Below are 115,343 nucleotides of genomic sequence, written 5' to 3'. Positions count from 1 at the left end.
GCGCTACTATCTGACGGCTCCCAATCAGACCTTCACCCTGGCTGCATCGTGGCCGGGAAATTATACCTGGAGTTCGGGCCAGTCTACCCGGTCTATTACCGTAGCCCCAACCACAACTACTACGTATACTGTTACCGATCAATACGGTTGCCTGACCGATGCGTTTACGGTAGATGTCGACAATTCAACCGACACGAATCTGAAATTCGAAGGCGTTTTGGCTTTGTATCCTAATCCAAGTACTGGCGAAACGACTCTTAAAGTGTCTATACCCAGTCCTCAATCGATCAATGTATACGTTACGGACAGCCAGGGACTGGTCGTGTTCGATAAGCAGTATGCCAATACGTCGGAGGTTATGGAACAGTTCAGGCTGGCGACCCCCGGTGATTATCTGTTTATGGCTCGTATTGGCTCACAGGTAGTTTCTCGCATGAATTTTAAATTATAACCCAGAAAAGATTGAAACGGGCTTTTGAACAGTTCATAACATCGGATAGACGATTCAGACAAGCTACACGTCGGGTAGCCAGTCTGCAATCATAGTTTTGTGAGTGACATATTGATTTCACTCATGAAACTAGTAGCGGTACTCTTCTTGTTGATGGCGAACACGATCTGTTTAGCGCAATACAATCCGCTCGGAGCCATTACGATGTGGACCGATGGTTACGTTGTAACGACAAAAAATGATACCATTCGTGGTGAGCTACGTATCGGTTCGTTAGTAAATAGCTCACCTGCAAACGTGATTTTCCGTAATGCCGATAAGAGCAAAACCAAGGTCAAGGCAGAGGAATTACGCTTGATTGCTCAGCGGATACCCAATTTTGCGTACAAGACCGGCAGTATACCTACCGAGCAGGAGCTGGTTGTTTTTGAGCGGGTTCCGAATCCAAGGCAAAAAGGGAAACTGATGTTGCTGGAGCGGCTTACACCCTTTGGTGGCAGCGTAGCCCTGTATTTTGATGCGTCGGGCTGGAAGAAAACAACGGAATTTACGTTCGGCAACTTTATTCTCGAAACAGACCGTCTGGAGCTGAGCTACATTGTTCTGAAGAACGGCAGAGAGTCATTCCTGGCTAAACGCGCTAACTTTGAAGCGGTGCACGACCGATTGTTTGGCGATTGCCCGGCTTTTGTCCGAAATTTTCCCACAGCCAATCGGCGCGACTGGCGAATCCTGGGCGAGATGGTAACGGCCTATAACCAACTCTGCCAGAAAGAACCACTGGCTAATGAATCGTATTAAACAACGTAACGTACAGACTGGCAAAAAGCTATTCAGTAGGTACGTTACGTCGGAAATCAGATCGTTACTGAGTCGTTTGCGAAGTGTTTCAACTCGATAATTTCGGTCGGAATAGGTTGGCTATTCCAGTGATTATGAATGGCTAAGGCCGCACCTAAAGCCGATGCCTGAGCTACCGAAGCGGCATAAACCTCCGTTTGGGGAAAGGCCGTAGCCAGCAGATTCATATAAATCGGGTTTTTACTGAAGCCGCCATCCACAAACAAACGACTGACGGGCGAGCCCTCCAGCACCAGATCTGTAGAGATTAATTGTTGGGCAACCAGATCCAGCATCAGTTGATGATAGGCTTCTTCATACGTCTGAAAATGAGATAGGTTGCGGTACCCAAACAGCGACTCCTGCATAGGCGGATTTTTCACACTGTCGAAATTAGTGCTGGAGTCCGGGCGATTGGTACGTAACGACTGAATGATTGCCGGTTCGTATTGAACCGTCTTGTAGTAGTCAGCGGACGTATTGAAATGATCGGCCAGGCGCTTGGTCTGCTGTTCGTGTTCATAACCGGCAAACAGGCGAGACGCTTTCACCGGTTTCCCTTTGAACTGCAAAAAGCACAGACAGTCGTACTGCAATTCTTCCGGCGTTATCGGGCTGACATTGAAGGGGTTCATACTGATCGACCACGTACCGGTCGAAATCAGAATAAACGGTTCCTGAAAGGAAGCCAGATACGGAATCAGCGCTGCCGAACTATCGTGTAAACCAACTCCGACTTTATAGGTCTGGCCAGCATCTTTAGGGACGACCACACCATCCGACGGGAAAATAGGAGCCAGAATCTGGTCGATCCGTTCGTCTGTGACCCATCGGTGATATTGGTTATTAGGGAAATCCCACAGCATCGTATGACAACCGATACTGGTCATGTCGGAAAAACATTGCCCCGTAATCAGGTAGCTTAAATATTGCGGTAAGTGGAGCGAGCAGTCGATCTGTTTAAAAAGCTCCGGCTTGTCATATTTAAGCCGATACAGCATTAGTCCTGAATTCAGACTATCTAAGGCTGGAGAGGCAGTCTGCATAGACAGGTCGCTAACCGTTCCATACGTATCGTAAAACTGACGGCGAACGTTGTCGGGAAAAGGTTTGAGGTAATTGTACAGATGCCCAACAGCTTGACCTGCTGCCCCCAGATGAACAAAGCTGGCGCCATAGCCGGAAAAATTAACCGCTTTGATGGAGAACCCGGCTACGTGCTGAACATCGTTCAACGACGATTGAACCCAGGCAGAGAGTCGATTAACATCTTCGCACGCATCTCCATCGTCGTCAGTTATTTCCGGGAATTGAGTCGTTTTCTCCCAAACGATTTCGTAGCGCTCATTGAAGAGAAACAGTTTCTTATTTGTCTTGCCAACATCAAAAACAGCAATAACAGGCGTAGCGGGCATAGGAAGAGTAGTGCAGTTTTCAGTTTTCAGTTTATAGTTTTCAGTAGGCTGGCGCCAGACACTTGCTGACGCGCCAGCCTACTGAAAACTATAAACTGAAAACTTTTTTTAAAGTCCAGTGGCAACGGTTTTGCTTCCGCGCTCACCGATCAGTTTCTGACGAATAGTTAATTGACGGAACAGCGCCAGCGGGTTTAGAGCTCCACCAGCCCGTAGACGAGCTTCGGCAACTAGCGGACGAACATCGGTTCGGAACGCTTCCTGTAAAATTTCCTGAGCACGTACTACGTCGTTTGCTTCGCGGGCTTCTTCGAGGGCAACCCGATCAACCAGCAAAGCCTGGGCGTAAGCCAATTGAATGGCTTCTACGGACTGCAATAAGTCTTCCAGTGGGTCTTTTACGTTGTGCGATGCGTCAATCATCCACCCTAAACCGGTAGCATGATTTAAGCCACGCGCGTCCAGACCATCCACCAATTCATTGAAAATCAGAAAAAGCTGATACGGCTTGATGCTGCCCACGGTTAAATCATCGTCCCCGTATTTAGAGTCGTTGAAGTGGAAACCACCTAATTTTTGCTCATTCAGCAGGATGGCAACGATTTGCTCAATATTGGCATTTGGCAGATGGTGGCCAAGGTCGACCAAAGTAAAGGCTTTCGGTCCTAATTTTGTTGCATACAGGAACGAGGAACCCCAATCACCGATGGTGGTCGAATAGAAATTGGGTTCGTACGCTTTGTACTCAACCAGCATTTTCCAATCGTCGGGCAGGGCTTTATAAATTTCCTGAAGACTGCTCAGCGTCCGATCAAATGCCTTGCGGAAATTCAACTGCCCTGGAAAGCAGGAGCCGTCTGATAGCCAGACCGTCAGCGAGTCAGAACCCAGCGCCATGCCCTGTTTGATGACGTCGATATTATGCTCGATAGCCTGTTGCCGGACCGCCGGATCGACATGTTGCAGGGAGCCGAATTTGTAACTCATTGGCTGATTGGGCTGGTCCTGGAACGTATTGGAGTTCATGGCATCGAACCGAATGCCATATTGAGCTGCCAGTTGCTTGATAGCTTCCGGGTCGGTTGGAATATCCCAGGGAATATGCAGCGAGATAGCTCCGCTCGACTGGTTCAAGGCGTGAAGCAAGCCAATATCTTCCAGTTTTTCTTCAAGAGAGCGAGGTTCACCACCGCCCGCAAACCGACCGAATCGCGTTCCGCCCGTTCCTAAAGCCCAGCTCGGAATGGCAATTTGAAAGTCGATGAGTTTCGAGATGATCGATTCTGCATTCGCTACTTCATCGGTCCAGTAAGCCAGTTTGCGCTGATGGCTTTCTTTAAGACCGTTATTATGATCAGCAATCTGATACGATTCGAGTTGCATAGGAAAGGGGTTTTCAGTTTATGGTTTATAGTGTACGGTTTATGGTTGGCTGATACCGGATAATCTTTGATGCGTCAGCCAACCATAAACCTTATACGATAAACCATAAACCCGATATTATCGAACAAAGGCCATGGCAACACCGCCGTCGACGTTCAATACGTTGCCGGTCGATTTGCTGAGTAGTCCACCGACAAACGCAAAGCAGGCGTTGGCAATGTCTTCTGGCAAAATAATCTCGTTCAATAGAGTCCGTTTCGCGTAGTAGGCTGGTAGCTCTTCCACCGAAACGCCGTATGCCTTAGCACGGCCTTCCGCCCAGGCACCTGCCCAGATTTTGCTATCGGAAATAACGGCATCTGGATTCACTACGTTTACCCGGATATGATCTTTACCCAGTTCGGCCGCGTTTAGTCGGCTTAAGTGTAGCTGAGCGGCTTTTGCCGAACCATACCCTGCGTTGTTTGGTCCGGAAACCAGACCATTTTTGCTGGCAATGTTGATGACATCGCCACCGATATCCTGTTTACGCATTACTTCAACGCCTTGCTGCGTTACCAGGAACTGACCTTTTACGAGTACGTCATAGAGCAGATCCCAGTCTTTTTCGGTATGCTCTTCAATAGGTTTCGAGATCGACAGACCCGCGCAGTTAACAACAATGTCGACGCCACCAAAGGCAAGCGCTGCTACGTCGAATGCTTTCCGAATCGTTTCGGCATTCGTTACGTCCAGAAGCGCCGATGCATGAGCGTCGCGACCGTATTGCTGCTTAAATTCCTCATCGGCTCCTTGCAGACGATCCGCGTCGTTATCGTTAATGACAACAACGGCACCTTCGGCCTGGAATCGTTTGGCAATGGCTTTGCCAATACCGCCTGCGCTGCCTGTAATCAGCGCAATACGTCCCGACAAGGGCTTTGGCTTTGGCATACGCTGTAACTTGGCTTCTTCGAGCAGCCAGTATTCAATATTGAACGCTTCCTGACGTGGCAATGAGGTGTATTCCGAAATAGCTTCGGCACCGCGCATTACGTTGATGGCATTGATGTAGAACTCAGCAGCGACCCGTGCCGTTTGCTTGTCTTTCGCAAAACTAAACATGCCCACACCCGGATAGAGAATAACGACCGGGTTTTTATCCCGAATGGCTGGGCTGTTCGGGTGCTTGCAGGTGTTGTAGTACGCTTCGTACATGGCCCGATACGCTTCAAATGCCGACGTTAGCTTCTCCTTGGTAGCCTTCACGTCAGACAGGTCTTCGTCAGGAGCTAACTCTAAAACGAGCGGGCTGATTTTAGTACGCAGGAAATGATCAGGGCAGGAGGTTCCCATAGGAGCAAGCCGAGCCAGATCATTCGAGTTGATAAATTGAAGGACCCGGTCATCGTCGGTGAAGTGACCAATCATGGGTTGCTGGTTCGAGCAAAGACCTCTCAGAACGGGAGCCAGTGCGGCAGCTTGTTTCAACCGAGCTTCTTTTTCCAGCGATTCCAGCTTCGGGCCACCGAAGATCGGGCCTTTTTTGCCGTAATTTTCTTCCAGGTATTCGGCGCAGCGTTCAATCACTTCGAGCGTGTTGACATAGCTCTCATAGGCCGTATTCCCCCACGTAAACAAACCGTGCGAGCCCAGGAAAATGCCGCGGATGCCTGGGTTTTCATTCAGGCATTGTTCCATCTGCAAGCCCAGGTCGAAGCCTGGTCGCTGCCAGCCTACCCAGCCAATGGTTCCGCCGAACAAGTCCTGAACAATCTGTTTGCCGTCTTTGGCGGCTGCAATGGCAATGGCTGCATCGGGATGCAGGTGGTCAATATGTTTAAAGGGAAGGAATCCGTGGAGAGGAGTATCAATAGACGGAGCTTTCGAGGCTAGATCGAAAATGCAGTGGTTAAATAACTCCACCATTTCATCTTCGAATTCGAGACCCCGATAAATATTTTTTAAGCTACGAAGCCGGTCGACGTATAAGGCTGCAAGGCCACTACGTTTGAGCGTTCCTAAATCGCCACCCGATCCTTTGACCCACATGACTTCGGTGTCCTGGCCCGTGAGGGGATCTTTAGCAATGGCTTTGCAGGACGTATTACCGCCACCGTAGTTGGTCAGGCGTAAATCGGCACCCAGCAAATTTGATCGATAAATCAATAGCCCTACTTCATCACCGGCCAGTTCTGCCGCTTTGGCTTCGTCCCACAAATAGCTGACGTGTTGAAACGTTTTTGTCGTAGTTGACATAATCAGAAAGTTATACTGCTGTTGGGCAAGTGTGTGTGTTGCGCTCGTTAGTTGAGTCAAAAATATTGGACGTGGAAATAAGTGCTTTCCTGTACTGTCCTACTTATTCTGAGAATTCTAAAAAAATCTACCATTCGTTCTCTGATAGATGGATCATAATTTGATTTATTAAAAGGCACGTTTTGGGTTGATAAAATTTTGACTGGCAATTTATAGCAACCGGTTTTATAAATTCTGTTATTTGCTCGTAGTATGTAATTGAAAAAGTTGCCTTTTACCCATAAATCCACCTTCTATTTGGCCCGTTGATGGCCAATCAGACTGTTATTTTACCAATCATGATTTTAGTTGATTCGCTGGAAGACGAGCCCGCTAGTACGCAGTCGGTCGTTGATTATAAAAAGAGACAAAAACAGCGTAAAGTCCTGGCCCATCTCTACGCAGAAGGTACCTGCACCCTGGCCCATCTGGCAAAATTGCTCCATAATAGTGTTCCGTCAGTAACTAACATGGTCGACGAACTGGTGAGACAGGGATGGGTAATGGGAACAGGCATGGCAACTGGAAATAACGGACGGCGACCGGCCCTGTTCAGCCTAAACGTAGCGCAGCAGATAGTAGCCATTCTCGATATCAGCACGCACGATACCAAAATTATATTTATGGATTCGCTACGTACCGTTGTGCATCGCTGCGATTATGATTTAAGACTGGAAGATAATCCAATGTTTCTTACTACGCTCGTTCGTTACTACACAAGCGCGCTGGCCAGTTCGGGCATTGATAGTACTAAAATATTGGGGATAGGTATATCGATGCCTGGTCTGGTCAATGCTCGAAAGGGGCTCAACCTAACGTATAAGAACCTAAGTCAGTCAAATGAATCATTGCCGAACTGGTTTTCGGACCAACTGAAGAAGCCTGTCTATCTGATCAATGACACGAAAGCAACTGTGCTGGGAGAGAGTCGGTTTGGGGGCGCACGCGGCAAAAAGCAGGTGCTGGCTATCAATATCGACTGGGGCGTTGGTCTGGGAATCGTGGTGAACGGTGAAGTTTTTCAGGGAACCAGCGGATTCGCCGGTGAACTAGGCCATATTCAGGTCGACCCCGAAGGCGAATTATGCTATTGTGGTAAAATTGGTTGCCTCAATACAATTACGTCGGCCTTGGCCCTGGTTCGTCGGGTGCAGCGCGATATTGCGGAAGGTCAGGTGTCGAAACTGGCTGTCTTTCGGGATCGGGTCGACCAGATCGATATCGACGAAATAATAAATGCAGCGCATCAGGGCGATTCCTATGCGATCGACGTGCTGCACCAAACCGGTTTCCAGCTCGGAAAAGGACTGGCCGTAGCTATCAGTCTGTTTAATCCCGAAATGATTATTGTAGATGGGGTATTGACGAAAGCCGCTACGTTCATCATCAATACCATTGAGCAGGCGATCAGCAAATATTGCCTGAGCGATTTCCGGGATGACCTTACCATTGAGCTGACCAAACTCGACGGTACCGCTAAGTGGTTAGGTACCCATGCTTACATGATGGAGGATATTTTAGCATCTTACTGAACTTCGTCTGAACCAGGATTTTCAGGATTAAATTGATTTCTAGGATTAGCAATTGAACCATTGTAACACAAAATCCTGGAAATCATTTTAATCCTGAAAATCCTGGTTCAGACGTAATCCTGCTAGGCACCCATGCGGTTTTACTTCACAAACAACAATTCCCGGTATTTCACGAGTGGCCAGTCTTCGTCGTCTACCACTTCTTCGAGTTTATCGACTTCGTAGCGAATAGGGCCGAAGTGGTCTTTCACTTCCGTAGCGTAGAGTCGTGCCCGTTCGGTAGTGTCTGCTACGTTGTTGGCTTTTTTGCGCGATTCAATCATCGCTTCAACTCCTTTTTTAATGACCATTACCCGGGTTGAAATCTCTCGCAGAATATCTTTAATCGGTTCAGCCTCGGCGGTCATGCCTAATTCAACCAGATTACGAGCGGTTTCTGCCAGTTTATTCTGGTATTTCAGGGCGGTTGAAACAACGTGGTTCATAGCCAGATCGCCCATCACCCGCGATTCGATCTGAACCGTTTTGATGTATTTCTCCAGTTCTATTTCGTAGCGGGATTCTACTTCGGCATGGTTCATGACGCCCGTGCGCTCAAAGAGCGCCAACGATTCGGGCAGTACCAGCACACGTAGCGCATCGGGCGATGATTTAATATTAGACAGACCCCGCTGCTCTGCTTCTTCGATCCATTCGTCGGAATAGCCGTTACCTTCGAATAAAATTCGTTTTGAATTCGCGTAGTATTCCTTCAGTATGTCGACAATGGCCAGCTCTTTCTTTTCACCTTTTACCAGACGCTCATCCAGGTCTGTTTTGAATTTATTGAGCTGATCGGCTACAATTGTGTTCAATACCGTCATGGTTGAGGCTGAGTTGGCAGCACTACCAACGGCCCTGAATTCGAATTTGTTGCCGGTGAAGGCAAAGGGAGACGTGCGGTTCCGATCTGTATTATCGCGCATCAGACTCGGAATGCGATTAATGCCGAGCTTGTAATACACGTTATCGCCCTTGTTCACCGTTACTTCCGACTTTGTTTCCAGATCGGTTAGCGCCTGCGTCAGGGTTTCGCCCAGAAAGACCGACATTATAGCTGGAGGGGCTTCGTTAGCGCCCAGACGGTGTTCGTTCCCGGCCGAAGCAATACTGGCTCGCAGCATATCGGCGTTATCATGAACAGCTTTGACTACGTTGACCAAAAACGTCAGGAAACGTAGCGTCTCTTTCGGTTTTGTGCTAGGAGCCAATAGGTTGGCTCCCGTGTTGGTGCCCATCGACCAGTTGTTATGCTTGCCGCTGCCATTGATGCCCGCGAATGGCTTCTCGTGAAAGAGAACCTTCAGGTTATGCTTTTCGGCAATTTTTTCCATCAGGTCCATCAGCAGCGCGTTATGATCGATGGCCAGATTGACCTCCTCAAACGTTGGCGCTACTTCAAACTGACCCGGTGCTACTTCGTTGTGACGCGTCCGAACCGGCATGCCGAGTTTCATGGCTTCGAACTCAAAATCGACCATAAAGGCATTGATACGTGGAGGAATCGAGCCGAAATAATGGTCGTCCAACTGCTGACCACGGGCAGGCTGATGACCAAAAACGGTACGTCCTGCCAGCACCAGATCCGGGCGGGCGTAGAACAAAGCCCGGTCGACCACAAAATATTCCTGTTCGGGGCCAAGGGTTGGGGTAACCTTAGCAATATTCCGATCAAAATACTGCCCGACCGCCGTGGCCGCTTTGTCTAACGCATTAATTGATTTGAGTAGAGGTGTTTTATAATCAAGGGCTTCACCAGTATAGGAAATGAAAACAGAAGGAATACAGAGCGTTTTTCCCCCGGCACCATTGTCCATCAGGAAAGCAGGCGACGACGGGTCCCAGCCAGTATAACCCCGTGCTTCGAACGTATTACGCAGGCCACCGTTCGGAAAGGAAGAGGCATCTGGTTCCTGCTGAACAAGGGCACTTCCCTTGAATTTTTCGATGGCTTTTCCATCGATCGTAATATCGAAAAAAGCATCGTGTTTTTCGGCTGTTTCGCCCGTTAGTGGCTGAAACCAGTGCGTATAGTGCGTAGCACCTTTAGAGGTTGCCCATGACTTCATAGCACTGGCTACTTCGTCGGCAATGGTACGATCAATTTGTCCGTTGGTTTGAATCGCTTCCGTTACTTTAAGATAAGCCTCCGGCGATAGGAGGGCTCGCATTACTTCGCTATTGAACGTGTTGCTTCCAAAAAAATCACCAACTCGTTCGGTGGGCGCAATTACAGGTACAGCCTGTCGGCTTTGGGCAATCTCAAGTGCTTTAAAACGAAAATTGCTCATTGGCTGGTCTACGTGGTTTTGGGTTGAAAAATTTGCCAAACATACACGGCTTCGTGAATATTCCAACGTAACGGCTAATATGCTACGTTACCGACTCGATTTTCCTGCCGAAATCATTGTCTCAAAATCCGTTTTGCGTAGCTTTTGATACGTATCACGTAGGCCAGTTTCATAAGGTCACATCTACTTTTGCGGTGAACAATAAACGCAATTAATACGATGAACCTGAAACATTATCTAATGCTGGGCCTGGCAATTATTGCCTCATTCACCGCCTGTAAGCACGACCCTGCCGATATAGGCGAACCCATTATCGATCCTCCATACAATGACAACGAAACGTTCCCCGTTGGCAATCCTACCGGCCCACTAACATCGTTTACCGTTACGTCGGCCGGTGGCGAACTCTCCTCGCTCGACCGGACACTAACGCTACGTATCCCAGCTGGCGCCGTTGATAAGCCAACAAAAATCTCGATACAAACCGTGGAGTCTACCTGTCCGGGAGGTATTGGCAAAAGCGTTCGTTTGCTTCCTCACGATATCCAATTTGCCAAACCCGTAACCATCCAATTCTCGTATGCAGCCCAAAAAGATTCTATCAATCTGGCCAGCGCGTTGAGTCTGGCGTATCAGAACGAAAAAGGTGTCTGGAATCTGGCCTTAAAACGAGTGGTCGATGAAGCTACGCAAACGGTAAAGGTTGCTACTACGCACTTTAGCGACTGGACGATTGCCTCGGCGGTCAGAATGGTTCCACACATAGCTTCATTGTCTGAAAAGCAGGAGCGTACATTCCGATTGATACATTACACAAAAATTAATTCGTACGAAGAGTTTGCTGACCTCATTTCGCTCGATGACGATCTTACTCCGCTTGTTCAGCCTAACGTACGGGTCATTTATGAAGGCAGACCACTGGATAGTAACTATAGTAAGTTGGCCAAATGGGAAATTAACAGTCTGGAAACTAATGCTGAAATCGGCGATATTTATCCGGATGCGAACTCAGCAAGTGCGCGCTATACATCACCAGCCTTTATTCCGCACCCTATTGATCTGGGCGTATCGGCCGCTTTCAACACGCAGCGAGGCAAAGTTATCTTCGTAGCGAACGTAACATTAACCCCAAAAAATGCACTCGTTTATCGAATTGGCGGTGGAAGCTGGAAAACAATTCAGGACGTGTTTGTTCGGAAAGTCAAAGGCGAATTTCTAATCGGCGGTTATGATCCAGCAACACAGGTTGGTATTCATTTCGTTTGGACAGGTAATGCCGGTACGTATCAATGGGTTGAACGAGACAAAAATCCGGTCGGCTTTGCCCTGAGCGATATAGGTAATAATGATCACTATCAATCTGGTTATACAACGGCAGAGGGGCGTTTCGACAGTGGAGGATCGCTGGTGATCACTAAAGTGGGGAATATAAACGACGTGATCAGCGGGAAGTTTAGCGTACAGCCAACGGGGCTCGCAAAGATTGGAGAACCCAAAGCGCTCATCGGCCCTGTCGTGGACGGTTATTTTACGCTAACCCGATTGCCGGATTCAAATTGATTTTACTTGTCATGCAAAAGCCGCTCCGATTTTCGGAGCGGCTTTTGCATGATCTATTTTATTTAACAGCCTACGCTTCTACAGCTTCTGCGTCTTTCACCGTTTTGATGATGATGGCCGCTACTTTGTAAGGATCAGCCGCCGAGTTTGGACGACGATCTTCCAGCCAGCCTTTCCAGCCGCGTTCTACCGTAGCGATAGGGATACGGATCGAAGCACCACGGTCAGAAACACCATACGAGAATTGATCGATCGATTGTGTTTCGTGTTTGCCGGTCAGACGCATCTGGTTGTCAGCTCCGTATACATCGATACAAGCTTTGATGATTTCAGGCGTTTTGCCGAAACCTTCGCAGATTTTATCGTATACTTCTTTGCTGCCAGCCGTACGTAGCGTCGTGTTCGAGAAGTTAGCGTGCATACCTGAACCATTCCAGTCGGTATCGCCCAGTGGCTTACAGTGCCAGTTGATTGAGATACCGTATTTTTCACCGATACGCTCCAGAATGTAACGAGCAACCCAGATCTGGTCGCCAGCTTCTTTAGCACCTTTCGCGAAGATCTGGAATTCCCACTGACCCGTTGCTACTTCAGCATTGATACCTTCTACGTTCAGACCTGCATCCAGGCAAGCATCCAAATGTTCTTCAACGATATAACGGCCATATGCGTTTTTAGCACCTACTGAACAGTAGTATGGGCCTTGTCCGCGTTTGGGGAAACCTTCCGCCGGGAACCCTAGTGGTTTGTCGATTGATTCGTCCCACAGGAAATACTCCTGCTCGAAGCCAAACCAGAAGTCGTTATCGTCATCTTGAATGGTTGCGCGACCGTTTGTTTCATGGGGAGTACCATCGGCATTCAGTACTTCGCACATAACGAGGTAGCCGTTTTTGCGCTGTGGGTCTGAACAAACGAAAACGGGTTTCAGCAGACAGTCTGACGAACCACCCGGAGCCTGTTCGGTCGAAGAGCCATCAAATGACCACATGGGGCAATCTTCCAGTTTGCCCGAGAAATCATTTTCGATTTTTGTCTTAGAACGTAAGCTTTGGGTGGGCTTGTAGCCATCGAGCCAAATGTACTCTAACTTCGACTTTGCCATGATATACAGGTGGATTGTATTGAGATACGGGTTTTGTTACGAACTTTTGGCAAATATAGAATGACGTAACAATAAATTCTTAATGTCCTCTGCCACCCAAACCGTATTTCTTATGGATTTTGTGGAAATGTTATATTTTAAATTTGTTTGGTACCGTATTTGGCGATATTTTTCTAGAAAAACTTAAAGAATTATTATTGGTATAATAAGTCCCTAGAAAGGCTGTTTTTTTCAGTTATAGCTTTAAAAAACAAAGCTATATAGTCATAAGAATACGATTTTGCGATTTTCTTCTATTAATAGGAACCCTTTTTCAATTGATTATCTCGGTCAAAAAGCCCATACTTTCCAGTACAGCTCCATCTGCTGATTTAAAGGTTTGTGAAATTTCTGTATACAATATTAAATTCTGAATAATCATTATTTTTAGGTATATAATACTGGAAAATATATTTTATTTTGCGCAAACGTTTGCATTGGCTCTGTGGGCATCTTTTTGCCCTAAACTAGTGGCCTAAAGCATTCCAATCGTCGGTTTACTATTGAGCACAGCTTAATACTGCGTTAATTTTAGCCGCTAATTTCACCGTATATAGCGCTACCTTGCCTATGATAAAATCAGATTTCTACTCTCCACGCTGGCTTTCTGACCTCCGACCCGATGCTACAGACTACTTAGTATTACTTACTTGAATAGTAGAATAGTCTGATTCTGTTGCATTGCCGTATTACTCTCATATTTACTTTCTCAAATTTACCATTCTGCTTTATGACGCATCATCTACGTATGTGTGTGACAGGCTGGGGAATAACCCGTTTCGGGGGTGTTTCTCTGAGCCTGTTCATGGCCTGCCTGTTTTCCACTGTTATCTGTGCGTATAGCGCACCAGTCCGCATACCCACAGCAGACGTAACAACTGCCGACATCACAGTAACTGGAGTTGTCAATGACGCCAAAACAAATACGCCTTTGCCGGGTGTAAACGTAACGATTAAAGGAACCACTCGCGGAGCAACTACCGATGCGCAGGGGAAATACCGGGTTGTCGTAAAAGGAGCCTCTGACGTACTGGTTTTCTCCTTCATCGGCTACATAAACAAAGAAGAAACGGTTGGCAATCGTACGGAGATCAACGTAAAGATGGCCGATGACCAGAAGCAACTCGATGAAGTAGTCGTGACGGCCCTCGGCGTAAAGCGCGAAGAACGGGCATTGGGTTACGCGGTTCAGAAAGTATCGGGTAATACGTTGCAAACCGTTAAAGGAGTCAATGCCGCTACGTCGCTGACGGGGCGTGTGGCCGGGCTTTGGGTCAGAAACAGTACCGAGTTCAACGAAGCACCAAAACTTGAGTTGAGGGGCGAAACACCATTACTGGTGATTGATGGGGTCCCTTATGGCAACATGAGTATCGGGAATATTCCGCAGGACGATATCGAAAGTATCGACGTACTGAAAGGGCCAACGGCAGCGGCTTTGTATGGCTCGCGCGGGGGCAGCGGAGCCATTATCGTGACAACCAAGCGGGGCGCTAATGGTAAAGGACTGACTGTTACGGTGAATAGCAACAACATGGTCAACGCTGGTTTTCTGATGTTGCCCGAAGTGCAGCATTCCTACAGTGCTGGTCTGGGTGGTGTCTATGACCCAACTGATTACGTATGGGGCCAGAAACTCGACATTGGAAAACGGGCTATGCAGTGGAATCCGATCTCGAAACAAATGGAAGATATGGAGCTGACCTCGCGGGGCAAAAATAACTTCCGGGATTTTCTGGTGCCGGGTATGGTATCGAACAACAACATTAGCCTGGCGCAAAGTGGCGAAAATGGTAGTTTTCGCGTATCGCTGAACCATATCTACAATAAAGGTCAGTATCCTAATCTTCAGGCCAATGCGTTGAATTTCTCCATATCGGGCGAGATGAAAGTAGGGGATAAGTTTACCTTGTCGAGCCAGGCAGGGTATAACCGGAAAACGGCTCCGCAGATTTTTGGTAGTGGTTATACGGCGCAGGGCTATATCTACAATATCCTGGTCTGGATGGGACCCGAATATGATTTGAGTCTGTACAAGGACAATTATTGGCTGATTCCGAACGAGCAGCAGAACTGGCATTACAAAGCCTGGTACGATAACCCCTATCTGATGGCGTATGAAAAACTGAACGGGATTGAGCAAAACAAGGTAAACACCAACCTGACCGCTACGTATACGCCATTCCCTGGCGCTAAAGTTATTGTTCGTCCGGGTCTGGATATGTTCTTTAACAACGAAACAAGACGGAATCCGCCCAATATCCTGTCAACGCGCGGCTGGGTAGCCAATGGTCTTTATTCCATCGATCAACGGAATGGCTATAGCTTCAACGGCGACGCTTTACTGACCTACAACAAAACGGTTGGTAAGCTGGATATCGATGCCTTGGTAGGAGGAACTATTTTCTCGTATAACAACAAAGAATTATACAGTGCCACTCGTGGTGGGATTGTCGTTCCAGGTTATTACTCGCTTAACAACTCCATCGAGCGGCCAGACGTGATCGTAAATCCAAACCCATCGTCGCAGGAATCGCTCTTTACAATTACTGATGGCACACCGTACGGGAAAAAGCAAGTGAATAGCTTATATGGTAAACTGACGTTGGGTTATCTTAACAGCCTGTTTCTCGACGTAACGGGACGTAACGACTGGAGTTCGACCATGCCCGTAAGTTCACGATCATACTTCTATCCGTCGGTGGGAGGTAGTGTCGTCATGAGCGAATTTATCAAGATGCCCAATTGGCTCGATTTCCTGAAATTACGCGGTTCCTGGACGCTCTCAAAAAAGGATCTGGGTGTGTATGCAACCAACCAGACGTACTCAACCACCACTGCTGACTGGGACAATCTGAACTCGGCTGCATATCCGCTTACCATTCGGAACAGCACCGTAAATCCAGAAACAAACCGGACCTGGGAAATTGGTACGTCGGCTTATTTCTGGGGCAAGCGTCTGAAACTCGATGTAGCCTATTTCAACAAGTATAACTACAATATTCAGCGTTCGGCCACGGTGTCGTCGGCTTCCGGCTTCACCTCAACGCTGATCAATACGAAAGAAAGCTACGTTCGCCGTGGTCTGGAAGTAACCTTGGATGCTACGGTGATCAAGCGGGGAAATTTCCAGTGGGATGCTACCGCCAACTATTCCTTTCAGCACCGCTATTTCAAGGAGCTGGACCCGGTTTATTCGGCTAATAACCTATGGACCCAGGTTGGTGGACGGGTCGATACGTATACGGGCCGTACCTGGGTGACCGACCGTTCTGGCAATGTGGTGCATCAGGCCAATGGATTGCCGCTGGCCAGCAACTATAACTACCTGTATGGTTATACCGATCCCGACGCAATTTTGGGCCTTGCCAATTCATTGCGGTATAAGGATTTCCAGATCGGTCTCCGCTTCGATGGTCGTGTGGGCGGTTACCTGAACAATTACAGCGCCTACAAAATGTGGGATACCGGCTCGCATCCCGATAGCGACAATCAATGGCGCTACGATGAGGTCGTGAACGGTCTGAAAAATTACGTTGGTCAGGGGGTAAAAGTGACCGGCGGGGCTGTTACGTATGACAACTATGGTCAGATTACCAGCGATACGCGCGAGTTTGCGCCCAACGATACCAAGGTGTCGTATCAGACCTACGCCCGTACCTACGGCGATGGCACACGTGGCGTAACGAATGCTACGTTCATAAAACTGCGCGAAGTATCGATTGGCTACACCTTGCCAAGCGCTATTGCCAGCCGGATCGGGGCTCGGTCGGCCAGCGTTTCCATCACTGGTCAGAACGTCTGGATGTGGGCTAAAGCATTCCGGTACGCCGATCCTGACAAAGCCGACGATACGCAGCTTACGTCGCCTTCGGTTCGCTACGTAGGGGCCAATCTCCAACTGACTTTTTAATTGACCGCAAGACAGATATTTCGGATGAAAACAACGGTTAAACAATACATTCTTGCTGGTCTGGTCGTACTATCATCAGCCAGTTGCTCTCACTTCGACGAGATTAATTCAAACCCCGACGCGGCCGTCAATGCTACGGCCCCCATGTTGGCTACCAAGCTGATTCTCAACGTAACGGATGAGACCATCAGCTCGCAGAAAACGTTCATGCAGCCGTTTATGCTGGGCAAAACGATTCTGTATACTGAATTTGCGGAACCTCAGCAATATAACGATCTGGGCCGCACCAGCTATGACGTAGTGCCGGTGCTGACCAATGTCGAAAAAATGCTGAAATACGCCGAAACTAGTTCTGCGAAGGATTCATACACGGCGTTGGGGGCTTTTATTCGGGCCTGGAAATTTTTCAATCTGACCATGCGCGTTGGCGATATTCCGTATACCAATGCGTTGAAAGGGGAATCGGGTACGATTGCACCGACTTATGATACGCAGAAACAGGTGTTTCAGGGTATTCTGAACGAATTGGATCAGGCCAATACACTCTTTGCGAAGGGAATCAAATTCGATGGCGACCCCATTTACGGGGGCGATGCCGCCAAATGGCGGAAACTGGTCAATACGTTCGAATTGCACGTACTGCTCAATCTGTACAAAAAAACCGGTGATGCCGATCTGAAAGTCGTTGATCGGTTCAAGGAAATTGTGGCCAGCCGACCGATTTTTACGAGCAACGCCGATAATTTTCAACTGATCTATTCCGATAAAGCGGGTCAGCGGTATCCATTCCACAAGCTGGGCAATCCATCCATTATCTACACTATGGTGTCCAGTACGTTGATCGATAAACTGAAAACGATGGACGACCGTCGGTTGTATTATTACGCGAATCCGTCGCCCGTTCAGATCACAAAAGGAAAAGCGGTGAACGATCCAACTGCCTACATCGGAACCGATCCATCGATGGCCTATGCGGATGTCAGTAAAATCTACGCGACCAAAGACTATTCGAACGTCAACAGCCGCTACATGGAGTTGCCCGGTGGTGAGCCGGTTTATCTGATGAGTTATGCGCAACTAAAATTTATGCTGGCCGAAGCTACGGTTCGCAACTGGATTTCGGGAACGCCCGCTGCTACGTATTACTCGGATGGCATAACGGCCGCCATGACCTTTACGATGACCAATACGCCAAACGATCCGCTGTATCATCATAACATGCCGATTACCGCCGATTATATTGCCAGCTACGTAGCATCCGATAAAGTTAAACTGGCTGGTACGTCGGAGAAGCAGATTGAGCAGATTCAGACGCAGCGGTTTATTAGTACGTTCCTGCAATCGCCCTACGATGCGTTTTTCGAAAATCGCCGGACGGGTTATCCTGCGTTTCCGGTCAATCCGGCTTCGAACGTGAACGTGCCGGGCGATAAGCTGCCGGTTCGGTGGCTGTATCCACAGAGCGAACTGGATTACAACGGTACCAACGTTAAACAGGCCCTAACGTCGCAGTTCAACGGTAACGACAATACCAACGAATTGATGTGGATTTTGAAGTAATGTTTTCATAATAGAGGAGGAGTTCTGGATGCAGGGCCTTTCCTCTATTTTTGACTAGTCGTTAGGAAAAAGATCGCATAACGACGTAACTTCAACCAATTAGATGTAACGACGTAACTTATCGGTATGTCAGCGTATAGTATGGATTCCAGACGTGATTTTCTCAAAAAAGCCGCTCTTCTATCAGCCAGTTTTCCGGGTATCCTGCCCGAATCGATCCAGAAAGCATTTGCCATTGATCCACAACCTGGCACTACGTATCTGGATGCAGAACACGTAGTGATTCTGATGCAGGAAAACCGGTCGTTCGATCATACCTATGGTATGCTTCAGGGCGTTCGTGGTTTTAACGATCCCCGAGCTATTGATCTGCCATCCCGGAATAAAGTGTGGTTGCAGACCAACAAAGCCAATGAAACCTACGCGCCGTTTCGCCTGAATCTGAAGGATTCTAAATCGACATGGATGAGTTCGTTGCCGCACTCCTGGGAAAACCAGGTCGATGCGCGCAATAATGGGCGAATGGACGGCTGGCTCGACGCCAAAAAATCGGGCAACAAAGCGTATTCGAAAATGCCGCTGACCCTTGGGTATTACAACCGCGAGGACCTGCCGTTCTATTATGCGCTGGCCGACGCGTTTACGGTATGCGACCAGAATTTCTGCTCATCGCTGACCGGAACAACGCCCAACCGATTGTATTTCTGGACGGGATCGCTGCGTGACCCCCGCGATCCTAAAGCGATGGCCAACGTACGTAACGAAAACGTTGACTATGAGCGCGAAGTGAGCTGGACTACGTTCCCCGAGCGCCTGGAGGATTTGGGTATTTCGTGGCAGATTTATCAGAATGAAATCAGCCTGCCAACGGGTTTCGAAGGCGAAGAAGATAGCTGGCTCGGCAATTTTACCGACAACCCGATTGAGTGGTTTTCACAGCATCGGGTTCGTTTCCACCCGGCCTATTATCCGTTCATTCAAAAGATGGAGAAAGAGCTTCCCGGCAAGATTCAATTGCTGGACGAGAAGCTAAAAGCTATGCCGGAAAACGACAAGGAATATGCGCGTACCAAACGGGAACTGGGCTATTGGCAGCACTGGCTGGAGTTGGTAAAGAAAGATCTGGTTGACTATACGCCGGAGAAGTTCAAACAACTATCGCAGCGGGATAAAAATCTGTGTGAGAAGGCGTTTACGTCTAATGTCAACGACCCCGATTATCGGACGCTGGCGACATTAACCTATCAGGATGGTGATGTGAAACGGGAGATGCAAGTGCCGAAAGGCGACGTACTGCATCAGTTCCGGAGTGACGTAAAGAACGGCAAACTGCCGACTGTTTCGTGGCTGATAGCGCCCGAAAACTTCTCTGATCATCCGGGTGCACCCTGGTATGGAGCGTGGTATATTTCGGAAGTGATGGATATTCTGACGCAAAACCCGGATGTCTGGAAGAAAACGATCTTTATTCTGGCCTACGATGAGAACGATGGTTATTTCGATCACGTATCGCCATTCGTACCAGCTCATCCCGATCAGCCAGAAACGGGTAAGACCAGCAAAGGTATCGATACGCGGCTGGAGTTTGTTTCGGCCGAACAGGAAAACAAGCGCCCAAACAAAGGACGTACCGGACCCATCGGTTTAGGCTTCCGCGTTCCCCTGGTGATTGCATCGCCCTGGAGCCGTGGCGGTTACGTTTGTTCGGAGGTGTTCGATCATACGTCGACGCTACAGTTTCTGGAGAAGTTTCTGAGCCACAAAAAAGGGAAGAACGTAGAAGAAACGAATATCAGCACCTGGCGTCGGGCCGTTTGCGGTGATCTGACATCAGCGTTCCGACCGTATCAGGGCGAAAAAATTAAACTGCCGACTTTTGTTGCCAGGGATGCGTTTTACGAAAGCATTCACAAGGCTCAGTTTAAGCCGGTTCCGTCGGGGTATAAAGCCTTCAGTTCGGACGAAATTCGTCAGATCAACCAGGACCCGGTGGCCTCAGCGAATATTCCGAATCAGGAAAAAGGAATGCGTCCGGCCAATGCGCTGCCGTATGAACTATACGCTGATGGACGCCTGGTTGGGAATCAGTTTACGCTCACGATGGCGGCCCGGAATGAGGTGTTTGGTAAACAGGCGCTGAGTGCTCCTTTTCAGGTTTATGAGATGCTGAACGACGACGTAACGCTACGTTCCTATACGGTGGTAGCGGGCGATCAGCTCAGCGATGGCTGGGCATCAGATAAACCCTACCAGCTGCGCGTATACGGGCCGAATGGATTTTATCGGGAGTTTAAAGGAGGAGCCGAAAACCCGCCCGTTGAGATCTCCTGCGAGTACGAACGTGATGCGAAAAAGCAGTTTACCGGGAACATACTAGTCCGGCTCAAAAATACCGATGCGCAGCGGACATACCCAATTCAGCTAACCGACAACGCCTATCGTGGCAAAGGCGAGCAAAAAGTACTGGATAAGGCCGGTACAAAAGGGGCGCAGCAAACCATTACGTTAAATCTGAAGAACAGCCATAACTGGTATGATTTCAGTGTAAAAGTAGCTGGCTTCGATACGTTTGCACAGCAATATGCCGGTCGTGTAGAAACCGGTAAAGCTGGCTACACTGACCCGTTGATGGGTGGAATGATTGTGTAAATTTTTCGACAGGATTCACCGGATGGGCAGGATTTTTATAATCAAAAAAGAAGAGATAGAATCCTGTACATCCGGTGAGTCCTGTCAACTAAAACCAAAATGACGGATAAACAGCCTGAGTTAAAGAAAGCATTGAAGCCTATTCATTTATGGGCTATTGGCGTTGGTTTAGTGATCTCAGGCGAATACTTTGGTTGGAACTACGGCTGGGGTGTAGCCGGAACGGTTGGGCTATTGATTGCCGCCCTGCTGATTACGGTTCTCTATTTTACCTTTATTTTCAGCTTTACCGAACTGACAACCGCCATCCCGAATGCGGGTGGTCCGTTTGCCTATGCCTTCAAAGCATTCGGGCCGGTAGGGGCGTTGATTGCAGGTTACGCAACGGTGATTGAGTTTTTGTTTGCGACACCTGCCATTGCTCTGGCGTTGGGCAGCTACGTTCATTTTCTCTATCCGTCCATACCGGTTGTGCTATGTTCGGTGCTCTCATTCGCCGTTTTTACCCTTATCAATCTGTTGGGCATACAGGAAGCCGCCTGGTTTTCGCTCATCATGACCTTGATTGCCATTGCCGAACTGCTGCTGTTTATGGGCGTCGTGTTTCCGCATACAAACATCGATACGTTCCTGCATAATCCTATGCCATTTGGCTGGAGTGGTGTTTTTGCGGCTTTACCGTTTGCGATCTGGCTATTTGTGTGTCTGGAAGGCGTAGCGATGGTAGCTGAAGAGGTCGAAGACCAGAAAAATGCCATTGCCAAAGGCTATATTTCGGCGGTATCGACCATTGCCTTTCTGGCAATTACGGTTATGGTCAGTGTTGGCGGCATTACCAATTGGGAAAATCTGGATCATCTCGACTACCCCATGCCCGAAGCGGTCGCCATTGTTCTCGGTCGGCAGAATCCCCTGACCCGGTTCTTCGCCAGCGTTGGGTTATTTGGCCTGATTGCGTCGTTTCATGGGATCATTATCAGCTATTCCCGGCAGATTTTTGCACTGGCACGTAGCGGTTATTTGCCACACGTATTGTCGCGTGTTAGCCGAACCCGTCAGGTACCTTATCTGGCTCTGCTGGCTGGGGCTATCTTCGGTATTCTGGCGTTGGTATTGCTCGATACCAGTAAGCTGGTTGTGTTGTCGACGATTGGCGCTGTAGTGGTTTATATCATTAGTATGCTGGCCTTATTCCGGCTTCGGCAAACCCACCCTACAATGCCCCGGTCGTTTAAAGCGCCTTTCTATCCGGTTTTCCCGGCGATTGCTTTGCTGTTGGCCATTGTTGCCCTGGTCGCTATGGTGTATTTTTATAGTTGGCTGAGTCTATTGTTTTTCAGTGGTTTTGTGATCGTGTCCGGGTTGTTCTATATCACGGGTCAGTATAAAAAGAGTATGCAGGACTGGGAGACGGAAACCGCTGCCAGTTGATGTTGCGATTGATCTTTGACAAACCGGGCCGTCGGGTGGTTCAAAACTTTGTCAAAGATGATCGGTAAACTATCAGTATCTCTCCAACTCCTCCCCCGTAAAGTGACGGTCGGGTGGGTTATTTTAGTCAAAGAAATATGGCATATCAGTGTACGGTCAGTGCGTTTACGTATCGGTTTAATGACCTGAAAGAGCTTTTGGCGAAGGCGAGTCCGCTTCGTTCGGGTGATACGTTAGCGGGGCTGACAGCTGAGAGTTACGAAGAACGGGTGGCCGCCCAGATGTGTCTGGCCGATTTACCGCTCGCTACGTTCCTGAACGAAGCCCTGATTCCGTATGAACTGGACGACGTAACGCGCCTGATTATTGACACCCATGATAAAATTGCGTTTGCCCCGATCAGTCATTTTACGGTTGGTGACCTGCGTGACTGGCTGTTGAGCGACGAAGCCGATACCGTTACGTTGCAGCAATTAGCGCCCGGTCTGACACCCGAAATGGTGGCCGCCGTATCGAAGCTGATGCGGAATCAGGATTTAATTCTGGTGGCCAGAAAATGTGAAGTTGTCACTCGTTTCCGGAACACGGTGGGCTTGCAGGGGCATTTGTCGGTACGTCTGCAACCCAATCATCCGGTCGATGATCTGAAAGGTATTGCGGCCAGCATGATCGATGGCTTGTTGTACGGGAGTGGCGATGCCACTATTGGCATCAATCCCGCCACTGATAGTCCGGCAGCTACGGCCCGGCTGTTGCACATGATCAACGAAATTCGGGAGCGCTTTGAGATTCCGACGCAGAGTTGTGTCTTGAGCCACGTAACGACGACGTTGCAACTGATTGAACAGCAGGTGCCGGTCGATCTGGTCTTTCAGTCCATTGCCGGAACTGAGAAGGCTAATGCCAGCTTTGGCGTTACGTTGCCGCTATTGCAGGAAGCCTACGAAGCTGGACTATCGTTACGGCGCGGAACGCTGGGCGAAAACCTCATGTATTTCGAAACGGGGCAGGGGAGTGCGTTGTCGTCGGGAGCCAATCATAACGTCGATCAGCAGACCTGCGAAGTGCGGGCGTATGCCGTAGCCCGGCACTATAAACCGTTTCTGGTTAATTCGGTAGTGGGCTTTATCGGGCCTGAGTACCTGTTCGACGGCAAACAGATTATCCGGGCTGGTCTGGAAGATCATTTTTGTGGGAAACTGTTGGGACTACCAATGGGCATGGATATCTGTTATACCAACCATGCGCAGGCCGATCAGGACGATATGGATACGCTGCTGACGTTGCTGGGTGTAGCTGGTATCAGTTTCATCATGGGCGTTCCCGGTGCTGATGATATTATGCTGAATTACCAGTCGACATCGTTCCACGATGCACTTTATCTGCGTCGGGTGCTTGGGCTTCGACCCGCTCCAGAGTTTGAAGCGTGGTTGCTACGGCAGGGAATCATGGACAACCAGGGGAACCGCCTGTCGACAACGGCACAGCAACAATTCTACGCTGCGCTACTGCCAGTGTAAAGAGCTAGTAGGAGCATGGATGCAATAGCGTACAGTATGAACGAACTTAAAAAATCAGGGCTGGAGTCGGACGATTGGGAGTCGTTGAAAGCGTACACCAATGCACGGATTGCCCTCGGTAAAACGGGTGTGTCTATTCCGATTGGCGAATCGCTTCGGTTTAAAATGGCGCACGCTCATGCCAAAGATGCGGTGTATTCCCACCTGAACGTAGCGGATTTACAAACGAATCTGGCTGGAACGGGCTTGCCTGTTCACTACGTTCGGAGTCAGGCAGATAATCGTGATACGTATCTGCAACGGCCGGATCTGGGGCGACTACTGGATGAGTCGTCGGCCGAAAAGCTTACGCAACTCAATAGCCAGCCTGCTGATGTTGGCCTCATCATTGCGGATGGTTTGTCGGCCAGTGCTGTTAATACGTATGCACCGATCGTTGTTCCTTTACTGGTTCAGGCCATGGGCGAGGCCGGGTTTTCGCTGGCACCCATCGTGCTGGTTGAACAGGGACGAGTAGCCATCACCGATGCCATAGGTGGGATTCTGCGGCCCAAACTGGCGATTATGCTCATTGGCGAACGGCCGGGCCTCAGCTCGTTTGATAGCATGGGGGCTTATCTGACCTATGCGCCGGAGCCGGGCCTGACCGACGAACGCCGAAATTGTTTATCCAATATTCGTGAACAGGGACTGCCGCCCGTTATGGCGGTTAATAAGCTTATGTGGCTGATTCAGTCGGCTTTTCGATTACAATTAACCGGTGTTGCCCTGAAAGATAACGACGATACGTCGTCCGACTCGCTGGCAATTGGGTGATATTCAGAGTGCAATACGGAACCCACCCCGATGTTTTTTTGTAATTTTGCAGGATACATTGTTTGCCGTGAAAAAAGTCGCTTTCTATACACTTGGCTGCAAGCTGAATTTTTCCGAAACCTCTACGCTGTCTCGTCTGATGGAACAGCATGGATACGAGCGGGTAGAATTCAATCAGCAGCCGGATATTTTCATTATCAATACGTGCTCGGTGACCGACAATGCCGATAAAAAATGTCGGAAAATTGTCCGTGAAGCACAAAAGATCAATCCAGACGGGTACGTAGCCATTCTGGGTTGTTATGCGCAGCTGAAGCCGAAGGAGATTTCTGAAATTCCGGGGGTCGATGCGGTGCTGGGGGCTGCCGACAAGTTTAGGTTGCACGAAATCATGCCGACTTTCGTGAAGGTTCCGGCTGGCCATCCTGCTCAAGTGTTCAATTCGCCTATTGAGGAGGTGATTGACTATCACGCTTCGTATTCGCTAAACGACAGAACGCGTACGTTCCTGAAAGTGCAGGACGGCTGCGATTATCCCTGTGCGTATTGCACCATTCCGCTGGCTCGTGGAAAAAGCCGCTCCGATACGGTGGCTAACGTAGTAAAAGCCGCCCGTGAAATTGCTGAACGGGGACGGTCGGCCGCTGCCGTTAAAGAGATTGTGTTAACGGGGGTCAATATTGGCGATTTTGGTCTTGTAAACGGTCACCGTCAGGAGACGTTTTTTGACCTGGTGCGGGCACTTGACGATGTGGAGGGTATTGAGCGATTCCGGATTTCGAGTATCGAGCCCAACCTGCTGACCGACGAGATTATCGCCTTTGTGGCTCAGTCGAAGCGGTTTGTTCCGCATTTTCATATACCACTTCAATCGGGTAGTAACCGGGTTCTGGGCCTGATGCGTCGTCGTTACAAGCGTGAATTGTATGTCGACCGTGTTCAGAAAATTAAAGAGCTGATGCCCAATGCCTGCATTGGCGTCGACGTTATTGTAGGTCACCCCGGCGAAACGGAGGAAGCCTTTAAAGAGACGTATCATTTTCTGAATGAACTTCCGGTGTCCTATCTGCACGTATTTACTTACTCAGAGCGGCCAAACACGACGGCCCTTGCGATTAAGCCGGTCGTTCCGGGTCATGTTCGAGCCGAGCGGTCGAAAATGCTGCATATTCTGTCGGACAAAAAGCGCCGGGCTTTTTATGAGTCGCAGGTAGGTAATGAGTCGACAGTTTTGTTCGAAGAGGACGTAGCGGACGGCATGATGCAGGGCTTCACCGAAAACTACGTGCGGGTCGTTGCCAAATACGATCCTCTCCTGATCAACGAAACGATGACTGTTCAGCTTACTGGCGTCAATGCGGATGGACTAATGGAAGTAGCGGAAGCCGTCCATGTACTGGAAAGTCATCATTGAGTACTGAACAATAGATACTATTCAGACCGGTTAATAGCCGGTCTTTTTTTATGGTATTGGCTGGGTCGTTCGTAAGTCTTGTGTATTAGCGAGCCGTATGAAGAATAGAGCGATGCGTATGTTATCTTAATCGCATCGATGTAATGACAATCATATTGCGCATAATTCGTCCGCACTCATTATCATCGTCGCGGTAGCGAATCCAGACAGGTAAACTGTCTACCATCACAGGCACCGTGTCCGTAGCAAAAGGGGGTGGCCCCTCCTTTGTTCGATATTTATCAGAACCAATTCTAACTTCTAATCCACCACAGCAAGTGCACGCAAGCATATACCGATATTTAAAAACGGTAGCTGCTACTTCTTTGGGCTGAATCCATTGACACCCTCCTAGTAGGAAAAAAACAGTTATCGCAGGCAGATAGCGCATAGACGTAATCAGTATAGAGAGAAGATTCCCATCTAGTCATAAAGGTTGGAAAACGATCAGACTTTTGTCCTAATTGATGGATTTGATGCAGTAGCGCTTTTTAGATTGGTTTAGTATGAAGAAGCGGACCAGTTTGATCAGAAACTGCTGGCCTGGATAGACGAAAAAATTAGTGCCTGATGAATCGATAAAGCATCGTAAAAAACGCGCTCCCGACGTTTCTGCCCGTGAAAAGGAGTAAATATTGACCCTATGGCTTAAACTTTTGCAGGGGTAAACTAGTCTTTGTTACAGACAGATGCTCATCACACCACCTGTCTGTTAGACTCGACAAATGAAACGTGCACTCATAATAATTGCTCTCTTTCTTGGCGTTTCGCGACTATCCGTTGCGCAGGGCGAACAAAATCTGGTGCAGGCAGCGATGGAAGCTTTAACGGCCGCTACGTTATCGGATGCGCAGGTGGCTCAGTTGTCCCGACAGGCTGTCGTGGAGATGGATGCGAAAAATCCAGTTGCAGGTCCCAATGATCCCTACACGTTGCGATTGAACAAAATTGTTAGTCGTCACCGTACCGTTAGCGGTCTGCCAATCAACTATAAAGTGTATATGGTGCCTGACGTAAACGCATTTGCTACTGCCGATGGTAGTGTGCGGGTATTTAAAGGACTGATGGACATCATGTCGGACAGCGAATTGCTGGCGATTATGGGTCACGAAATTGGCCACGTTGTCAATAAGGATTCGCGCGATGCGATGAAAAGTGCGCTCAGACGGTCGGCGGTACGTAACGTAGCGGCTGCCAATTCGGGTGTAATTGGTAAGCTATCCCGCTCACAAGTGGGTGGGCTGGTCGATGGCTATTTTGGGGCATCATTCAGTCGTCAGCAGGAAACAGAGGCCGATGATTATAGCTATGATTTTCTGAAGCGGAACGGCTATAGCGTGATGGCTCTGGCAACGTCATTCGAAAAGCTGGCCAAGCTGAATGGTGGTAATCAGAGCAATAAAGTAACGGCTATTCTGTCGTCGCACCCCGATAGCAAGAGTCGGGCCGAGCGCGTCCGTACACGGGCTCGGCGTGACGGACTGGCTAAATAAAAACGACGCTACGTAGTTCGCTGTACCCTGATAACTAGTTGATGCTGCACCAGTTGGTGCAGCATTTTTTTTGCACTGTGGAAAAGGAAGCAGCGAGAAATGATAACGATCAATGTGAAAAATAAATCAGTGTATTTACCTTCTAGTGAATTCTCCTATAAACAGTGGAAAACGGTTTTGCCCGGTTCGCTGACCCTGGTAATAAGGGTATAGATGATTGGAATATAGGCGATTGGAACGATTTATTAGTGCTATTCACCATTAGGATGAAACGATTTGACTTTATTTTTTATCTGACCATTTTGTCATTGGCAGGATGGCTCACCGGCTGTTCGGAGCAACGCGTTATAGACCCGAATCCGGGTACGCCGACACGCTATCGAGTGAACACAATAACGCAGGAATTGCCCGACAACGTAGCGAAGGTAAGCGTCCTACGGTATGATGCGCAGGGACGATTGAGCACTATCAAAACCTACCAGACACCCGACAGCACGGTAGCCGAAGTCATGAATAGTGTTTATCTATACGATGCTCAGAATCGCCTGACGCAGCTACGTCGAGAACGTATTCCCTATCCTCGTTCGCAGAGTGGCCCGAACAACGCTGTAGAGCAGTATATCTACTTATATAATGAATCGGGCCTGGTTTCGCAAATTCAGTACATTAACGGACTGAGCTGGTCCTATACGTATGATGCGAATAAACAGCTCGTTAGTAGTAGTGGCGGCTATTCGCATCCTCGATTTAGTATTCAGGGAGCCATACAGTACACGTTTACGGGAAAAAATCTAACGAAAACGACCGGCGGCACTGGTATCCGGTATCAGGGCATGCCCTCCGGAATGAGCAGCGATTTTCCGGGGATCACCAGTGCTACGTATACGCACGACGATAAAATCAACCCGTTCTATGGTACGTCAGTTATTCCGTCGGCGCTGAGTGGTTTCGTCAACATTCTGTACGGGCCAACCACGCCAAATGCGCTCTTTGGCGGAACCGATAACGTATTGACACTGAGTCAGAACAACGTACTCAGCGAAACGCCAGAAGCCAGTACGCGAGAAACCATTACGTATCAGTATCAATATAATACGGCCAATTTGCCGACGCTACGTATCAAAACGATTACGGCTCCTGCTCCCAACGGCACCGTAACGAAAGAAACGGTACGTTTCGAATACGAGTCGTATTAATTCGTTCGTTGAGTTATCCTGTAATTCACGCGAGGCCATAACTCTAAAAATAATAAGATATGGCCTCGCTTTGACTTAATCACTTGCCTGTGCCGTGCGCTGGCTTCTTTCTGTGCTATACAGTTGATTGAATAACAACTTAAACGTGCCCTGTGTCTGACAACGGAACGTGATTTCGGGGCCGAAAGCATAAAACCGGCCAGAGCCAACTGGTGCCATAAAGGCGGCTACGCCATCCTGTAGATACGATTGTCCCCATGCCCAGCCGCTCCGTAGTGGTTTATTGCTGTCAAACCAGGCCAGTGGCCTAATCGCCCCCTTAGCAATCGCTTCTGGCGCTACGGTAAACACGGGACTGGAATCAAAATAGACATCGGTCAGTGTGGGCATGCCCCAGGTTGCCTGCTGCGTAGAATCCAGGGTAACCCGCAATACGCTGCCGGGAATGTAGAATTTCTCATTGGGCAACGGTCGGCTCTGGCCGGTAGCCGCCATGTCGACCAGCGCGTTTTTCACGGGTAGATTCAAATGATACGCCAGATTCGTACTGGTACCGATGGTTACAATACTGCCACCCGCATTTAAAAATGCTTTCAGTTGGGGAATCGACTTGTCGGCGGTGATTCTGCCTAGCCACGGGCGGAACTCGGCCGGAATGTCGTCGGGTTGAGGCTCCCGGCGAGCGTAAGAACTTGCCGATTCTTTAGGGCGTCCAACGGGCGGAATGGCCTGGCTTACGAAGACAATGACATCAAATTTCTTCTTTAAATCGCCTGCGTCGATGTCCTGGGCAAAAACAACCTTCATCGGAAAATGGTATTGTTCCATGAGCCAGCGAACCCAGCCGGATGGCATGGAGCCGCCATACGTATCCCACAACGCAATTCGCAAGGGAGCGACCTTTATCATTGATCCCTCTGGGCGTTTACTCAGGCCGGAAACCTCCAGCCCCAGGTTCTTGATTGATTTATCGAGAAGGCTTTTGGCGTTGGTCGAAGCAGGTATAAAAAAGGATCCTGCTGCTACGTTACTCCCGCTGCCAGTAGGCAGACGGTACACATCGATGCCCGAAGCCAGTAAATCATTGACGGCAATGAAGGAGTTATTGATCTGGGCGTTGAGGAGGTAGCCGGCGGTTGCGTTGCCATTCAGATGGCCCTCCGGCGATTGTAGTTCACCGTAAGGAAGCTTTTGGAAAGGGCCATCGAAGCCATCCAGAATACGATCAAAGCGGACATTCATCAGATAGGCAGGTGTCCAGCCAGCGGCATCATAGGGGCGAATCGGTGGGCCTCCCGGATACTGAAAATCGTTCGGATAGTCCTGCGGTTCAAACATATCCAGTACGTGCGGGCGAAAAGCCTGATCGGTTTTAACGACATACGAACCTGCTGGATAGGTTTTGCCTGCAACCGTAAAATTGGTGGTTGCTTTCTGAATCTGCACGCCCGTTCGGATAAGCGCGTTCAGGAAACGAACAGCCGTTGGAAAATCAGGCTGATTGACCGGAATGATAAATCCTCTTGGATCACGTAACGATGGCTTTTTCATGACCGAATCATAGTAGGCAACCGGCAAGGCACCGCTACGTTGGTTTTCTGGCTGCGTCGGATTTGTTCTTTTCTGGTTAGCCTGATACGTCTGCGTGATGGCTTCCACTCGCTTCGGGTATAACGACCAATAGTCGCGACTTCCGTATTCGATCGCGTTTTTACCCATTCGGTAAATCGTAAACAGCAGCTGATCGCGTTGACGGGCTGCGTAATCCAGTACGGAATAGTTAAGCGAAACCGAATAATCGATTGACTGTTTAAAATGCCATGGTTGCGGTCTTACGGGAAACGGCGTATTGCCGTTCGGTATTAATCGTTCGGGAACGAGCGGAATGGTTTCGGGGGTAGGATTGCCAATAATTTCGGTCAACAAGCCGATCATGTTGTGGAATAGATTGATCGACCGTAAACCCCCATTGAACCAGTTCGAATAAGGGGCACCCGTCAGACGCGTATAGCCCGGTTTGCCTTCAACATTCAGGCGGTTAATCATGGCTGCTCCGAGGGCATCAATACCCGTTACGATCAGCGGGTCGAGTACGTAGTTAAACGGATCGCGGAGGGGAGGACCCGCCAGAACAGAGCCAGCCGGGCCACGTTGGTGGTGATTATAAATAACCTGCGGAAACCATTCGATGAACAACTGCCGGGCCATATTTTGTGTCTCGGGCATATTGAGCATAAAAAAATCGCGGTTGTTATCGTGGCCGATATACTTCTGATAAAGGCGCGGTACGTGTTCCTGCGACCGTTTTTCGGGTACGGATTCGCGCATATACCAGTTGCCAACCAGCTCGTGCCCATCAGGATTGGCGTGGGTCAGCAAGATCACAACGTTGTCGAGAATACGTAGTGTTTCGGGATCATTTCGACTCACGAGTTGCCAGGCTGTTTCAATGAGCTGCATAGTGCCTACCGTCTCCGTTGAATGTAGCCCTCCGTCAATCCAGACAACCGCTTTTCCTTCGTTAGCGAGTGTTCTAGCCTGGGTATCGGTCAGGTTTTCGGCATGAGCTAATGTTTGAGCAATTTCTTTGTAACGATCTAGCTTTTTCTGGTTATCGGCCGACGTAACAATCAGCATAAATTGATGGCGACCTTCGGCCGTGAGCCCGATATCGACCAGGCGAGTTCGATCAGAAGCCGCTAATTTTTTAAAATAAGCTTCCGTTTGGGTGTAATTGGAAAGTTGATAATCGTCACCAATGTTGAAGCCAAAATGCTCTTTTGGGGAGGGTATTTTTTGAGCGTGGACAACAAGCTGGAGTAGGAGTAGAAAGATGGTTAGCGATTGATGAAATGTGGCCATTCTGGCAGCGGTTTAATCTAAGAGGAAATTACTGATAAGTTAACTATTATTTCGATATTAATGGATTTGTTGGAATTAAATATTGCTTTTTGTTTTGTTTGTGTATCTGTTTTCTGTGTGTACACGCTTGTTTTTGCCGACCATTTTATAGTAGGCGTATGAAGGCTGATAAAGAGCAGAAAATTTAGTAGAATTGGGAAGTAATCGATTAAATAATGCCTGGGTTCAGGATTTTATAATCCGGATGTATCGCAGGTTCACCATAATCTACAGTTATCATGGAAACGAGTATTGGTATTTCAGCCGCAAACCGGGAGGTTGTTGCGCATCAGTTAGCTAAGCTGCTGGCTGATGAGTTTGTACTTTATACGAAAACGCTCAATGCGCACTGGAATCTGGAAGGCATGGATTTTCATTCTGTTCACCTGTATTTCGAAGAATTGTATCAGCAATCGGCGGAGATTGTTGATGACGTAGCAGAGCGTATTCGTCAGTTAGGCCATTATGCACCGGCTACGTTGAAAAACTTTCTGCAGCTAACCCATCTGACGGAACAGGACGCTGGCGGAAACGACAGTCGGAGCCTGATTAAAAAACTACTAGGCGATCACGAAAGTATTATCGAATTCATCCGGGGTAACATCAATGAATTTCAGGATGCTCACAAGGACGCCGGAACTAGCGATTTTATTACGGGACTTATGGAAAAGCATGAGAAAATAGCCTGGATGCTACGCGCTCACCTCAAATAAGTCGGCTGATTTCAACAGGTCAAAGCGGTTCGATAGTGCTCACTATCGAACCGCTTTTTTATGTTTTTACGGCCAGACTAACAGCATTAATAAGGCTCAAATTCGCCCAATGATCGGGGTTGTCAACGTTTAAAAAAAAGACAGTCAATCGGGCAAATAGGATAATTTGTATGCTGATTTTACTTCATTTTGTGGATAGTCCTATATTTTAGGATTATTAGAAAAGTACAATGTATGCGTAATTAATGGGGACTTGTTGTACTATTTTTATAAAAGACCTATTTTGTCTATAAAATATTGTCTTTTTATAAGATATTTTGATCTGTAAAGCGTTGTGAGGTGCGCATATATTGCAATGAATGGACTTTTGTTATCACCTTTGTCACGGAAAAATTAAAATTACTATCCAATGAAAAAGGTCCGTTTATCAATTGCTGTACTGCTTTCAGTATGGAGTCTGGCGGTTAATGCCGACAATGGTTCAGTCGTAAGCGGGGTTAATGTTGAGAAGTCCGAACAAAAGAAAGTACGCTTATATACACAAACGGCTGAGCCGGTTGAAGTGGCAATTATCGATGCCGACGGAAATCTGCTTTACCAGGGCAATGTTGCTAAAGGTCAGAAAGGAACAACATCGTTCAATCTGAACGGTTTGCCAGATGGTCAGTATTACCTGACAGCTACCAACAATACGTACTGGATGTCGCAGGTGCTGGCGATCCGGGGAAATGTAGTAACTGTAGATGAGCGCAGCCAGAAGCAGATTTTGCAACCAACTGTATCGTCTTACGAGAAAAATAAATTTGAAGTAGTACTGCCTGCTAAAAATGTAGATGCTGCTAATATCGCCATCTACGATTCGCAGAACGTACTGGTTCAGGCTGGAGCGTTGAAAGGCACGGCTGGCCGTTATGATTTGTCGTCTCTTCCAGAAGGAACCTACACCTTTGTGGTTGGCCCAGACCAGAAGCAATTCTTCTCTAAAGTAGAAATTAAGCACTAAGAAACATCTTAGCTTATAGCATTCAAATTCTCAACTAAGCGATCTGGCTTTTCGGACAAGTCTGGTTGCGCCCAATGCTCAGCCCGTTACGTTCACTACGTAGCGGGCTTTTTGTTTGAGGTTGATTGTTGCCGATGCTAATATTCATATCAGTAGGTAGAGTTCTGTTAAGAAAATTAGTGTCGAAGCTGTGTTAGAAATAGGAGACGTATTGGTAGTCAGCCGATTTTTTAATTTTTCTTTTGGGGAGCAATCTGTACTTTTGCGTTGTCAAAATGGGTAAAACCTCGCAGGTTCGCCCTAGCGGTTTAACTCCAGCCCGGTTGGTCCGAACAACCGGGCTTTTTATTGTCTATTCCGCAACGTTGTTTTAGGGGTTGGTATGAAGAAGAAAACCCCTTGTGTTTATAAGGCTCTACTTGGTAAATCAATTTTATTTATAGAGCCCAATTAATAAATATAGTAACTTTGGGTGCCTGTAGTTGTCGAGTATTACGGGATTTAAGTACTTTTACGGTGAAATTACTTAACCGTATCTTCTTTATTAAGTATGCCTGCTCATCTAGCCCAAAAGTATGCTGAACTTAGAGCCGCTGCTGCGAACGCAACTGCTGATATTGATACAGTTAATGAGATAATGGTCGATATTCTGCAACTGCTCCATGATCGATTTGCAGAAACGACCGGTTCGCAGAAAATAGCCTACGAACAAGCATACAGTTATTTAGATTATACCGTATCGGCCCATCGGGCAACTAAACAGGATACCTCCAATCAATTTTACCTGAATGAGGTTGGTCTTCAGGTTGGCCGCGACATTAGTAGTGTATTGTCAAAAGCCTCGCATCAGCAACGGGATTGAGCAATTGGCCATAAACAAATAGAAAGCCCCTGGAAAGAAATTTCCAGGGGCTTATTTTATCTAGTATGTATTTGCTTCTAGGGAAACTTAGGGAATTTGCTGAAATCGGGTTTCCGCTTTTCCAGGAACGCGTCTTTTCCTTCTTTAGCTTCTTCAGAAAGATAGTATAGCAGTGTGGCATCACCAGCCAACTGCTGAATACCCGCCTGCCCGTCTAGTTCCGCATTAAACGAGGCCTTAAGCATACGTAGCGCAATGGGGCTCTTGTCGAGGATTTTACGACACCAGGCAATGGTTGTTTCTTCCAGCTGATCGAGAGGAACCACTTTATTGACGAGTCCCATGTCGAGGGCTTCCTGCGCATCGTACTGATCGCACAGGTACCAGATCTCGCGTGCTTTTTTCTGGCCAACAATACGGGCCAGATACGATGCACCAAAACCCCCGTCAAAACTACCCACTTTAGGGCCTGTCTGACCAAAACGGGCATTGTCGGCAGCGATACTAAGATCACAGACAACGTGCAGTACATGGCCACCACCAATAGCATAACCGGCCACCATGGCAATGACAGGTTTAGGAATCCGGCGAATCTGCATTTGTAGATCCAGTACGTTCAGGCGGGGAACGCTATCTTCGCCAACGTATCCACCATGACCGCGAACCGACTGATCGCCACCACTACAGAAGGCTTCACCGCCTTCACCCGTCAGAATAATAACGCCAACCCGTTCGTCCTGCCGGGCAATTTCCATCGCTTCCGACATTTCTTTGACCGTCAGCGGAGTAAACGCATTCCGTTTATGAGGGCGGTTGATGCTGATTTTGGCAATGCCTTCGTAATAGCTGAAGATAATTTCCTGGTACTCTTTAATGGTTTCCCAGGGGTAGTTGCTTTGCATAGTTAATGAATGAATTAGCGACTGAGTGAAAGAGTGAAAAACGTCCTCTGTAGCAAGATCGGTTATTCTGTCGTCCACTCAATCGCCCATTGAAAATTCAGATTCGTGATAAAATACATCCCAGGTATGATCGGCCATCATACGGACGGTAGCCAGACAGCGCTCAAATGGAAATTTACGCCCCCATTCGGAGGGTGCAATCATCGACAAGAGATCGGTTCCGTTTTTTCGCTGATAGAAATAATACGTATGTCCAACAACGGGCTCGAAACTCATCTGAGCGGCATAAATCCGTTCTGAGATTTCAACCCGATTGCGAATGGCCGTAGCCTGCTCAGCCAGCAGCTGCATTTGCTTATACAACTGGCTGAGTTGCATATCGGTTTGTTCACGCATGGCGGCTACCGCCCGACCGGTGATCTTGCCTTTGTCTTCAGGGCGGATAACTGCTCCGCCAGCTGTATGCGCATACTCCAAAAGTCCCGGTGCTTCTGCAACCTTGTCTGGAGAAATTGGATTGACAAATACTTTAGCTTCTTCCATACTAGTTGGGTAACCACCCGGCGAACAACAAGGTTTGCTGTCGTTGAATGACAAAAAAAAGTGATCTTTACATCAGAAAACTGACATCGTCGCAAAAATACAAGAACCGGCATGGAAAACACCCTACCTACCATGGATCGACATGAGTTTTTTCGCTTAATCGGTGCGAGCGCGGGCGCTCTTCTTCTGATGCCCTGGAGTGCAGGTTGTGCGAAAGCTGATGACGAAAATCCAACTACCGACCCAGATCAATCGCTCGATTTTGTGATTAATCTGGCCGAAAAAGGCAACGAAAATCTCAACGAAAAAGGCGGCTATGTGATCGTGAATAATGTGATTGTGGCCCAGACGAAAGCCGGTGATTTTGTGGCTGCATCGTCCAGATGTACGTGTGTGTCGCCAGGGGGGACACTTCTCGTCTATAAGCCTGCTGAAAACCAGTATTATTGCCCGCTTCACTTATCGCGCTACGATACGACGGGTAAAGTTATAGTAGGCCCTGCTAAACAAGCGCTAAAACAATATTTGGTTGCCGATCTGGCTAATGGTACGCTCCGAGTGCACACGTAGCAGGAAGCTGTTCTGCTTGATGGTTGAGCTGTACTAGGCGTTGAAATGATTTTTGAATGACTATTGATCCCCGATTTCCGGAATTCTGGCCGATTCCAGCAACGGATTATGAAACGGAAGCGCTTGCTTTCTGCCAGAACTGGCTGCGTGGTCAGTCTACTTTCATACTCCATACTTCCGGTTCGACTGGTACGCCCAAACCTATTTCGCTGACGCGTGATCAAATGAAGGCAAGTGCGTTACTGACGGCCAGAACGCTCGGCCTTATGCCAGGCGATAGGGCGCTGGTTTGCCTGAATATACGCTACGTAGCAGGGGTCATGATGCTTGTTCGGGGAATGGAAGTAGGCATGGTCATGACGATCGTTGAACCGTCAGGCAATCCGTTAGCGGCTTTTTCGTCCACCAGTACTAGTTTTGACTTTACGGCCCTTGTGCCGCTACAACTCCAGACCATTCTGGAAACTACACCCGATAGATTGCTAATTCTGAACAGGATGAAGGCCATCCTGGTAGGTGGGGCCGCTACGAGTCCAGGACTAGAACAGCTATGCCAACAGATTGAAGCACCCGTTTATGCTACGTATGGCATGACAGAAACGGTGTCGCATATTGCCCTACGTCGGTTAAATGGTGCTGGTAAGAGTGCCTTTTTTACGGCGTTGGATGGGGTTGAGCTGGGTATTGATGAGCGAGGCTGTCTGCATATCACCTCGGCCGCGACCAATTTCGAGTGCGTACAGACTAACGACGTAGTGGAGTTGTTGACGGATAGACAACCGATCCAGTTCCGATTAGTGGGACGGGCAGATACCGTTATTAACAGCGGAGGGGTAAAAATACAGCCAGAACAGATTGAACAGATAAGTCTGGAAACACTGGTAGCCCTCAATCCTGAAACGACGTTGCCACGCTTGTTTGTGAGTGGTTTGCCTGATCAGCGCCTTGGTCAGAAAATTGTTCTTGTCGTTGAACGAGAGCTGATTAGTGAGGAGCAGTTTATGTTCATTCAGCATAACGTTCGAGAGCAGTTCGGCAATTATGCCGTTCCCAAAGAGATGATAGCCGTTCCGACGTTTATAGAAACTCCTACGGGTAAAATTGATCGGAATGCCACAATAGCTCAAATACGCTAACTTTGAGCCACGTTGCCCGCTGACAAACAATGTCTTTCAAAACAATTCAAATTCGATACCAAACAGCCCGGTCGCTACCTGCGCCCTACGCTTATTTTTATGTCCTTACTGCTCAGGCTATTGCCAGTCAATCGCTTCAGATTGATTTAGCCATTACGTATCCCGATCGGGATGATATTGACGACGATGAGCTGATTGCCGAGGGCTATACCCGAGACGACGATTTTAAGTGGTCGGGACGATTACCGAAAACCTGGTTGTCTGCTTTTGACACGTTCATTGGAAAAACACAGCTTCAGGAGTTTGATGAGGAAAAGCTGGGCGAAGACGATGATTATTGGGAGGTCGAGCTGGACGTATCAACGGGGTCTATAAAGAAAGGACGGCCTAATAATGCTGAGGACTGGCAGTACTTAATGCAGGAACTGATTCAGGCGAGCTATGAACTAGTTGGCCGCGAACGTCCTTTCGAGCTTACCTACCTCGATTTTTCGGGGAAACAAAACGATATGGAGCTCCGTCTGACTGCGTCATTTGCTGAGCGAACCGTTCAAATCGTTACGTTCATCAATAAACGGGAACAACGCAAAACCGTGCCCTGGTCAGTGCTTCAGCATACTATGGCTGAAGTTTATAACCACGAGTTTGAGGAGGAAGAAGCGCAGCTAAAGCGACCTCGTCAGGAAGGGCAGTGGCTAAATATAGGAAGTGACGAGTGGTATGATGTTAGTGAAATGCCATCGCTCCAGAAGCGTCTACGAAACTTATAAAAAAACTTCCAACTCATAGAGAAAATGCTTTAATGAGCTATTCTCCATGAGTTGGAAGTTGTCTAAAGAAAGTGCTGGAGACCTGATAAAGCCGCTACACGCTTCGTCCCTGAATTAGGCGAAGAATTACCGCAATGACGGCAATAACAAGTAGTACGTGGATCAGGCCACCCAGCCCAAAGCTGTTAAATCCTAAAAAACCTAACAGCCAGATAATGATTAGGACCACCGCAATGGTGTACAATAAATTTCCCATGACGAAGAAGCTTAAGTAAGTTGAGTAATGATTTCATTTACCTAACTTCATTATAAGCTAAGTGATTGAAAACCTGAGCCAACGGGACGGTTTTAGTTTCGGGAAAGTATATTAAATGGTGTAAGTGTTTAGAAAATAATTAATTATTTCTGTGGGCCGAAGACCCTCTACAACCTGTCTCCAAATACCAATTGAGGGTCGCTAACACCAGCTTTACGGTATTGATACGTAGTGCTCTTAATCCAGTAAGTCTACTAGTGAATTTTCCCGGATAGCTTACAAGGCTGCTATCGTATTGGCGGAGTTCCTGTTTATTTCCTGTATCAATTATCTTCTTTATGGCCGTTTTGGCTTAAGTTTGGGCACGTCTAGTCAACAGTAGATAGTCAATCTCTTGCTGATTCATGAGTTTGACCTGTTTCCGTTTTCTGAACAGCCTGGCTGTCAGTTAACGTACCGTTGACTATTCCCTTTTCAATTGCTCCATTGTTCTAAAATCAACGTAGTATGCAAGTTGACATTTTGTCGCCCGAAGCGGCCTTTGCTAAAACAGGCCTTTCGTTGCCACCTGCCCCTCAGCCCCTGGGCGTATATAAGCCTTATTTGATTGACGGTAAATACCTGTACGTATCGGGACACGGCCCGGTTCGTGACGATAAGAGCCTGATTATAGGACGTATCGGTGCTGACATGGATATGGAAGAAGGGAAGCTGGCTGCCCGTCAGGTAGGTCTGACCATTCTATCGACCATCAAGACGCATCTGGGAAGCCTGGACCGCGTTAAACGTGTCATCAAGGTGCTGGGCATGGTCAATTGTGTATCCGAATTTGAACGCCATCCCTACGTAATTAACGGCTGCAGCGAATTGTTTGCCGACGTCTGGGGAACTGAAAACGGAATTGGAGTTCGGTCAGCGGTGGGTATGGGCTCGCTTCCCGATAATATACCGGTAGAAGTTGAAGCGTTATTTGAACTCGTTTAACCGATGCAGCAAACGCCCTGGTATCAACTAACTGACAGTAATCAGCTCGATACGCCTGCGCTGGTAATTTATCCGGAACGAGTTCGGGAGAATATCAACTTGCTGATCGATTCAATTGACGACGTAACGCGTCTACGTCCGCATGTAAAGACGAATAAATCGCGGGAGGCAACTCGGATGATGCTGGATGCGGGCATTCAGAAGTTCAAGTGTGCAACCATTGCGGAGGCCGAAATGCTGGCCATATGCGGTGCTATGGATATCCTGCTGGCTTACCAGCCTAACGTAGCGAAAATGCATCGCCTATTGGCTTTAATGAATGTCTATCCGGCGGTCAGGTTCGCCTGCTTGATTGACAATCTGACGACGGCTCAACAGCTATCCGATATGGCTGTTGCCAGTGGGCTGGTTGTACCGGTTTATATCGACCTAAATGTAGGTATGAACCGTACGGGCATTACGCCCGACGGCGAGGTATTGACGCTCTATTCGGAAGTCGCCAAACTAGAAGGCGTTAAGCCTGTAGGCCTACATGCCTATGACGGTCATCTTCGGAACCCCGACATTACGATTCGTACCCTAGACTGCGATGCGGCCTTTCTTCCGGTTCAGCAACTTCGTGATCGTCTGGTCGAACAAGGGTTTGAAACGCCAGTGATTGTAGTAGGCGGCAGTCCTACATTCCCCATTCATGCAAAACGGCAAAACGTTGAATGCAGTCCCGGTACGTTTATTTATTGGGATAAAGGCTACAAAAGCGGATTGCCGGAACAGCCGTTTTCGCCCGCAGCATTGGTGGTAACTCGAGTTATTTCATTGCCTGGTGACACAAAAGTTTGTGTTGATCTGGGGCATAAGTCAGTGGCATCGGAAGGCGAACTGGCACAGCGGGTAAGCTTCCTGAATGCCCCCGATCTGAAAGCTGTGGGTCAGAGTGAAGAACATCTGGTGCTGGAAGCGCAGGCGGGGCACGACTTTCGGGTTGGCGATGTGTTGTACGGAATTCCTAACCATATCTGTCCAACCGTTGCTCTGTATGAGCGGGCATACGTAGCAGAAGGGGGAGAGATCACTGGAGAGTGGCTGACTATTGCCCGCGATCGTAAAATATCAGTTTAAGCGTGTTTTCGTTTCTGGTTCATGGTCAGTGATGGAATACGACACCATGAACCAGAAACAATAAACCAGAAATCCAATTTCACAAAATAGCCCATGTTTACTATTGATGCCCACCTCGATCTGAGTATGAACGCGATGGAGTGGAATCGCGATCTGCGTCAATCGGTTGAGCGACTTCGTGAGCGTGAAAAAGGAATGACCGATAAGCCCGATCGGGGCAAAGCAACGGTTTCCTTACCCGCCCTACGTAGCGGAAATATTGGTCTGGTTGTTGCAACACAGATTGCTCGCTTTGTAGCTCCCGACAATCCCCTTCCCGGCTGGCAATCGCCCGAACAAGCCTGGGCGCAAACCCAGGGGCAGCGGATCTGGTATGAACTGATGGAAGCCGAGGGCGAAATGGTTCAGATTCGAGATTTGGCTGGCCTTGAAAAGCATCTGGCACTCTGGAATGATGGAACACCAAACGACCAGAAGCCCATCGGCTATATTTTAAGCCTGGAAGGAGCCGATTCGTTGATAACTCCGTCTTTTGCCGAACGGGCCTACAACTATGGTCTGAGGGCTATTGGCCCTGCTCACTACGGGCCGGGACGTTATGCACAGGGGACTGATGCTACTGGCTTTATGGGCGCTGCCGGGCAAGACTTGCTTCGCGAAATGGAGCGGTTGAACATCATTCTGGATGCTACGCATCTGTGCGACGATAGTTTCTGGGAAGCCCTCGATCATTTTAATGGTCCGGTTTGGGCCAGTCATAACAATTGTCGGGCGCTGGTGAACCATAACCGACAATTCAGCGACGACCAAATTCGGGAGCTTATTGCTCGTGATGCCGTTATTGGTGGAGCCTTAGATGCTTGGATGATGGTGCCTGGTTGGGTACGGGGTCAGTCGACTCCAGAGGGTACGAATTGTAAACTGTCCGTAATGATCGATCACCTGGACCATATTTGTCAACTGGCTGGTAATGCCCGGCATATTGGAATCGGTTCTGATCTGGATGGCGCTTTCGGTAAAGAACAGTGTCCCTATGATCTGGAAACAATTGCCGATTTACAGAAAATACCTGATTTACTACGTCAGCGGGGGTATTCAGACGATGATATAGCCAATGTTATGCACGGAAACTGGCTACGTTTTTTGCGGAAAGCCTGGGCAAACTAAAGACGAATTGGCTATACTTAAGTAAGTGAGCAATCTATGGTTACGGTGGTGAATTTTAGTAGCCACTGGGGCTATTGGTGCCCACCTACTTAAGTAAACGCCTGCTTGTTACGGTAGGTATTTTGTCTTTAGTTGTTAATTGGTAAACTAGTTACGGTAGGTACTGTTTAGTATAGTTACGGTGGGTATTTACTTCTTATTTGTTACGGTGAGTAACGATCGTCTGGGTTAAATGGCGTAAGCGGCTTGCCCACAGAGCTGTTTAACCTTATCGCGTGAGCGTTTAAGTCTCATCTTTACGGCACTATCGTTCAGGTGAAGTCTAGTAGCGATCTGCTGTATGTCTAATCCTTCCTGATATTTTAACCGTAGTATCATCGCTTCGTCCTGACTTATTCGCTTCATAGCCCAGGAAAGCCTCTGACTAGCCTCATCAAGCTCTTCTGTATCATTTGGGATGGCATAACGATCATCGGCAGGTTCATCGTGTTCGACTAAGGCTGTTGTCTGTAAACGGCCGCCAAGACGCATCTGATCCACGCAGTAGTTATAGGAGATCGAATACAGCCAGGTCGAAAAAGAAGACCGTTCCTCAAAGCGATCCAGCCGAGAGAACATCCGAATAAAGATGTCGTGTGTAAAATCCTGTGCCTTTTCTGAATCCTTAGTCAAGGATAGGCAACGGCTATATACCTTTTTAACGTAACGATTATATAATGTTTCAAAGCAATCGTTTGGACTTGTGGTCAGGTATTGCCGTATAACTTCTTCATCATTTAGTTTTCGTTTCATTGAGTATACAACTTATTTATGGATAGAGAGAAAAGAATGGTTGCTCACGTCTGATAGATCAAAGTTGCTCTCAATTATTTTCTTCTTCGTAAAATTTCGATGAACTGCAGATTTTGCCGGTTTTTTGGTGCAAAATCTTCGATAATCACGTTGCTCGGCTACAAACCGTTCTGAAATAAACTCTTATATTTGTTACTATACATATTGATATAATTACAATATGTAAACGTCATATTTCATATGAAAGGAATAGTGTTTACGGAGTTTCTCGAAATGGTAGAGAGTAAGTTTGGCTATACACTGGTAGATCAATTACTTCTGGAAAGTAACCTGCCCTCCGGTGGTGTATATACAGCCATCGGTACGTATGATCACCACGAAATGATCACATTAGTAGATAAGCTTAGCCAGCAGACCCAAATTCCTGTGCCTGCTCTGCTACGTGCCTATGGTCAGTACTTATTCGTTACGTTCACCAAAGCCTATGGCTCTCTTCTGAAACAATCCGACTCGGCTTTTAGCTTGCTAAGTTCTATTCAGCATTATATCCACGTAGAAGTACGAAAAATATATCCAGATGCCGAGCTGCCTCATTTTGTCGTTGAACAACCGGAGGAAAATCACCTTCGGATGTATTATCAGTCTGAGCGGAAGCTAGCCGATTTTGCGCATGGCCTTATTGATGGGTGTCTGGCACATTTTGGCGAAAAAGCTACTGTTACCCAGACTAATCTTGTCGATGATGGTAGCCAGGTACTCTTTGATATTGTGAAAGAATGACCCACACCGATGATATTGATATCCTTAGGCGACGTCTGGAACGCGAGAAGTCGGCAAGGGCTCAGGCTGAGGTAATTTTAGAAAAAAAAGCGCTGGAGCTTTACCACGCCAATGAACAACTCCAGCACCTGAATGAACATCTCGAACAGCAAGTGCGTGACAAACTGGCTGAGTTGCGGGAGAGTGAACAACGCTATCGGCAACTGATCGAATCGGTTCAGGATATTATCTATAAAATCTCGCCGGATGGTTTCTTCACATTCGTCAGCTTATCGGTCGAAAAGCTATTAGGCTATTCTGAAAAAGAGTTTGTAGGAAAGCATTTTACCGATATTGTTGCGCCGGGCTATCGAAAGATGCTGATCGAATTCTACCAGACAATGATTGATGGTAGGAAAGATAGTACCTACAATGAGTTTCCGGTTTTGGCAGAAAACGGCCGGATTGTCTGGATAGGGCAAACGGTTCGGCTGATTGAAGTGGATGGGCATGTCGCTGAACTGGTAGCTGTAGCCCGCGACGTATCGGACCGCAGGAAAGCTGAAGTTGAGCTTCAGACCACTCAGATTCGGTTATCATCGCTAATTACCAGCCTACAATCAGGTATTCTGGTTCAGGATGAGAACCAGCGTATTATTCTGGTCAATCAGCTGTTCTGCGATATGTTCGGGCTTAGTCGTAGTACGCAGCAACTGATCAAGCAGGATTATTCGGAGGCTTTTGCCGAGTTCAAAAGTCGTATAGAGCATTCGGAAGAGTTTGTTCAGAAAGCCCTTCAGATGATCAATGATCAGGTGGCTGTTGTTGGTGAAGTGGTCAGGATGACGAACGGACACATTCTGGAGCTCGACTATATCCCGATCTGTCTGGATGGCCGACACATGGGCCAACTCTGGAAATATACGGACGTAACAGAAAAGTACATCGCTCGCGAACAAATCCGGATCAGCGAAGAGAAATATAGAGGTATCATGAATAACATGGAGCTTGGATTGCTGGAGGTCGATAATGATCAGACCATCCTACGGGCCTATGATCGATTCTGTCGCATGGTTGGCTATTCGGAAGAGGAGTTAACAGGGGCTAATGCTAAAGAGCTACTGCTTCCTGCTGATTTCAAGCCTGTGCTCGATCAGCAGCAGGTAGAGCGTCAGCAGGGGAACGCTGGTTCGTACGAGTTACAACTAATCAAAAAAGATGGTAGTCGAATCTGGGTTCTCGTTAGTGGCGTTCCGATTGCCGATCAATCGGGCACTATTATTGGTTCGATAGGTATTCATTACGACCTGACCGAGCGAAAGCAACTGGAAGGCGAGCTGGCAAGAGCCAAGCAGATTGCTGATGATGCCCGGCATGCGGAAAAGCAATTTCTGGCGAATATGAGCCATGAAATTCGAACACCGCTCAACGCTATTATTGGTATGTCGCACCTCTTGTTCGACACACAACCCAGCCGTCAGCAGCGCGAGTACATCGAAATACTGAAAACATCGGCCGACTTTCTGCATAGTTTAATTTCAGATTTGCTGGACATGACCAAAATTGAAGCAGGACGTATTGAAATACAGGCGAGGCCCTTTGATTTAGCTGGCTTGTTACGGTCGACGCAGAAGGTTTTTGAGATGAAACTTCAAAATCGACCGATCACGATTGATGTTATGCTCGATGCCCGTATAACGGGTACGTTTGTCGGTGACGAAGTGATGCTGAATCAGATTTTGATGAATCTGGTCAGTAATGCCGAAAAATTTACCGAAGAAGGGTACATCGAAATCAAAGCCCGGATCAGGAAAGAAGAAGACTCGGTGCACTGGATCGAATTTACTGTAGCCGATACCGGAATTGGTATTCCCGAAGAAAAGCTCGATCTCGTATTTCAGAAATTTAAGCAGGTTAATTCATTTGGACACAAACATAAAGGAACGGGCCTGGGTTTAGCTATTACCAAAGAACTGGTCGAAATTCAGGGAGGAACCATTTCAGTGAAAAGCCGGGCGGGGGAGGGGAGCACATTTACCTTTATGCTGCCGTTTGCTAAAGCCGACTCTACTAGTGAGCTGGTTACTAAAACGGATAATTCGTTGCCCGTCGGAAACGAGTTAAAGGTTTGCCATGTGCTGATTGTTGAGGACAACCTGATGAACCAGAAATACATAACCAGTCTGTTGACGAAGTGGAAAATTCCGTTTACGTTAGCGCTGGATGGGAAAAAAGCGGTTGAGGTTGCGAAGAATGAACGGTTTGATATCATTCTGATGGATATACAAATGCCGATCATGAATGGCTACGAAGCAACGGTTGCTATCCGTAGTACCCAAAATCCGAATCAGCATATTCCCATTATTGCCCTGACGGCCTCGGCCATGTTAGATCATAAAAACATTGCGCTGGAAGCCGGAATGAACGACTTTTTAACTAAACCATTCGAACCTAGCCAGCTCATGGCTATGCTTCAACGCTATGCCCCTACACCAATGGCAGACAATGAAAATGTGGTCGACGAAAAACACCTGATCGAATTATACGGTAATAACCCCGCCTACATAGCGGACATGATCGATACATTCGTGACGGAGATTGTACCGGAAGTGTTATCGTTACCGGCTGTATGCCAACGCAAAGACTGGACTGAGCTGGCTCGTTTAGCTCATAAATTAAAACCAACGTTTTCGATGGTTGGGCTGCCTTTGCTCGAAGAAAAGATGCAGCAACTCGATAAAATGGTAAAAGAAGGAACCGAAAGCAGCTTATTGGAGATTTATTGTAATGATATTGCTACCGAAACGAGTAATATGTTGCCTATACTGAAGGAGGAGATTCAGAAATTTTCTCAGATGTAAATTATGAACTTGAGCTGTATAATTGTTGAGGATGAACCAATGGCTCGCAAATCGCTACAGCGACTTTGCGAAAATCATGGTTCGCTAGACTTACTGGGGGAGTTCGAAAATGCGGTGGATGCACTGAGTTTTTTGTCTGAACAGTCCGTCGATCTCATCTGGCTTGATGTAGAATTACCCGAGATGTCGGGGTTTGGGTTGCTGGAAAAGCTGCCGATCATTCCGTTTGTGGTGTTGACGACCAGCAAAACGGAATACGCGTTTGACGCCTTTCAATACCAGGTAACTGATTATATCAAGAAGCCTATCGCCCTGCCCCGCTTCAATCTGGCTGTGGAGAAAGTTCTTGAACTCAGTAATCGTAACAAACCGGTGGCTTCCAGCGGGCGTAAAGAAATTTATGTCAAAGCTGATGGCCGCTATATCCGATTGCCTTTTGAAGCCATTGCCTACGTGGAAAATATTGGCGATTACGTAAAAATCCATACCTCAACGCATACGTACGTTGTTTATACAACGATGAAAGATCTGGCCGAAAAGCTCGACTCTCAGTTCATGCGTGTCCATCGTTCCTACATTGTTCATTTGGACAAGATCGTCGATATTGAAGAGAATACGTTGGTCATTAACAACAAGGTAATTCCAATTAGTCGCGCCAATAAGCCAGAGTTGATGAATCGGATCAATCTGTTGTAGTACGTACTAATTCTTCTTATTTGCCCGTTATGCTGCCCCTTGCTCAAAAAGAGCACGGATCAGGTAGTTGAACGGGTAATTTTGTTTTTGGATGGGTTGGATTTCGTTCCGCGAATAGCGACGTTTACCGCTGTTTCCGTATCAACCTGTGTTAACCATGATCAACCAACAACTTGCCGGTCTTTTTCCGCCCGACGAATCAGGCATTCCGGCCGACTATCGTATTGAGCCGATCCATCAGCGCGAATATTTGCTCAACGGCGAAATGCGGACCTGGAACGGCCCTGTGTCTGAGGTTTATTCTCCTATTTGTTTGCCCGATGCTGAAGGTAATCTGCAACGGAAACTGGTTGGTAGTTTTCCGGTTACTGGTCCGAAACAAGCTCTTGAAGCCTTAGAAGCCGCCGTGGCCGCTTATGATAACGGTCGGGGCGAATGGCCAACCATGTCGGTGGCCGGACGTATCAGCTGTATGGAAACATTTGTGGGTAAGATGCTGGAGCAGAAAAAGCTCGTCGTGAACCTGATTATGTGGGAAATCGGAAAAAACCTGGCCGATGCGACCAAAGAGTTTGATCGCACCATCAAATACATTTACGATACAATCGATACGTTGAAAACCATGGACCGGAACTCGTCCCGGTTTCGAATTGAAGAAGGAATCATCGGACAGATTCGGCGATCACCACTCGGTGTCGTACTGGCAATGGGACCATTTAACTACCCATTAAATGAAACCTACACGACGCTGATTCCGAGTATTCTGATGGGAAACACAATCCTGTTCAAAACGCCCAAACATGGCTCCTTGCTTCATTATCCGCTGCTGGAAGCGTTCCGGAGTAGTTTCCCCAAAGGTGTGGTCAATTCGATGTATGGGCGAGGAGCGGATGTGATTCCGCCCGTGATGCAGTCAGGTAAAGTGAACGTATTAACCCTGATTGGCTCTAGTCGGGTGGCTGACCAGCTTCAGCGTCAACATCCCAAATTAAATCGACTACGGTCGATTATGAGTCTCGATGCAAAAAATGCCGCTGTCATATTGCCCGATGCTGATCTGGACGTAGCGGTTAGCGAGTGCCTGTTGGGAACACTGTCTTTTAATGGACAACGGTGCACGGCCATTAAGATAATCTGGGTACACCGTTCGGTTGCAGATGAGTTTTTACGTCGGTTTGGCCCGGCAGTGAGCAAACTGAAACCCGGAATGCCCTGGGAGCCGGGCACTCAGATTACCCCATTGCCAGAACCAACAAAGCCCGATTATCTGGCCGAATGTATTCAGGACGCGCAGGCAAATGGGGCCGCTATCATAAACGAGGGCGGTGGAGAGGTGGCTGAGTCCTTGTTTAAACCAGCGGTCGTATATCCGGTAAAAGAAGGCATGAAGCTCTACCGCGAAGAACAGTTTGGGCCAATCATTCCGGTGGTTGCTTTTGACGATGAGGAAGAATTTATTCATTACCTCATTACCGATGATCATGGCATGCAGGCCAGTATCTTCGGCACCGATACCAATGCCATTGCCAAACTGATTGATCCGTTGGTAAATCTGGTTAGCCGAGTGAATATTAACGCCCAGTGTCAGCGTGGCCCCGATACGTTCCCATTTACCGGTCGGAAAGATTCGGCAGAAGGGACGCTGTCAGTTGAGGATGCGTTACGTTCCTTTTCCATTCGGTCGGCGGTGGCTACCAAGGATACTGATGCCAACAAAGACATTCTTAATGAAATTGTGGGCGAGCATAAATCCACTTTCTTAAGTACGAATTTTATTTTCTAGCCTTTTATTAAGAATTTGGCTGGTACGTCGTAAACCAGTTACTGACGTATCAGCCAATCTTTATCAAGTTCTATAACCTGTTAACACCAGAACGATGGGCCTTTTTGACTTCATACGTAACGAATTCATCGAAGTAATCGATTGGGTTGATAACTCGACCGATACCGTGATCTATAAATTCCCCGATAACGGGAATAATATTAAATATGGTGCTCAACTGACCGTCCGCGAGTCGCAGGTGGCCGTGTTCATGAACGAAGGGAAAATAGCGGATGTGTATCCTCCGGGTCGCTATGAGCTGACGACCCAGAACATGCCTATTATGACTACGTTACGTTCGTGGAAGTACGGGTTTGAGTCGCCCTTCAAAGTCGATATTTATTTTGTCTCGACGAAGCAGTTTACGAACCTCAAATGGGGTACCCAAAACCCGATTATCATTCGTGACCCCGAATTTAAACAGGTACGGGTGCGGGCGTTTGGTGTTTTCTCGTTACGCGTAACCGACGGCGGAAAGTTTATCCATGAATTTGGTGGAACAACGCCCGTAGTACGTATTGGCGAACTGGAGGGACAGCTACGTACGGCTATTGTCAGCAAGTTTTCGGATACAGTAGCCGAGGCAAACGTATCGGTTCTTGATATGGCCCGCAATTACCAGGAGCTGGGCGAAAAAATGCGACCCATTCTTCAGGACGATTTTACGGCCTATGGTCTGGAACTGACGCGGTTTTATATCGAGAATACCAGCATGCCACCCGAGGTGGAAGCCTTTCTGGACAAGACAACCCAGATGAATATGGTGAGCGATATGGCTCGTTTTCAGCAGTTTCAGGCTGGAATATCGCTGGAGAAAGCCGCCGAAGAAGGTGGTGCTGGCGGTACGGCTGTTTTGATGGGAGGACTAGGCAATTTTATGGGTGGTGCTAGTGCACAGAATACGGCCCAGCCATCTGCCGACGATAAAGCAAAGACGATGGAATTGTTGAAACAACTGGCTGATCTTAAAGCTGCAGGTATTCTGACAGAAGAAGAATTTGCCGCTAAAAAGGCTGAACTGCTTGCCAAAATCTAGTCAGCGCTGCTGAAGAAGCTTTCACTTTACACGTTTTTACAGTTAATGCCACCAAGCGATTTATTTCGGGTTCCTTGCCCAACCTGTGGTTCGCAAATGCGATTCTCGGCTGAAAAACAGCAGTTAAGTTGCTCGCATTGTGGGAATACACAGGCGATTCCGTTGACCCGACAAAACCTTGAGGAACGTTCGTTAACCAGTTATCAGGTTGATAATCATCAGTTGCCCAATGCACCAACTGAAGAAAAGCTCGTATTTAGTTGCCCAAACTGTGGGGCGCAAACGACCATAAACACCGACGAGCCAACCATTACGTGTGCTTTCTGTGGAACGAAGAGTGTAAACCCTGATGCGCGAAAAACACGACTCATTGAACCTGCGGGCGTATTGCCTTTTAAAGTGTCCAAAGAGCAGGCGATTGAACGGTTCAAGGGCTGGGTTGGTGACGATTGGCTGGCTCCGTCCGATCTGAAAGCAGGCGCTCGACCCGATAATTTTCACGGTGTATATGTGCCCTTCTGGACATTTGATGCCCAGGCGTATTCGGAGTGGTACGGCGAAGCTGGGTTTTATTATACCGTAGCGGTCCAGGTTCCTGACGGTAAGGGCGGTATGATGCGTCAGCAGGAGCAGCGCGTTCGTTGGGAGCCACGTAACGGATCGCACTCGCAGTTTTACGACGACATACTGATTATGGCCTCGAAGCAACTGGCTAATCAGGCTGATTCCGTTGCCGAAGCCAGTAGTTACAATCTGATGGATGTGGTGGATTATGACCCGCGATTTCTGTTGGGTTGGGATGCGGAGGTGTATAGTATTGATCTGCCGGAAAGCGCCCGTCAGGCCGATACGGATATTCGTCGTCGGGAAGAATACGCCTGCTCGTCGCAGTTGGGGGGAAATGTGCAGCGAAATCTGAACGTAAACACACAATTATCGAATCAGACATTCAAGCATATTCTGCTGCCACTCTGGATATGCGCTTACGTGTATAATGGCAAGGCGTATCGGTTTCTGGTAAATGGTCAGACCGGACGAATTGCAGGCGAACGGCCTAAATCGGCCTGGAAAATTGCGCTGCTTATTATTGGATTCATTTTGTTAGTACTCTTCTTCTATTCGATCGCGAAGAAATAATTATCGATTCTTTTTGCTACAGGCTACCCATCTTACAAAAACATACGGCGGCATTGCGGCTGTTCGTTCGGTGTCTATTGAACTCAAACCGGGCGAGATTGTTGCGCTTGTTGGCGCTAGTGGTTCCGGAAAAAGTACGTTGCTCAGTATGCTGGCCGGGCTGACCGATGCGGATTCGGGCGATGTTCGGATACAGGGAGAACGCATTCCTGGCCCATCCGAAGTGCTGGTTCCTGGTCATGATGCTATCCGGCTAGTTCATCAGGAATATCAGCTGATGCCGAACGTATCGGTTCGGGAAAACATTACGTATGCGCTACGTTTCTTTGAAAAAAACTACCGCGATTTTCGGGTCAATGAACTATTGACCTTATGTCGGCTGACCGACGTTCAGGATCGGTTGCCTCGTCAGGTGTCGGGGGGAGAAAAGCAGCGCACGGCTATTGCACGCGCCATTGCCGACAAACCCGCCATTTTGCTGCTGGATGAGCCTTTTAGTCATCTTGATCTGCCCAACCGCTTGATCGTAAGAGATTTACTTTTTGATTTGGTACGTAGTGAAAGCACCGCCTGCCTATTTGTTACGCACGATTCGTCGGACGCACTTTCGATCGCCAATCAGCTGGGTATCCTCCGTGACGGACGTTTGATTCAGTTTGGTACGCCTACCGATATTTACCGGCAGCCGGCTACGTCCTATGCGGCTCGAATGACGGGTCTGGTTACGATTGTCAAGGCAAAACATTTGCCTGTGCTGGGGCTGCCGGCTTCTGACCATCCAGAAACATTGATTTGTTTGCGTCCCGAACACGTTCATCTTGACGACAGTGGGGTTGAGGGACAACTACGCGCTCTTTTTTTCAAAGGGAGCCATTATGAACTTGAAGTTGAACTGTCTCGCTACGTTTGCCTGCGGGCGTTGTCGACGCGTAATGACTTACAGATTGGGCAGCGAGTTCGGATTCGGGTCGATGAAAAGGCCGTATGGAAACTCAACCGTTGAGACCATTAACCAAGGGCGTTTTTTTGAGTTATTATAACAAATAAAAACGCTACGTTATGGAAAATAAGGACGAGTTCGAATCAAAGCAAGATACCGATAGAGTAGAAGATCCCAGTGAAGCTTTTCTGATTGGTGAAGAAACGGATGGTGTCGATGCCTCAGGAGTAGACGATAAGTCGACCGGCCATGTTGACGATTATCTCGGCAAGACAAACACGGAAAACCACGATGATGAATAAGTAATCTATATGACGAAGGCCCAGCTTTAAAAGCTGGGCCTTCGTCTGTCTATGTCTGGTAAACAGAATGGTTAAAGCATTCGCTTAATTAACTGTTCGACCGATATACCTTCGGCTTCAGCCTTGAAGTTACGAACAACGCGGTGCCGGAGAATCGGTAACGCTACCGCCCGAACATCTTCAATATCCGGGGAGTATTTGCCGTTTAACAAGGCATTACATTTCGAAGCCAGAATAAGCGCCTGTGATGCCCGGGGACCTGCGCCCCACTCCAGATACTGATTGGCATCAGCGGAAGCCAGTTCGGTATTTGGACGAGTTTTATGAACAAGTTTAACCGCGTATTCGACTACGTTGTCGACAACAGGTACCCGGCGAACCAGGTGCTGGAACTCACGAATTTCGTCACCGCTAATGACCCGCTGTACCTGATACCGAATGTCGGAAGTCGTATTCTTTACAATATCCAGCTCTGACTGATACGACGGGTAATCCAGATAGATGTTGAACATAAACCGGTCCAGCTGCGCTTCAGGCAAAGGGTATGTACCTTCCTGTTCAATTGGGTTTTGGGTAGCCAGTACAAAGAATGGACGGCCCAGGTCGTACTTTTGTCCGGCAATGGTAACCGCATACTCCTGCATGGCTTCGAGCAGAGCCGACTGCGTTTTAGGCGGAGTCCGGTTGATCTCATCAGCCAGGATGATGTTGGCGAAAACAGGCCCTTTGATGAATTTGAAATTACGTTCCTGATCCAGAGTTTCGGAGCCTAAAATATCAGAAGGCATCAGGTCAGGTGTAAACTGAATTCGATTGAAATCGAGGTGAAGGGCTCCTGCAATTGTCTGAATCAACAACGTTTTGGCTAGACCAGGCACCCCTACCAGGAGGCAGTGCCCCTGACAGAAGATAGCGGTCAATAAAAGCCGGACGGTTTCATCCTGACCAATAACAACCTTCGAGATTTCGCTTTTTAGTTTCTGGTAAGAGGCACTGAGGGCTTCTGCAGCCGCAACATCCGATGAGTAAGGCACAGGCAAAAAGGGTTATGATTAAAGGACAAGCTGATTGAGGGATCGGCTAGCGGGCGCGAACGATTCGTGGGCAATTAGTCGATCTCTCAATCAGTCAATATTAATTACTGCCCAGTGAGGCCGCACTATTTTGGGTAGTACCAAAAATGCGGCAACTGTGAAATTCAGGATCGACTGTAATGTAAACATCAGATACTGACTTTCGGAACCAATCGTCGATGGCGCGGTTCTTTTTGTTCGACAGTACAATGGTCTGAAGCTTCTCAAAGTCTAGCTTGAAATCAGCCGTATGGGGAGGAACTTTACTTTTGAAGTACAAAATTCGTACCGCACTTTTGCCATCTTCAGTACGATAGGGAAGAGGTTTTGAAATTGAGCCTACCTTCATCGTGTCGAGCATGGTAAACATCGCATATTCCATCGTACCGTCCATAGCCATTTTGCTGCTTCCCGATTGAGGGTCACGTAGTAAACCTCCAGCATCGGCGGTAGATTTGTCTTCCGAAAAATCGTGAGCTGCTTTCTCAAATTTAATTGAATCCGCTACGATCAACGTCCGGATACTGTCCAGCGAATGGGTAGGGCCGCTCAGATCAAGACGGTTGTAGTCGGGACGTAGCAGAATGTGACGAGCATGATATTCGGCTCCCCGCGTTTCGATCAATTGAATCAGGTGAAGCCCAAATTCAGACTCTACTACGTCTGACATTTCATTCGGCTTCAATTTTAAAGCCGCTCCTTCAAATGGTGCCACCATCATGCCGCGTTTAGCATAACCCAGGTCGCCCCCGTTTTGAGCCGAACCTACGTCTTCTGAAAACTCCTTCGCCAGTTTGGCAAAGTCTTCGCCGTCCTGTACCCGCTTTTTGATGTCTAACAGTCGCTGACGCAGCGCATCTTTTTGTTCTTTAGTGGGCTTGGCAAACCGAACGATCTGTCCGATCTCAACATCGGCGGGCATATAAGGCAAACTGTCTTTCGGAATACCATCGTAAAATTTACGAACCTCGCGAGGGGTTATCTTCACATCGGTCGTAATTTTCTGCTGCATCTTCTGGACAATCTTCTGGTCTTTTACCTGCGTCCGTAGTTCGCTCTTCAGCATTTCCAGACTCTTGCCATAGGCTTCAACAATATTCTTTTCCGAGCCGAATTGCTGGGCCATGTATTGCATGCGCTGGTCCAGTTCACTATCAACAAGTTTTTCTTCGACAACAACGGAGTCGATTTCTGCTTTGGCCAACATCATTTTATTGATGACTAAGCTTTCCAGCAGCTGACATTTTTGGGGTGGTGTCTGATTCTGACTAACGTACGATTGATACGCTTCTTCCAGATCCGACCGGAGAACGTAGTAATTATCAACTTTCGCAATGATCTTATTCACACTGACTCCCTGGCCCTGCCCAAAAACAGGCGAGGTTAAAAACCAGCTAATCAGGACAACGAAAGCATAATTGATTGCTTTTTTCATGGTGTTAAAGATACACAGAGAATGCCAAACGATCTGTGTTTTAAGGAAAATTAAGACACTGTATGCTACGTTTCAGAGGTATCAAAAAGTAAACGCCTGAAACGTAGCATACAGTAGGCTGTGCCCAACTTATTTTGATAATTTCCGAATTTCGTCTTCGTTGACTTTAACGGGATATTTCTGCCGAAGTTGTGCCAACCATTGCTTCTCCAGCATTGTCTGATATTCATTAATCACCGCTCCTCTAGCCTCCGTAAATGTTTTTGCCCGGGGAGCTTCAATGCGGGTTATCGTAACGGATACCGACTTGCCTGACCGGTTGAAGTTGGTTGTGCCTTCTTTCCAGCTGTTGATCCCATCCAGGTACGGATTTTCTCCTTCGGCGAAAATACCCTCGGTAATGGTAACCAGAGGTTCGCTGGCCGGTTGCTGAACTTTGCTGTTCAGCACTTTAGCTACGTCGGCTTTGGCAGTCGAGAAGTACTGAAACGAGACTCGCCGTTGGACCGAAGGATCTTTGGGGGCGTCTGTCGTTCGGCGGGGCGGTACGCCCTGGAAGTCTTTTTCGGCAATGCGATTCAGCGGAATGCCATTCTTGAGTAGATAATTAACCACCGTACGTATCCGGCCAGCAGAAACCGAATCCTGTTCGGTTGCATCGTGAGAACCCGACACTTCTACTACGTAGGATGGATTCCTTACCATCGTGGCTACTATATCGAATAGGCCTTCCCGGAGTTTAGGAGTCAACGCTGTTTGATTGGATTCGTACAGCAGATCGGCCGCCGACCGGCGAAGCTGATAAGGTGGCCGACCCGAAACCATATCACGGGCTTGCTTAAGTAAGTCGTCGTTTTGGGCAACAATGATGGTTGCCACCGCTCGTTCCGGGAACCGATATTTGTCCCGATTCTGCTCATAAAATTGCCGTTGGCCGGTTGAGTCAGTCATAGACCGATCCCAGACATTCTCGTCCATGACCTGCGATAAAAGAATTCCGTCCCGGATTTCTGCTAACAGCGAGCGGAATTCCGGTGATTTCTTTTCCAGGTTAGCCTCCTCAGTTGCGATTAATTGATCGCCTTCGAAACGATCCAGTAACCGGCGCATTGCCACGGCGGGCGAACCTTTACTGGCGGGTGCTGTTTCGGGCGCCGGTAAAGCGGGATTCCGCAGGGGTTGTTGCTTTTGTCGGACGTAAGTAAAAAACTGGTTTACGCTGACCGGTTTTCCGGCTAATGTGAAGATTGTTTTGTTTTGAAGGGCCGGATCGAGTGGCTCAACAAATCGCCATTTCCCCTGTAGTAAATTGCTGTCAGCTTTAGCAAGGGCACCGTTTACTACCGTTTTGTCTTCCTGAATGGCATACTCCTTTTTCAGTCGCTGGATGGTCGATTGACGTAATACGTCGGCCCGAGTGTCGGTCGTGACGCGCTGACGTAGCGAAGCGGACAGATCCGCATAGGGTTCAATGCCTTTGCGGTCAATGAGTTTAATAATATGCCAGCCGTAATTTGTTTGAACGGGCTTCGATATATCGCCGGGTTTAGCTAAAGCATAAGCAGCCTGCTCAAAAGCGGGGACCTGACGATCTACTCCAAAAACAGGTAAGAGTCCGCCGTTACTGCGAGACGTAACATCGTCTGACACTTCCCGACATACTGTTTCAAACGATTCGCCTTTTTGCAGTCGGTCATAGGCTGCGTCAATTTTATCCTGAGCGGCCTTTTGCCCCGTTTTATCGGCGCTTGGGCTGACACGTACCAGGATGTGCGCAACCTGAATTTTGCCCCGGCCCGGCCGCCGGTCGTTAATTTTAAGCAGATGATACCCAAAACGGGTCCGGATCGGCTGAGAAATCTGACCGACAGACGTAGTATAGGCTGCCGTTTCTAATGGATAGATCAGCGAAAAGGCAGTAAAGTATCCCAAACTGCCACCATTGTTGGCGGTTTGGTTATCATCCGAATTGTCGCGGGCAAGCGTTGCAAAGTCCGTACCGGCTAGTGCCTGTTTTCGAATGGCAGCAACTTTCTGATAGGCCGCCAGTGTATCGGCGGGAGCGGCATCTTCGCCAACAGCTACCAGAATATGCGATGCGTTTATTTCTTCCTGCATCCGCTGATACGCTTCGGCGGCCATCGATTCAACCAGCACTTTGTCTGTCAGGTAGCTTTGAGCCAATTGCTTTCGGTAGGTACTCATCTCCTCCCGGAAGGCTTCCGTAGTATCCCGGCCTTGTGATTCCGCAGCCAGAACTTTAAGCTTTAAATTGGTATACAGGTCAAAATACTCCTTCACATCCGTACGTTGGGCCGAATCGGAGGAGAGCTGATTTTTCGTGAACGATTGAAAAAAGTCATCGGTGGTATAAGCTTTGTTTCCCAGCGTCAGAAGAACGGGTTGTGCCGGAGTTTGCTGAACCACGGGTGCGGTTGTTTTGCAGGCCGTTACGGCAAGTGCCAGCAAGATACCGCCTGTTAGTTGGCGCATAGCGTCGGAATAAAAAATTGGTTTATGGGAGAAAAAAATCAAGAGTCTGTAGAGGGGCTCAATGGTATCAATAGTATAAAAACCAATATGATGGAAAAAACATTCGGCTCATGTAAGCAACGTAGCGTTACGTCGCTTATTGGCGAACAGGCTGAATTTTCATGGTTTTAAGTGTTACGTCGTAGTCAAGTTTGTATTCGAAGTTATCGCGAAGATTACGGCCCGAAAAAACGGCTGGTACGTGAACGAATCGTTGTTTTTTTTTGCGCAGATAGGCTTCGTTTACCTCGATGCTACTTTGGCCCAGCAAATCATCCGTGTCGAAATGATCCAGCAACTGCAGGCCAATTCCCGAAGCGACTAATCCGGCTGTTACGTATTTAAGTGGCGTTAAGACTTCAGTAGCTGTCAATAAAAGGGAAGCCGGACCAGAAACAATGTTGTGAATTCGGCGGATGCGTTCCAACGCCTGTTTTGCCCGATTATAGTCGTCGACCTCGATCAGAACGATGGATGCCACCAGCCGTCCATTGCGTGGCAGCTCTAAATGAATAGGTAAAGCCTTCGTTGAACCGGCTTTTTGCAGGGCGATCAATTGATCTTTTTGCATCGACGCAACACCCCAGCCCCCGTTTACTACCGAAACGGGTTTGTTTTTGGCATCGTAGCTTATCATCGAGTAGGCCATCATTACTTCATCACGTCGGCTGATGGTTTCTTCCAGATTAACCGCTTTCAGAGCGCGTGGAGTCATCTCGGCAACCAGGGTAGTATGCTTCGCACAACTGGCTAACGTCAGGAGCGGCAACGCGATAGTGAGTAGACTATGACAGAAACGAATCGACATAATTGAGACTGAATCAGGCAGGAATTTCTTCGACAATAGATTCTCCGGACGAAAGGTCGCCACTGGTCCACTGCCACTGTTCATGCAAACGAAGCCGGCCATCGCTCAGATGCTCGGGTACGGAGTGGCAGCGCCCAGTCATCAAATCGCCTTGCTGATTGATATGCTCGTAACGCATATCCAGGCTGTTGTCTTCCAGGAGAGCAGCTAGTAAAAAGCCTTTTACAATGGCTCCTCCGCTATACTCCGCCCAGACGACTTTCCCTTCCTGATGATACTGAAATAACGTATCGCCACTCACTTCGCCATTGGGCGTATTATTGACGGATCGGAATAATTTGTTATTGTACATGGTACCGGTCACTTTAACTCGTCCAGCAGACGAAAATAGTGTAGCTTACGTTCGTCCGGAAATGGCAATCCATAAGCGTCAAAAACAACGAATGATATTGATCGGTGCCGAGGTTTTGCGATAAACTACGTGCGCAGAGTGCCAGATCCTGATACCGATCACCCACCCCTAACGATCCTACATCAATAAATCCGCTGAGTCGCCAGTTTGTCAGTAGTAGATTGGGCAGACAAAAATCGCCGTGCGTTACCACCAGATCGTCCTGTTCGGGCTGTTCTGCGTAGAGTCGTTCCAGCATATGCTCGGGTGTTTGCCCGCTATGTTCCGGCTCAAAGTCATCGGTATCAACCAGGCCCAGCTGCACGTATTGAGCTACTTCCTGAAGTTTGGTAGATGTTCGCTGATCGAACGGGCAGGTCGCTATGTCCAGACTGTGCAAAGCCAGCATACTTTCGGCCAGCGTTTCCACCAATTGACGGGGATTCGAGGCCCAGTAGTCGGCAGAGGCTGGTAAACCCGGTATTTCCCGGATGAGCATATAATCTATTCCGTCGATACGTTCGTAAAAGACAACTTCGGGGGCGGGCAGATACGTACGAAGCCAGGTTAAAGCCTGCGCTTCTTTTTGTAAACCACCTACGTTAGTCACCGAATCGATTTTTACATAAAAATTTTCCTGGCCACTCACCCGGTACGTTTGCGCCGACGACATTCCTAACGTATCGGCCTGCCAGCTCGTGTTCTGCAGGAACCGTTGTAAAGCGATTGGAAGTGTATCGACGCGCATAACCTAAGCTCCTAAACTGTGGGTTCCTGCTGACTCAAACAGTGAAAACTTCCCAAGCCCCAAACAATATCGGTTGAATCGATGCCTACCACCTTGCGGTCGGGGAAACAGTCGCCAATCAGGTCCAGCGCGGTTTGGTCCTTATCACAACGGAAGGTTGGCACAATAACAGATTGGTTGGTGATCAGGAAATTGGCGTAGGAAGCAGGCAACCGTAGACCATCGCTGACCACAGGATCTGGCATGGGCAACTCGACAATCGTTAATTGCTTGCCATTGAGCAGCCGCATCTGCTTCAGCTCGTGATGGATTTCCTGCAGGGATGGATAGTTGTCATCGTTCTTGTTTGGCTCGTAGGCGGCAATTACCGTATCTGCATTGACGAAACGTACCGTATCGTCGATATGGCCATCCGTGTCGTCGCCCACAATTCCTTCTTCAACCCACAAAACCTGCTGAACTCCGTAGTAATCGCACAAATACTGCTCGATCTTTTCCTGCGTCAACTGGCTATTCCGATTTTGATTAAGCAGGCAGGCGCGGCTGGTCAGCACTGTTCCGGCCCCGTTGAATTCTACGGAACCGCCTTCCATAATAATACCCGGCGTTACGTAGTCCAGGCCACGATAATGCGCAATTTCAACCGGGATTAAATCGTCCCGATCATAGGGAGGGTATTTGCCGCCCCACGCATTATAACCCCAGTTGACGATCATCCGTTGTTTGGTCTGCGGATTGATCAGAAAGGCTGGTCCGTGATCCCGACACCAGGAATCATTGGTTGGGTGCGGCAGCAACGTAACGCGACTCATATCAACGTCAGCCGCCAGTAAACGTAGTTTAGCGGCCTGAATAACAATCTCATTATGAGCATTGATACAGACCTGTTCACTCTCGGTAATGGCTTTTATGAAATCGATATAGGCCGGAAACATTAACTCCTGACGCTCTTTTGTCCACGACGCTTCGGTATGGGGCCAGCTTAACCAGGTTGCTACGTGGGGATGCCATTCGGCAGGAAAGAAAAAGCCCTCGCGGGCGGGTATGATTGGACTATCTGATGAGGTGTTCAAAGGCGTGAACGTTGGTAAAACAAAACGTTATGATCGGGCAAAGTTACGAAAACGGATGCGTCAGTGGTTGGTTTTATACACCAAATTCCGAAGGGTCTCCACCGTTAGACCGGTAAAATCATCCACAATAAGTGCGGCACCTGAGTCCGCCAGCTCTTCATGCGTGAGTGTAGTAGCTACGGCCACAACAGTCATTCCGGCCCGTAATCCAGCCTGGATACCGGCCATTGCGTCTTCAAAGACGATGCAGTGATCGGGCGAAACGCCTACACGCTCAGCCGCTTTTAGATAAATTTCAGGATCGGGCTTGCCGTGTTTTACCATACTGGCATCGACAATCGTGTCGAAATAAGCGCGAAGATTCAGGCCATCGATCGTGAAATGAACGTTGCTCATCGGCGCCGACGTGCCAACTGCCAAACGAATATGCTGACTTTTAAGCGCTTCCAGCAACGTAATCAGGCCAGGAGCAGGTTGTAAATGCGGGCGGTAGAGCTCACGATACATCGCTTCCTTCTCTTCCGTAAGCACAATCAATTCGCCCGGATCAATAGTTCGCTGAAGAACATACGCCATCGCATCGGCTGAAACGCGCCCGTTTATGTGCTCAATGTATTGATCGCGGGTTAATGGAAATCCTTTTTCCTGGGCAAAATGCAACCAGGCGTTAATATGAAAAGCAGTGTTGTCGACCAACACGCCGTCCATGTCGAAAAGAACGGCAAATGGAGCTTCGGGCATGAGAAATGGAGAGATGTATACACAAAGAAAGCAGATCGCCGATTAATCTGTACGATCAGTAGGCGAGCTGGCTGGTATTTCTGGTAAAACATCACCCGCCAGAATGGCCGCTTCATGAAGCAGTTCAGTCGATACCAGTTCATCGGTTATTGCTTCAATACGTTCATCGAACAGTTCTTCATCAGCTTCGCTGGATTTCATACCAACTAGAAGCCGACCAACGTAAAGCAGGCTTAACGAAAAACGCAGTTCGGGAAGAACCCGACTATGACGGGTATTCGGTTCAGTTTGCATGGTATAAGGCTAACGCAAGTATCCTGAAAAAAGTAACCGTGCCTACCGTATAATAACGATTCTTTTCATAAACACCGTTTACTAAATCTATGACTGGCCCACGCAACCGGAATGGCATTCGATACGTATGTGCGAATGAAAAGAAGTACTCTCTGTGCTGGAGGGATACGGTGGGTTTACAAAAAAGCCAGCTTATGTTTATAGGCTGGCTTTTTATTGACTAGAATGGAAGTAGCTATAGTGGGCTTCCAAGGTGGTTCAGGTAACAGGCTAATGCCTTTTCAACCGGTAAATTGTGTTTTTGTGCGATGGTCAATACACTATACGTAATTGTATAGGATTCAGGTAAATTGTAAAAACGCTTCCAGACGTAATAAGCATCGTTATACTGCTGCCCCGTGATGGTTGCGATGTGGCCCAAGCGCTGTAAATTCCAGGTTAACAGGGAACTGGTTCGTGCTCTAAACTTCTGGAAATATAGTTTCCATACCTTCATGTGTAGGTCGAAATGCCAATGAGTTAATTGAGCAATATTACTTGAGTAAATGAAATGGTAAATTAAGAAAGGATTAAATCGGGGAAGTTCACTAAAAGTAATAAAACACGGTAAAATCAGAGGGTTGCTACGTAACAGTAAGTAGCTATTTTGGGATAGTTTTATATTACTTTTTTGCCTGTTTATACTTATACAATAAAGTAAGCACACGGCCCTGTAGATTACTAGTTAACGTAAAACAGCTTAACTTGAGTAAATAAACCATAACTCAAGTAGACGGCCCTGTCCGTAATTTGCAGTCAGTTCAGTTTTTATATCCTCCATCATTCGATCTCTATGCATCAGGCATTACTACTTTGTCTGTCTTTACTACTAGCTGTTTCCCTATTTGTTATGCTAGGGCAACGGCTACGCATTTCTGCACCAATTTTTTTGGTTATCAGCGGATTAGGTCTAAGCCTAATACCGGGCATTCCGCGAATCAGTGTCGATCCCGATTTGATCTTCCTGATTTTCCTGCCTCCTTTATTATATGAAGCCGCCTGGTATACGTCGTGGAAAGAATTCTGGCGGTGGCGACGTATCATTATCGTATTGGCATTTGGTTTGGTTTTTTTTACGTCAATGGCTGTGGCCTACGTATCACAGGCTGTCATTCCTGGTTTTACACTGGCGTTAGGTTTTTTATTAGGCGGTGTTATTTCTCCGCCCGACGCGGTTGCTGCGGCCTCGATCTTGAAGAGTGTCAAAGTTCCCAAACGGATAAGTAGTATTCTTGAAGGGGAAAGTCTGGTTAACGATGCATCCAGCCTGGTGGTGTTTCGATTTGCGTTGGCTGCTCTATTGTCAAGTACCCAAACATTTGTATGGCAGACCGCTATAACTGATTTTCTAAAGGTGACTGGCTTTGGCATAGGCATCGGTTTAGCCGTTGCGGGGATTTTTTATGTGATTCATCGATGGTTGCCAACCACCACCCGGATTAGTATTCTGTTGACATTTATGGCACCCTACATCATGTACCTCACGGCCGAAGAGTTTGAAGCGTCGGGGGTTATGGCCGTAGTAAGCGGGGGCTTATTTCTGTCTAATCATAGCCATCAGATTCTTAATCATAGTGCTCGTATTCAGGGCTCAGGAATGTGGGCTACGGTTGTTTTTGCTTTGAATGGACTGGTCTTTATTCTAATCGGCCTTGAATTGCCAGTCATCATGAATGGGCTGGAAAGTTACTCGAAAGTAGAAGCTATTGGTTATGCCTTATTGATTACGGCATTGGTTATTGGTATCCGACTGGGTGTTACCTTGTTTTCGGTCGGTTTCACCATGTTTATAGGAGGGTTTATCTCCGTTGCTGATCGCTATCCGGGTTGGCGCGGGCCAATCATTATCGGCTGGGCTGGCATGCGGGGTGTTGTGTCGTTGGCGTCGGCGCTTTCGATTCCCTTGGTATTGACTAACGGCCAACCATTTCCTCACCGAAACCTGATCCTGTTTATTACGTTTGTTGTTATCTTAAGTACGCTTGTATTGCAGGGGTTAAGCTTACCGTTTATTATTCGAAAAGTAAACTATGCCGACCCGGATCATCGAGCGCCAGAAGAAGAGCAGGAGGCTAAAATTCGGTTGACTCTACTAAACATAGCGTTGACTGAGTTGGACGACAAGTATGCAGACGTAGTACGGTCGAATGAACTGGTTGGCAATTTCAGATCGCACCTGGAAAATGACATCGATTCAACTGCATACCATTTAAAATCGCTGGAATGTGATGGCGTAAAAATCAAGGAATACAACCGAGTGATTAGCCGTATTATTGGTGCTAAACGGAAAGAGTTACAAAAGCTACGTAACAGAGAGGAGTTTGACGACGAGGTAATCCGAAAAGAAGAAGCCCGTATGGATCTCGAAGAGGAAAAAATTGACCATCCTCTTCACTAAAGGCTCTAAAATGAAAAGCCCAAATCCAGCGATCCGGGCTTTTCGTTTTGATATGTGTTATTGATCAACCGAACGAATTGATATGCTTCTGGAATATCGCTTCGTATTTGTTGGCCGCAGCTGTCTGACCAGCATCTTTACAGGCTTCAGTTATAGTCTGAAGGATGTACAGGTCAGCATCTGGACTGCCGAATCGATTCCCCGTTTTATCGAACGTTAAATTCTGATCGGCACGATTCGCCATTGTGTCGGCAATCTCAAGTGCTTTCTTATTGTCGCCAACTGTGAACAGGAAGCGCACGTAGTTAGACGAGATCTGGTCGTACGGAATACTCTTGTCTGGAATTACTTTCAGTGAAAAGTTAAGTACTTCCTTCGCTTTGTCTTTCTTGCCCTCCCGAATGAGCTGATCGGCCAGCCGGAAGAAGGCAATACGGGCTGATATGACTGGCGGACCTTTGTAGGTTTCGTCGTAATAGACATTTGGGTTGTCGAACTCACGCCAGAATGTCTTTTTCAGCATGTTGTTATACATGATGTCTGAGTTCACATAACCATCGGTAGCGCCAGGAACTGCTACGGGCATCAGGCGGTAGGCGTAGCCTTCCAACTGCATGTAGTTCTTCAGACTCAGATAGTTATCGCTGGCTAACGTACTGGAGAAGTAGATAGGCCGTTTCCAGTTGTTGGTAGCAATAATGTCGAGCATAATCAGATCGGGTTTATACAGATCTTTTTTGCCGATCGTCCACTGAAGCGTGTCTTTAACCAATGGTTTCAGCATGTCGGGCACGAAGTTAGCCTGATTAACGGCTGCTTTGTCGACGGGCAGGAACAGGATCGACGAAGGCAGTACGTTCGTCATGTCGCCACTGGTCAACGGCACCTGAATAGCTGGATTGTTGGTTTTGATCAGGTTAATGTACTGCTTCAGATCGATACCGTTTTTAACCCCCGGCACCTCATAGAACGGTACAATATCGTTTTTGCCTTTGTTGAAATTGTTGAATTCCAGCGAAATAGGCAGCGCGTCTGACTCGTAGGTCTTACGTTTCATCTGCTCAATGTACCACTCCGTACCGAGCAGACTCAGGTTACAAACGCGCACATCGCGACGGAATCCTTCCACTTCCTGAACGTACCAGAGTGGGAACGTATCGTTATCGCCACCTGTAAACAAGACGGCGTTAGGTGCGCAGGAATTCAGCAGGTTTTTGGCAAAATCGACGGATTGATAGCGATTGTCGCGGTTGTGGTTATCCCAGCTTTTAGCACCCATCATAACGGGAACCAGTAAGCACAAACCGGCCACCAGCCCATTGCGGGCGATGTCGGATTTTACCATGTTACGTAGTCCTTCGGCAATAGACATGACACCCAAACCAAGCCAGATCGCAAAGAAATAGAACGATCCAACGTAGATATAATCCCGTTCGCGGGGTTCCGATGGCGGAGAGTTCAGGAATACCTGCAGGGCAATACCCGTGAAAACGAAAAGAAGCCCAACAATCAGCAAATCGCGACGACGGCGGAAGTACTGAAACATAATACCAAACAGGCCCAGCATGAATGGTAGCATGTAGAAGTTATCGCGCGCTTTGTTTTCTTTTAGCAGGTCAGGCGCATTTTGATCCGTCGACCAGGGAAGCAAATAACCGGCGCCTTCTTCGTCACTCTCACGACCGGCAAAGTTCCACATCAAATAGCGCCACCACATGTGTCCTAGCTGATATTGGAACATAAATTTGAGGTTGTCGCCCATGGTTGGCTTTTGGCCTTCGGCCAGGCCCAGCATCTGACGGTACAGCTGAGGGTGGTTCTGCTGGCTGCTGTAAACGCGGGGGAACAGCATTTCGTCGCCCGGAGAATACACGTATTCGGGCTGGTGATCGAAAATGACGTATTTGTTACCTTCTTTTTTCCAGACAGGAGCCCCCTGTTTCTGATCGATAGGACGAGAGGTAAAGACAGGACCATACAGCAGCGAGCGGCTACCGTACTGTTCACGCTTCAGGTAAGACAGGAAATTCAGCGCATCGCTTGGATTGTTCTCATTGATGGGTGGGTTGAAATCAGCCCGAACCAGTACCTGCATATACGATGCATACCCGATCAGTACAAACGCTAAAGCCAGTAACGACGTATTGAGGACAGTACGTTTCTGCTGTCCCGACCAGATAATACCATAGGTTACTGCGCCCAGGAATACGATTACGAAGAAGATCATGCCCGAGTTGAAGGGCAATCCGAACGTATTAACGAAAAGTCGTTCAACGGCAAACGCCATACTGGGCAAACCCGGAATAATACCTGAGTTGATGACACCCAGGATGACCATACCAATTGCAAATGCCGTAGCACCGCCCCAGAACGTTGGTTTCGGGTATTTCTTGAAATAATAAATTAAAGCCAGCGCTGGTAGCGTTACCAGGTTCAATAAGTGGACGCCAATGGATAAGCCTGTCAGGTAAGCAATTAGGATAAGCCAGCGGTTGGCGGCTGCTTCGTCCTCAATAAGCTCCCATTTGAAAGCCGCCCACACAACGATAGCCGTAAAAAACGACGACATTCCATATACTTCGGCTTCAACGGCTGAGAACCAGAACGTATCTGAGAAGGTATAGGCCAGTGCGCCAACGGCACTCGTGCCAAGAATCAATATTGTATCAGCAGTCGTGTACTCGCTCTCCGGTTTTGCCAGAAGCTTTTGGGCCAGCATCGTAATTGTCCAAAACAGGAACAGGATGGTGAAGGCACTGGCCAGTACGGAGGCCATGTTAATCCAGTAAGCGACGTTGGTCAGATTGCCAAGCGATAACATGGAAAAGATTCGTCCCAGCAACAAAAAGAAAGGAGCACCAGGAGGGTGTGGAACCTGGAGCTTGAATGAACAAGCAATGAATTCGCCACAGTCCCAGAAACTGGCTGTTCGCTCAACGGTACTCGCGTAGGTAAACAGCGCAACCGCGAAAGCAAGCCAGCCCGTGAGGGTGTTCAGGCGTTTGAATGACTGCATATAAATAGAGATTAACGAACTGCTTTTTTATAAGAAGCTGACAAAAATACGGAAAAAAGCGTGCCAGCCCGGTTTGTACCAGATGTTAAAGTTTGTTAAGGAGCAGTCAGGAAGGCATTGCACAGGCAGCAGTAAAAAGTAAGAACGTATCCAGACAATGCCTTACCCTGAGCGGCTAATATATTTCTCGCCGTGCTGCCTTTAATGTATTTTGCATGAGTGAGCAGATCGTCATCAAGCCAACACCACCCGGAACGGGAGTAATATAGCTCGTTTTTGGGGCTACTTCGTCGAATTTAACGTCTCCTTTCAGCGAGAAGCCGCTTTTCTTGCTGGCGTCGGGTACCCGTTCCAGACCCACGTCGATAACAACGGCACCTTCTTTAACCATATCTGCTTTAACAAACTCAGGCTTGCCAAGAGCAGCTACCAGAATATCGGCCGAGCGGCAGATTTCTGCCAGATTTTGAGTACGGCTGTGGGTCAGCGTAACCGTACAGTTGCCAGGGTATGTGTTCCGCTGCATCAGAATTGACATCGGCAAGCCTACAATCTGACTGCGTCCAACAACCACACAGTGTTTTCCCGACGTTTCAATATTATACCGCTTTAGCATTTCCAGTACGCCCTGTGGGGTGGCAGAGATGTAGGCAGGTAAGCCTTTGGCCATACGGCCAATATTGATCGGATGGAAACCGTCTACGTCTTTAGCCGGGTTAATGGTTTCCATAACGCGGTCTGGGTTGATATGGGCGGGGACAGGCAACTGGACAATCAGACCATCCATATCAGGATTTTCATTCACTTCCCGCACTTTGTCGAGTAGTTCTTCTTCGGAAACTGAGGGATCGAAGCGAATTAACGTCGAGTGCATCCCGACTTCTTCGCAGTTTTTCATTTTGGAGGCTACATAGGTTTCTGACGCTCCATTATCACCGACGAGAATAGCGACAAGGTGTGGGATTTTGCCGCCCTGCTCGCGAATCTGTGCGACTTCTGCCGCGATTTCCTGTTTGATCTGAGATGAGAGATACTTACCGTCGAGGAGTTGCATAGTACGTTTCTTTGCATTCGTGGCGTATTTCTGGCACTTTCTTCAGCTGAAAAAAACGCTGAGGAGTGCTACGCTGGCGCAAAGGTCGTAAAGATTAGGTAATCAGCCGTATTTCTGCTGCCATTCCTTTTTGAGTTGCTTGTATTTTTCGTCTTCGCGGGCTTCCAGATACTTGGCGTAGAATATGCGGGCTGATTCAGCTTTTACGGGATCTTCATCGCGCGGAAGCTGTTGGCGTCCGTGTGCACCAGATTGTCCTTTTTTGTCGTCTGGTACGGGGCCGTCGTATTTCTGTCCGGTACGATGATTGGCGTATCGCCGGGATCGGGTGTAGCCCATTTGCAGAAACTTACGCGCCATATCCATCCCGATAAAATCATCCTTCTGTTTATAATCCAGAAATAGCTGAAAGATTTTCTCCGATGATTGCCGGGCAATGTCGGGAGTTTTGAATTTCCAGTAGGGTAGTATTTCTGATTTGTAGGGCTGAACGAGCAGAACGCCCATTTCGCCCTTCCCAACACGGTAGAGTTCAGGGTGTTCGCGTAGGTTCAGATTTCTGTAATCAAGATCGTAGGTGAATGACCGGTTCGTCGTTGCCATGATATCATACCGTTGCCTGTGAGTCAAACTAGTTGGGTCTAGGAAATGATTACAACAGGTCGCTAATTTTATGATTCACGCAGATCATGTGAAGAAGAGAATAAGAGGACTATCAGTGGTACACCATAGGCAATCATAGAAATCAGCGTTCTATGATGATCTGTATGACGTAAAAATGGCCGATATTTTTGCCGACTTACCCGATATTCAATGATACCTGTAGGGTAATCTTCTCTGTTGATTCACTTATACCGAAGTAGTTTTCGGGACAATCAAGGCGCTAGCCATACCAGTTTAAGAGTCGGTTCGTATTGAAATCGTGCCCGTGTCTGACCTTCACGGCTGAGATGCAAATAATCCATCTCCAGAACACGACATTCAATTACCGAAAAATTCGAGCGACCCGCTTCGCTTTCTTCCTTGTCGGGAAGTCTATTCTGTAGTTCTTCGGGATATCCCGGATAAGGAATCTCCTGTTCTGTACCAGGACGTAGTTCCGAGAGGTACATTTTTCTACTACTTACAGGTAATTCTTTCCATTGATCGTCTGCTACGTAGTCATCCGTATGTAAGCGAGTTTCTACAATTAGCCGTAGCTGTATTTTCTGCTTCTGATCCCAGAATAGTAACGTAGCGTTAGGGAAAGCTTCCAGTTGCAGCACTTTTGCCGATCGTGCATCGGTATGAAACCATACGTATTTTCGGGTTTCGTCGACGTAGCGTAGCACAACCATTCTGGCATCTGCCCCCTGATTCGTACACGTAGCAACGGTCATAAATCGAAATGGAGCGTCTTCATCTTTGGTGGCAGCGGTTAGCTGTTTCCAGCTTGTACGTTCTAACGTAGCGATGGTAGTAGACTCAGTGGTTGACGGGTCGGTTGCGGAAGTCGTTGGCTTGGAGCTTGACATAAGGCAGATTTATAACGATGAATTAACGGGCGGTAGACTTTTTTTGTTTGGGCCTGTAATTTTTTGCCAAAAGCTGCGACTAACTGGCTAAATACACACAAGAATGGAACTTGAGTTTTTAGAGACTGTCAGTGCCCATGTCGGAATTATTCATAAAGTGTGTAGGCTCTATGGGAAAAACGACGATGACCGAAAAGATTTATATCAGGAGATCGTACTTCAGCTCTGGCGATCATTTCCTACGTATCGGGGAACAGCTCAGGCCTCGACCTGGATGTATCGAGTGGCGCTAAACACAGCTATATCGCTGTATCGAAAACAAGCCAGGCAACCACATGCTGTTTCATACGAAGAGCAATGGCTGAAAATCGACCAGATCGCTCTTTCATCCGAAAACGACGACCAGATGCAGCAGTTGTATGCGGCCGTTGACCAGTTATCGCCAGTCGAGAAAGCCATCGTACTGCTGTATCTGGATGACAATTCCTACGAAGAAATCGCCGGAATTACCGGCATATCCGTAGTCAATGTGGGTGTAAAGTTAAATCGAATCAAAGCCAGGCTGAAACGAATTGTAGACGTAACAAACCAATAAGCATATGGAACTCGATGAATTTAAAATGATCTGGAAAGCGTACGACCAGAAATTAGACGCAACTCAGCAATTGGGCCAAAAGCTCCTGCAGCTTACGCTTCAGAACCGATCCCAAAGTACAATTGACAAAATGCTACGTGAGCTTAGACCCGTATTGGCCATTCTGAGTGGCGTTGTTGTCTTTTTTAGTGCCGTCATTGCAGGGAATGCCTTCGACTATACACGTCCCATTCACTACGTTCCTGCTTGTCTGTATATGATCGTAGCTATCGTTGGCTTATATATGTCTATACAGCACCGGAATAATCTACGTAATAAACAATTATTAACGCATGACCTCTACCAGACATTGACTGACATCATTACGTTACGTTTGCGCCACACCAGATTGATGAAATGGGTATGGATGTCTATTATGCTGGCTGGTTCGATGGTTATGTTACCAACTATAGCCCGCAAGTTGCCGGAAGGCTGGCTGAATACGCTCTTTCTCTTGTTGATTCCGGTTGGTATAACGACGTTATCAATTGGCTTAGCGTCAATGGCCGGTATGTTTAAGGATCTGTATGTAGATGAACTACGAGAGCAGATGAACGAACTGGAAACACTACGTTAAATTGCCCGACAAAATCCGGGGAAAGTATAACCAGAGCAGCCTCTTGTTGGTTAACTATCTATAGCTGTTGGCTGTTAACGATTGTACTAATCAGTCTCATGTGTTTTCATAAATCACTGGCCGTTAAGGCGGCCGAACTTGAAGCCCGTTACGAGGCTGACATGCCAAAAACGGCTGATTTCCAGCCGGTATATCACGCTAATGCCTATCAGTTTCCAGCCTGGCCAATAATAACGCATCAGAAACCGTCTTCTTTTCAGCTAATTACCTGGGGATTGGTACCACACTGGACAAGGAGCCTGGACGATGCTCGTGAGATTCGGACAAAAACCATCAATGCCCGTTCGGAAACAATTTATGAAAAGCCGTCCTTCAGAGCCGCTGCTCAGTCTGGCAAGCGTTGTCTGATTCCGGTAACGGGTTTTTACGAATGGCATACAATTGGTAGTAAAAAGTTCCCTTTTTATATCAGTTCAACGGACCAGAAAATCGTTTCGATTGCGGGGTTGTGGGATGAATGGGCTGATCCGGAAACGGGCGAACTAGTAACAACCTATACGCTACTAACAACGGATGCGAATCCATTGCTGGCGAAAATTCATAATTCGAAGAAACGAATGCCCTGTTTGTTGTCGGCTGACGACGAACGGATATGGCTGCACGACGACTTGAACGAAGCCGATGCATTGGCTCTGCTGAGTAAACAATATCCCTACAGCCGGATGCATAGTTACAGCATCAGCAAACGTATTACGTCGCGATCGGAACCTAGCGACGTTCCGGAAGTAATGGCCCCAGCTGAGTATGCTGAACTGAAGAAAGAACCTACCTTATTTGCTTAATTAGCTTCCACCGTTTCTTTAATGCTTATCCTGTAGGTAGTATTTAGTATACCATCGTAAATTCGCGCGTTTTTATGCAGTAATTTGTCTTTTTCCGGGAATCCCCGGCATATTATCCTATTTATTTGAATAACCTGACTATGAAAAAAGCACTACGCGTGCTCGCAATAGGGGCTACCTTATTAGCTTCTGTTGACTCGGCTCGTGCGCAGTTTCCTGCAATGCCTGGTGGTCGAGAACAACGCCCGGTAACCATTCCTGGTACGTCCAGTGATAACTCGCCAAGAGGTAATGCGAAGCTGACTGGAACCATTGTTGATTCAACGACCAACAAACCCGTCGAATTTGCCAGTATCGCCCTAATCGATGTTACAACGAAAAAGCCGATTGATGGAACCGTCGCCGATGAAAAGGGAAAGTTTACGCTCAATAAACTGCCTCAGGGCGATTTTCAGTTACTGATTTCCTTTGTTGGATACCGTAATAAAACCGTTTCCAGTGTACGGCTGGATCGAAAAGGCGATGTCGACTTAGGCATGGTAAAGTTAGCCCCCGATGTTCGTACGCTGAAGGAAGTAGAAGTGGTTGGCCAGGCTTCTCTGGTCGAAGAAAAAGTTGACCGATTGGTCTATAACGCTGATAAAGACATTACGGCCAAAGGCGGTGATGCTACCGACGTTATGCGTAAGGTGCCGCTACTATCCGTGGATTTGGACGGTAACGTTAGCTTACGGGGGAGCAGCAACGTTCGGGTGCTGATCAACAATAAACCGTCTACTATTGTGGCTAGTAGCGTAGCTGATGCGCTGAAGCAGATCCCGGCCGACATGATTAAAACGGTTGAAGTCATTACGTCGCCATCGGCCAAGTACGACGCAGAAGGCTCGGCGGGTATTATCAATATTGTTACCAAGAAAAATACGTTGCAGGGTTTTACGCTTAATCTGGATACAGGAGTTGGTAATCGGGGCAGCAACCTCGGCCTGAACGGTAACCTGAGAACCGGAAAAATGGGTTTTAGTCTGAGCGGTTTTGGCCGGGCGAACTACAACGTAATCGGTAAATTTGACAATACGCAGCAGACATTTGGCAGCAATGGCACGACCACAACCCAGCAATCGGCCGATACGAGAAACCGGGGCATTTTCGGGCAATATACGCTAGGCTGGGATTATGATATCAGCAAAAACAGTTCTATCACGGCCAGCCTGCGCTATGGTGCCCGGAATAACTTTGCCAATCAGGATAATTTTATAACCCGAACCGTTTCGCCAACGGATTTCTTCCCACGTATTAACGCACGTAACGTCGAAACCAAAGATTTGTCGGGAACGGTAGATGCCAACATCGACTACACGCGGACGTACGCGAAACCACAGCAGGAATTAAGTGTTTCGGCACAGTATAGCCGCAACAATCGGAACAATGATTTCACCGCCGATATTTTAAATAATAAGGATTTCAATACTATCGTTTCACGGCAGCAGAACCTTAACAATAGCTATAACCAGGAAACGACCATTCAGGGTGATTATCAGACGCCCATCGGAAAAAATCAACTGATTGAGTTCGGGGGTAAAGGTATTTTTCGCCAGGTCGAAAGTGCTTTTCAATACAGGCTGGGCGCTGGAACGGGTGCTTTTGGCGACGATCCAACCCGTTCTGACAATACGTTGAATTATGATCAGACCATTGGAGCTGGTTATGTTTCCTACACGTTGACGACCAAGAACAAATACACCATCAAAGCGGGAACGCGCTTTGAGCATACCGCAATCAATGCAAACTATAGCCAGAATCAACCTGGAGAACAGGGGGGAGCAGCGGGGCAGGATTTAGGTATTCCGAATTATAGCAATCTGGTTCCCAGTATTAATATTTCGAAGGCACTTAAGGGAGGAAAAACCGTTAAACTGGCCTATAACCGGCGGTTACAGCGGCCTGGTATTCAGTTTTTGAACCCGAACGTGAATACGTCTAACCCAACCAATATTACGCAGGGTAACCCGTTGCTGGCTCCCGAACTGACGGATAATTTTGAGTTGAGCAGTAGTGCCTACGTAAAAAGCGTATATCTGAATTTCTCGTTGTTTGCGCGTCAGACAAACAACTCGATTACCAGCGTTCGCGATACGGTTACGAACAGTTTAGGACAGGTAAATAATCCGGCTCTGACGCAGGTTATTCGGACAACGTATCAGAACATCGGGAAAGAGTCGTCGTATGGAGCAAACGTATTTGGTAACGCTACGTTGTTTTCGAAATGGCAGATTGGGGGCGGAGTCGATGTTTTCTACGCTTATCTAACTAATAATAGCTCGACGCTTATCTACAATGCTACGAATTCTGGTTGGGTTGTTACGGGTCGTTTCTTCACTAATCTGACGTTGAAAAATGGCTGGGGCGTTCAGGGATTCGGGTTTATTCGTGGCCGACAGATTCAGTTGCAGGGTTCACAGGGCGGTTTTGCCTTCTATAGCCTTGGACTGAAAAAAGACATTAAAGATAAGCGGGGTAGTTTTGGTATTGCGGCCGAAAACTTCTTTAATCACCCATTCACGGTTAGATCGGAATCCAGCTCGCCGATTTTTGCCCAGAACAGCTTGACAAGCTTGTACAACGCTGGTGTGCGGGTGAATTTCAGCTATAAGTTTGGTAAGCTCAGCTTCGATCAGCCGCAACGCCGTCGGGGGCGCTCCGTTGATAACGACGATGTCAAGGCGGGCGATAATGACAATGGTGGTCAGCAACAACAGCAACAACCAGCACAGGGCGGAACTCGGGGCAGACCAAGGTAAGTTTATAGTTTATAGTTTTTGAGTTTATAGTTTATAGTTGGCTGACGCAAGATTTTGCTGACGCGTCAGCCAACTATAAACTATAAAAGCGCTGCGCCAAATACGCCTGCGCTATCGCCGAGTTTGGGTTTTAAGAAACGCGTGCTCAATTCGCCGGAATTGAACACGTATTTTTTTGCCCGTTCTACTCCTTCCGTATACAGCAAATCAACATTGCCAACGCCACCGCCAAGCACAATCGCATCGGGATCGAGTATGTTGATAATGCCGGAAATGGCCCGGCCAAAATATTCCAGCATTCGGTTAACGGTCTGGCTGGCAAACAGATCCTGCCCGTCTGCGTAACGATCCATAATGTCTTTCATGGTTCGCTCTTCGCCACTGATCTGGTGATAATAGCGTTGCAGCGCAGGACCCGAAATAACCTGTTCTGTACAGCCCCGTTTTCCGCAGTAGCAGGGATATCCGTTTTCCTCGAGAATATTATGGCCCCATTCGCCCCCAATTCCCTGCAAACCATTCAAAACAAAAGGGGCACCGTCACGTCCTTTAAGCACAACGCCACCACCAACGCCTGTTCCCATAATTACGCCAAACACCGTTTGGTAATTAGGAACAACATCGGGAACGATACCCATTGTTGCTTCGGCCAGCGCAAAACAGTTGGCATCGTTGGCAACTTCAACCGGAACGCCAAGCAGCCGGGCCAGATCCTGCTTCATTGGGCGGCCATTTAAAACGGTAGTATTACAGTTTTTCATGGTCTGGCGACTGGGATCGAATGTTCCCGGCGTACCAAAACCAATACGTTCGGGGATTAAGCCCGTTTCGGATTTAAGCATGTCGATCAGTCGTAACATCTGACCAATAATGTGATCATAGCCTTTGTGGGCTTCAGTATCAATACGTTTACGAATAACAACGGCGTCGGGAGAGGGAGCGGTCAGGATAACGCCTTCAATCTTGGTGCCACCCAGGTCAATGCCCCAGTAGTTCTGCATCTAGGAAATCAGTTCTATTTTTCTGTTGAAGTACTTGAACGTATTAGTAGAGTCTATAACCAATGATCTATACTCTTTGGTTAATTAAATCAGTCTTAGAATTAGAGCTTGAGCTATATGTTGCCAATTCACGATTGTTTTTATAGCAAAAACAACTTGTTTTGCCTTCGCTTTTTCGGAATTTCGCTCTTCGGACGGATTTAAGGCCAAAGCAACAATTCAAAATTCAGAATCAAAAATCTATTATGCTTACAGTCGGTCAAAAAGCACCTGATTTTACCTTGTTCAATACCGAGAAGAAAGAAGTCTCGCTGAGCAATTTTAAAGGAAAAAACCTGATTGTTCTTTTCTTTCCAATGGCTTTTACCAGCGTATGTACCGCTGAATTGTGTGAAATGCGCGACAATATTGCTACGTATTCTCGGCTAAACGCGGAGGTTGTGGCTATTTCTGTTGATTCCCCATTTACCCTGGCTAAATTTAAAGAAGAGCAAAATCTGCCCTTCGACCTATTGTCAGATTTCAATAAGGAGGTTTCTCAGACCTATGATACGTATTACGAAACATTCGTGCTGAATCTGAAGGGAGTGAGCAAACGCTCGGCCTTTGTTATCGATAAAGACGGTATTGTGCAGTACGTTGAAGTACTCGAAAGCGCTGGTGATGTGCCTAGCTTTGAGGCTATTCAACAAACATTGGCGACACTTTAATAATGAGTGAATTCTGGATGACAGAATCAGTGAATAAGAGATCCAATATGACTTTTCGATTCAACTATTCTATCATTCAGAAGTCATCAGTGAAAACATGGCCTGGTATCACAACTTTTTTCATGGCCTACCGCAGGCTGCCTGGAAAGCCGCCCAAACCGAAGAGCAAACGCAACTGGATATTGAACTACTCGTCGATACGTTGGAGTTTGGTCCGGATGATCGTTTGCTCGATGTTTTTTGTGGATATGGCCGTCACGCCATTCCGTTAGCACGAATGGGGACGCACGTAACGGGAGTCGATATTTCAGAAGAATACATTCAGGAACTTTCTGCTACCGCTACGGAGGAAAAACTGTCGCTGGACCCAATTCAGGGTGATTTTCTGACGGTGTCAGATTCGTTACTGTCATCCGGTACGCCATTTGATGCCGCCTACTGTCTGGGCAACAGTTTTAGTTTCTTTGACCGGGATACGATGTTAACGTTTCTGAATCGGATCGCTGAAGTATTGAAGCCGGGTGGGCGATTTCTGGCGCATACGGAAATGGTAGCGGAATCGATTTTACCCGATTATCAGGAACGTAACTGGCTCCCGGTTGGCGACGAAACGGAATCGACTATTTTGTTTTTGGCTCAGAACGAATACGACCCGCTGGAGAGCCGAATCGATTCTCATCTGACTTATGTGCGAGCGGGTGAAGTCCAAACGCGCATGGCTCAACACTACGTGTATACACTGGCTGACTTGCGCCAGCTATTTTTTCAGTCTGGATTGACCGTGATTGACTGTTACGGAACAGTTATGGGCGATCCGTATGCGCTGGGGGATGAAGGCGTGTGGCTACTTGCCGAAAAAGCATAAGACTGATTATCAATTAATAGTACTATTGTGATCAATAGGTAAGTACGTTAAGTTCTAAGCTAGTGGACCAGTGCGCTTCAATTATGCTAACTGTGTTAGAGAAAATTTGATTTTTTTAAGAAAATTTACATTAAACCTAGATTATATAACCATAAATACGTAGTTTTCAGGCGATTTAACACCGTTAACTAAAAGACTGATTACCTATTTGTTTATGGAAACTATCGAGCGTAAGCCGCGTTCACGCGAAAATGCCCGCTCGGGAATCATAGGAACAGCAAAAGCGATTGCCCGTCGTGAAGGATGGCAGGCCGTTTCGATCCGCAAGATTGCCGACGCCATAGAATATAGTGCCCCCATTGTTTACGAATATTTCGATAGCAAAGACGTGTTGCTGGACGAAATTCGAAGCGAAGGATTCCGGCACCTTCATCAGGAATACGAACGTATTGTAAAATTATATCGGGATCCTGAGAAGCGGCTCTATGAAATTTCGCTGGTTCAATGGGATTTCGCCCGTCAGCAGCCGGAAATTTACCAGGTCATGTACAATCTGAATGGTGCCTACTGCACTATTCCTGTCTGTGAATCAGATGCGATGCAGGCTGTGGGCGATACTGTCCGGCAAACTATTTTCTCCTTTATTCCAAAGTCGAAAGAAAGCATTCAGAAGTTATATTTTGAGTGGTGGGCTACCTCGCACGGCATGATCTCGTTAGCCATGTTACTGAAGGACGAACAGCACGTTGAACAGTCTGAGCAGGTATATCGGGATACGATGCGTCGCTTTGTTCGGGGCTTACGGTAATTTCTGACGCGTTTTCTGTATGCGAATTGGCGTTTTTGGGGCAACGGGTATGTTGGGAAAACCAGTTGCCGAGGAATTGATTCATGCCTTTGGTTCTTCGGTTCGGCTGATCGCTCGTGATCGACTTAAGACGCAGCAACTGTTTCCGAATACTGACGTAGTTGCTGGCGATTTGCAACGCATAGATAGCCTGGTAAACGCGTTACAGGGCGTCGATACGGTCTATTTAAATCTGTCGATAAGGCAAACAGAAGCCGAGATCGATTTTCATACCGAAGGGCAGGGCTTACAACATCTGATTCAAGCCGCAAAACTTACCGGAGTACGTCGAATTGCTTATTTGTCGTCAATCATCATCCGCTATCAAGGCATGAATGGTTTTCGCTGGTGGGTATTTGCTATAAAGCAGCAGGCCATTCGTTTGCTGAAAGAATCGGGGATTCCGTACAGTATTTTCTACCCTTCCTGTTTTATGGATTCGCTGAATACAACACAGCGAATTGGCCCGTTTGTCTTGCTAGTCGGGCAATCGGCGGTCAGGCCCTGGTACGTATCGGCCCGCGATTATGGCAAACAGGTTGTCCGGGCACTCCAGATTGCTGGTGATAACCAGAATCAGGAATATATGATTCAGGGGCCCGAAGCCGTCACCCAACAGGAAGCAGCGGAACGCTTTGTCCGAGCCTATAGGAAAGAAAAGCTTTTTCTTCTAACAACTTCGCCCTTGCTACTGAAAATAGCACGTCGGTTTTCTGCTCAGGCTAACTATGGCTGGCATATCACCGAAGCACTTAACCACTATCCGGAAGTATTTGAGGCTGATCAAACCTGGTCTGATCTTGGAAAACCAGAAACGACAGTGGAGCAGTTTGCCCGTCAATAAGCGGCTACGTCCACTGTCGGTTTCGTGATCTAAGCTCCGCCGGCCCGGCGCTTTTCTTCCTCTGCACCACCGGTACGTCGACGGGTTGGCGCCAATGTATCATTACCAAAGCGGTACGTAAATGACGCTGTAGCAACTCGGGTATCCTGGCGTTGATTGAAGCTTTCCTTATAATTATCGTATTCCGACGTAGCGTGCAGCGGGCTGGTGTAAAAAATATCGGTCACATTTACTTTTAAGGTTCCCTTCTTGTTGAGCATTGTTTTCTGTAAGCCAATGTTCAACTGGCCTAATGGCCGAATGTCCAGAAAACCGTATAACTGTCGCGAGCGATAATTTCCCGTTACGTCGGCGGTCCAGCCATTGCCAAGCGTAAACGTATTCGCCGTATTGATTGAGTAGGCCGGAATTCCTGTGTTGAGCGACGTTCCGGCCAGATTGCCTACGAACTGTTGGTAATAAGCGACCAGGTTGTTGTCCATTGTCCACCAGTTGGCTGGCTGTGCCGGAACGGTGAGCGTTAGCCCATAATAGTCTGAACGAGTCAGGTTTTGAAACGTAGAAACTGCCTGCCGATTGCCGTCGGGAGCGGGTTGTACTACGTCGATAATGGGCTGGTCGGTTCGACTATAGCTGACGGATGTTATAAATTTCTGTTTAAACGTATGCGTAAGCTCAACGTTGTAGCTTAACTGAGGAAACAGAGCGGGATTGCCCGTGAAATACGTAGTAGCATCGATGTAGGCCCGGAATGGATTCAATTGGTTATACGTTGGCCGATCAATCCGTCGGCTCAGCGACAGACTCATGTCGTGGTTTTTCGATAAGGGTTGTTTCAGGAAAATGCTGGGGAATAGCTGAAAATAATTACGGGAGAAGCCAGCATTGCCAATAACCTGTTGCCCCTTTGCAGTCGTCTGCTCGCCCCGAAAGCCCAGTTGGACGGTGAGTTTATTGAACGTTTGATTGAGGTTAATGTAAGCCGCGTTAATGTTCTCATCGTAGCGGAAGTGATTGCTTTTTCCGGTGTCGACAACGCTCTGACTGTCAATGATGTTGGTAAACAATACGTTATTGTCCGAATGAACCTGGCTAAACTTTATTCCTCCTTCTAAACGGCCTTTATTGGGGAGCGCGTGAACATAATCGGCTTTGAACGACGTAATATCCAGGGCGCCACTCAGATCCCCGGCCAGGATAGTTGGCGAAATAGCTGGTACGATGAACGTAGTAGCCAGATTCTGGAGCCGGTGGGTTTCGTAATGGGCAAGATCGAAATCGGCCGATAATTCCCGTTTACCGGTAGAATCAAAGCTGTGTTTGATATTAACGTTGCCGGCAAGGTTAGGTATACGAAGCCCACGGTTATTGGCCGATGTGTAGCTCGACTGGAGCTGGTTTTCGGCGTCGTATGTTTTCGTTACGTTTGGAATACTGGCTTTCGCATCCAGCGCCATGCCGTTCACAACGATACCAGCCATCGTTCGTTTCGAAACCGAATAGTCAATACCCGCCCGATAGGTATGCGTCTTATAGTGCGTTTTTCCCTGATTTTCCTGGTCACTGCTGCCCGCAAATTGCCCATTCTGATAGAAATCGCGGTGCAGTATTAACTGCGTGAAAACGTTGCGGTCGTTGTAGTTGTAACTACCAAACAGGTTCGTTTTTTTGTGGCGGTGGTTCAGGTTAATGCCGCTCGTAAATTTACCATATCGACCGTATCCATAACTGGTGGTTAAGCTGCCGTTTGTTCCCTGGCGTCCGTCTTTTTTGAGCTTGATGGCAATAATACCGGCGCTTCCGGCGGCATCATATTTGGCAGGAGGATTGGTTATTAATTCGATTTTTTCGACGGAATTAGCCGGGAGTGAACGTAGCATATCGGCTAGTTCGGAGCCCGTCATTGGTACGCGTTTTCCATCGATCAACACCAGCACACCCTGTTTACCCCGTAGCGCCAGATTGTCATTCTGATCGACCGTGATACCCGGTGATCGACTTAGTATTTCCAGCGACGTAGCACCGGCACTTAGCGGACTACCATCTACGTTAACGACAATCCGATCCGCTTCGCGCTCAAACATGGGTTTACGCGCCTGAACGGTTACTTCCTTCAGTTGCGTAGCGCTGCTCGATTTAAGTTGGATAACAGGTAGTGATTCGTTCGAGGTTGAAACCGTAAATGCGTTGGTTTGCGAGCGCGCGAAACCAACTTGTGAAGCCGATACGAAATACTGACCGGCTGGCACGGAGGGGAAACGATACGTACCGGCTGCGTCGCTAAATTCAGTTTTCAAAACCGTTGAGTCGGAGGCTCGATGTAGTGCCACTGTGGCAAACTCGACCACCGAACCGGTAGGGTCATGTACGAGACCTGTTACGTTCGGACCTTTTTGGGCCCAGGCTGATCCCGTTAAAAAAAAGAACAGGATGATAACGTGTTTTGGTAGAGAGAACGTCATGTATTGGTCGTTTAGGGAAATCAAAAACCGGATTCCAGACTAAAGAGTCTGAAATCCGGTTTCGGCGCGGGATTTCTCCACAAACGGACAAAAACAAGTATTAGTGGGAGAGAGGAATGTATGGCGTATGAAATAAGATGTATTAAACCAGATGATACATCTTATTTCATACGCCATACATCTATTAGTGCATCGGCAAACTTTTAACCTTGCCACCCGCTACGTCATCGACACTATGCTGAATGATAAACGCATTGGGGTCTAATTCAAGTACGATAGAGCGTAGTCGGGTAATTTCCAGACGCGTAATAACCGTATACAGAACCGTTTCTATTTCCTGGTGGCTACCGTGTTTGCCATAACCGCCCTGTCCGCGCAGGATGGTAATTCCCCAGCCGCGTTCGATGATTTTTTCGCGAATGGGTTCCGGGTTTTTCGAGACAACTAAAATGGCCGTGTATTCCTCAATGCCGTGAATTACGAAATCAACCGTTTTAGAGGCTGCGAAGTAGGTAATCATTGAGTACAAGGCCGGATTGATACCTAGGAAAAACGCAGCTGCCCCAAAAATGGATACGTTTAATATTAGAATAACATCACTAACCTTAAGGGTATGATAACTTCGACTAATCAGCAGGGCCGCAATCTCAGTGCCGTCCAGAACAGCACCTCCACGAATGGTTAAGCCAATGCCAGCGCCGATAAAAAAGCCGCCAAAAACAGCAGTTAGCAGAAAATCGGGGGTTACGTCTGGGAAGGGTACAACCGCCAGACTGATAGAAAGACCAGCGATAGCCAATGTGCTTTTCAGCGCAAACTGACGCCCAAACTGACGGTATCCCAAACCAATAAAGGGTAAGTTAATGATCAGTAGCCAAAGAGGGAGGGGTATTTTGAAGAGGTTTGCCAGAAGCATGGAAACTCCTGTTACGCCACCATCAATAAAATGACTCGACATCAGAAAGCCTTTAATACCCAGCCCTGCACTGAATACCCCAGCCACAATAAAAATAGTGTCTTTTATAAATCGGTAAATGTCTAATTGTCGGTACATAAATAACGTTGCGTTAAAGTCGATACAATACGTGTCGACCAATACGTAATGGTTTACGAATTGGAGAGGAAATAGCGATAAGCAGAGGAGAGATGTGTATCGCTACATTAATACAATCCGTCGATTGACAAATATCGTTCCCCGGTATCGTAACAAAATGTAAGGATTTTGCTGCCGGGGGTGATATCGGGAAGCTTTTGGGCAACGGCCGCCAGGGAGGCCCCCGAAGAAATACCGACAAAAATACCTTCTTCTTTAGCCGCCCGCTGCGCCCAGGCAAAGGCACTTTCTTTGCTTACCTGAATGGTGCCGTCTAACACATCAACGTGTAGGTTAGTGGGAATAAAACCGGCACCAATACCCTGAATGGGATGAGGACCAGGGGCGCCACCGCTGATCACGGGCGACAATTCTGGCTCAACGGCGTAGGCCTTCAGCGAAGGAAACGCTTCTTTTAATACTTCGGCCACCGCCGTAATATGTCCGCCCGTACCAACGCCTGTAATCAGCACATCAAGCCCTTCAGGAAAATCGGCTAAAATTTCCTGTGCCGTAGTCCGTTTGTGGATGTCGATATTGGCTGGATTTTCAAATTGTTGCGGCATCCATGCACCGGGAGTAGCGTTTACGAGTTCGTGGGCTCTGGCAATCGCTCCTTTCATCCCGAGCTCACGCGGGGTCAGATCGAATTTTGCTCCGTAGGCCGCCATAATCTTACGGCGTTCTACACTCATTGATTCGGGCATTACCAGAATCAGTTTGTAGCCTTTAACGGCAGCAACCATAGCCAGGCCAATGCCCGTATTACCCGAGGTTGGCTCAATAATGGTGCTTCCTGTAGTTAGAAGTCCTTTTGCTTCGGCATCGTCAATCATGGCCAGCGCAATACGATCTTTGATGCTGGCTCCGGGATTAGCTCGTTCCAGCTTCATCCAGACGTCGTAGCCGGGAAATAGTCGATTAATGCGGACATGGGGTGTTTGTCCGATAGTGTCTAGGATGCTATTGGCTTTCATGGGTAGGGAAAGGAAATGAGTTATATAACGAAATTGATTGGTTCGGCGTCCTCCAGCGATTTCAACCGAACTTCGGTCTGGTGCTGATTATATACCATCGAATACGGTTCAACACTGTGCGTTAGCCATACGTTACCACCAATTACGGAGTCGTGGCCAACTACGGTACGGCCACCCAGAATGGTTGCGTTGGCGTAAATCACTACGTTGTTTTCAATGGTAGGGTGACGTTTTTTCTGAGCCATTGATTTGGCCACGTGTGTCGCTCCTAACGTAACGCCCTGGTATAGTTTGACATTATCGCCGATGATAGTGGTTTCGCCTATAACAACACCTGTTCCGTGGTCAATGAAAAAAGAACGCCCGATCTGAGCACCAGGGTGAATGTCGATACCCGTTAGCCCATGCGCATATTCCGTCAGCATTCGGGGCAATAAGGGTACGTTCAGTTTAAGCAGTTCGTGGGCAATTCGATAAACCGCAATTGTATAAAACCCAGGATAGACGGCCACAACTTCTTCAATACCGATGGCGGCTGGATCGTTGTCGACAATGGCTCGGGCATCGAGTAATAAATTATCGTAGATCGTTGGCAGCTGGTCGAAAAAATGCTGCGTCACAACTTCGGGTGTATTCGGTAACGTATCGGTAAGCGGTTGGAGCAAATGAACGAACTGCTGAGTCAGGCGCTGATATGTTTCGTCGATATGTTGCGATGCCGACTGGCAATCCTGCGTAACAGGAAACAAGAGTCGCATCAGTTGGTCGATAAATCGTCCGGCTTCCGGCCGAGAAGGGAGCTTATAGCGAAACTGGGCGCGTTGGGCTGCCAGATGATCGAGAAACGTAGAATTAGCAACTGTCATGATCAATGAGGTAAGGCGAGTAGTCTATAGAAAGTTACTAAAAAGAGTCTTTAAAAGTGGAAAAGTTGCCCCGTGGTGAGGAAAGGATACAACACTCATAAAAGTGCATGTTTCCTGTATAACGTTCATTTATGCAGGTATTTTATTGATTTTTATCGATATGACAACAAAATGCATACCGTAAAGTTCGATTAACTGGTTTGGCGCTGATTTTGAGTTATGATTTGTTGACTCAACAAATTAGAAGAACTGCCATGTTTGGTAAGGCCATAAATGCATTACTTATTTCGCTGGTTGCCACCGCCGGATTTTCCTGGTTTTTGTGGTCGCTTTGCCAGCCCGATAAGACAGCCGTTTCAGATAGTCCGGTTGCAATTACCGCCGATGTAAAGGAAGCGGGCATTCTGCCGACCTCGTTTATTTCCCATGAACCCAAAGTCGCCACAATTCAAGTGGTTGATGCCTACCCAAAACTCAAGTTCGACTCACCTGTCGACTATACACACGCCAGTGATGGAACGAATCGCGTGTTTGTCGTTGAGCAGTCGGGCCGGATTAAGGTGTTCGATAATAACGCGGCTACGTCCTCCGCTCAAACCTACCTGGATATACGAAACCACGTAGCGTATGGTGGCGAAATGGGATTATTAGGAGTGGCCTTTCACCCCAAGTTTAAAGAAAACGGTTATTTCTTCGTCAATTATACTAAGAATAATCCACGCGAAACGGTAGTCAGTCGTTTTAAAGCTTCATCGGTTGATGCGTCACAGGTAGATCCAAAATCGGAGGTTGTTCTCTTTACGTTCAAACAGCCTTACGCTAATCATAACGGGGGAAAAGTTGTTTTCGGACCCGATGGTTATCTCTACGTATCGACAGGCGATGGTGGCAGTGGGGGAGACCCACAAAACAACGGACAGGATCGTAAGAGCTGGCTGGGAAAAATACTACGTATCGATGTGAACGGTACGGCAAAAGGAAATTATAGTATTCCGGCCGATAACCCGTTCGCAACTAACAAAGAAGGATTTCTGGAAGAGATCTATGCGTATGGACTTCGGAATCCCTGGCGAATTAGTTTTGATGAACAAGGCCGTTTGTGGGCCGGAGATGTTGGCCAGAATGAGATTGAAGAAATTGATCTTATCACAAAAGGTGGTAACTATGGATGGCGACTAAAAGAAGGGCGTGATAATTACAAGCCTGCCGAAAACCAGACGCCAAAAAACCTGATTGGCCCGATATGGGAGTATAGCCATCGTAATGGCGACGTATCGATTACGGGCGGCATGGTGTATCGGGGTACCCAAACTCCTTCCATTAAAGGCAAATATGTGTACGCCGATTATGCCAGTGGGCGAGTGTGGGCGTTAACTGCCGATGGTAGCAAAGCAACGTCGAATTTCGAGTTAGTGCCACGCTCTGGCGCGATTTCAGCCTTTGGAGAAGATCAAAAGCATGAAATGTATCTCTGCGATTTAGGCGGGAAAATATTGAAGCTGGTCGAGAAATAACTGTTTAAAGCTATCGCTTCTTCACTAGATACAGAGCCCTAGTTAGAAATTGAAAAGTAAAACAAAATAATAAATTTGGTTACTTATATTGCAGCGCGCTATAAGTAACTTGTATGATTAACCGATTTATACAGTTGATACGTGACTACTTTGGTATGTCACACAAGGAAACCCGAGGGTTTCTCGTCCTGGTTTTCCTGACGCTTCTTTGTTTGCTGTTCCCTTTTCTCTATAGATTGAATACAGACAGGAAGTTGCCTGCTACGTCGGCGGCTGACCAGCGGAAGCTGGACAGTCTAGTGGCCCTCATGCAGCAGCAAGAGCAGCAGCAGACTTCGCTGAGAGATAATCCGGAAAAAAACAGAACTACAGCTGAACATTTTAGTGAACCCAAATTATTCACGTTTGACCCGAATACAGTCAGTGTGCGAGAGTGGCAGCAATTAGGACTACCGAGGTGGTTGGCCGAACGTATTGACAAATATCGAACTAAGGGGGGGCGCTTTCGTAAGAAAGATGATTTACTGAGAATATACGACTTCCCGCCGGATTTGTACGACCAGTTGGAACCTTACATCAAGCTGCCGGATCAGAACGTAGCTAGCCAATCCACTACGTATAAGCCGATTACCAGTGGGAACGGTTATGAAAAAGGTAATGATTTAAGCAAACTGAATAGCGGGAGCGCTACGTATACCCGGCCCGCCAAGCCCGTACTGCAGCCGTTCGATATCAACACGGCCGATACGGTTCAGCTAAAGGCGTTGAAAGGAATTGGCTCTACGCTGGCCAAACGGATCATAAAATTTAGGGATGCGTTGGGCGGCTTCGTATCCACTGAACAGTTTCGGGATATCTATGGCCTTGACTCGTTGGCGCTGGATGAGTTGCAGCGATTCGGTCAGATTCGTTCGGCTCCGCGTCGTATAGCTGTCAATTCAGCTTCGGCGGAAGAGTTAGATAAGCATCCGTTTCTGTCACGGAGACAGGCCGAACTAATCGTTCGGTATCGGGAGCAACATGGGGCCTATACGTCAGCCGAAGCGCTACGTCCTATTCGGATTCTGGATGCGAAAACAATCGAAAAAATTGCTCCTTATCTGGAATTTTAAAAAGCCTGAATTTTGATTACAAGAACACTACGTTCAGCAATCAAAATTCAGGCTTTTTATCAGAAATTGGGTTTCAGTAGATATTTGCTGTAAAAATCGTCGATGGCTTTAACGGCCTCAGCGGGCGTATCGACCAAACTCACGAGTTTCATATCTTCTGGATTGATATTATGCTCCTGACCCAGCATGACTTCCTGAATCCAATCCAGTAAGCCACTCCAGAATGAGCGTCCAACCAGCACAATCGGGAAACGAGCGATTTTGCGCGTTTGAATCAGGGTTATAGCCTCAAACAGCTCATCGAGCGTACCCATACCGCCTGGCATAACCACAAACCCCTGAGCGTATTTAACGAACATTACTTTCCGAACAAAAAAGAAATCGAAGTTGATGCTCTTGTCGGGATCGATGTAAATATTGCTATGTTGCTCGAAAGGAAGTTTAATATTCAGGCCAACCGATTTGCCACCCTGTTCAAAGGCACCTTTATTACCCGCTTCCATGATACCGGGACCGCCACCCGTAATAACGCCATACCCATGGCGAACCAGCTTGGCGGCTATTTCCTCGGTCATTTTGTAATAGGGGTTATCGGGCTTGGTACGTGCCGACCCAAAAATGGATACGCACGGGCCAATCTTGGCCAGTTTATCGAAGCCTTCAACAAATTCGGCCATTACTTTAAAAATGACCCAGGAGTCGGCAGTTTTTATCTCGTTCCAGTTGCGATCCTGAAAAGCTTCTTTGATACGTTGTTCGTCGGGAGTAAGGAGTAACTCGTCGCGCTTGGGTAGGTCCTGTGTAATGCGTTCGGTGCTCTGCGTTTCAGAGCGGTGAACATTTTCTTTTGTTTCTTCCATTATGTACTAAAAAAAGGCAGTGGGCGCGAAACGTACTCACTTGGTTATCAAACTAATTAGCCCCCATCACTGTGTTAAAATGCAGTGAGTTATATAAACCAATTACATTTTTTTGTTCGGGGGGAGTCAAATAACGAATAATTTTGTTAAAACGTTTCGATTTTGCTCAGATAAATACGTAGTTACGGTTAACAAGTTATTAAAAAAACGGAAGGATGGCTGATTAGCCTTACTTTTCTATTTGCCTGATTATCTTACTTTATTATGTCTTATCAAATTGCGATTGGGGCCGACCACGCCGGATTTACGTACAAGGAAGCTATTAAGAACTGGCTTGAAGAACACAATTATACAGTCACGGATTTTGGTACGTATTCGGCCGACTCTGCCGATTATGCTGATTTTGCGCATCCGGTAGCCTCCGCTGTGGAAACCGGCAAGGCTGATCGGGGCGTACTGGTCTGTGGTAGTGGACAAGGAGTATGCATGACTGCCAATAAGCATCAGGGCGTTCGGGCAGCCCTGGTTTGGCAACCGGAAATTGCCGAGCTTACCCGACAGCATAACGATGCGAACGTACTCTGTTTGCCCGAACGGTTTACTACGTTAGCCGATGCGCTGGCCTGCGTCCAGCTTTTTTTAGAAACCGAGTTCGAAGGGGGGCGGCATCAGCGGAGAGTAGGTAAGATTGCCTGCTAGTCAGATTGATTGAAAAAGCCTGAAAAGCTACCAGTCCTTTCGCAACTGGTAGCTTTTTTAATATCGTTTCAGGTAGAAAAATTCGAGTGAGTAGGAAATAGTTTCTTCCTTGTTCGTGGTCGGATTGATAGCAATTCCTGAGGTTTGAAATTTCCCCGTCGATAATTCGCCCCGATCCGAAATATACTTGAATTTGTACGGAGCTAGTGTTTTTCCCGATGAGGTAGCGGTGGGGGTTAGAACCAGAATGGAGTCGGTACGTACCCAGTTGCCATCTTCTGATCCTTTGCTTGAGCCATCATAGGATGAATACGTTTCTGAATATGTAGCGTCTCCTCTAAACGTATACGTATCAATGCCCAGATTGGTATTTACAGTTCCGTTTAGCGTAGAGTAAGAAGTCGGTAAATCGGAAATGGTATACCGATTGATATCCCACTGCCCTACGATTGGGCCGGAGGACGCAACGTTTGTTTCTTCTTTAGAGCAAGCCGTTAGCAGACCAATGATGGATAGGGTAAACAGAAGTATAGCAGTATATCGTTTCACTCAGATCGTAAGGGTTAACTCGACAAAAATTAGATTGGGCTTCGATTCCTAAAAACAAACGTACACTATTTAAAGATCATTGCCTTACCTTCTTCCGGTGCAATAAATCTATTTTCTGGCAGATTCTGTTGCTTTAGTGCTTTTCTAAGATCGTCGGCGGGTTCGGTCAGACCATCGTCTCCTTGCTGAAATGTTCCGAAATGAATACCGACAGCTTGCGTAGGATTTAAATCCAGAAAGGCTTGCACAGCGCCAGCGGGCGAAACGTGTACAGGCGCCATAAACCATTCGGGACGATACGAGCCAATGGGTAACAACGCTAGCTTTATGGCACCTGTAGAACTCGTATCGGCCTGTTGAGCGATACGTTTAAAATGGGGGCCGTAGCCACTGTCACCACAGAAATAAATTGTCCCGTATGGCGTATGCAGCAAATAGCCACACCACAGAGTTTTATTCCGGTCAAATAAGCCACGATTACTAGTATGCTGCGCTTGTGTACAGGTGACCTGCAATCGTTCGTTGACACGTAGCGTATCGTTCCAGTCCAACTCGCGGTCTATACGGCCGCCAACTGATTTGGGTAGAGGAGAAACACCAAGTGGGGTTATGAAAAGAGGATTATGTGATTTAACCAGCTTTTTTAGGGTTGGTAGGTCCAGGTGATCGTAATGGTTATGGCTAAGCAGCACCACATCGATAGGAGGCAGTTCCTCGAAGCGTATGCCAGGTGGGCGTTTCCGCTTAACATTAAGTACTGGCATGCCCACATAGCCAGACCAGACTGGATCGGTCAAAATATTTAGGCCGTTCGTCTGAATCAAAAACGTAGAATGGTTGACGAAAGTTAAGACCACGCTATCACCTTCGACGCGAGTGGCTGGCCTGGGGCCAATAAACGGGTTGGTTTGGGCTGGCCAGGGGCCTTTGTCCCGATGAAGCAACCATTTTAGTACTCCGCCCGACGTTCGTTCGGGCATACCAGGGTTGAAAAATTTTTTGCCGTCAAAATGATCAGTTTTGGGGCCTTTATAGCGTGGCGCGCATGAAGAGAGAATCAGCAAATAGCAGCTGGCAATAAGAAAAGATAGTTTGGTCATGGATACTAAAACAAAGATAACTGCCCGGACTCTCCGCGTTCATGGTCAAGAAGCCATTTTTTGCGCCAGAGACCACCAGCATAGCCTGTTAACGAACCATCCGAACCAATTATTCGATGACAGGGTACTACTATCCATAGCGGATTTTTACCGTTGGCAGCCGCTACCGCCCGAATTGCCTTCTCGTCGCCGATACGTCGCGTCAGAGTCAGGTAAGACTGACTGGTACCATAGGGCACTTCCAGCAGAGCCTGCCAGACGCGTTGCTGAAAAGGCGTTCCCTGCGGATTGATCGGAAAATCAAAGGTTTGACGAGTTCGGGCAAAGTATTCCTTTAGCTGGATTACAGCCTGATCAACGGGGGCAGCTACAGAATCGGATACTGGCTCATTGGTAGAAACATCAATACAGGAAATGGAAGAAACGCCCGCTTCATCGCCCCTGATGCGAACGTAACCAAGTGGCGATTCAAAAACTGTTGTTGTCATCTTGATAGCGAAAGTTAGCCAATTTCGGGGATTTTCGGTCTAACTCCTATCTTTGCGGTCTTAGTAACTGATTATGACAGAGCAGAAAGTGTCCCCGGCAACCTCTTTACAAGACATAATTGCCCATGCCAAAGAATATGGCTTCGTTTTTCCGTCTTCTGAAATTTACGATGGGCTACAGGCTGTGTATGATTACGGCCAGAATGGCGTAGAGCTTAAAAATAACCTCAAAACGCTGTGGTGGAAAGCAATGACCCAACTCCACGACAACGTAGTAGGCATCGACGCATCGATCTTTATGCATCCCCTAACCTGGAAAGCATCAGGGCACGTCGATTCGTTTAATGATCCCATGATCGATAACCGTGATTCGAAAAAACGGTATCGGGCCGACCAACTTATCGAGCTGAAAGCCGAGGAGTATGAAAAAGCGGGTGATGCTGACCGTGGGAAGGCTCTTCGCAATGAATTAGGCCGATTGCAAAGTGCCGACGATATGGAGGGACTGCGTAATCTGATCATCGCGGAGGGTATTAAAGATCCAATTTCGGGTACTGACAACTGGACCGAAGTCCGTCAGTTTAACCTGATGTTTTCAACGCAGGTCGGGTCGGTAGCCGAAGATGCCAGTCTGATCTATCTACGTCCGGAAACGGCGCAGGGTATTTTTGTCAACTTCCTGAACGTACAGAAAACCGGTCGGATGAAAATTCCGTTTGGAATCGCTCAGATTGGTAAGGCATTCCGAAACGAGATCGTGGCCCGGCAGTTTACGTTTCGGATGCGGGAGTTCGAGCAGATGGAAATGCAGTTTTTTGTACGCCCTGGCACCGAAATGGAGTGGTATGAGCGTTGGCGCGATACCCGCATGACGTTCCATCAGGCGTTGGGTCTTCCTGCCGAAAAACTCAAATTCCATATTCACGAAAAGCTGGCTCACTACGCGAATGCTGCGGTAGATATCGAGTATGAGTTTCCGTTTGGTTTCCGCGAAATGGAAGGTATTCACTCCCGTACCGATTTCGATCTGAAATCGCATCAGGAGTTGAGCCGGAAAAAGCAGCAGTATTTCGATAATGAAGTCGATGCGGCTACGGGTAAGCCTTATGGCAACTATATTCCATACGTAGTGGAAACGTCGGTTGGTGCTGACCGTTTGTTCCTCGCTACGTTCTGTAATGCCTTCACCAAAGAGATTGTGGGTGAAGGCGATGACCAGAAAGAGCGGACCTATCTGAAACTTCATCCAGCACTGGCTCCTGTAAAAGCAGCTGTATTCCCGCTGGTACGCAAAGATGGTTTGCCAGAAAAAGCGGAAGCCATTGTCAAAAGCCTACGCTCTGAGTTCCGGGTTGTTTACGAAGAACGGGATGCGATTGGGAAGCGGTATACACGGCAGGATTTGATTGGTACACCGTTCTGTATTGCCGTAGACTATCAAACCCTTGAAGACGATACGGTTACGATACGGTACCGCGATACGACCGAACAGATTCGAGTTCCAATCAGTGAGTTAAAAGCCCGGATTGGCCAGGAGGTCTCGATGGAACGGGTTCTGGAGAAAATGTAAGGTGAGCACATAAACAGAAATGCCCTCCAGCAAGCTTGTTGGAGGGCATTTCTGTTTGGTAGTGGTTTTAAGTAAATAGGTGTAATCAGAAGCAGAAAACCGCTGAAACTATATGGATTAATTGAGGTGTGGGATACTATTCATTAGTTGTCTGCGGACACTGGTCCAGCGCCGTCGTGATACGGGCAGGACATCGCCGGTTGACAGATGGACCAGGCCCCCTGTTTCGGTACGTTCCAGCCGTTCAACGTAGCGTCGGTTAACAACGCAGTTCCGATGAAGTCGGATGAACCATTCCATAGGCAGCTTAGGCATGTAATATTTCAACGTACGTGGCATTAACATCCGGCGGCCATCCATCCAGTTTAGCCAGCTGTAGTTAGCTACGGCTTGCATATAGACCAAATCTGAAACTGGGAATGATTGACGGCCAGTTTCCCGCAGATATAATTTCAGAGGAGGCCATTCAATGGGTGCCGTTCGGGACGATGCTACGACTGAAGATACGTAAGTCATGAGCGTTCTGGTTTAAGTAGTTGGGCCAGTATTGGCCTAGGGTGAAAAGAAGTTCGTTTGCAATGATACTAAGGATGTTTTCGATCGGCTTATTCATTCGTAACAAGTCCTATAAAATTTGTAACATCAATGATAAACGATTGACTTTTAGGATATACCGCTCAATAAAGAAAGGCCCGGATACGTATCCGGGCCTTTCTTTATTGAGCGGTAGGTAAACGATTTCGCTAGTTGTGATTAGCTTTCTGACGTTGCTGTTCAACATATTCAGAAGGCGTTACACCATGCTGTTCTTTGAATACTTTTGAGAAATAGGCGGGCGTATCAAAACCAACAGCATAGGCTACATCAGAGATTGGAATGTTGGTCAGCAGCATTTCACTGGCTTTGTTGAGCCGAACGGCTCGGATCAGTTCGTTGGGAGACAGCCCGGTCAGTGCTTTTATCTTCCGGTTGAGATGCATTCGACTCATGTTAACGGCCGCTGCCAGCGGTTCTACCCCAAAGGACGTATCGCCCAGTCGGGCATTTAATACGGCATAGACTTTGTTCATAAACTCGTCGCCCGGCATTAAACTGACGGTTGGAACATGGCCTTCGCTGAGTAACTGGGTTCGAAAATGCTGACTGAACCGACGTTGTTGTTCGAGCCGGTTTTTGACTCGCCACCGAAGTTCGTCAATCTGAAAAGGTTTTGCCAGATAATCGTCAGCTCCAGCTGATAGCCCTTCCACCCGGCTCTCAATTGACGATTTAGCGGTTAATAATAGAATAGGGATGTGATTGGTAACCGGGTTACTTTTTAATTGCCTACATAATTCATAGCCGTCCAGCTCGGGCATCAGTACGTCGCTGATGACCATATCGGGGCCATCGGCTAGAGCGGCTTCCAAACCTTCTTTGCCATTACTGGCTCGCTGAATCTGCCAGTCGCTCCGCAAAATATCGGTTACGAATTCGGCTATGTCGTCATTGTCTTCTACGAGTAGCAGGTGAGGCAATTCTGTTACGTCAGCAGTATCGGCCGATTGGGGAGAACGTAACGTTGATACCAATGGCTCCCGTTTCTCTGGAGAAAACTGGGCGGGTTGGCAGGGGATTTCAACGGTGAATGTAGACCCTTTGCCTGGGATACTTTCGACCTGAACCGTTCCCTGCATTACGTCGACGAGTTCTTTTACTAACGCGAGGCCAATGCCTGATCCTGCCGTTTGTTTATTTAACTGATTAACCTGATAAAAGCGATTGAAAATCAAAGGGAGTTTATGATTGGGTATCCCAACGCCAGTATCTTTTACGATTAAACGTAACAAGGACGTAGTGCTTGATGATTGATTGTTGGTTGAGAACGTAAAAAAATCAACGTCGATCACTCCATGCTCGTCGGTGAATTTCAGCGCATTGGCCAGCAGGTTATTCAGGATTTTTTCCAGCTTATCGGCGTCAAACCAGTAATAGCGTTCAGCAAATTGATTATGTACTCTTAGTTTAATCTTCTTTCGCTGAGCCTCTATGTCGAACGTACTGGTAATACGTTCCAGAAACTCAATCAGATCGCCCTGAGTGGGAGTAAATGTTAAACTTCCCGTTTCAAGTTTCGCCAGATCAAGCAGTTCATTGATCAGTCGGAGCAATTGGCTGGCATTACGATACACCAGCGCCAGACGGTGATGCTGTTGCGGGTTTTTAATATCGCCCAATAGTTGCTCCAAAGGAGTAAGGATCAGCGTTAACGGTGTTCTGAACTCATGGGTTATATTGGCAAAAAAGCGCGATTTGATTTCGTCCAGGTTTTTAAGTTGAGCCGATTCTTTTTCCTGGAGTTCCATTCGGCTTTGCAGACGAATTCGGTTAATTCTAACCCGTACAAACAGGTATATGGCTCCTGCTAACAGTAATGCATAGCCTGTATAAGCCCACCAGGTAGCCCAGGGAGCGGGTTTAATAACTACCCGGATCTGATGGGTGTGTGGACTCCAGATGCCTGATGTATTTGATGCGTTTACAACGAACGTATAGGTTCCGGGAGGGAGATTGGTATACGTAGCAGTTGCCTGATTACCATTGTAAATCCAGTCGTGGTCGAGCCCCGTTAGTTTGTATCGGAACAGATTTTTACTGCTATGATTAAACTGAAGAGCAGCAAAATCGAACGATAGAAAGTTCTGCTGGTAACTGAGAACGATTTCTTTGGTTTCGTTGATACCCTTCAATAGGGGAGAATCCTGGTCTGTTACGTTAACGGGTTGATTATTGATACGGAGGCCAGTTATGGCAACCGAAGGCTTGAACGTATCGTCGAATACTTGTTTAGGGTTGAAAGCTGTGTAACCACTATAGCCACCGAAAATAACCCGGCCGTCAGGTAGTGAAATGTCGTGGAAGCGGTTGAACTCATTACTGGGCAAGCCGTCGTCGGCCGTATAACTTCGTACTTCAAACGTTCGGGTATCGAACCGGCAAAGCCCTCGGTTGGTGCTTAACCACAAATGCCCATTGGCATCAGGACGAATGCCGTAAATGACGTTGTTTGGTAAGCCGTTGCGAACGGTGAAACTACGAATTTTACCCGTGAGCTTATCGAGTCGGCACAGGCCATTACCATAAGTGCCGATCCACAGGAAATTATAGTGGGCCGGGTCCTGGGCCAGGCTTAGCAACGAATTGACGGGCAACGCGTCAGGACTGTCGGGGTTCGCTTTCCAGCGGATAAGGCGTTTGTCGGCAAGGTCGGCACGTAACAGGCCGTGGCTTTGCGTTGCCATATAGATACGACCGCCATCGACACTCATCGCCATGATTTCGTAAGGATGTTTGGCGGGTAGTGGTAAGGGGAAAGCCGTAAATGACTGATGGGCTTCATCAAAACGGACTACAGCACGAACGTCGGCTCCCACTAATCCCCATAATTCTCCTTCAGGGCCGGTCGTTAGGGTTGACAATCTGAAGGCACCGCCGGACAACCATTTGGGTTCAATGCCTATAGGTCTGATCGCTTCAAATTGCTTCAGATCCGTATTGTATCGATACAAAGGGGTTCGCAGGCCGCCGATCCAAAGTCTCTTTTGGCGGTCAAATTGGTAGCGGAGGTTCGATGGGTCCTGTTGGCGAACGTCTGGCGGGATTGATAAGATTGGTATGCCAAACTGCTGACTCATCCAGTCAATCTGGAAATTGATCGCGTACGGCCAATGATGGAACGGTCGTTTATTAAGGTTATATTTTACAATGCCATTACCGTTTGTACCGACCCAGAGTACATTCGACTGATCAATCAATATGGATATGAGTGATGGACGAATAAACTGAGGATTTATTGGCAGATAGGTTAGACCTGTCTGGTCGGTGTAGCGGTACAAGCCCACGTATTCGTTACCGTGTGCATCGCCGGTCAATAAAGGCGTATCCGGCGGTAGATTGGGAAGAGGAACTACCTGGCGGACGTTGCCACCGTTCGGGTTAAATAAGGCAATCTGTCCGGGAAATCCCAGCATTAACTCCCCGTTGGCTCGTTCACGAAGCGATCGAACATCGTTACGGGGTAACCCATTGGCTATGCGAAATGCGGTAAACTGCTGGGCTTTGGGATCGTATCGGTAGAGTCCATCGGAGGTGGCCAGCCAAAGGTTATCGTGTCTGTCAACCAATAATGCATCAATTCGATGCTGGACCGTATCATTTTTGATAGCCCAGTTTCGATGTCTAATTGTCCCTTTGGCCGTCAACTGAAAAAAACCATTCGTTGACGTAGCAACCCATACATTACCCTGATGGTCGGGGAAGATGGAGGTAAGCGTGTTCCGGTTGACAACCTGCCGAAAAGCGGGCGAATCCGAAACGCGCTGCGTTTGCTCGGTTACGGGATCAAAATAATCGACGTTATTATTTTCAGTACGTGTCCACAGAGAACCCTGGCTGTTTTCCCGTATTTCGTAAATACTGCTAAAGGAAAGAGAACGTGGATTATGCGGGTCGTGATGGAAGTTTTTAAAGCGGATACCATCATAGCGACAAAGCCCATCGCGCGTAGCTATCCAGATGAACCCACGACGGTCCTGAAGCATCGATTTAATAAATCCCTGCGGCAAACCATTCTCAACGGTTAGGAAGTCAGGGCCGGGTGTTTGAGCCCATACGAGTTGACTAAACAAAAACAGAGCGAGCGTAAGCCAGCAACGTTTACCTGAATTTTTGGTTGTTGAGTACAATAGGATGAGAGAATGCGCTAACTTGGCAAAGGTAGTCTGCTTTCCCATGCGTATACGCACCATAATCAAACGATAATCGTTATCTCTCACTTTCTGACCTGCTTCGTCTATGCACTTACTCCTTAAAACCCAGGTTAACCAATCAATCACTCAGGTCTGGAATGGGTTTGATAGGAATTTGTTTATTCGGCTTTCTCCGCCGTTTCCCCCCGTTAACCTGATTCGGTTTGATGGTTGTCTGGAAGGAGATGTTGTACATATTAAACTCAATTTCTTCGTAATGCAGCAGGATTGGATTAGCTTGATTGTCGATCAACAAACAACTGATAGTGAGATCTATTTTGTCGACCAGGGAACAACGCTGCCCTTCTTTCTGACGTCCTGGCATCATCGCCATCGACTGCTAATGAACCCCACAGGAGGAACGCTCATTGTTGATGACATTGTATTTCGAACGCCTTATAAACTGACAGATGTATTGCTCTATCCGTTTATGTGGTTGCTGTTCGTTTACCGCAAACCTATATATAGGCAACGATTTAGGTGAGTAGTCATTAACCAACTGATTCATTGGAATATGTGCATATTACAGCATACTATTCTTTTTTCCAAAAAAAAGTAGATTAATCGGTGGTTTTTAGGTGACAGGTGCTTCTGTTACTCATAGGAGTGGCTTTCTGGGCCGGTTCCTATTTTTACTAGTGCCGCAATTCTGTTACATTTGTCAATACGGCTACTTGACCTATTTGCATGAAACTACCCAATCTGACAACTCGTATTTTTCTGGGCATGGTGCTCGGTATCCTTATTGGTTATTTATTTCCGGATACCAGTACTGGCTTTTCAGGGTCCGATTTAAATATCCTTTCCAAGATTTTCTTACGCCTGATTAAAATGATTATCGGGCCGCTGGTATTTGCCACGCTCGTTGTCGGTATTGCTAAATTGGGTGATTTTGGTACCGTAGGACGTATTGGTCTTAAGACGTTAGCCTACTTTTACTTTGCTACCATTTTGTCGCTGGTAGTCGGATTGCTGGTTGTTAACATCATGAAACCCGGTGAGGTAATGAATTTGCCATTACCGGCTAAAGGAACCGACACAGGCGTTGAAGTACAGAAACTGACGTTCGAGAATTTTATTACCCACATTGTACCAACCAGCTTTATCGATGCGATGGCAACGAATGAAATACTTCAGATCGTTGTGTTCAGTATTTTCTTCGGAATAGCCGTTGGGTCGGTTGGCGAGCAGGGGAAAATTATCATCAAAGCACTCGATTCGCTGTCGCATATTATGTTCAAGGTAACCAGCTACGTTATGTCATTCGCTCCTTACGGCGTATTGGGGGCCATTGCGGCTGTGGTGGCTAAACAGGGCCTTGGCATTTTAACGGGTTATGTTTACCTGATTTTCTGCTTCTTCGGTGGATTATTGTTCTTTATTTTTGTCGTACTTGCCCTGATATGTCTGGTGGTCCGCATTCCCTATTTCGCTCTGTTGAAAGAAGTTCGGTCTGCCATAATTCTTTCGTTCAGTACCGCTAGTTCAGAGGCATCTTTCCCCCAGACAATCGAAGCACTACGTCGGTTTGGCTGTTCGGAACGTATTATTTCCTTCGTATTGCCATTGGGTTATTCCTTCAACCTCGACGGCTCTATGCTGTATATGACCTTCGCTACCGCTTTTATCGCTCAGGCATATCACGTTCCGCTTAGCATAGAACAGCAAATCACTATGATGCTGACGCTCATGATCACCTCTAAAGGTATTGCGGGGGTTCCGCGTGCGTCGTTGGTGGTAATTGCCGGAACAATGTCGCTGTTTGATTTGCCCATCGAAGGACTGGCGCTGTTGCTGGGAATCGATCAGATTCTGGATATGGGACGTAGCGCTACGTCGGTAGCCGGTAATGCCGTGGCAACTTGCGTAATTTCAAAGTGGGAGGGAGAGTTCAGGACTCAGCCCGTTGAATCCGAAGAAGTTACCGCTTAGTAAAGAGTTTACCATTCACACAGTTGTCGGGCCATAACGTTAAGGTCAGGTGTACTTTTAGTGAGCTTTTTCTACTCACTCATTTATACACTCTAATCTACGTTTTTATGGCTCAGCCTGCTGTGTTGGAAACCGAACTGGCTCCTTATTTTACCACCAAAGCTCCATTCCAGTTCCCGCTTAATTTTCGGGAAGGGTTTGTTAAATATTGGCCAATTGTATCGCTGGTATTACTGATCCTGGCCTTACCTGCAATTCTGGCTTTTTTAGGGCTCGGTGTTTTTTTTCTTCCGGTTTCATTTATCGGTGGCGTAGGTACTGGTATTGGTTATACGGTCGGTATGATCCTGTCGGTTATTGGCCTGGTGCTGGGGGCACTGGCCCTACCGGGGTTGTTTAACCGGAAACGGTCGGGGTGGGTATTTAGCTATTATGCAGAACTAATTAGTGTGCTGACCAGCATTCTGTCATTTAGTATTCTGGGAACGTTACTGGCTTTACTATTCCTGATGTTACTGTTTCAGGTTCGGGAATACTATCGGTGACTAATCGATTAAGAATACAAAAAGAGCCATAGCCAGAAACTATGGCTCTTTTTTTTGCCGTCTGTCTGTATAATCGACTATTCATCCGTAAATTCTTTGGCTATCTGTAACAAATAGCTGTAGTTTGTGTCCATTGATAAATACCTCCGGTTTTTACCTAGACTGCATGAATATTCTTGAAACCCATCACATTGTTAAACAGTACGCAGAACACCGCGCTTTAGATGATGTCAGTTTAACTGTTCCCAAAGGATGCATTTTTGGGTTGCTCGGACCCAATGGAGCCGGAAAAACATCGCTGATACGTATTGTCAATCAAATTACTGCCCCCGATTCGGGGGACGTACTGCTAGGTGGAGAACGACTGAAGCCCGATCATATTAAACGTATTGGCTACCTGCCCGAAGAGCGTGGTCTGTACAAAAAAATGAAAGTTGGCGAGCAGTTGCTGTACCTGGCTCAATTAAAAGGCCTCACGGAAAGAGAGGCCATGGAAAAGCTGAAAATCTGGTTCCTGAAATTCGATATCAAAACCTGGTGGAATAAGCACATCGAAGATTTGTCGAAGGGAATGCAGCAAAAAGTTCAGTTTGTGGCCACAGTGATGCATGAGCCGGATCTTATTATTCTGGATGAACCTTTCTCTGGTTTTGATCCGATTAATGCCAATCTGATTAAAGACGAGATTCTGGAACTTCGCGAAAAGGGGAAAACGATTATTTTCTCGACCCACCGCATGGAGTCCGTCGAAGAGCTTTGCGATTACATCGCCCTGATTAATCGATCCCATAAAATTCTTGATGGCCCTAAGCGCGCTATCAAAGAACAGTTTAAAACCAATACGTACCATGTCGAATACCAGGGCGATCTGGGCGAACTGCCTCCGGCTTTTATCGTTCAGAAAACGCTGGCTACCGACGACGGTTTTTTACGGACCGATATTCAGATTCCATCCGACGCATCGGTCAATGATCTGATCCGCCGATTGCTCGATCGGGTAACTATCCGGTCGTTTGGGGAGAATATTCCTAGTATGAACGAGATTTTCATTAAAGCCGTCGGCAGTATTAATGATTGAGAAAGGTCGAATGCTGACCTTGACACGCATCCATTCAATTATTGGTTCACTAATCATTCTGCCCCTCAATCATTACGTTTATGCATACAATTTTCCTGATCATCAAACGCGAATATCTGACGCGCGTTCGTAAGAAGTCCTTTCTGGTGATGACCATTCTTGGACCTCTCCTGATTTTTGGTTTTTATGCCATTATTGGCTGGGCCGCCGTCAGTTCCATCAATCAAAAGAAAGTGGAAGTGGTGGACGAGAGCGCACGCTTTGTCGATAAATTCAAGGACGATTCTGAAACGAAGTTTACGTTCTCGAAAAAGCCGCTTTCTACTGCCAAAAAAGATTTTGTCAAGGAAGGGTACGATGCGCTGGTTTTTATCCCCAAAAACGTGATTGAAGAGCCTAAGACGGTTCAGATTTTCGCGGAGAAGAGCGTGAGCTTGACCCTGCAGCATAACATTGAACAGGCCATCTCAAAAGAAATTGAAACCATCAAGCTCAGTCAGGCTGGTATCACACAGAAGATCATTCAGGATGCCAAGGTGAACGTCGACGCGCAGACGATTAACCTGAGCGATGGTAGTGAAAAAAGCAGCAATGCCATCGCCATGACTGTAATAGGTTATTTCTGCGCGTTCATGATTTACATTTCAGTGTTTATTTATGGCACGCAGGTAATGCGTGGCGTTATGGAAGAAAAGACGAGCCGCATTGTTGAAGTAATCATCTCGTCGGTAAAGCCGTTTCAGTTGATGTTAGGGAAGATTATGGGAGTTGCCCTGGTTGGCTTAACCCAGTTTATGCTCTGGATTTTGCTCACTTTGGGCCTCTTTACGGTAGGGGGAGCGATAATTGGTGATAAGGCAGAGCGTGGGCGTGAGGCTATGCAGACAAACAGTGCCATGGCGCAGAATGCCCCCGAATTGCAGGATGAAAAAGTGAAAAATAATGCCATTGCGAGTGTTATGCAGGCCGTAGAAACGCTCAATATTCCGCTGATTGTTGGTTGCTTCCTATTCTATTTTCTAGGCGGCTATTTGCTCTATAGTGCGCTTTTCGGAGCTGTTGGTGCGGCCGTCGATAATGAGACAGAAACGCAGCAATTCATGTTCCCGATTACGCTTCCGATTATTGGTGCCATAGCGGTAGCTCAGTTTGTTATTAAAGATCCCGATGGGGCACTGGCCTTCTGGACATCAATTATTCCCTTTACGTCGCCGGTTGTCATGATGGTCCGGATTCCGTTTGGTGTGCCCGTCTGGGAATTGATTCTGTCGATGGTGTTGCTAGTGCTGGGTTTTATGGGTACTACGTGGCTCGCAGCCCGGATCTATCGCGTCGGTATTCTGATGTACGGCAAGAAAGTTACGTACAAAGAACTTTCTAAATGGATATTCTATAAAGCGTAGTGTTTCCGACAGGTTTACCAGGATGTACAGGATTGAGCAAACTAAAGAAATCCTGTACAGCCTGGTAAACCTGCCAAAAAATAAAAAAGGCTTACCTTGCTCACCGTCACCAATCTTGTTAAAGCCTATGCCGGACGTACCGTGCTGGCCGTTCCTTCGCTGGTATTAAGCACAGGTTTTCACTATTTCCGGGGCGGCAATGGTTCGGGCAAAACGACTTTTTTTCGTACTGTAGCCGGGCTTTTACCATTTTCGGGAGCGATTCTGCTCGATGATCAATTCGATATCAACCGCGATCCGGTCCCGTATCGATTACGGGTCAACTATGCCGAAGCCGAACCCCTCTATCCGAACTTTCTGACGGCCCGCGATCTGGCAGAATTTGTCGGACAGGCGAAACAGGCTTCGTCCGATCAAATTCATCAATTAGCAGACCTGTTGGGCGTTCAAAAATTCTGGACGCAGACCACTGGTACCTATTCGAGCGGAATGCTCAAAAAACTGTCGCTTTTACTGGCTCTGCTGGGAAGACCCCGGCTTGTGTTACTGGATGAACCATTAACAACGCTCGACGTAGCAACGGCGGCCAGTTTGTTCGCGTATTTACGACAGTTGAACGCGACTGAAGGTGTTTCCTTTCTGTTGACCTCGCATCAGGATATTGCCCTTACTGGATTACCCATGACGAGCACCTGGCAAGTTGGCGATGGCGTAATCGTACCTGCTGACTGAACGGCCATGCTGACGTTTCTCTATAAACTCATCGTTGGGCCGTTTTATGCCAGAAATGCCGGAACGTTTCTAGTTATTATTTTGCTGGCGTTCGGTTTTCTGAGCGCTCGTGAACATAAAGCATTAATTACCGCTGCCCTGGGGTCACCGTTTCTGTTAATGCTCGTATTTGTTTTGTGGGGATTGTATACCCTTAAAACCATTGCCTATGTCAGGCAGGAGTTAGCGGCCCCGGAGCATTTGTTTCTACAAACGTTCTGGCTGGTGCCGACTACGAAACGCTGGGTATTGTGGGTGGCTGCCCAACTGGCTTTGCTTGCTCCTATAATCGCTTATGGCGGATGGATGATTCAGATTGCCGCCACGTATCGAAAATGGGATTCGCTGGGAGCTATTGCTAGTTGGTTGTTCGTGCTCGTAGGAGTCGGTGTAACGGCGGTCGATTATCGTCTACGACATCCAAATCCCGAAGGTTTACGACTGCCTGGTGTTACGCTCCGGCTTCCCTACGTAGTATTCTTTCCAATACACTGGCTTCGCTATGAACCACTCTCGCTGGTACTGACGAAAGTGTTTTCAGGTTTGTTACTGGCAGGTGTCTGTCGCTTATACCCAACCGATGATTATGATGCGCGGCTGCTGTTGATTGGCCTTCTGCTGGCTATTCTGGGGCATTCGCAGGTAGGTCGACAGCTTAGCGAATTTGAGCATCGATATTTGCTTCTATTGCCGAATTTACCGCTGTCGTGGAGGCAGCGTTTTGGTCGATACGTTGTCATCTATGGCTTGATCTGGCTACCCGAATTGTTGATTTTGCTACGTAACTGCCCAACTAACGTATCAATTTACTATGTTGTCTGGCTCTGGTTAACGGGCTGGGGATGGTTGTTGCTGATGCACAGCCTGGCCTATGGACGTAGCATTATCGCTGATCGTTGGCTATCGGGGATCTTTGTCGCTTTTATTGGCGGCTTACTGCTGATTATGTTTGGATTGCCGATTGGCGCGTGGTTTAGTATTGGGTGGTTGACGGCAGCCGCTTACTGGTTTGTTGGGCAGCGCAGTTTGCGAGTCACCGAAAAATAATGATTGGCTTAACAGGCACAGGGCGTCTAACTAGCCGTGATCTGATCCAGAATCCGGCTGGTTCGTGCCCCCGTTTCACCCGTACTTGGGCTTTTGTCACCACCGCATAGTTCATCGACAATACGTTGGATCAGCGGTTGTTGCACATGCTCCGGAAACGGAATCGTGAAGTCTTCCACGACGGTTTCGGTTTCCAGTTTTATGTGGAATTTTTCAAAGAAGGCGAAGGTGATTTTGCCTTTGGAACCAATTAGCTGCGTTTCATCAAGGCGCTGTTCTTTGTTGACCGTAAAGCACCAGTTTCCGGTTCCCAGCACTCCCGACTCAAACTCGAAGTTGGCGACGACAATATCATCAGCCTGGTAGAGTCCGGCCTGATTACGGGCAATTCCGCTGGCCGCTTTGATAGGGCCGAGGATAAATTCCAGAAAATCGAACTGGTGCGAAGCCAGGTCGTGAAAATGGCCACCTCCTGAAACGTCCGGCGAAACGCGCCAGCCTGGTTGAGCCTGATCGCCAAGCTCATTTGCCTGTGGATCCTTGTTCAACTGAATATGGACGTAGCGAATATCGCCAATAACCTGTTGGTCTACCAATTCCTTTATTTTCAGGAAGTAAGGTAGTGCACGTCGATAGAAGGCTACAAACAGAGGAACGCCGGTTTCCTGGCTAACCCGATTCATGGCTTCACATTCCGCATAAGTCAGGGCCATTGGCTTTTCGACGTACACAGGCTTGCCTGCACGCATGGCTCGTATCGCATAGTCAGCATGGCTATCGGGTGGAGTGGCTACGTAGATCGCGTTTATGTCAGGATCATTGATAAGAGCCTCTGCATCAACGTACCATTTTTGGACATGATGCCGCTGGGCATAATCGGCCGCCTTTTCGGCATCTCTCCGCATAACGGCAACCAGCTGTGATTTCTCGATTTTAGCAAACGCTGGCCCGCTTTTCACTTCCGTTACGTCTCCGCAACCAATAATACCCCAGTTTACTTGTTCCATAGAAAGCACACGTTGGCTTTTCAGATAAAAGGGAACTGCTTCCCCAACTTTACTCGTAGGGAATGGCATTGACAGCTACTAAATGTCGGCACAAAACACGATTATTCGGAGAGGAATAGTTAGTTTCTTGCCGATCAGTCTTTTATGGTAAACGTATCCTTCTGTTACGGGTACCCCGGTTTTTACAATGGCAACAAATAGGTTCTTTTTTCGTCAAAATCCACAACGTATCATTTTGCAGAAACAGCTACACATTCCGCTGGCAATTCTATTAGGCCTGTTTTTAACTGGGAGTCGAGAGTTGGCACTCGCACAGGCTCCGAAAAAAGATTACTTGACTGATGCAGCGGCTCTGGCCAAAGGAAAGCAATTGTTCCTGCAAAACTGTTCGGCTTGCCATAATTTCTCGCAACGAGGAATTGGCCCAAATCTCGGAACCGTTACGGCCAACGTGTCGAGTCAATGGTTGAAGACGTTTGTGCGAAATGCACCGGACGTAATTGCCCGTGGCGATAAACGGGCCAAGCAGCTTTTTGACGAATATAAACAAGCCATGCCATCGTTTCAGCATCTGGCAAACGCTGATCTGGACGCCATATTGGCCTATGTTCATTCGCAACATAAAGAGCCAAAGGCGGATGTTGGCAACGAAAAGCTAGGACCACCGCTGTCCAATCCTGTGCCTTCCGGTGTTGCGGCTTCAGGGCTGGCGATTAATCTGGAAGAAGTCATGACGGCGCCAGCCACGGCGCAGAAAATCCCATTAGCACGTATCAATAAAATGCAGGTAATGCCGGGCCAGAGTAATCGGGTGTTTTTGCAGGATATGCGCGGTACGTTGTATGAAATGATCGGTAAGACGCTACGTGTTTATATGTCGATACCAGCAGAGCGACCCAATTTTATTAACGAACCCGGCCATGCTACCGGTTTGGGTAGCTATGCCTTTCATCCCGATTTTCTGCAAAACGGATTGCTTTATACGACTCACACCGAGAAGACAAACTCTGCTCCCGCCGATTTCGCGTATGCCGATTCAATCCGGGTTGGACTACAGTGGGTGTTAACGGAGTGGAAGCAGACCGATCCAGCAGCGCCAACGTTTTCGGGCAAAGGCCGCGAATTGCTACGTGTCAATATGGTCACGAACATACACGGCGTTCAGGAAATAACGTTCAATCCGCTTGCCAGGCCAGGGACGCCCGATTATGGTATGTTATATATTGGCGTTGGCGACGGAGGCTCTACTGAAAACAAGGCATATTTCCTTTGCAAAGATCCTAATCGGGTATGGGGTAAAGTGCTACGTATCGATCCTAAAGGGTCGAATAGCAAAAATGGGCATTACGGTATTCCAGCCGACAATCCGTATGCACAGTCAACGGACCCCGCTACATTGAAGGAGGTTTTTTGCCGTGGCTTCCGGAATCCGAATCGTATTGCCTGGACTCCCGATGGAACCATGCTGATCTCTGATATTGGGCAAACGCAGTCGGAAGAGTTGAATGTAGGTATGGCGGGCGCTGATTATGGATGGCCTGAACGGGAAGGAACGTTTGTGATCAACCACCGGGGCCTTATGGATCGGGTATATGCGTTGCCTGCCAATGATTCGGAGTCGCATTATACGTATCCGGCCGTGCAATACGATCATGACGAAGGCAATGCTATTTCAGCGGGTTTTGTCTATATCGGCAGTGAGGCACCGGCGCTACGTGGAAAATATATCTTTGGCGATATCGTGAATGGCCGAGTCTATTGCGTGGAAAGCAATCAGTTGAAGGCAGGAAAGCAGGCGACTATGCAGGAGCTTAGTATTCGGGTGGGAGGGCAGCCTACTACGTTTCAGAAACTGACTAACCATGCCAAAACTGATCTCCGGTTTGGGGTAGGTTTAAACGGAGAGTTCTATCTGTATACCAAAACAGATGGGAAAATATATAAGCTGGCCGGATGTTCGCCGGAATAGCTGTTTTCTGACAGGATTGACAGGATTCTCTTTACGCTATAAAATCCTGTCAATCCTGTCAGAAAACTAACTTTTTTTCTGTTTGCTGGCGACGGCTTGTTTCTCTGAGATTGCCGTAATAGCGGTTACAAGCCGGTCCAGATCTTTAGGCGTGTGATACACGTGCGGTGTGACGCGAACACCGTGGAAATGTTCCCATTCAACCGCCGTGGTGTGAATTTTATACTTATTGAGCAACTGTCCGTCTACCTCGCTCGATTTCAGGCCATCGATAGAAAATAGGGCAACAGCGCCCGCAAATTCAGGTTTGAGCGATGTGTGAATCTTTACGCCGGGTAAATCTTTGACCCGCTCCATCCAGTAATTTTTGAGGTAGTGCGCACGGGCAAACTTACGGGCTGTTCCAATGCTATTATGGAAATCAATGGCCGTTCCAATCGCCATTTCCGAGGCAAATGAGCGGGTTCCCAGGCTCTCGAATTTACGAATATCGGGTCCGTCGGGTTCATTGTTCGAGAGGAGCGCCCACACGTTTTTAATTTTCGGCTGACGGATATACAACATTCCACTACCAAACGGAGCACTTAGCCATTTGTGCAGGCTGGTTGCGTAATAATCGGCACCCAGATCAGGAATTTTGAAATCGAATAAGGCAAACGAGTGCGCTCCATCGGCAATCACTTCAATGCCGCGTTTGTGGGCTTCGTCGGCGATTTTACGAACGGGCAATACCTGACCTACCCAGTTGACCAGATGCGTAACATGCACCACTTTGGTTTTGGGCGTAAATGCTTTGATGTATTGCTGCGCAATGGCATCGTCGTTCTCGCTGGGTAAGTCTAAGTCTAAGAAAACCAGTTTGATACCATCCCGCTTTTCGCGCTGTTTCCAGGCGTTGAGCATGTTGGGATAATCCTGTTTGGTCAGGACAACTTCATCGCCTGCTTTCAGATTCAAGCCGAAAATGACTGTATTTAACCCTTCGGTTGCATTGCGGTTAATGGCAATTTCTTCGGCGGAGCATCCCGCCAGATCAGCCAACTTTTCCCGTAATGATTCGCGGCCCTGATCCAGAATTCGCCACATGTAGTAGGACGGCGCTTCGTTACAATATTGATAGAACCGAATATGCGCATCCTGAACCACCTTCGGTTGCGGACAAACGCCACCATTGTTCAGATTCAGTAAATTGGGCGATACGGTATATTCTGATTTTACCCACGACCAGAAATCTTCATCCTGCGCCCATTCGGCAGCTGATTTTAAGCCCATATCCGTCGATGGAATGGATTTGGCAAAGGTTTCGGGTAAAAACGAGGGCAATGTCAGCGCACCCGTTGCAGCAGCCGCCGTTTGGCGAAAGAAGTTTCTGCGAGTAGACATGATAGAGCTTATAGGCGTGAGGATGAACGATATATGGTAAATCTACGGGATTTCTGTTATAAACCAATTTGATACGAGATAGAGCGCTGTACTGTCTGTTGTAAAATTCGGCAAAAGGGTGTTCAAGCCTAATTTAAATTGGTTTTTGTTAGCAGGCATGATCTGGTAAACAGCCGAATGCAATGGCTTTGGGTGCCAGAAATTCTTACTATTACAGTGCCAACACGTATCGTTCTATGATAACCAATCAGGCTGCCACTACGTATCGTCCAACCTTGCTAGCCATTGCCTATCGAATGACTGGTGAGTTAATGGCGAGTGAAGATATCGTACAGGACGTATTACTCCGGTTTATGAACAATACGCCCGAAAATATCCAGGATCGTAAGGCGTATCTGGCCAAGAGTGTCATGAATGCGTCGCTTACGTATCTGGACCGCGTAAAACGGGAACGGGAGGTGTATAAGGGCATTTGGTTGCCCGAACCCGTAATGGCTGAAAGTCACCGGGCAATGGATGCCAGGCTGGATATTTCCTACGGGTTTATGCTGTTGCTCGAAAAACTATCGCCGATGGAGCGCGCCATTTTTGTCTTAAAAGAAAGCTTTGAGTTCTCCTATCCCGAATTAGCCAAACTGTTTGAGACAACCGAAGCCAACGGACGGCAACTGTATCACCGGGCCAAAGAGAAAATGGCCGGAACAAATCGGCGCTACGTATCGGACAGCCAGCGTAAGCAAGAATTGCTACGTGCTTTTGTGGATGCCAGCGAAACAGGCGATGTTGAGAGTCTGATTCAGCAATTGAAAACCGACGTAGCGCTTTATACTGACGGTGGCGGTAAAGTGGCTGCGGCCATTAAACCGTTGTTCGGGTTGGCCACCGTCGAGCAGTTCCTGCGAGGGCTTGCTAGTAAATTTGGCCATCTGTTTATCAGCAAATGGAGCGTGGTCAACGGCGAACCCGCTTTGTTGCTTATTCAGAAAGAGGATAATAGGCTCGATACAATCATGATACTAGAGAGCGATGAAACAGGAATTGAGCGGATTTTCGCCATTCGCAATCCCGATAAATTAAAGCACCTGTAGAAAAAGTTGGCAGAGCCTGTCACAAAACGGGGAGGAGGTTTGTCTTGCATGAAATTTTAACCAATTCTCATGTCAATGCAACCCATACAACCCCGCTGGATACAGGCTATTCTGCTCTATTTAATCATCTCAAATGCCATTCCTGGCTGCTGGGCGTTGTTTATGCCCGAAAGTTTTTACACTTCATTTCCCGGATTTGGTAGAACCTGGGTATCGGTTGATGGTCCTTACAACGAACATCTGATCAGGGATGTTGGCGCGTTTTTTCTGGCCGTCACTACGTTATGTTGCCTGACTCTGATCGTTCCCCGGCTGGTTACTGCTCAGGCAACAGCTAGTTGTCTGCTCGTTTTCAATATTCCCCATTTACTATACCACCTACGCCATCTGCATATGTTGCCCTGGATCGATCAGGTAGGTAACGTAGTGGCGTTGTCGCTGGCAGTGCTGCTACCGATTCTGCTGATGATTTATTCGGCTAGTGTTCAGAAGTCCCGACAATCTGTACTTTTTTAACGCAACATCAGTCATGAATAAGATTTTAGTCGTTGGCGGTTCGGGTGTATTAGGATCGTCGGTAGTTGCTACGTTGCAACAAGAACAGGCTGATTTCCTATCGGGAAGTCGCAAGCCAATAAAAAACGATTCGTATAGCGTCGTTAGTCAATCGACCAATACGCCCTGGCAACGGATTGATCTGGCAACAGGCGAAGGGTTACGTCAGGCGCTGGAGGGTGTTGACACAGTTTTCCATTTAGCCAGTGCGCCAACTAAAATTGGTAATGAACCCTTTGACGTAGTTGCTACCCGGAATTTGTTGAATGCGCTCAACCAATCGGATGTCAAACACTTGATTTATAGTTCGATTGTTGGCGTCGATACCATTCAATACAGCTATTACCGGGCAAAGCGGTCGGCAGAACGCTTGATTCAGGCGAGTCAGATTCCGTACACCATTCTTCGGGCTACGCAGTTTCATAATCTGCTGGATTTTGCCATTGGGAAATTACTGAGTCTTCCTATTGGGTTCATACCCAGACAACTGAAAGTTCAGCCTATCCATGTGGATACCGTCACCGCCGAACTCTATCGATTGGTGCAGGCAGGCCCGCAACAAACAATCATCAATCTGGGAGGGCCGAAGGTGTACGACGTTGGAACGATGACGCAGCTCTGGATGAAAGCCCGGAACGTATCGAAACCTGTCATTCCAATTCCAACGGTTGGTAGCCTGATGAAAAGTCTGGCTAAAGGAGAGAACACTTGCCCCAACAAAAAAGCCATCGACTCAGCGGACTGGGAAGAATACCTGCGGGAAACCTATGGATAAAGGCTATGCTGGCCTCAGCAGTTATCCTCCCTAAACGCTGCCTGCCAAAGCTGATTCGTTACAAACGAAAGAATGGCCGGTTTCAAACCGGCCATTCAGATAAACGCTACGTGTTAACGATGCTTACTTCGAAATTGTGAATTGATCCTGAATCGACCCGTCGGCTGCAATCATGACAGCGGTTAATTTATTGCCCTCTATTTCAATATACATCGATCCGCCACCCCCATCGTAGGAGACTTGCATGGCGTTGTGGGGCCATTGGGCGGTACCGGTCTTTACGTGTCCGCCACCGGCACCACCGTCGCCGTTCACTACGTAAACAGTACCTTCATTTACAGCCGCTTTTCGATCTTTTACAAATGCTGTGGATTTATTCTCCGAGTTTTGTTTTTCGTTTTTGAGCGCTACGTGTGTACTGGCATCAAACGTTACAGCATCGCCATAATGGCCTTTCAGCAAACCCGACCGCTCATACACATGGCTATGGCCACCCATAACCAAGTCTACTCTGTACTGTTCCAGAACCGGAAGCAGGTTCATGCGAACATCGCGGAGTTGCTTTTCTGTATCAGAATCGTGCGTGCCCTTCGTATATGGGGGATGGTGCCAGTAGGCAATAATCCAGGTGAATTTTGGGTTCTTCTGGGCCGCTTCTAAATCTTTTTTCAGCCAGGCCAGCTGTGGACTCAATTCGCCAAATCGGGTGTTACTGGCTTTGAACGTACTGTCGTCATATCGATCAGAATCCAGGCTTACGAAATGGATATTGCCATAATTGAAAGAGTAATACGATTCGCTACCCGAGGCAACACCGCCTGCTTCGGCATTGGTGGGGTGCGAAACGACCTGATAATAAGGGATGTTTAAACTGACCCGGAGGTTATTATTGCCAGCATAATCATGATTGCCCGGCGTAGAAAAAATGGGGGTTTGCTTCATGAAGCGATCGCCCGCATAACCTGTATCGGTGCTAAATACGTTACGTTGGTATTCGGCATCTAATCCCCGATTATAGGCGTTATCGCCCAGCCAGAGCCAAAGATCAATGTAGGGGTCACCCAGATTTTTAACGTATTGCTTGAATGACTCTTTGACGTGGTATTGCCGGGCCGAGTGATTGCCAAAGTCACCGAGCGACCAGATTCTGGTTTTCTTGGCGGTGCCTTCCGTTGGAAAGGTGTAAAAGTAGTTGTCGGCCGTGCCTTGTAACGTAGCGCTTTCCGTCCCAACAGAATAATAATATTTTGCGTTAGGCTTCAGGCCCGTTACGGTTATTTCATGATCCGTAACCGCCTGATTTTCTTTACTGGATTTCGCTAATTTACCTGCTGCCTGGCCGAAGCGGACAACACCAATCGAGGGCGATTGCGTACGCCAGCGGAAAGTCATGCTGGTTGGAGTGGCCTTTTGTAAGTAGGGCCCTCGGGTCAGGCTATCGGGCGATTGAGCCTGTATCTGGCTGATTAATCCGAATACCAGGAAAAAGTAAGGAATCAGATAGGCATGTCGTGAGCGGTATTTCATGAGCTACTGCGAGGAATTTAGAGGCTGTAAATCTACCAAAAGTGGTGTTACCACTATGTAAACAAATAATTCAGATTCGTTTTGACCTTATTACCTTGCCCAGTAATCCCAAACGGCCCGGCTGATGTTGGCAATGACGGCTTCGCGGGTATCAGTGTCGGCCTTCGCATCGGAAACAAACACGGCAATCGCAATGTGTTGCCCATTGGGTAACGTAACGAGACCAATATCATTCGTGGCGGCTGTTACGCCATCGATAGTCCAGGAGGTGCCGGTTTTATGCGCAACAACGGTTCCGACTGGTAGTTGCCCTTTCAGCCGATGAAGCCCCGTTTCGGTTTCCGTCATCAGACGTAGCAGAAAGGCGCGACTGCTTTTCGATAAACCGCGACCTTCCTGAAGTCGACGGAGCAGGGCAACCGCTTCGGCTGGTTTCGCCCAGTTTTTATACTGAACAGCATTGTCGCTGCCAATTTCACGCTCTGTATTTAGTACTATTAGATCCTTGATGCCCAGACTTTTCAGGTAGCTCATGATCACGTTTGGCCCACCTACTACCCGCATCAGAACATCACTGGCTGAGCCATCACTTTCCGAAACGGCGTAGCGCAGCAATTCCGCCAGACTGAGTTCGGTGCCGTTGGGGTATTTTTCGCGGATAGGGCTGTGTTGCCGTTTTGAAATATAGTCGGCGGTCGATACCCGAATTTTCTGCTCCAGCGACAGCTTACCCTGATCGACCAGATGTAAGGTTGCCATACCGATAGGCATTTTATAAACGCTCTGCATCGGAAAGGGCTGGTCGCCATGTAGCGAAACTGATTCACCCGTTTCGACCAGCGTAGCGGCTACACCAACTGTACCCTGAGCCGCTGTGGCGAGTTGTTCAATCTGTTGCTGAAGCTGACGTAATGATGATTTCGTATGGTTAGGCTGGGCTAGTAAGGAGAAGAATACGAAGCTAAAAACCAGCGATAAAAGATATCGGATCATGAGGAATAGTTGATTTTGCGTGAAATTAGCGGGTCAATGGCTGTTTCACATGATCCGATACGCCGAAATCGCGCGGGCTTGTTGAGCGGATAATTAAAACAGTTTTACTTTATATCGATAACGACCCCGAAAATATTCTCTCATCTTAATCACTTCGCGCGACTGGTCCGAAATCCAGAACGTAGCGTGAGCGTCTGGCCGACCATAATCGATGTTGAGGAGCCAGCAGTTGATGTTGGTGTTTCCGCCAATTGGCAAATCTTCTTTGCCTGTAACTGTGAGTCGGTAATAGTTGGCAGCGGGTGTGCCGGGTTCATAAAAGGCAACCGCGAATTGCTGACCCACTTTTTTGATGGGCAGGAGTGGTAAAATTTCCAGATCCATCGGAAATTCGAAAGCTGGCTGTTTCAGCGTTACGGTAAACGTAGTGTCCTGGCCCGTTTTTCGATTGGGCATCGATACGGCTACGTTATTTCCTGTAAACGTGGTAGAGATCTTACCGCGTTTTGCGTAATCGGCCTTGTGGGTCAAGGGAGCCAGCGAAGGAAGCTGGCCGGTAGCTGTTACGTGTCCTAGCAGCGAATCTTTTTGAAACCATTTCCAGTCGAATTCGTAGATTTTCTGGCCCGATGGCGTTTGGGAAAGTCGAATCGTACGGTCCCAGATATCGGCGGAGGAGAGTCGTTTGCCCGTACTGTCTTCAAAAAAAACGGCGTACGAACGTTTTGAGTTTTTAAAGGCAGATAGGTTCAGTTTCAACGTAGCGGTGTTGATGGTATCGACTTGAGCCTGCGCCAAGGAACTGATCAGCACCAATAAAACGTATAGGTATTTCATGGATAATCGGTAGATAAATGGTTAGAAGAACAGGCACCAAGTAAGCACATTCATTTATGACGCGATACTAGTTCGTGATGAACGGTTTAGGGCTTGGGAATGACGATCTGCCGAATAAGAAAAAAAGACGTATTCTGCTGATTCTATAGTTTTTATGGTTTTATTCGCCAAACGACAACTGAAATGAAAAAAATAATCTCCGCTACGTTGGTAGGACTTCTTCCGTCTGTGTTATGGGCGCAGAGTGGTTCGTACACCCTTCAGGGCCAGTTGGGTGCCATGAAAGCCCCGGCCAAAGCGTATCTGCGATATGGCTCAGGTACCTCGGTAAAGCTCGATTCCACAACGATTCAACATGGTAAATTTGAGTTCAAAGGCTCAGTTGATAGCCCGATCAAAGGGACCTTACTGGTCGACAAGCGCGGAACAGGTCTGAGTAAAACCAGGCCAACTCCCTCTATCAGCCTCTATCTCGAACCCGGCACTGTAAACGTGAGCAGTCCTGACTCACTTAAAAATGCGGTAGTTAGTGGTACTCCGCTAAATGTCGATAATCAGAAACTAGAGGTAGCGCTAAAGCCGTCGACCGATAAAATGGACGCGCTGATGCAGGAGTACCGAGCCGCTACGCCCGAGCAACGTAGCAAAAAGGAGTTTAGCGATGCGCTCGACAAACGATACGAAGCCATTGAAGCGGAACAGAAAGTTGTATACGCTCAGTTTATCAAGTCGATGCCCACAAGCCTCGTTGCGCTGGATGCCTTGAAATCTTTTGGTGGGTATGCTCCAGAATATGGTGAAGTAAAGCCCGTTTTCGATGGGTTGAGCGACGCTGTGAAAAATAGCAAGGCTGGTCAGGAGTATGCAGCTACGCTGAACCGTATTAAGGCAACGTCGGTAGGAGAGCTGGCCCCCGATTTTACGCAGACCGATACGTTGGGCAAAGCGGTTTCATTACACGATTTCAAAGGCAAATACGTACTAGTCGATTTCTGGGCCAGCTGGTGCGGACCTTGCCGGGCCGAAAATCCGAACGTAGTGAAGAATTACAACGAATACAAAGAAAAAAACTTTACCGTGCTGGGTGTTTCGCTCGATCGGCCTAACGCGAAAGAAGCGTGGCTACGAGCAATCCATAAAGACAACCTCACCTGGGCACACGTATCCGATCTGAAATTCTGGGACAATGAAGTCGCCAAACAATATGGTATCCGGGCCATCCCCCAGAATTTCCTGATTGGTCCCGATGGGAAAATTGTGGCCAAGAATGTTCGGGGTGAAGAACTAGGTAAAAAACTGGCTGAAGTGCTGGCGGGGCAGCCGTAGTGGCTGGCGTTTAGCTACGTAGTAAAACGGTCGAAAGTTTGTAAGTGGCTTATTCGTAAGTATTGGCGGTTTGTGGGCAGGAACTTGATTATCTTGCTGCCCACAAACCGTTTTTTATTGTAGTCCTTCACGCCATGAACGACATCGACTTATTAGGACATGCTCTACGCACATTTGCCGACATTGATGAGGAAGCCTTTGCGCTGTCTGTTCCCTACTGGCAAAAAAAGCACTACAAGAAAGGCGAGTTTTACAATGAGTACAAGAACGTCTGTAAACATCTGGGTTTTATTCTCGATGGTATTTTCAGAACGTACTACGTAAACGACCAGACCGGCGAAGAAAAGAACATTTTCTTTTTTTCGAAGCACCAGGTTGTTGTGTCCTACAAAAGTTTTATCAATCAGTCGCCCTGTAACTATTATACTGAGTCGATGGTCGATTCGACCATTTTGTATATCAATATTACGCATCTGCAGGAGCTTTATCAGCAATCGCATCAATGGGAGCGGTTTGGCCGACTGGTTGGTGAACGGGCATTTAATCTGGCCATGAACCGAAT

Annotated in this window: 97 protein-coding genes (2 of these 97 cut by a window edge); 56 read left to right on the top strand and 41 right to left on the bottom strand. The window is 47.7% G+C overall.

What is annotated here, in order from left to right:
• Both GK108_RS25115 and GK108_RS25110 read left to right on the top strand, forming a co-directional pair.
• A protein-coding gene (locus tag GK108_RS25115) for a purple acid phosphatase family protein (protein WP_163954330.1) crosses the window boundary here: on the top strand, positions 1-451 show its 3' portion. 1,307 nt of this gene lie to the left of the window's left edge; 451 of the gene's 1,758 nt are visible here — the last part of the coding sequence; its start codon lies beyond the left edge, outside the window; the stop codon is at positions 449-451.
• Positions 452-574: 123 nt separating this feature from the next.
• Complete coding sequence (locus GK108_RS25110) at positions 575-1,252, top strand: hypothetical protein (protein ID WP_163954329.1); 678 nt, start codon at positions 575-577, stop codon at positions 1,250-1,252.
• A 56-nt stretch (positions 1,253-1,308) separates the two neighbouring features.
• Here the strand turns inward: GK108_RS25110 and GK108_RS25105 are convergent, their stop codons facing one another.
• The 3 genes from GK108_RS25105 to GK108_RS25095 all read right to left on the bottom strand — a co-directional run bounded on the left by GK108_RS25105 (position 1,309) and on the right by GK108_RS25095 (position 6,327).
• The gene (locus GK108_RS25105; protein WP_163954328.1) at positions 1,309-2,706 is read right to left on the bottom strand and encodes an FGGY-family carbohydrate kinase; all 1,398 of its coding nucleotides are present in this window, start codon (positions 2,704-2,706) and stop codon (positions 1,309-1,311) included.
• A gap of 108 nt (positions 2,707-2,814) precedes the next feature.
• Positions 2,815-4,089 carry a TIM barrel protein gene (locus tag GK108_RS25100; protein WP_163954327.1) on the bottom strand — a complete coding sequence of 425 codons (1,275 nt, stop codon included), beginning with the start codon at positions 4,087-4,089 and terminating at the stop codon, positions 2,815-2,817.
• A 117-nt stretch (positions 4,090-4,206) separates the two neighbouring features.
• Entirely contained in the window at positions 4,207-6,327 is a 2,121-nt protein-coding gene (locus tag GK108_RS25095) for a bifunctional aldolase/short-chain dehydrogenase (protein WP_163954326.1), read from the bottom strand.
• 338 nt (positions 6,328-6,665) lie between these two features.
• Between GK108_RS25095 and GK108_RS25090 the strand changes: the two genes are divergently transcribed.
• Positions 6,666-7,898, top strand: coding sequence for an ROK family transcriptional regulator (locus GK108_RS25090; RefSeq protein ID WP_163954325.1), 1,233 nt, complete (start codon positions 6,666-6,668; stop codon positions 7,896-7,898).
• A 140-nt stretch (positions 7,899-8,038) separates the two neighbouring features.
• Here the strand turns inward: GK108_RS25090 and GK108_RS25085 are convergent, their stop codons facing one another.
• Positions 8,039-10,228 (bottom strand): glutamine synthetase III family protein, encoded by a 2,190-nt coding sequence (locus tag GK108_RS25085; protein ID WP_163954324.1) that lies wholly within the window; start codon positions 10,226-10,228, stop codon positions 8,039-8,041.
• A gap of 219 nt (positions 10,229-10,447) precedes the next feature.
• Here GK108_RS25085 and GK108_RS25080 point away from each other — a divergent pair, with 219 nt between their 5' ends.
• Positions 10,448-11,788, top strand: a complete 1,341-nt coding sequence (locus GK108_RS25080; RefSeq protein ID WP_163954323.1) for a hypothetical protein — start codon at positions 10,448-10,450, stop codon at positions 11,786-11,788.
• 70 nt (positions 11,789-11,858) lie between these two features.
• Here GK108_RS25080 and GK108_RS25075 read toward each other — a convergent pair whose 3' ends face one another.
• Positions 11,859-12,893 (bottom strand): glutamine synthetase beta-grasp domain-containing protein, encoded by a 1,035-nt coding sequence (locus GK108_RS25075; protein ID WP_163954322.1) that lies wholly within the window; start codon positions 12,891-12,893, stop codon positions 11,859-11,861.
• Positions 12,894-13,662: 769 nt separating this feature from the next.
• Between GK108_RS25075 and GK108_RS25070 the strand changes: the two genes are divergently transcribed.
• From GK108_RS25070 to mtaB, 7 genes are all read left to right on the top strand, one after another.
• Complete coding sequence (locus tag GK108_RS25070) at positions 13,663-16,845, top strand: SusC/RagA family TonB-linked outer membrane protein (RefSeq protein WP_163954321.1); 3,183 nt, start codon at positions 13,663-13,665, stop codon at positions 16,843-16,845.
• A gap of 24 nt (positions 16,846-16,869) precedes the next feature.
• On the top strand, positions 16,870-18,405 hold the full coding sequence (locus GK108_RS25065; RefSeq protein ID WP_212592882.1) for a SusD/RagB family nutrient-binding outer membrane lipoprotein: 1,536 nt from the start codon (positions 16,870-16,872) through the stop codon (positions 18,403-18,405).
• 141 nt (positions 18,406-18,546) lie between these two features.
• On the top strand, positions 18,547-21,054 hold the full coding sequence (locus GK108_RS25060) for a phosphocholine-specific phospholipase C (RefSeq protein ID WP_163954351.1): 2,508 nt from the start codon (positions 18,547-18,549) through the stop codon (positions 21,052-21,054).
• A gap of 99 nt (positions 21,055-21,153) precedes the next feature.
• On the top strand, positions 21,154-22,485 hold the full coding sequence (gene eat / locus GK108_RS25055; RefSeq protein ID WP_163954319.1) for an ethanolamine permease: 1,332 nt from the start codon (positions 21,154-21,156) through the stop codon (positions 22,483-22,485).
• A gap of 137 nt (positions 22,486-22,622) precedes the next feature.
• Positions 22,623-24,005 carry an ethanolamine ammonia-lyase subunit EutB gene (locus tag GK108_RS25050; RefSeq protein ID WP_163954318.1) on the top strand — a complete coding sequence of 461 codons (1,383 nt, stop codon included), beginning with the start codon at positions 22,623-22,625 and terminating at the stop codon, positions 24,003-24,005.
• Positions 24,006-24,041: 36 nt separating this feature from the next.
• Positions 24,042-24,821, top strand: a complete 780-nt coding sequence (gene eutC, locus GK108_RS25045) for an ethanolamine ammonia-lyase subunit EutC (protein ID WP_163954317.1) — start codon at positions 24,042-24,044, stop codon at positions 24,819-24,821.
• A gap of 67 nt (positions 24,822-24,888) precedes the next feature.
• Complete coding sequence (gene mtaB, locus GK108_RS25040) at positions 24,889-26,235, top strand: tRNA (N(6)-L-threonylcarbamoyladenosine(37)-C(2))-methylthiotransferase MtaB (protein ID WP_163954316.1); 1,347 nt, start codon at positions 24,889-24,891, stop codon at positions 26,233-26,235.
• Positions 26,236-26,356: 121 nt separating this feature from the next.
• Here mtaB and GK108_RS25035 read toward each other — a convergent pair whose 3' ends face one another.
• Positions 26,357-26,665, bottom strand: coding sequence for a hypothetical protein (locus tag GK108_RS25035; RefSeq protein WP_163954315.1), 309 nt, complete (start codon positions 26,663-26,665; stop codon positions 26,357-26,359).
• A 334-nt stretch (positions 26,666-26,999) separates the two neighbouring features.
• On the opposite strand from GK108_RS25035, the gene GK108_RS25030 reads away from it, so the two are divergent.
• Both GK108_RS25030 and GK108_RS25025 read left to right on the top strand, forming a co-directional pair.
• Positions 27,000-27,767 (top strand): M48 family metallopeptidase, encoded by a 768-nt coding sequence (locus tag GK108_RS25030; RefSeq protein ID WP_163954314.1) that lies wholly within the window; start codon positions 27,000-27,002, stop codon positions 27,765-27,767.
• 266 nt (positions 27,768-28,033) lie between these two features.
• Entirely contained in the window at positions 28,034-28,963 is a 930-nt protein-coding gene (locus GK108_RS25025) for a hypothetical protein (RefSeq protein WP_163954313.1), read from the top strand.
• A gap of 75 nt (positions 28,964-29,038) precedes the next feature.
• Here GK108_RS25025 and GK108_RS25020 read toward each other — a convergent pair whose 3' ends face one another.
• A complete protein-coding gene (locus tag GK108_RS25020) occupies positions 29,039-31,825 on the bottom strand; it encodes a M14 family metallopeptidase (protein WP_163954312.1) in 2,787 nt (928 codons plus the stop codon).
• A 278-nt stretch (positions 31,826-32,103) separates the two neighbouring features.
• On the opposite strand from GK108_RS25020, the gene GK108_RS25015 reads away from it, so the two are divergent.
• From GK108_RS25015 to GK108_RS25005, 3 genes are all read left to right on the top strand, one after another.
• Positions 32,104-32,577, top strand: a complete 474-nt coding sequence (locus GK108_RS25015) for a Dps family protein (protein WP_163954311.1) — start codon at positions 32,104-32,106, stop codon at positions 32,575-32,577.
• A 409-nt stretch (positions 32,578-32,986) separates the two neighbouring features.
• The gene (locus GK108_RS25010; RefSeq protein ID WP_163954310.1) at positions 32,987-33,580 is read left to right on the top strand and encodes a DUF3244 domain-containing protein; all 594 of its coding nucleotides are present in this window, start codon (positions 32,987-32,989) and stop codon (positions 33,578-33,580) included.
• Positions 33,581-34,130: 550 nt separating this feature from the next.
• Positions 34,131-34,442 (top strand): hypothetical protein, encoded by a 312-nt coding sequence (locus GK108_RS25005; RefSeq protein ID WP_163954309.1) that lies wholly within the window; start codon positions 34,131-34,133, stop codon positions 34,440-34,442.
• A gap of 77 nt (positions 34,443-34,519) precedes the next feature.
• On the opposite strand, the gene menB is transcribed toward GK108_RS25005, so the two are convergent.
• Both menB and GK108_RS24995 read right to left on the bottom strand, forming a co-directional pair.
• Complete coding sequence (menB, locus tag GK108_RS25000) at positions 34,520-35,344, bottom strand: 1,4-dihydroxy-2-naphthoyl-CoA synthase (protein WP_163954308.1); 825 nt, start codon at positions 35,342-35,344, stop codon at positions 34,520-34,522.
• 78 nt (positions 35,345-35,422) lie between these two features.
• Positions 35,423-35,887 (bottom strand): DUF2452 domain-containing protein, encoded by a 465-nt coding sequence (locus GK108_RS24995; RefSeq protein ID WP_163954307.1) that lies wholly within the window; start codon positions 35,885-35,887, stop codon positions 35,423-35,425.
• A 111-nt stretch (positions 35,888-35,998) separates the two neighbouring features.
• Here GK108_RS24995 and GK108_RS24990 point away from each other — a divergent pair, with 111 nt between their 5' ends.
• The 3 genes from GK108_RS24990 to GK108_RS24980 are packed head-to-tail and all read left to right on the top strand — an operon-like array spanning position 35,999 to position 38,363.
• Positions 35,999-36,457 (top strand): QcrA and Rieske domain-containing protein, encoded by a 459-nt coding sequence (locus GK108_RS24990; protein WP_163954306.1) that lies wholly within the window; start codon positions 35,999-36,001, stop codon positions 36,455-36,457.
• A 56-nt stretch (positions 36,458-36,513) separates the two neighbouring features.
• Entirely contained in the window at positions 36,514-37,593 is a 1,080-nt protein-coding gene (locus GK108_RS24985; protein ID WP_163954305.1) for an AMP-binding protein, read from the top strand.
• 29 nt (positions 37,594-37,622) lie between these two features.
• Positions 37,623-38,363, top strand: a complete 741-nt coding sequence (locus GK108_RS24980) for a hypothetical protein (RefSeq protein WP_163954304.1) — start codon at positions 37,623-37,625, stop codon at positions 38,361-38,363.
• 94 nt (positions 38,364-38,457) lie between these two features.
• Here the strand turns inward: GK108_RS24980 and GK108_RS24975 are convergent, their stop codons facing one another.
• Positions 38,458-38,619 carry a lmo0937 family membrane protein gene (locus GK108_RS24975; protein ID WP_163954303.1) on the bottom strand — a complete coding sequence of 54 codons (162 nt, stop codon included), beginning with the start codon at positions 38,617-38,619 and terminating at the stop codon, positions 38,458-38,460.
• 507 nt (positions 38,620-39,126) lie between these two features.
• Here GK108_RS24975 and GK108_RS24970 point away from each other — a divergent pair.
• From GK108_RS24970 to GK108_RS24960, 3 genes are all read left to right on the top strand, one after another.
• Positions 39,127-39,603 carry a RidA family protein gene (locus GK108_RS24970; protein WP_163954302.1) on the top strand — a complete coding sequence of 159 codons (477 nt, stop codon included), beginning with the start codon at positions 39,127-39,129 and terminating at the stop codon, positions 39,601-39,603.
• A 3-nt stretch (positions 39,604-39,606) separates the two neighbouring features.
• On the top strand, positions 39,607-40,722 hold the full coding sequence (locus GK108_RS24965; protein ID WP_163954301.1) for a D-TA family PLP-dependent enzyme: 1,116 nt from the start codon (positions 39,607-39,609) through the stop codon (positions 40,720-40,722).
• A gap of 93 nt (positions 40,723-40,815) precedes the next feature.
• Complete coding sequence (locus GK108_RS24960; RefSeq protein ID WP_163954300.1) at positions 40,816-41,889, top strand: dipeptidase; 1,074 nt, start codon at positions 40,816-40,818, stop codon at positions 41,887-41,889.
• 228 nt (positions 41,890-42,117) lie between these two features.
• Here the strand turns inward: GK108_RS24960 and GK108_RS24955 are convergent, their stop codons facing one another.
• Positions 42,118-42,681 (bottom strand): RNA polymerase sigma factor, encoded by a 564-nt coding sequence (locus GK108_RS24955; RefSeq protein WP_163954299.1) that lies wholly within the window; start codon positions 42,679-42,681, stop codon positions 42,118-42,120.
• A 240-nt stretch (positions 42,682-42,921) separates the two neighbouring features.
• Between GK108_RS24955 and GK108_RS24950 the strand changes: the two genes are divergently transcribed.
• The 8 genes from GK108_RS24950 to GK108_RS24915 all read left to right on the top strand — a co-directional run bounded on the left by GK108_RS24950 (position 42,922) and on the right by GK108_RS24915 (position 52,234).
• Entirely contained in the window at positions 42,922-43,461 is a 540-nt protein-coding gene (locus GK108_RS24950; protein ID WP_163954298.1) for a heme NO-binding domain-containing protein, read from the top strand.
• The gene (locus tag GK108_RS24945) at positions 43,458-46,301 is read left to right on the top strand and encodes a PAS domain S-box protein (protein ID WP_163954297.1); all 2,844 of its coding nucleotides are present in this window, start codon (positions 43,458-43,460) and stop codon (positions 46,299-46,301) included. Before GK108_RS24950 ends, GK108_RS24945 begins: the two co-directional genes overlap by 4 nt.
• Positions 46,302-46,304: 3 nt before the next feature.
• Positions 46,305-46,997: a LytR/AlgR family response regulator transcription factor gene (locus GK108_RS24940; protein WP_163954296.1), complete on the top strand. Its 693-nt coding sequence runs from the start codon at positions 46,305-46,307 to the stop codon at positions 46,995-46,997.
• A 157-nt stretch (positions 46,998-47,154) separates the two neighbouring features.
• Positions 47,155-48,780: an NADP-dependent glyceraldehyde-3-phosphate dehydrogenase gene (locus GK108_RS24935; RefSeq protein ID WP_163954295.1), complete on the top strand. Its 1,626-nt coding sequence runs from the start codon at positions 47,155-47,157 to the stop codon at positions 48,778-48,780.
• Between the two features lie 94 nt (positions 48,781-48,874).
• A complete protein-coding gene (locus GK108_RS24930; protein WP_163954294.1) occupies positions 48,875-49,855 on the top strand; it encodes an SPFH domain-containing protein in 981 nt (326 codons plus the stop codon).
• Between the two features lie 96 nt (positions 49,856-49,951).
• Positions 49,952-50,992, top strand: a complete 1,041-nt coding sequence (locus GK108_RS24925) for a primosomal protein N' (replication factor Y) - superfamily II helicase (RefSeq protein ID WP_163954293.1) — start codon at positions 49,952-49,954, stop codon at positions 50,990-50,992.
• Positions 50,993-51,005: 13 nt separating this feature from the next.
• Positions 51,006-51,995 (top strand): ABC transporter ATP-binding protein, encoded by a 990-nt coding sequence (locus GK108_RS24920; RefSeq protein WP_163954292.1) that lies wholly within the window; start codon positions 51,006-51,008, stop codon positions 51,993-51,995.
• A 56-nt stretch (positions 51,996-52,051) separates the two neighbouring features.
• The gene (locus GK108_RS24915; protein WP_163954291.1) at positions 52,052-52,234 is read left to right on the top strand and encodes a hypothetical protein; all 183 of its coding nucleotides are present in this window, start codon (positions 52,052-52,054) and stop codon (positions 52,232-52,234) included.
• A 71-nt stretch (positions 52,235-52,305) separates the two neighbouring features.
• Here the strand turns inward: GK108_RS24915 and GK108_RS24910 are convergent, their stop codons facing one another.
• The 10 genes from GK108_RS24910 to GK108_RS24865 all read right to left on the bottom strand — a co-directional run bounded on the left by GK108_RS24910 (position 52,306) and on the right by GK108_RS24865 (position 61,825).
• On the bottom strand, positions 52,306-53,268 hold the full coding sequence (locus GK108_RS24910) for an AAA family ATPase (RefSeq protein WP_163954290.1): 963 nt from the start codon (positions 53,266-53,268) through the stop codon (positions 52,306-52,308).
• Positions 53,269-53,368: 100 nt separating this feature from the next.
• Complete coding sequence (locus GK108_RS24905) at positions 53,369-54,742, bottom strand: peptidylprolyl isomerase (RefSeq protein ID WP_163954289.1); 1,374 nt, start codon at positions 54,740-54,742, stop codon at positions 53,369-53,371.
• A gap of 129 nt (positions 54,743-54,871) precedes the next feature.
• Positions 54,872-57,235 (bottom strand): peptidylprolyl isomerase, encoded by a 2,364-nt coding sequence (locus GK108_RS24900; protein ID WP_163954288.1) that lies wholly within the window; start codon positions 57,233-57,235, stop codon positions 54,872-54,874.
• A gap of 136 nt (positions 57,236-57,371) precedes the next feature.
• Positions 57,372-58,082, bottom strand: coding sequence for a hypothetical protein (locus GK108_RS24895; RefSeq protein ID WP_163954287.1), 711 nt, complete (start codon positions 58,080-58,082; stop codon positions 57,372-57,374).
• A gap of 13 nt (positions 58,083-58,095) precedes the next feature.
• Complete coding sequence (locus GK108_RS24890; protein ID WP_163954286.1) at positions 58,096-58,434, bottom strand: n-acetylglutamate synthase; 339 nt, start codon at positions 58,432-58,434, stop codon at positions 58,096-58,098.
• Positions 58,435-58,447: 13 nt separating this feature from the next.
• Positions 58,448-59,221: an APH(3') family aminoglycoside O-phosphotransferase gene (locus GK108_RS24885; RefSeq protein ID WP_163954285.1), complete on the bottom strand. Its 774-nt coding sequence runs from the start codon at positions 59,219-59,221 to the stop codon at positions 58,448-58,450.
• Between the two features lie 11 nt (positions 59,222-59,232).
• The gene (locus GK108_RS24880) at positions 59,233-60,294 is read right to left on the bottom strand and encodes an agmatine deiminase family protein (protein ID WP_163954284.1); all 1,062 of its coding nucleotides are present in this window, start codon (positions 60,292-60,294) and stop codon (positions 59,233-59,235) included.
• 60 nt (positions 60,295-60,354) lie between these two features.
• On the bottom strand, positions 60,355-61,035 hold the full coding sequence (locus GK108_RS24875; RefSeq protein WP_163954283.1) for an HAD family hydrolase: 681 nt from the start codon (positions 61,033-61,035) through the stop codon (positions 60,355-60,357).
• A 42-nt stretch (positions 61,036-61,077) separates the two neighbouring features.
• Positions 61,078-61,329, bottom strand: a complete 252-nt coding sequence (locus GK108_RS24870) for a hypothetical protein (RefSeq protein WP_163954282.1) — start codon at positions 61,327-61,329, stop codon at positions 61,078-61,080.
• 235 nt (positions 61,330-61,564) lie between these two features.
• Positions 61,565-61,825 (bottom strand): hypothetical protein, encoded by a 261-nt coding sequence (locus tag GK108_RS24865; protein WP_163954281.1) that lies wholly within the window; start codon positions 61,823-61,825, stop codon positions 61,565-61,567.
• 336 nt (positions 61,826-62,161) lie between these two features.
• On the opposite strand from GK108_RS24865, the gene GK108_RS24860 reads away from it, so the two are divergent.
• Positions 62,162-63,766: a Na+/H+ antiporter gene (locus GK108_RS24860; RefSeq protein ID WP_163954280.1), complete on the top strand. Its 1,605-nt coding sequence runs from the start codon at positions 62,162-62,164 to the stop codon at positions 63,764-63,766.
• A 64-nt stretch (positions 63,767-63,830) separates the two neighbouring features.
• Here the strand turns inward: GK108_RS24860 and GK108_RS24855 are convergent, their stop codons facing one another.
• From GK108_RS24855 to GK108_RS24840, 4 genes are all read right to left on the bottom strand, one after another.
• On the bottom strand, positions 63,831-66,782 hold the full coding sequence (locus GK108_RS24855) for a glycosyltransferase family 117 protein (RefSeq protein ID WP_163954279.1): 2,952 nt from the start codon (positions 66,780-66,782) through the stop codon (positions 63,831-63,833).
• Between the two features lie 175 nt (positions 66,783-66,957).
• Positions 66,958-67,836, bottom strand: a complete 879-nt coding sequence (locus GK108_RS24850; RefSeq protein ID WP_163954278.1) for a bifunctional 5,10-methylenetetrahydrofolate dehydrogenase/5,10-methenyltetrahydrofolate cyclohydrolase — start codon at positions 67,834-67,836, stop codon at positions 66,958-66,960.
• Between the two features lie 102 nt (positions 67,837-67,938).
• Positions 67,939-68,439, bottom strand: coding sequence for a DUF4385 domain-containing protein (locus GK108_RS24845; protein ID WP_163954277.1), 501 nt, complete (start codon positions 68,437-68,439; stop codon positions 67,939-67,941).
• 272 nt (positions 68,440-68,711) lie between these two features.
• Positions 68,712-69,350, bottom strand: a complete 639-nt coding sequence (locus GK108_RS24840; RefSeq protein ID WP_163954276.1) for a pyridoxamine 5'-phosphate oxidase family protein — start codon at positions 69,348-69,350, stop codon at positions 68,712-68,714.
• Between the two features lie 103 nt (positions 69,351-69,453).
• Between GK108_RS24840 and GK108_RS24835 the strand changes: the two genes are divergently transcribed.
• From GK108_RS24835 to GK108_RS24820, 4 genes are all read left to right on the top strand, one after another.
• Positions 69,454-69,945 carry an RNA polymerase sigma factor gene (locus tag GK108_RS24835; protein ID WP_163954275.1) on the top strand — a complete coding sequence of 164 codons (492 nt, stop codon included), beginning with the start codon at positions 69,454-69,456 and terminating at the stop codon, positions 69,943-69,945.
• 4 nt (positions 69,946-69,949) lie between these two features.
• Complete coding sequence (locus GK108_RS24830) at positions 69,950-70,561, top strand: hypothetical protein (protein WP_163954274.1); 612 nt, start codon at positions 69,950-69,952, stop codon at positions 70,559-70,561.
• Between the two features lie 98 nt (positions 70,562-70,659).
• Positions 70,660-71,403: an SOS response-associated peptidase gene (locus GK108_RS24825; protein ID WP_163954273.1), complete on the top strand. Its 744-nt coding sequence runs from the start codon at positions 70,660-70,662 to the stop codon at positions 71,401-71,403.
• A gap of 140 nt (positions 71,404-71,543) precedes the next feature.
• Positions 71,544-74,201, top strand: a complete 2,658-nt coding sequence (locus GK108_RS24820; RefSeq protein WP_212592879.1) for a TonB-dependent receptor domain-containing protein — start codon at positions 71,544-71,546, stop codon at positions 74,199-74,201.
• An 80-nt stretch (positions 74,202-74,281) separates the two neighbouring features.
• Here GK108_RS24820 and GK108_RS24815 read toward each other — a convergent pair whose 3' ends face one another.
• Positions 74,282-75,202, bottom strand: a complete 921-nt coding sequence (locus GK108_RS24815; RefSeq protein ID WP_163954272.1) for an ROK family protein — start codon at positions 75,200-75,202, stop codon at positions 74,282-74,284.
• Between the two features lie 245 nt (positions 75,203-75,447).
• Here GK108_RS24815 and GK108_RS24810 point away from each other — a divergent pair, with 245 nt between their 5' ends.
• The 4 genes from GK108_RS24810 (at position 75,448) to GK108_RS24795 (ending at position 78,468) form a co-directional block, all read left to right on the top strand.
• On the top strand, positions 75,448-75,912 hold the full coding sequence (locus GK108_RS24810; protein WP_163954271.1) for a redoxin domain-containing protein: 465 nt from the start codon (positions 75,448-75,450) through the stop codon (positions 75,910-75,912).
• A gap of 40 nt (positions 75,913-75,952) precedes the next feature.
• Complete coding sequence (locus GK108_RS24805; RefSeq protein WP_317166576.1) at positions 75,953-76,777, top strand: SAM-dependent methyltransferase; 825 nt, start codon at positions 75,953-75,955, stop codon at positions 76,775-76,777.
• 214 nt (positions 76,778-76,991) lie between these two features.
• Positions 76,992-77,585: a TetR/AcrR family transcriptional regulator gene (locus GK108_RS24800; protein ID WP_163954270.1), complete on the top strand. Its 594-nt coding sequence runs from the start codon at positions 76,992-76,994 to the stop codon at positions 77,583-77,585.
• Positions 77,586-77,604: 19 nt separating this feature from the next.
• Positions 77,605-78,468, top strand: coding sequence for an SDR family oxidoreductase (locus GK108_RS24795; protein WP_163954269.1), 864 nt, complete (start codon positions 77,605-77,607; stop codon positions 78,466-78,468).
• A 29-nt stretch (positions 78,469-78,497) separates the two neighbouring features.
• On the opposite strand, the gene GK108_RS24790 is transcribed toward GK108_RS24795, so the two are convergent.
• The 4 genes from GK108_RS24790 to epsC all read right to left on the bottom strand — a co-directional run bounded on the left by GK108_RS24790 (position 78,498) and on the right by epsC (position 83,866).
• Positions 78,498-80,930 (bottom strand): TonB-dependent receptor, encoded by a 2,433-nt coding sequence (locus GK108_RS24790; RefSeq protein WP_163954268.1) that lies wholly within the window; start codon positions 80,928-80,930, stop codon positions 78,498-78,500.
• Positions 80,931-81,114: 184 nt separating this feature from the next.
• Positions 81,115-81,984: a YitT family protein gene (locus tag GK108_RS24785; protein ID WP_163954267.1), complete on the bottom strand. Its 870-nt coding sequence runs from the start codon at positions 81,982-81,984 to the stop codon at positions 81,115-81,117.
• Between the two features lie 107 nt (positions 81,985-82,091).
• The gene (cysK, locus tag GK108_RS24780) at positions 82,092-83,000 is read right to left on the bottom strand and encodes a cysteine synthase A (protein ID WP_163954266.1); all 909 of its coding nucleotides are present in this window, start codon (positions 82,998-83,000) and stop codon (positions 82,092-82,094) included.
• Between the two features lie 20 nt (positions 83,001-83,020).
• Positions 83,021-83,866, bottom strand: coding sequence for a serine O-acetyltransferase EpsC (epsC, locus tag GK108_RS24775; protein WP_163954265.1), 846 nt, complete (start codon positions 83,864-83,866; stop codon positions 83,021-83,023).
• Between the two features lie 254 nt (positions 83,867-84,120).
• Here epsC and GK108_RS24770 point away from each other — a divergent pair, with 254 nt between their 5' ends.
• Positions 84,121-85,380, top strand: coding sequence for a PQQ-dependent sugar dehydrogenase (locus tag GK108_RS24770; protein WP_212592877.1), 1,260 nt, complete (start codon positions 84,121-84,123; stop codon positions 85,378-85,380).
• A gap of 113 nt (positions 85,381-85,493) precedes the next feature.
• Positions 85,494-86,492, top strand: coding sequence for a ComEA family DNA-binding protein (locus GK108_RS24765; protein WP_163954264.1), 999 nt, complete (start codon positions 85,494-85,496; stop codon positions 86,490-86,492).
• Positions 86,493-86,551: 59 nt separating this feature from the next.
• Here the strand turns inward: GK108_RS24765 and GK108_RS24760 are convergent, their stop codons facing one another.
• Positions 86,552-87,352, bottom strand: coding sequence for an LOG family protein (locus GK108_RS24760; protein ID WP_163954263.1), 801 nt, complete (start codon positions 87,350-87,352; stop codon positions 86,552-86,554).
• 264 nt (positions 87,353-87,616) lie between these two features.
• On the opposite strand from GK108_RS24760, the gene rpiB reads away from it, so the two are divergent.
• The gene (gene rpiB, locus GK108_RS24755; protein ID WP_163954262.1) at positions 87,617-88,051 is read left to right on the top strand and encodes a ribose 5-phosphate isomerase B; all 435 of its coding nucleotides are present in this window, start codon (positions 87,617-87,619) and stop codon (positions 88,049-88,051) included.
• A gap of 57 nt (positions 88,052-88,108) precedes the next feature.
• Here the strand turns inward: rpiB and GK108_RS24750 are convergent, their stop codons facing one another.
• From GK108_RS24750 to GK108_RS24740, 3 genes are all read right to left on the bottom strand, one after another.
• On the bottom strand, positions 88,109-88,600 hold the full coding sequence (locus GK108_RS24750) for a hypothetical protein (RefSeq protein ID WP_163954261.1): 492 nt from the start codon (positions 88,598-88,600) through the stop codon (positions 88,109-88,111).
• A gap of 65 nt (positions 88,601-88,665) precedes the next feature.
• Positions 88,666-89,700: an MBL fold metallo-hydrolase gene (locus tag GK108_RS24745; RefSeq protein WP_163954260.1), complete on the bottom strand. Its 1,035-nt coding sequence runs from the start codon at positions 89,698-89,700 to the stop codon at positions 88,666-88,668.
• Positions 89,701-89,705: 5 nt separating this feature from the next.
• Complete coding sequence (locus GK108_RS24740; RefSeq protein ID WP_163954259.1) at positions 89,706-90,188, bottom strand: methylated-DNA--[protein]-cysteine S-methyltransferase; 483 nt, start codon at positions 90,186-90,188, stop codon at positions 89,706-89,708.
• Between the two features lie 73 nt (positions 90,189-90,261).
• Between GK108_RS24740 and GK108_RS24735 the strand changes: the two genes are divergently transcribed.
• Positions 90,262-91,758, top strand: a complete 1,497-nt coding sequence (locus GK108_RS24735) for a glycine--tRNA ligase (protein ID WP_163954258.1) — start codon at positions 90,262-90,264, stop codon at positions 91,756-91,758.
• A gap of 117 nt (positions 91,759-91,875) precedes the next feature.
• On the opposite strand, the gene GK108_RS24730 is transcribed toward GK108_RS24735, so the two are convergent.
• Positions 91,876-92,274: a LytR/AlgR family response regulator transcription factor gene (locus GK108_RS24730; protein ID WP_163954257.1), complete on the bottom strand. Its 399-nt coding sequence runs from the start codon at positions 92,272-92,274 to the stop codon at positions 91,876-91,878.
• A 227-nt stretch (positions 92,275-92,501) separates the two neighbouring features.
• Complete coding sequence (locus GK108_RS24725; RefSeq protein ID WP_246225163.1) at positions 92,502-96,425, bottom strand: hybrid sensor histidine kinase/response regulator transcription factor; 3,924 nt, start codon at positions 96,423-96,425, stop codon at positions 92,502-92,504.
• A 166-nt stretch (positions 96,426-96,591) separates the two neighbouring features.
• On the opposite strand from GK108_RS24725, the gene GK108_RS24720 reads away from it, so the two are divergent.
• The 7 genes from GK108_RS24720 to GK108_RS24690 all read left to right on the top strand — a co-directional run bounded on the left by GK108_RS24720 (position 96,592) and on the right by GK108_RS24690 (position 103,321).
• Positions 96,592-97,029, top strand: coding sequence for an SRPBCC family protein (locus tag GK108_RS24720; protein WP_163954256.1), 438 nt, complete (start codon positions 96,592-96,594; stop codon positions 97,027-97,029).
• A gap of 203 nt (positions 97,030-97,232) precedes the next feature.
• Positions 97,233-98,477 carry a dicarboxylate/amino acid:cation symporter gene (locus tag GK108_RS24715; protein ID WP_163954255.1) on the top strand — a complete coding sequence of 415 codons (1,245 nt, stop codon included), beginning with the start codon at positions 97,233-97,235 and terminating at the stop codon, positions 98,475-98,477.
• A 107-nt stretch (positions 98,478-98,584) separates the two neighbouring features.
• Positions 98,585-99,022 (top strand): chromate transporter, encoded by a 438-nt coding sequence (locus GK108_RS24710; RefSeq protein WP_163954253.1) that lies wholly within the window; start codon positions 98,585-98,587, stop codon positions 99,020-99,022.
• A 166-nt stretch (positions 99,023-99,188) separates the two neighbouring features.
• Positions 99,189-100,100: an ABC transporter ATP-binding protein gene (locus GK108_RS24705; RefSeq protein WP_163954251.1), complete on the top strand. Its 912-nt coding sequence runs from the start codon at positions 99,189-99,191 to the stop codon at positions 100,098-100,100.
• An 80-nt stretch (positions 100,101-100,180) separates the two neighbouring features.
• A complete protein-coding gene (locus tag GK108_RS24700) occupies positions 100,181-101,503 on the top strand; it encodes an ABC transporter permease (RefSeq protein WP_163954249.1) in 1,323 nt (440 codons plus the stop codon).
• Between the two features lie 96 nt (positions 101,504-101,599).
• Positions 101,600-102,235 carry an ABC transporter ATP-binding protein gene (locus tag GK108_RS24695; RefSeq protein WP_163954247.1) on the top strand — a complete coding sequence of 212 codons (636 nt, stop codon included), beginning with the start codon at positions 101,600-101,602 and terminating at the stop codon, positions 102,233-102,235.
• 6 nt (positions 102,236-102,241) lie between these two features.
• On the top strand, positions 102,242-103,321 hold the full coding sequence (locus GK108_RS24690) for a hypothetical protein (protein ID WP_163954245.1): 1,080 nt from the start codon (positions 102,242-102,244) through the stop codon (positions 103,319-103,321).
• Positions 103,322-103,347: 26 nt separating this feature from the next.
• Here the strand turns inward: GK108_RS24690 and GK108_RS24685 are convergent, their stop codons facing one another.
• Positions 103,348-104,328, bottom strand: coding sequence for a Gfo/Idh/MocA family protein (locus tag GK108_RS24685; RefSeq protein WP_163954243.1), 981 nt, complete (start codon positions 104,326-104,328; stop codon positions 103,348-103,350).
• A gap of 187 nt (positions 104,329-104,515) precedes the next feature.
• On the opposite strand from GK108_RS24685, the gene GK108_RS24680 reads away from it, so the two are divergent.
• A complete protein-coding gene (locus GK108_RS24680) occupies positions 104,516-106,297 on the top strand; it encodes a PQQ-dependent sugar dehydrogenase (protein WP_163954241.1) in 1,782 nt (593 codons plus the stop codon).
• A 66-nt stretch (positions 106,298-106,363) separates the two neighbouring features.
• Here the strand turns inward: GK108_RS24680 and GK108_RS24675 are convergent, their stop codons facing one another.
• Positions 106,364-107,680, bottom strand: coding sequence for an aminotransferase class V-fold PLP-dependent enzyme (locus tag GK108_RS24675; protein ID WP_163954239.1), 1,317 nt, complete (start codon positions 107,678-107,680; stop codon positions 106,364-106,366).
• Between the two features lie 236 nt (positions 107,681-107,916).
• Between GK108_RS24675 and GK108_RS24670 the strand changes: the two genes are divergently transcribed.
• The 3 genes from GK108_RS24670 (at position 107,917) to GK108_RS24660 (ending at position 110,098) form a co-directional block, all read left to right on the top strand.
• Positions 107,917-108,768: a sigma-70 family RNA polymerase sigma factor gene (locus tag GK108_RS24670; RefSeq protein ID WP_163954237.1), complete on the top strand. Its 852-nt coding sequence runs from the start codon at positions 107,917-107,919 to the stop codon at positions 108,766-108,768.
• Positions 108,769-108,843: 75 nt separating this feature from the next.
• On the top strand, positions 108,844-109,284 hold the full coding sequence (locus GK108_RS24665) for a hypothetical protein (RefSeq protein WP_163954235.1): 441 nt from the start codon (positions 108,844-108,846) through the stop codon (positions 109,282-109,284).
• Between the two features lie 13 nt (positions 109,285-109,297).
• Positions 109,298-110,098 (top strand): SDR family oxidoreductase, encoded by an 801-nt coding sequence (locus tag GK108_RS24660; RefSeq protein WP_163954233.1) that lies wholly within the window; start codon positions 109,298-109,300, stop codon positions 110,096-110,098.
• Between the two features lie 123 nt (positions 110,099-110,221).
• On the opposite strand, the gene GK108_RS24655 is transcribed toward GK108_RS24660, so the two are convergent.
• From GK108_RS24655 to GK108_RS24645, 3 genes are all read right to left on the bottom strand, one after another.
• Positions 110,222-111,625 carry a purple acid phosphatase family protein gene (locus GK108_RS24655; protein WP_163954231.1) on the bottom strand — a complete coding sequence of 468 codons (1,404 nt, stop codon included), beginning with the start codon at positions 111,623-111,625 and terminating at the stop codon, positions 110,222-110,224.
• A gap of 90 nt (positions 111,626-111,715) precedes the next feature.
• Positions 111,716-112,618 carry a class A beta-lactamase, subclass A2 gene (gene bla, locus GK108_RS24650; protein ID WP_163954229.1) on the bottom strand — a complete coding sequence of 301 codons (903 nt, stop codon included), beginning with the start codon at positions 112,616-112,618 and terminating at the stop codon, positions 111,716-111,718.
• 93 nt (positions 112,619-112,711) lie between these two features.
• A complete protein-coding gene (locus GK108_RS24645; RefSeq protein ID WP_163954227.1) occupies positions 112,712-113,455 on the bottom strand; it encodes a hypothetical protein in 744 nt (247 codons plus the stop codon).
• Positions 113,456-113,638: 183 nt separating this feature from the next.
• Here GK108_RS24645 and GK108_RS24640 point away from each other — a divergent pair, with 183 nt between their 5' ends.
• Both GK108_RS24640 and GK108_RS24635 read left to right on the top strand, forming a co-directional pair.
• Complete coding sequence (locus GK108_RS24640) at positions 113,639-114,781, top strand: TlpA disulfide reductase family protein (protein WP_163954224.1); 1,143 nt, start codon at positions 113,639-113,641, stop codon at positions 114,779-114,781.
• A 134-nt stretch (positions 114,782-114,915) separates the two neighbouring features.
• Positions 114,916-115,343, top strand: partial view of a Crp/Fnr family transcriptional regulator gene (locus GK108_RS24635; RefSeq protein ID WP_163954222.1) — the 5' portion only. The gene runs 160 nt beyond the window's last position; the window shows 428 of its 588 coding nt (coding positions 1-428); its start codon is at positions 114,916-114,918; its stop codon lies beyond the right edge, outside the window.

The sequence above is a fragment of the Spirosoma terrae genome (assembly GCF_010435915.1).
GTDB classification, from domain to species: domain Bacteria; phylum Bacteroidota; class Bacteroidia; order Cytophagales; family Spirosomataceae; genus Spirosoma; species Spirosoma terrae.
Note: the sequence above shows the minus strand (reverse complement) of the source record. Positions and strands in the feature narration are given on the sequence as shown.

What these genes read in the sequence shown, in the direction of transcription:
- GK108_RS24710 (WP_163954253.1), top strand. Translation starts at nt 98,585, where the DNA reads ATGGCTCAGCCTGCTGTGTTGGAAACCGAACTGGCTCCTTATTTTACC.
- GK108_RS24985 (WP_163954305.1), top strand. Translation starts at nt 36,514, where the DNA reads ATGACTATTGATCCCCGATTTCCGGAATTCTGGCCGATTCCAGCAACG.
- GK108_RS25010 (WP_163954310.1), top strand. Translation starts at nt 32,987, where the DNA reads ATGAAAAAGGTCCGTTTATCAATTGCTGTACTGCTTTCAGTATGGAGT.
- GK108_RS24720 (WP_163954256.1), top strand. Translation starts at nt 96,592, where the DNA reads ATGCACTTACTCCTTAAAACCCAGGTTAACCAATCAATCACTCAGGTC.
- GK108_RS24990 (WP_163954306.1), top strand. Translation starts at nt 35,999, where the DNA reads ATGGAAAACACCCTACCTACCATGGATCGACATGAGTTTTTTCGCTTA.
- GK108_RS24960 (WP_163954300.1), top strand. Translation starts at nt 40,816, where the DNA reads ATGTTTACTATTGATGCCCACCTCGATCTGAGTATGAACGCGATGGAG.
- GK108_RS24995 (WP_163954307.1), bottom strand. Translation starts at nt 35,887, where the DNA reads ATGGAAGAAGCTAAAGTATTTGTCAATCCAATTTCTCCAGACAAGGTT.
- GK108_RS24945 (WP_163954297.1), top strand. Translation starts at nt 43,458, where the DNA reads ATGACCCACACCGATGATATTGATATCCTTAGGCGACGTCTGGAACGC.
- GK108_RS24925 (WP_163954293.1), top strand. Translation starts at nt 49,952, where the DNA reads ATGCGATTCTCGGCTGAAAAACAGCAGTTAAGTTGCTCGCATTGTGGG.
- GK108_RS24640 (WP_163954224.1), top strand. Translation starts at nt 113,639, where the DNA reads ATGAAAAAAATAATCTCCGCTACGTTGGTAGGACTTCTTCCGTCTGTG.
- GK108_RS25080 (WP_163954323.1), top strand. Translation starts at nt 10,448, where the DNA reads ATGAACCTGAAACATTATCTAATGCTGGGCCTGGCAATTATTGCCTCA.
- GK108_RS24915 (WP_163954291.1), top strand. Translation starts at nt 52,052, where the DNA reads ATGGAAAATAAGGACGAGTTCGAATCAAAGCAAGATACCGATAGAGTA.
- GK108_RS24770 (WP_212592877.1), top strand. Translation starts at nt 84,121, where the DNA reads ATGTTTGGTAAGGCCATAAATGCATTACTTATTTCGCTGGTTGCCACC.
- GK108_RS24855 (WP_163954279.1), bottom strand. Translation starts at nt 66,782, where the DNA reads ATGCAGTCATTCAAACGCCTGAACACCCTCACGGGCTGGCTTGCTTTC.
- GK108_RS24730 (WP_163954257.1), bottom strand. Translation starts at nt 92,274, where the DNA reads ATGACTTACGTATCTTCAGTCGTAGCATCGTCCCGAACGGCACCCATT.
- GK108_RS25015 (WP_163954311.1), top strand. Translation starts at nt 32,104, where the DNA reads ATGGAAACGAGTATTGGTATTTCAGCCGCAAACCGGGAGGTTGTTGCG.
- eat (WP_163954319.1), top strand. Translation starts at nt 21,154, where the DNA reads ATGACGGATAAACAGCCTGAGTTAAAGAAAGCATTGAAGCCTATTCAT.
- GK108_RS25050 (WP_163954318.1), top strand. Translation starts at nt 22,623, where the DNA reads ATGGCATATCAGTGTACGGTCAGTGCGTTTACGTATCGGTTTAATGAC.
- GK108_RS24965 (WP_163954301.1), top strand. Translation starts at nt 39,607, where the DNA reads ATGCAGCAAACGCCCTGGTATCAACTAACTGACAGTAATCAGCTCGAT.
- GK108_RS24765 (WP_163954264.1), top strand. Translation starts at nt 85,494, where the DNA reads ATGATTAACCGATTTATACAGTTGATACGTGACTACTTTGGTATGTCA.
- GK108_RS24850 (WP_163954278.1), bottom strand. Translation starts at nt 67,836, where the DNA reads ATGCAACTCCTCGACGGTAAGTATCTCTCATCTCAGATCAAACAGGAA.
- GK108_RS24790 (WP_163954268.1), bottom strand. Translation starts at nt 80,930, where the DNA reads ATGACGTTCTCTCTACCAAAACACGTTATCATCCTGTTCTTTTTTTTA.
- GK108_RS25025 (WP_163954313.1), top strand. Translation starts at nt 28,034, where the DNA reads ATGAAACGATTTGACTTTATTTTTTATCTGACCATTTTGTCATTGGCA.
- GK108_RS24830 (WP_163954274.1), top strand. Translation starts at nt 69,950, where the DNA reads ATGGAACTCGATGAATTTAAAATGATCTGGAAAGCGTACGACCAGAAA.
- GK108_RS24655 (WP_163954231.1), bottom strand. Translation starts at nt 111,625, where the DNA reads ATGAAATACCGCTCACGACATGCCTATCTGATTCCTTACTTTTTCCTG.
- GK108_RS25070 (WP_163954321.1), top strand. Translation starts at nt 13,663, where the DNA reads ATGACGCATCATCTACGTATGTGTGTGACAGGCTGGGGAATAACCCGT.
- GK108_RS25065 (WP_212592882.1), top strand. Translation starts at nt 16,870, where the DNA reads ATGAAAACAACGGTTAAACAATACATTCTTGCTGGTCTGGTCGTACTA.
- epsC (WP_163954265.1), bottom strand. Translation starts at nt 83,866, where the DNA reads ATGACAGTTGCTAATTCTACGTTTCTCGATCATCTGGCAGCCCAACGC.
- GK108_RS25090 (WP_163954325.1), top strand. Translation starts at nt 6,666, where the DNA reads ATGATTTTAGTTGATTCGCTGGAAGACGAGCCCGCTAGTACGCAGTCG.
- GK108_RS24800 (WP_163954270.1), top strand. Translation starts at nt 76,992, where the DNA reads ATGGAAACTATCGAGCGTAAGCCGCGTTCACGCGAAAATGCCCGCTCG.
- GK108_RS24795 (WP_163954269.1), top strand. Translation starts at nt 77,605, where the DNA reads ATGCGAATTGGCGTTTTTGGGGCAACGGGTATGTTGGGAAAACCAGTT.
- GK108_RS24740 (WP_163954259.1), bottom strand. Translation starts at nt 90,188, where the DNA reads ATGACAACAACAGTTTTTGAATCGCCACTTGGTTACGTTCGCATCAGG.
- GK108_RS24890 (WP_163954286.1), bottom strand. Translation starts at nt 58,434, where the DNA reads ATGTACAATAACAAATTATTCCGATCCGTCAATAATACGCCCAATGGC.
- GK108_RS24840 (WP_163954276.1), bottom strand. Translation starts at nt 69,350, where the DNA reads ATGTCAAGCTCCAAGCCAACGACTTCCGCAACCGACCCGTCAACCACT.
- GK108_RS24735 (WP_163954258.1), top strand. Translation starts at nt 90,262, where the DNA reads ATGACAGAGCAGAAAGTGTCCCCGGCAACCTCTTTACAAGACATAATT.
- GK108_RS24685 (WP_163954243.1), bottom strand. Translation starts at nt 104,328, where the DNA reads ATGGAACAAGTAAACTGGGGTATTATTGGTTGCGGAGACGTAACGGAA.
- cysK (WP_163954266.1), bottom strand. Translation starts at nt 83,000, where the DNA reads ATGAAAGCCAATAGCATCCTAGACACTATCGGACAAACACCCCATGTC.
- GK108_RS25095 (WP_163954326.1), bottom strand. Translation starts at nt 6,327, where the DNA reads ATGTCAACTACGACAAAAACGTTTCAACACGTCAGCTATTTGTGGGAC.
- GK108_RS25005 (WP_163954309.1), top strand. Translation starts at nt 34,131, where the DNA reads ATGCCTGCTCATCTAGCCCAAAAGTATGCTGAACTTAGAGCCGCTGCT.
- GK108_RS24715 (WP_163954255.1), top strand. Translation starts at nt 97,233, where the DNA reads ATGAAACTACCCAATCTGACAACTCGTATTTTTCTGGGCATGGTGCTC.
- GK108_RS24660 (WP_163954233.1), top strand. Translation starts at nt 109,298, where the DNA reads ATGAATAAGATTTTAGTCGTTGGCGGTTCGGGTGTATTAGGATCGTCG.
- GK108_RS24930 (WP_163954294.1), top strand. Translation starts at nt 48,875, where the DNA reads ATGGGCCTTTTTGACTTCATACGTAACGAATTCATCGAAGTAATCGAT.
- GK108_RS24895 (WP_163954287.1), bottom strand. Translation starts at nt 58,082, where the DNA reads ATGTCGATTCGTTTCTGTCATAGTCTACTCACTATCGCGTTGCCGCTC.
- GK108_RS24975 (WP_163954303.1), bottom strand. Translation starts at nt 38,619, where the DNA reads ATGGGAAATTTATTGTACACCATTGCGGTGGTCCTAATCATTATCTGG.
- GK108_RS25100 (WP_163954327.1), bottom strand. Translation starts at nt 4,089, where the DNA reads ATGCAACTCGAATCGTATCAGATTGCTGATCATAATAACGGTCTTAAA.
- GK108_RS25105 (WP_163954328.1), bottom strand. Translation starts at nt 2,706, where the DNA reads ATGCCCGCTACGCCTGTTATTGCTGTTTTTGATGTTGGCAAGACAAAT.
- GK108_RS24700 (WP_163954249.1), top strand. Translation starts at nt 100,181, where the DNA reads ATGCATACAATTTTCCTGATCATCAAACGCGAATATCTGACGCGCGTT.
- GK108_RS25030 (WP_163954314.1), top strand. Translation starts at nt 27,000, where the DNA reads ATGAAACGTGCACTCATAATAATTGCTCTCTTTCTTGGCGTTTCGCGA.
- GK108_RS24885 (WP_163954285.1), bottom strand. Translation starts at nt 59,221, where the DNA reads ATGCGCGTCGATACACTTCCAATCGCTTTACAACGGTTCCTGCAGAAC.
- GK108_RS24670 (WP_163954237.1), top strand. Translation starts at nt 107,917, where the DNA reads ATGATAACCAATCAGGCTGCCACTACGTATCGTCCAACCTTGCTAGCC.
- GK108_RS24905 (WP_163954289.1), bottom strand. Translation starts at nt 54,742, where the DNA reads ATGAAAAAAGCAATCAATTATGCTTTCGTTGTCCTGATTAGCTGGTTT.
- GK108_RS24875 (WP_163954283.1), bottom strand. Translation starts at nt 61,035, where the DNA reads ATGCCCGAAGCTCCATTTGCCGTTCTTTTCGACATGGACGGCGTGTTG.
- GK108_RS24665 (WP_163954235.1), top strand. Translation starts at nt 108,844, where the DNA reads ATGCAACCCATACAACCCCGCTGGATACAGGCTATTCTGCTCTATTTA.
- GK108_RS24955 (WP_163954299.1), bottom strand. Translation starts at nt 42,681, where the DNA reads ATGAAACGAAAACTAAATGATGAAGAAGTTATACGGCAATACCTGACC.
- GK108_RS24820 (WP_212592879.1), top strand. Translation starts at nt 71,544, where the DNA reads ATGAAAAAAGCACTACGCGTGCTCGCAATAGGGGCTACCTTATTAGCT.
- GK108_RS25020 (WP_163954312.1), bottom strand. Translation starts at nt 31,825, where the DNA reads ATGGCCACATTTCATCAATCGCTAACCATCTTTCTACTCCTACTCCAG.
- GK108_RS24690 (WP_163954245.1), top strand. Translation starts at nt 102,242, where the DNA reads ATGCTGACGTTTCTCTATAAACTCATCGTTGGGCCGTTTTATGCCAGA.
- eutC (WP_163954317.1), top strand. Translation starts at nt 24,042, where the DNA reads ATGAACGAACTTAAAAAATCAGGGCTGGAGTCGGACGATTGGGAGTCG.
- GK108_RS24680 (WP_163954241.1), top strand. Translation starts at nt 104,516, where the DNA reads ATGGCAACAAATAGGTTCTTTTTTCGTCAAAATCCACAACGTATCATT.
- GK108_RS24760 (WP_163954263.1), bottom strand. Translation starts at nt 87,352, where the DNA reads ATGGAAGAAACAAAAGAAAATGTTCACCGCTCTGAAACGCAGAGCACC.
- GK108_RS24645 (WP_163954227.1), bottom strand. Translation starts at nt 113,455, where the DNA reads ATGAAATACCTATACGTTTTATTGGTGCTGATCAGTTCCTTGGCGCAG.
- GK108_RS24785 (WP_163954267.1), bottom strand. Translation starts at nt 81,984, where the DNA reads ATGTACCGACAATTAGACATTTACCGATTTATAAAAGACACTATTTTT.
- GK108_RS25085 (WP_163954324.1), bottom strand. Translation starts at nt 10,228, where the DNA reads ATGAGCAATTTTCGTTTTAAAGCACTTGAGATTGCCCAAAGCCGACAG.
- GK108_RS25110 (WP_163954329.1), top strand. Translation starts at nt 575, where the DNA reads ATGAAACTAGTAGCGGTACTCTTCTTGTTGATGGCGAACACGATCTGT.
- GK108_RS24810 (WP_163954271.1), top strand. Translation starts at nt 75,448, where the DNA reads ATGCTTACAGTCGGTCAAAAAGCACCTGATTTTACCTTGTTCAATACC.
- GK108_RS24745 (WP_163954260.1), bottom strand. Translation starts at nt 89,700, where the DNA reads ATGACCAAACTATCTTTTCTTATTGCCAGCTGCTATTTGCTGATTCTC.
- GK108_RS24705 (WP_163954251.1), top strand. Translation starts at nt 99,189, where the DNA reads ATGAATATTCTTGAAACCCATCACATTGTTAAACAGTACGCAGAACAC.
- GK108_RS25035 (WP_163954315.1), bottom strand. Translation starts at nt 26,665, where the DNA reads ATGCGCTATCTGCCTGCGATAACTGTTTTTTTCCTACTAGGAGGGTGT.
- rpiB (WP_163954262.1), top strand. Translation starts at nt 87,617, where the DNA reads ATGTCTTATCAAATTGCGATTGGGGCCGACCACGCCGGATTTACGTAC.
- GK108_RS24845 (WP_163954277.1), bottom strand. Translation starts at nt 68,439, where the DNA reads ATGGCAACGACGAACCGGTCATTCACCTACGATCTTGATTACAGAAAT.
- GK108_RS24935 (WP_163954295.1), top strand. Translation starts at nt 47,155, where the DNA reads ATGATCAACCAACAACTTGCCGGTCTTTTTCCGCCCGACGAATCAGGC.
- GK108_RS24825 (WP_163954273.1), top strand. Translation starts at nt 70,660, where the DNA reads ATGTGTTTTCATAAATCACTGGCCGTTAAGGCGGCCGAACTTGAAGCC.
- GK108_RS24835 (WP_163954275.1), top strand. Translation starts at nt 69,454, where the DNA reads ATGGAACTTGAGTTTTTAGAGACTGTCAGTGCCCATGTCGGAATTATT.
- menB (WP_163954308.1), bottom strand. Translation starts at nt 35,344, where the DNA reads ATGCAAAGCAACTACCCCTGGGAAACCATTAAAGAGTACCAGGAAATT.
- bla (WP_163954229.1), bottom strand. Translation starts at nt 112,618, where the DNA reads ATGATCCGATATCTTTTATCGCTGGTTTTTAGCTTCGTATTCTTCTCC.
- GK108_RS25060 (WP_163954351.1), top strand. Translation starts at nt 18,547, where the DNA reads ATGGATTCCAGACGTGATTTTCTCAAAAAAGCCGCTCTTCTATCAGCC.
- GK108_RS24865 (WP_163954281.1), bottom strand. Translation starts at nt 61,825, where the DNA reads ATGAAGGTATGGAAACTATATTTCCAGAAGTTTAGAGCACGAACCAGT.
- GK108_RS24860 (WP_163954280.1), top strand. Translation starts at nt 62,162, where the DNA reads ATGCATCAGGCATTACTACTTTGTCTGTCTTTACTACTAGCTGTTTCC.
- GK108_RS25075 (WP_163954322.1), bottom strand. Translation starts at nt 12,893, where the DNA reads ATGGCAAAGTCGAAGTTAGAGTACATTTGGCTCGATGGCTACAAGCCC.
- GK108_RS24940 (WP_163954296.1), top strand. Translation starts at nt 46,305, where the DNA reads ATGAACTTGAGCTGTATAATTGTTGAGGATGAACCAATGGCTCGCAAA.
- GK108_RS24900 (WP_163954288.1), bottom strand. Translation starts at nt 57,235, where the DNA reads ATGCGCCAACTAACAGGCGGTATCTTGCTGGCACTTGCCGTAACGGCC.
- GK108_RS24980 (WP_163954304.1), top strand. Translation starts at nt 37,623, where the DNA reads ATGTCTTTCAAAACAATTCAAATTCGATACCAAACAGCCCGGTCGCTA.
- GK108_RS24870 (WP_163954282.1), bottom strand. Translation starts at nt 61,329, where the DNA reads ATGCAAACTGAACCGAATACCCGTCATAGTCGGGTTCTTCCCGAACTG.
- GK108_RS24950 (WP_163954298.1), top strand. Translation starts at nt 42,922, where the DNA reads ATGAAAGGAATAGTGTTTACGGAGTTTCTCGAAATGGTAGAGAGTAAG.
- GK108_RS24815 (WP_163954272.1), bottom strand. Translation starts at nt 75,202, where the DNA reads ATGCAGAACTACTGGGGCATTGACCTGGGTGGCACCAAGATTGAAGGC.
- GK108_RS24970 (WP_163954302.1), top strand. Translation starts at nt 39,127, where the DNA reads ATGCAAGTTGACATTTTGTCGCCCGAAGCGGCCTTTGCTAAAACAGGC.
- GK108_RS24675 (WP_163954239.1), bottom strand. Translation starts at nt 107,680, where the DNA reads ATGTCTACTCGCAGAAACTTCTTTCGCCAAACGGCGGCTGCTGCAACG.